The sequence below is a fragment of the Anaerococcus nagyae genome, assembly GCF_017874535.1.
GTDB classification, from domain to species: Bacteria; Bacillota; Clostridia; order Tissierellales; family Peptoniphilaceae; genus Anaerococcus; species Anaerococcus nagyae.
This window is the reverse complement of sequence record NZ_JAGGLS010000003.1, coordinates 1-115343: the sequence shown is the minus strand read 5'-3', so window position 1 is coordinate 115343 and position 115343 is coordinate 1. Positions and strand designations below refer to the sequence as shown.

Below are 115343 nucleotides of genomic sequence, written 5' to 3'. Positions count from 1 at the left end.
ATCATCAGAAAGAAAGATTCTTACAATTTGTCTAAAACAGATAAAATAGTTTTCTCAAGAATGATAGATGCATCCAATCTATATAATTTTAGTACAGGACGTAATTTATATGAGGATTTCACAAAAAAAATAAGACGCTATTAGTATTTCTAAGAGCGTCTTTCAAAGTTATCTAGATTCAAGAATATTTCTTCTATTTTTTTCTAGCTGTTGAGCTAATTGACTGAAGTTTTCTGAAGATGATGAGAATAGTTTATCAATATATTCATAAGATTGTTGTCTAATCTTATTTGCTTCAGTAGCAGCTTCTTGTAAAATTCTATCAGCTTCTGTGCGAGCTTGTAAAGTAATTTCATGTTCTGAAATCATCTTTTGATATTGAACCTTAGCTTGTTCTTTGAAGTTTTGAATTTCTTTTTCAGCTTGTGCCAACCTTTGATCAGCTTCTGAGTTAGCTTCACCAATAATTCTATCTTTTTCTTGGTAAGTCCATTCCGCTTGTTTTATTTCTTGTGGTAAAGAATCTTTCATTTCGTTAAGAATTTCATAAATTTCATCTGGATCTACCGATACCTTTCTAGAAAATGGAACAGCACTAGCCTCATCCATAACATCTTCCATCTCATTTATTAATTCTGTTATTGTACTTGCCATTTGATTTCCCCCTTAGTAGTTGTATTTCTCTTTAATTTTATTTTCTACATTTTTACTTACAAAAGGTGATATCTCACCTTTAAAACTTGCTACTTCTTTGACACCACTTGAGCTTATGAACGAATAATTAGAATTAGCTAATAAAAATATTGTTTCAAGACCTTCATATAGACAAGCATTTATTCTAGCTATATTTTTTTCATATTCATAATCAGCTATAAGTCTAAGTCCTCTTGCTATTACTTTGCAATCTTCTTCTTTTGCAAAATTTACCAAAAGACCATCAAATGATTTTATTGTTACATGGGTTAGCTTATTTTCCTTAATCTCAACTCTAAGCATTTCTTCTCTTTCCTTAAGAGAAAACAAAGATTTTTTATCTTCATTTATGAGAATTGCTACTATAACTTCATCATACATACTATCCAACCTTTGAATAATATCAAGATGACCATAAGTTAGTGGATCAAAACTTCCTGGATATATTACTTTCATTTTATATAAATCTTAATTATCTTCCTTCCATATGTTTTTTCTTTATATAGATAAAAATCATATTTTTCACTAAAATTTAATTCTCTATCTGATTCTGTTATTACTATACCTTCCTCATTTAACAATTCATAATCTAATATGAGTCTAAGACTATGGTCTATGAAATCTTTATCATAAGGAGGATCTAAAAATACATAGTCGAATTTTATATCTTTATCTCTATAAGTCTCTAATGCTAATTTATAATCAAGTTTGTTAAGTATGTAATTATCATCTTTAATTTTGGCAAGATTTGCCTTTAATACCCTAAAACTAGAATTATCTATTTCATTAAAGCATACAAGCTTTAAACCCCTAGATAAGAATTCTATACCAATTTGTCCACTGCCTGAAAAAAGATCTAAGGCAGTAGATTCTTTTTTTATTGGATATAGCATATCAAATATAGCTTCTTTTACTTTATTATCCGTAGGTCTAGTATTTTTATGTTTTGGGGCATCTAAATTAAAACCCTTATATTTTCCTGCAACAACTCTCATTAGTTTAATATTATCCTTCTATCATATGTGAAAAATTTTTCTATATAAGAGAAATTAACTCCCTTATAATCATTATCCTTAAGAAATTGAAAAATTTCAAAACTTTTTTCTATCTCTTCACTTGTCATTGACATATATTCTACTTGGTCTAAATTTTTACCATGTTGGATTGATGATAAAATCTTACCACCACCTCTAAGCTCAAAATCTTTTTTTGCTATCTCAAATCCATTGTCATTATTAACTAAAATATTAAGCTTAGCATCTTCTTTTATATTTTGGGCCACTAAATAGCAATAAGATTCGTAAGGTCCACGTCCTACTCTGCCTCTTAGCTGATGGAGAGATGATAAGCCAAAGTTATTTGCATTATATATAACCATGGTATTTGCATTAGCTACATCAATACCTACTTCAATAACAGTTGTTGAAATAAGTATGTCTACTCTTCCAGCACTAAAGTCCTTTAATGTTTTTTCTTTATCTGTAGCTTTCAAATTGCCGTGAAGTCTTTTTATATTTTTGTTTTTAAAACGTGTTTTATAACGTTTGTATAATTTTTCTACACTATTATCATCATCTGCATCTATATTATTAGAAACTATATATACTTGTCTACCACTGTCTAAATTAAAAGATATCTCATTAAATAATATTTCTTCTCTATTTTTAGCAATAACTTTTGTTACAATAGGTTTTCTACCCCTTGGTAGCTCATTTATTATAGATAAATCTAGTATTTGAGCAAGCCTTAGAGAAATAGTTCTTGGAATTGGAGTAGCAGTCATTGTTAGATAATTCACTGACTCCGCTTTAGCACCTAATGCCTGCCTTTGTCCGACTCCAAATCTGTGCTGCTCATCATTAACTACAAATCTCAAATCTTTAAAACTTACATCATCTTGAATAAGAGCGTGAGTGCCTATTACTATATCAATATCTCCCCTTGCTATACTCTTTTTAAGATCAGCTTTATCTTTAACTGACCCAGTAAGAAGAGCTGCTTTCAATCCAAATGACTCTATAAAAGCTAAATTTTTCTCAAATTGTTGATTTGCCAAAACTTCGGTAGGAACCATCATTGCTGATTGGTAATCATTTAGACCAAATATTATCATAACAATTAAAGCTATTATCGTTTTCCCTGAACCTACATCTCCTATCAAGAGTCTATTCATGATTATTTCATCTGAAGCATCTTTTAGTATTTCATTTAAGGAAATAAACTGAGATCTTGTAAGTGTAAAGTCTAGCTTTTCTAGGATATTATCTAAATTGTAGTTTAATCTTAGTTCTTGTCTTCTTTGAAGTTTTTTATCTATAAAGTCAATATAAATTAATTCCCTTACAAAATCATTTATTTTAAGTTCTGATTTAGCCTTTATAAGGCTTTTTCTATCCTTTGGAAAATGAACTTCTTTTAAATTATCATACTTACTAGATTGAGAGAACTTCTCTAGCAATTCTTTGTCAAATATTTCTTCTTTGCTATCATAATTCTCTAAAGCTTTTTCTATAAAATCAGATATTTGTTTTTGATTTATACCAGATGTTAGGGAATATATTGCAATTATGTTTCCTATTATACTTTCATCTTTTTTACAAAAAATAGGATTAACCGCTTCATATACTTCCTTATTTTTATTAATCTTTGTATAGAATTTATAGGTATTTGACATAGACAGCTTTTGATGTGAAAATCTATCATTAAACCATAAAATTTTTATCTTTTGATTTGAGTCTTTTTCAAAAGCATAAAGATAAGTTATTATGCCATTTTTCGTTTGAACTTGATAAGACTTGCTGACTATTTCCCATTCAAAATAGTATTTAATATCAGGATTAGCTTTGCTAACTATCATCCTATGAGTTCTATCTTCAAAACTTGTTGGATAATAATTGTATAAGTCACTTACAGTATAAATACCTAGCTTATTAAGTAATTCTTCTTTTTTAGGTCCTATTCCCTTTAAGTCTATTAGTTTCATTATTCCAATGTGATTGTGTAATAATAAACTGGTTGACCACCATAAACTAGGTCAACATCAATATCCTTATGTCTTTTACTAAGCTTTTTAACTACATCTTTAGCTTCCTTTTTATCTACTTCTTGTCCGTAGTAAACAGTGACTAAAGAAATAGCTCTATCTTCTTCTAAAGCTCTATCAACAATTTTTAAAACCGAATTTTCAATTTTGCTTTCAGATGCAATTATATTACCATCCAAAATACTAAGGTAGTCATCTTTTTTGATTTCTACACCTCCAACAGATGTATCTCTAATAGAAGTAGAAATCTCTCCAACATGGATATCCTCTATAGCTTCCTTCATGGATTCTGTATTTTCTTCAAGACTACTTTCATAATCAAATTCTAACATAGCAGCAAAAGTTTCTGGTATAGATCTTGTTTCAATAACTACTGCATTTTTATCTGTTAGTTCTGTTGCTTGCTTAGCACTCATGATTATATTTTTATTGTTAGGGAATATTATTATATTTTCAGCATTAACTTTTTCTAAAGAATTATAAATATCCTCAGTTGATGGATTCATTGTTTGACCACCTGAAATAATCTGATCGATATTCATACTTTTAAGTATTGCATCATATCCGTCGCCTCTGCTAACAGCTATAAATCCATACCTTTTAGCTTCTTGTTTTTTCTTTGCTTTTATAGAACTAAGGTCAGGTTTTAGATTTGTAAGCTCAGCATGAAGGATTACTCCATATTCTGTAAGCATTTGTATTAATCCGCTAATATTATCTGTTTTAAGTTTTGCCCTTAAAACTTCATCTTCAAATGACTCTTCAATATCATCAGCTATTGTATCAAGTGATTTTTTTACAGTTTTATAAGATTCATCAGTTGTAGCCAACTCAAAACTAAATTCATAAGCAAGATCTTTTTTATCTTCTTTAGTGGCTGGTATAATTTCTCCTAGCTTGATATCACTATTTAAGGCAGAAAAAGCACCTCTTAACAAGACTATTAATCCTTGTCCACCTGAATCTACTACACCCGCCTCTTTTAATACTGGCAATTGATTTGGTGTATTATCAAGAGCTTTTTGACCTGCACTAATAATTTCATATAAATATTGATCAAGTTCAATATCATTTTTGTATATTTCATTAGCTTTATCAGTCATTTTTTGACTAACTGTAAGTATAGTTCCTTCAGTAGGCTTCATAACAGCCTTATACGCAGTTTTATTAGCTATATTAAATATTTCAGGAATATCCGATAAATCTATAATACTTTTACCTTTAATAGCCTTTGATAAACCTCTTACTAATTGAGAAAGAATAACTCCTGAGTTACCGCGAGCGCCCATCAAAGTTCCTTGCGATAGAGCTTTTGCAATTTCATCAGCACTTGTACCATTTAACTGATTTACCTTATCAACACCTGATTTCATTGTCATGGTCATATTTGTGCCTGTATCGCCATCAGGAACTGGAAATACATTCAGTTCATTTACCATTTCTTTATTTTCATTTAACAATTCATAAGCTCCATGAATCATCTGTTGAAGCTTATTTGCATCGATTTGTCTCATAAACACCTACTTATTAATTCCTTGCACTAAAATATTCACATCTGATACCCTAACATATAAAGACTTCTCTAACTTATATTTCACATTGTCTATAATATTTTGGGCAACCACTGCTATTCTTACCCCATAAAGAATAAAAATAGAAATATTTATACTTAAAGTTCCATCATCATTTCTAATTATTTCTACACCCTTAGACATATTATCCAGTCTTAAGAGTTCATATATATCATCTTTTGTAGAACGAGATGCAAGGCCAACTACACCGTATGATTCCATAACAGTAGCTGCAACTATATTTGCAATCACTGAATCATCGATTGTGACTTTGCCATAATGGTTTACATATTTAATAGCCATATTTCCTCCCTATAGTAAAACTATATACTTTTATTAGTTTATTATACCATAAAGACTTTACTTTAGTCATAATAAATCTGGACATAAAAAAATCGCCAAAATCAATTGGCGATTTTTATTAAATATTCTTATTTTCCAGCAAGTCTCTTATATGTGTTATATCTCTCATTAGCAGCTTTTTCTGCCTCAGCATATAATTCATCTGCTGTTTCTGGGAATGATCTCTTAAGTGAAGAGTATCTTACCTCACCTTGTAAGAATTCTTGGAATGATTCTGTTGGTTCTTTGGAATCTAATTGGAATGGATTTTTGCCCTCGTCAGCAAGTCTTGGGTCAAATCTCCATAAGTGCCAGTAACCAGCTTCAACAGCTTGTTTTTCTCTAAATTGAGATTTACCCATACCAACTCTGATACCGTGGTTAATACATGGTGCGTATGCGATTATTAGAGATGGTCCATCATAGCTTTCAGCTTCTTTGATAGCTTTTAATGTTTGGTTTTGGTTAGCACCCATAGCAACTTGTGCTACATAGATATATCCATAAGATGTCATCATTAAACCAAGATCTTTTTTACGTACTTTCTTACCAGATGCAGCAAATTGTGCTACTGCTGATAATGGAGTAGATTTAGAACTTTGTCCACCTGTATTTGAATATACTTCTGTATCGAATACTAAGATATTGATGTTTTCACCACTTGCTAATACATGATCTACACCACCAAATCCGATATCATAGCTCCATCCGTCACCACCGAAGATCCACATAGATTTTTTGATCATGTAATCTTTAAGTGTAAGAATTTTCTTAACTAAATCAGAAGCTTCTTCATTATCAACTTTTTCATCTTGAAGATTTAAGATCTTAGCTGTAGCTTCTTTAGAAGCATTAACATCTTCTTTTCCTTCAATCCACATCTTGAATGCTTCATTATATGGAGATTCAATGTTAAGTTCTAAGAATTTGTTCATATAGTTTTCAAGTAGGTATTTATTTGATTCTGCTGCAAGTTTCATACCGTATCCGTATTCAGCTGCATCTTCAAATAATGAGTTGCCCCAAGCTGGACCCTTACCTGATTGAAGGTTCTTTGTATATGACATAGCTGGTGCACTTGCTCCCCAAATTGATGAACAACCTGTAGCATTTGCAATATACATTCTGTCACCGAATAATTGAGTTACTAATTTAGCATATGGTGTTTCACCACATCCTGCACAAGCACCTGAGAATTGAAGTAATGGTTGTTTGAATTGGCTTCCTTTAAGGTTTTTATCATCCATTACATCTTCTTTGTATCCAACTTCTTCATGAGCATATGCCCAATTTTCTTTTTGTTCTTCAACTTGATCTTCAAAAGGTTTCATGATAAGAGCTTTATTTGGAGCTGGACAGATGTCAGCACAGTTTCCACAACCAGTACAGTCTAATGGAGAAACTTGAATTCTAAATTCATATTCATCCATACCCTTGCCGATAGCTTTTTTAGTATTGAAGTTTTCTGGAGCGTTAGCTTTTTCGTCTTCAGTTACTAAGAATGGTCTAATTACAGCGTGTGGACAAACAAATGAACATTGGTTACATTGGATGCAGTTATCCATTTGCCATTCTGGTACATTAAGAGCTATACCACGTTTTTCATATTCTGTTGTACCTGATGGGAATTCACCATTTTCAAGATCAAGATCTGTGAAAGCTGATACTGGAATATCATCTTCTTTTTGTTCTATCATTGGTCTTAAAATATTTTTAACAAATTCAGAAACTTCTCCGTTTTCTTCTTTTGCTTCGTCTTGCGCATTAGCCCATTCAGCAGGTATTTCTATTTTCTTAGCTGCAGTAAGTCCTGCATCTACAGCTGAATAATTCATGTTTACAATGTCATCACCTTTGTGACCATATGATTTAACGATAGAGTCTTTTAAGTATCCTACTGCATCATCAATTGGAAGTACTTGTGAAAGGTTGAAGAAAGCTGCTTGCATAATCATGTTTGTTCTTGAACCAAGTCCTAAATCTTGAGCAATATGTGATGCGTCAATAATGTAGAAATTGATATCATGTTCAGCCATATATCTTTTCATATTAGCTGGAATGTGTTGGTCTAATTCGTCTTCACTCCATACGCAGTTAAGTAAGAATGTACCACCATCTTTAAGTCCTGCTAATAAGTCATATTGATTAACGTATGCTTGTTTAGAACATGACATAAAATCAGCTTCATCTAGTAAGTATGTTGATCTGATTGGATCTTTACCAAATCTTAAGTGAGATACTGTTAAACCACCTGATTTTTTAGAGTCATAATCAAAGTATCCTTGAGCATACATGTCTGTATTATCACCAATGATTTTGATAGCTTGTTTATTAGCACCAACAGTACCGTCAGATCCGAATCCCCAGAACTTACATCTTGTTGTTCCTTCTTGACGTACTTTGAAATCATCTCTTTCTAAAGATGTATTGGTAACATCATCGTTAATAGCAAGTGTGAATCCTTCTTTAGTATCAGCTTTTGCTAAATTATCAAATACTGCTTTAACGTCAGCTGGAATTGTGTCCTTACCAGCAAGTCCGTAAACACCACTAAAGATTTCTGGAGCATTTTCTTGTCCGTAGAATGCTGATTTAACGTCTAAGTGTAGAGGTTGTCCTTCAGCACCTTTTTCTTTTGTTCTATCAAGAACAGCTATTTTCTTAACTGATTGAGGAATAGCTTTTAATAAATGTTCAGTTGAGAATGGTCTATATAAGTGAACTTCTACTAAACCTACTTTTTGTCCTTCTTCTAATAAAACATCAATTGTTTCACGAGCTGCTTGGCAGAATGAACCCATAGCTACTATGATATTTTCTGCATCATCAGCACCGTAGTAGTTGAATAATTCATAATTTGTACCAATTAAATCATTGATTTGGTGCATATAATCTTCAACTATACCAATCATATCTGTATAAGCTGGGTTAGAAGCAACATATCTTTGGAAATAAGTATTCTTTTCTGCTGTACCCATGTGTTTTGGTCTTTCTGGATTTAATGAATTATTTTTGAATTCATCAACAGCATCATAGTCTACTAAATCTTTAAGTGTGTCATAATCCCAAACTTCGATTTTTTGAATTTCGTGACTTGTTCTAAACCCATCGAAGAAGTTAATGAATGGAAGACGTCCCTTTATAGCTGCTAAGTGAGCTACTGGAGATAAGTCCATTACTTCTTGAACAGAGTTTGAGCAAAGCATAGCACAACCTGTTTGTCTAGCTGCCATAACGTCTGAGTGGTCGCCATAGATAGAAAGTGATTGAGTAGCTACAGTTCTTGCTGCAACATGGAATACACCTGGTAATCTTTCACCAGCGACTTTATACATATTAGGTATCATTAATAATAATCCTTGGCTGGCTGTATATGTAGTAGTAAGTGCTCCTGCTGCAAGTGAACCGTGAACAGCTGCTGCTGCACCTGCTTCAGATTGTAGCTCTTTTACCATTACTTCTCTATCAAAAACATTTTTACGTCCATTTGATGACCAAACATCAACAGACTCTGGCATTGGTGAAGATGGTGTGATTGGGTAAATAGTTGCAACATCAGTAAATGCATATGATACGTGAGCTGCAGCTGTATTACCGTCCATAGTCTTCATTGCTCTAGTAATTGTCATTTAGACCTCCTAAAATAATTATAAGTAATTATCGTTAACACTAATTTAAGTATAATGAAGATTTATAAGAAAGTCAAGGGTAGTTGTTAAAATATATATTATTTCTTAAAAAAGAGAAATTTTTATAAAAGTAACGATTGTTAAGTTACAAATAAAAAAACAATGACCTATTCGAAGTCATCGCTTTTCTCTACTAATTCTTTGTGAAATATATTATTTGTCATAGCACGAGCCGCATTATAGCCGAAGTTTTTCTCTCTTTGATTCATAGCTGCAACTTCGACAATCATAGCTAAATTTCTTCCAGCCCTTACAGGCACTACTATGTGTGGAACTTTTACATCTAATAATTCTATATAATGATCATCAAGTCCTAATCTATCGTACTCAAAGTCTGATTTCCATTGTTCTAGCTCTATTACAAGTTCAATTTGACTAGTATGTTTTACAGAACCTGTCCCATATAATCTTCTAACATTTACTATACCTAAACCTCTTATTTCCATATAGTGTCTGATATTATCTGGCGCTGTACCCATTAGTTTATTATCCATAGCCATAATGTCTACCATGTCATCAGCTACTAGTCTATGTCCTCTATTTACAAGATCTAATGCTGTTTCACTTTTACCAACTGATGATTTCCCCATAATGAGAACACCTATACCAAAAACTTCAAGAAGCTCTCCGTGAACATTGCTTCTTGGGGCCAATTGATATTCAAGTTCATAAGATATACCAGATATAAGTTTAGTAGTTTTTTCTGGTGATCTTAGAAGAGTCTTATCATAATAATCTGCTAGGTCTAAAATATCTTGATTTAATTCTGCATTATAAGAGAATATAACGGCTGGGATATTATAAGATAATATCCCTCTAAATCTCTCATATTGAAGCTTACTATCAAGTCCTGTTAGATAAGTATATTCTACAGATCCAATAATTTGTAATCTTAAATACGGAAAATCTTCTAGGTAGCCAGCCAATTGCAGACCAGGTCTATTTACATCAGCACTGGATAAGGTAATGTCATAATAATTGCTGGATTGATGGACAATTTCAAGACCTAAATTTTCTACTACTGTGTGTAACTTGATCTCTTTGTTGGTTTCGCCTCTTAAAACCTCTTTTTGAATAACATCACTCTTTACTTCGCTTTCTGTAACGCCATCATCCATTATTTCCTGATTTTTATTTTTATCGTCCATAAATTCTCCTTATCCTTTTAGTCTAAAATATTTATATATTTCTAAGGCTTGTGATTTTCCGACTAGGGGAACTTCCATTAGCTCTTCTACACTAGCTTTCTTAATATTTGTAATAGTTTTAAAATGCTTATAAAGATTTATTCTAGTTTTTTCTCCAACACCTTTTATATTATCAAGCTCTGATTTTTGCATTGTCTTCTGCATTAATTTTCTATGATAATTTATGGCGAATCTATGGGCTTCTTCTTGAATTTCATAGATCAACTTATAAACCGGATCGCGCCTATTTATAGGTATTTCACAACCTTGATAAATTATTGCACGGGTAGTATGCTTATCGTCTTTAACAAGACCTGCTATTTCAATATTTAAATTAAACTCTTTTAATATTTCTTTTGCTGAAGATACTTGTCCCTTGCCACCATCCATAAGGATAAGATCTGGAAGTTTACCAAAGCCTGTAAGGATATTTCCTGCTTCTTTTTCCTTAAGGCCATTTTTTAATCTACGAGTTAATACTTCTTTTAGAGATCCGTAATCATTTGGTCCTTCTATAGTTTTTATCTTAAACTTCCTATATTCTTTTGGATTTGGATGTCCATCTTCAAATACTACCATAGAGCCTACTGACTGAACTCCAGATGTATTAGATATATCATAAGCTTCTATCCTATTTATCTTAGATATATTTAAAATCTCTTTTAATTGATTTATACCAGCAGACTTTTTTCGATTCTTCTTTTCTATGCGTTTTTCATATTTTATTCGCATATCATTGGCATTAGTTAAAGCCATATTTACTAAATCTTTCTTTCGACCAAGTTTTGGCTGATGAATAGTAACCTTAGTACCTCGTTTTTGATTTAAAAACTCATTTATGGTTCCTATATCTTCTGGCATAGTTTCTAGTAGTACTTCTTTTGGAACATACATTATATCAAGATAAAACTGTTTAATAAAAGAGCCTATTATATCCTTATCAGTTTCTACAAAATCATTTTTGATAATAAAATGTTGGCGATCTACAATTTTTCCTTCTCTCATGAAAAATACTTGCATGACTATGACGCTAGTGCCTTTGCTCATAGCTATGATATCCATATCATCACCGCCGGTTTCTGTAACTTTTTGACGTTCAGAAATAGTGGATAGTGCTCTATAATAGTCTCTATATTTAGAGGCCATCTCAAAATTAAGCTCACTACTTGCTTGATTCATCTTATCTAGCACCCAGTCTGGAATCTTATCTGACTTATTTTCTAAAAATAATTTAACATCCTCTATATTCTCCATATATCTTTGCTCATCTTCTTTTTTAATACATGGTGCATTACATTTTTTTATGAAATAATTTAAGCAAGGTCTATCTAGGGTTGCTCCCTTATCAAAGTCTAGATTGCAAGTTCTAAACTGATAGTATAAGTGAAACAAATCTATAGAATCGTTTACTGCATAGGCATCTGGATAAGGTCCAAAATAAAGGGCCTTATCATTATAAACTTGTCTTACCTTTAATATTCTTGGATATTTTTCATTAGTTATTTTTATATAAGGATATTGCTTATCATCTCTAAGTACGATATTGTATTTAGGCCTATTTTTCTTAATAAGATTAGATTCTAGAACTAAAGCCTCGACTTCATTTTCTACTATTATATATTCAAAATGATCAATATGGGAAACCATGGCAAGAACCTTGGCTCCCTTGTTTTTGTTATTATCAAAATACTGGCGAACTCTTTTTTTTAGATTAATAGCCTTTCCTACATATATAATCTCATCGCTAGCATTTCTCATTATATAAACGCCAGGTAAATCTGGTAGTTCTTTTAGTTTGTCCTTTACTTCTTGAGTGGTCAAATTTCTTTACAACTCTCTTTCAAATATTCTAAATCTGAGCCTTCTAAGTGTGGTGCTAAAAGTTGTTCACATTTAGCATTGTAATCATTTATCCAGTCTATTTCTTCCAAAGTTAATATTTCTGTTTTTATTGGTCTAGTATCTATTGGAACATATGTTAAGTTCTCAAACTCTAAAAACTTGCCAAATTCGTTATCAAAAGCATGACGAACAAGAGTTTCACTTTCTATTCTTATACCATGACTACCTGCTATATAAAGTCCAGGCTCATTAGATGTCATCATCCCCTCTATAAATTCAACATCACTTGTAGCTGAAATTCTTTGTGGTCCTTCATGAACTGTTAGTAAATAGCCTACGCCATGACCTGTACCATGAAAGAAATCCTTGCCCGCTTTCCATAATGGGTATTTAGCAATTGCATCTAATCTTTGGCCCGTAGTTTTATTTTTAAACTTAGCTAAAAATAAGGAGATATGAGATTTTAAAACTAAAGTATAGTCAGTTTTTTCATCTTCAGTAAGTCTGCCTAAAGCAAGAGTACGAGTGATATCTGTAGTGCCTTCTTTATAATGTGCTCCTGAATCAATTAAGATAAGCCCTTCATTTTCAATTGTTTTTGAGCCTACATTAGATGGTGCATAGTGAACAATTGCCGCATTGTCCTTATAACCTATGATTGATTCAAAGGATTCTTCTACAAAGCTTTTGTTCTCTGCTCTAAGCTCATGAAGTTTTTTGCTAGCTACATACTCATTCAAGGTTCCTGTAGTAGATCCTATTTCTAACCAGTTAAAGAATTTTACTAGGCTAACGCCATCTATAATATAAGCTTTCTTAGTATTTTCTATTTCTTTATCATTTTTGACAGCTTTCATATTTGTTGTGATATTTCTATCTGTAGAAATTTTTACATTTGCATTTATAGAATCATAAATTGCTACATTTGTTCTTTCTGGATCTAAGAATATCCTATTTTTGCCAGGTATATCTTTTAATAATGTAAAGATATATTCATATGAATGTACTTTTATATTATTTTCTGATAAATAATCTTTCACTTCTCCATCTAGTTTTGCTTGATCAATACATAAATGAGCTTGATCATGAGAAATTAGCATATAAGATAACACTACTGGATTGTAGTCGATATCATTCGCTCTTATATTAAGAGTCCAACAAATATCTTCAACTGCACCTATAAAATAATAATCATAAGCATTTTTTGCCATTTCCTCGCGTATGCGACTAAGTTTAGAAGATGTAGATTCACCTGCATATTCTTCACCTAAAATCCAAACTTTATCATCTCTTAAGGATGGTCTATCAGTCCATAAAGTTGAAATATAGTCAACATCTGAAACAAGAGTTCTAGATCCCATAGACTCACTTAAACTTTTATACTCTTTTACTGAAAATAAATTGCCATTAAATGCAATTTTGCCAAATTCACTAACACTTTGATCTAGATATTCTTCTATGGTAGGATAGTCATCCTCACCCATTTTCATAAGTTCAAATTCCGAATGAGCTAATTCTTTTTCAGCTTGTAAGAAATATCTAGAATCCGTCCAAAGTTTAGCTTCATTCATAGTAATTACAGCAGTACCAGCAGAACCAGTAAATCCAGAAATAAATTCTCTTTCTTTGTAATGATCTGCCAAATATTCTGATTGATGTGGATCTGATGTTGGTATTATGTAGGCATCAATTTTTCTATCCGCCATTAAATTTCTTAAATCTTCAAGTCTTTGATTAATATTCATTTAAACTCCTTAAGTCTATATAACTATAAAAAGCGCTGAGGAAAATCTCCTTAATTCCTAGATTTTACAACAGCTCATTTACTTATTTACTATAACTATACCTATTTATAAAGTATTTTTGTAGCGTATCTAATGATTGATTTTTACTTCAAATCAATTATAATTAATACAGTTATGTAAAATTTTTAAAGGGGTGAGTATTTAGATGAAACTTGGAATAGTAGGTTTGCCAAACGTTGGTAAATCAACATTATTTAATGCAATAACAAAAGCTGGTGCACTTATTGCCAATTATCCATTTGCGACAATCGATCCAAATGTCGGCCTTGTAAATGTCCCAGATGAACGACTAAACGTATTGGCGAAAATGAGTGAATCAAAAAAAATAGTTCCAGCTGTAATTGAATTTTATGATATAGCTGGTCTTGTAAGGGGGGCTTCAAAGGGTGAAGGACTAGGCAATCAATTCTTATCAAATATTAGAGAAACAGATGCTATAGTAGAAGTTTTAAGATGTTTTGATGATCCTAATGTTACCCATGTCGATGGATCAGTCGATCCAATTCGTGATATTGAGACCATCAACCTTGAGCTTATATTTGCAGATCTTGAAATGATTGATAAGGTCTTAGAAAAACGAAGAAAAGTTGCTCGTAATGACAAGGATGTAGCCAAAGAAGTTGCAGTTTTAGATAAAGTCAAAACAGTACTTGAAGAAGGAAAATCTGCTAGAATCCTAAAATTAAATGACGAAGAGAAAAAACTCCTACGTTCTTATCAACTACTTTCAACAAAACCAATAATTTATGTATGCAATGTAAATGAGGAAGATGCCGCTAATAATGGTGAAACTAACCAATACGTTAAGACTGTTCGAGACTTTGCAGCTAGTGAAAATGCAGAAGTATCAATAGTATCTGCAAAAATTGAACAAGAAATCTCAGAACTTGAATCAAATGAAGAAAAGAAAGATTTTTTAGAGATGTTAGGTCTTGATGAATCTGGCACCGACAAAGTAATAAAAGATTCCTATAAAACGCTAAATCTAATTTCTTTTTTAACTACAGGAGAAATGGAAACCCGTGCTTGGACAATCACAGATGGCACTAGAGCCGTAGATGCAGCAGGTAAAATTCACACTGATATATCTCGTGGTTTTATAAAAGCTGAAATCGTATCGTATGAAGACCTCGTAGAATCTGGATCTATAAATGGTGCGCGCGAAAAAGGACTCCTTCGTATGGAAGGTAAAGACTATATCATGAAAGATGGCGATGTAGTTAATTTTAGATTTAATGTATAAGGGTATATAATGAAAAAGCAAGGAAGACTAATAGTCCATACAGGCTCCATGTTTTCAGGCAAAACAACATCTCTATGGCGCGAGCTATATAGGATGAAGATTGCAAATTATAAGATTGCTGCCTTTAAACCAGCAGTTGATAATAGAGATGATGAGAAAAAAATAGTATCGCACGATAATCTAGAATTGGATGCTATAAAAGTTGCTGATTTAAATGAGGTACGAGACTATGCTAATAAAAATGAATTAGATGCTATTGGAATAGATGAACTCCAATTTTTCCCAAATGATCCAACAGAAGTAATAGATATATTTAATGAACTTATGAAAAGTAATATAACAATTGTAGTATCAGGCCTTGATATGGATTATAAAACCAGACCATTTGAAATAATAAAGGAGATAATGCCTATAGCAGATGAACTTATAAAGCACCATGCAATTTGTGCAAATTGCGGTGAGGACGCTTGGGCTTCATATAGGAAGTCTACAGATGAATCTAGAATCCAAATAGGTTCTAAAGATAAGTACGAACCTTTATGTAGACAATGCTATAATCAAAAAATGAGCGAAAGAGAAAAAACCAAAAATCAAATTTCACTAGAGGGCTTAGATAACTAGTCCTCTATATTTTAAAAAGTAAAATAAATAAGGATGATAAAATGAAAGTTGCTTTAGTTTACGCAGAATACCAAAATATGACAGAAGAAATAAGTAAAGTAAACCCAAGTGCAGATATTACCATGAAAAATATGTTAATGTCAATAACAGAAGCCTTAGAATCCAATAATCACGAAGTTTTCCCAATAGCTGCCAATATAGATATGATGAGAAATATTATGGAGATTGAAGATTTGGATGTGATTTTCATTCATTACGATCCTCTAGAAAATCTTAAGCTTCAAGGAAACGTTTTTGCTTCCATAGAATTGCTTGGCATACCTTTTGTAGGAAGTGGGATGCTTGCCCAAGCCATTTCCTTATCAAAGAAAACTTCAAGTATGATCTTACAATCTCAAGGACTTCCAGTTGTAAAATCACAAGCTTTGTATACCAGAAATGAAGAAATAAATAAAGAACTTTTGAAATCTTTCCCACTTTTTGTAAAACCAGAAGCAGAAGCAGTTTCTGTAGGGATCAATAGAGATTCTTATGTTGAGGATGAAAAATCTTTAAAAAATACTTTAAACAGGATATTCGATGAAGTAAACCCTCCAATAATAGTTGAAGAATTCCTACCTGGTAGGGAGTTTACTGTAGGTATCTTAGATAATATGGGGGATATAAGAGCCTTAGAAATCACTGAAATGACTTTTAAAGAAGAAAACAAAGCAAACTTTAGGACTAAAGATGCAGTTAAAAATAAGTGGACCATAAGAACTACTCCAGCAAATATTGATAAAAATTTAGAAAAAGAAATAAAAGACCTTGCTATAAAATCATTCAACGCTCTAAATTGTGAAACATATGCTAGGGTAGATATAAGGCTTAATAAAGAAGGTCATCCTTACATAATGGAAGTAAACACTATGCCAGGACTTTCTAAAGGCTTATCACCTTATGTTCTTGAAGCAGAAGCATCAGGAATGAGCTATGATAAATTAATGGACATTTTAGTAAAATCTACCTATGATAAGGGTGTAGCTATGAAAAAACTTGGAAGAGGTAAATTCTAATTATTAAATTAAAAAAGATCTTAAGAAATAAATAAACTGACCAAGTAAGTTAATACTAAGATTAACTTCTAAAAATCAGTCCTTAACTTCTTAGGATCTTTTTAAATACTAATCAACTTTATATTTTCGTCTATAAATTCTTTATCAAAAATATTATTATAGGTGTCAAAGTAATCATTTATACCTGCATCTTTAGTAGTAGACATTAGCTCCATTTCGATACCAAAGTAGTCTACTTTATCTTCCAAAACTTTAAAACCATTTCTAATATAAAAAGCTTTTCTTCTATTTCTTAAATGATAATCATCAGAATCTTTTAGATCTGTACTTTCTATTTCTATCATCAAGTCCTTATAAGTATTTTTTAATAAGCTCAATGACTTGCTACCTAATCCTTTAGATCTTAAGTCAGGTTCTATAGCAAAATAGGATAAAAGATGGACATTATCACTAAAATAAATCACAGCAAAGCCAATATCTCTATTATCATCGCTTATATTAACTATATCTATTAATCCATCTTCTTTTAAGCTATATAAATCAGCTAGATCTATTCTCTCATCTTCTGGGAAAGATTTTATATAAAGAGTTTCGAAATATTGTTTTCCCGAAGCCTTACTGATATCTAATAAATCCAAAATATCTCCTAATTAGAATTTATAATTTTCTATGAACTCTATATCATCTTCAGTTAATGCATATTTACTTTGATCTGTTATAATCTCTGGCCCATCTTCATGAATTATAAGTTGATGTTCAAATTGTGCACAAGTTGATCCATCCTGAGTGCGAGCTACCCAACCATTGTCATCGAGTTTCATTGGCCACTTACCGCTTGCAATCATTGGCTCAATTGTAAATACCATTCCTGCTTGTATACGTTGTCCGTGATTAGCTTTTCCATAATGAGGCACCTGTGGATCCTCATGCATTTCTTTACCTATACCATGACCTATAAAATCACGAATAACAGAAAAGTTATTTTCCACTTCTGCATACTCTTGGATAGCATGACCTATATCACCAATTCTATTGCCTGGCACTGCTTGATCAATTGATTTATTTAATGATTCTAAAGTAACATCCATAAGTTTTTGATCGCGATCTGATAATTCTCCTATGGCATATGACCAACAAGAATCAGCAAGTCCCCCATTGTATTCAATAACATTATCAATCGATACAAGATCACCTTCTTTTAGGACATAGTCTCCTGGAAAACCATGGCAAATCTCATCATTAACTGATATACAAAGTGTATAAGGAAATCCTCCATAGCCTAACTGTGCTGGGATAGCCCCTTTATGATCAACTATAAATCTATTAGCAAAATCATCTAATTGCTTGGTAGTTATTCCAGCTCTTATTACTTTTTTAATAGCTAAATGAGTTTGACATAGTATTTCAGCTGCCTGTCTCATCTTTTCAAAATCTTTTTCTGTATATAATCTTATCATTGTAACCTCTCAACTAAAAAAGGCGCATAAGCGCCTATGTTTACATCTTTGTCATACCGATATATGTGTATTTATCTGAACCAATCTTTGGTTCAACTTCAAATCCTAATGGCATTGCATAAGCCTTGCTTAATTCATCTATATAATACATCATTATACCTGCATCTATTAAATTTACATCTCCCTTATAGTCCTCTATATAAAGAGATAATTCATCATCTACTATTAGAAATCTCCAAGGTTGAGCATTATTAGCTGATGGAGCAAATTTTGCATAATTGAATATTTCGTTTAATCCTCTTTGTTCAAGGTCTTCATCAGTAGCTGGTGTATCAAAATCGCCTAAAAATACTAAATCTTCTGTAGCACCTCTATCGATGTAGGAATGTTCACGTCTTTCATCATCTAAAGGATATCCAACTGCTAGAAGTATATTTATATCACCTTCTGAATAGTTAAAGGCATTTTGTTTTACAACTTCATCAACTTCACTTACTGTTATCCAGCAAGTACCAAGACCTAGTTTATGAAGTTTTGTGATAATTTCTTCTACTCCATAAGCACCTTTTACGATTGTAGTAGGATCGTTATTACGAGCATCAAGCGCTATATAAGCTGGAGCCTTGATCATTACACCTCTATAACCTGCAACTCCATTTAGAGCCTTATATACTGATTCTCCATCTGTATTTAGTAGAAATGCTAGATTTTCCCTACCTAATTTTTCTGCTTCATCATTTACAATTTCATAAACTTTTTTAGCAATATCTTCATCTAATTTTTCGTCTTTATAGTCTCTAGTAGAAGTTCTAAACTTCAATAGGTTTTTTGTATCCATTGTTACCCCCGTATATGTATTCTATAAACATCATACCATATTTTTATAAATTTTTGTATGGTATGATAATTATATGAAACTAACAGAAAAACAATTCCAAGCAGCAAATCACATAAATGGACCGTGTCTAGTACTAGCCGTACCTGGAGCTGGTAAAACAACAATGCTTTTGAAAAGAATTAATATACTAGAAAAATATATAGATCCATCTCATATTCTTTCTCTAACATTTTCTAAAACTCAGGCTAATGATATGAAAATAAGATACAATGGTCTTAAGACAAACTTTATGACTATCCATGCCTTTTGCTATCTTATAATAAGAAACTATTATAAAAAGAAAAATCGCAGAATAAAAATACTAGAAAGTGATGATCTATACAATAAATATAACTTAATAAAACAAATTTATTTAGACATAAACGGTAAAGTTATATCTTCTGAAGATCTTGATGACTTCTTTAGTTATGTTGGCTATATGAAAAATTCTATGGATGATATTTCATACCTTAAAAACTCTCAAATAAAAAATATAGAAAAAGTTTATATAGCATATGAGAAATTTAAAAAAGAAAATTTCTATATAGATTTTGATGATATGCAAGTTATCGCCCTAAAACTCCTAAATGAAGATAATCGTTTATTAAGATCTGTTAAAAGCAAGTATAAATATATTCAACTTGATGAAGGACAGGATACTTCTCTTATACAATTTAAAATTCTAGAAAAAATAGTTTATCCGGAAAATAACCTTATGGTAGTAGCAGATGATGATCAATCTATTTATTCCTTTAGAGCAGCAAATCCAGATTACTTGCTAAATTTCAAAAAAATATATCCTGATTCTAAAATACTTACTATGGATGAAAATCATAGATCCCAAGCAAATATAGTAATTGGATCAAAAAATTTCATTAAGCAAAATCAAAATAGATTTAAAAAAGACCTATATACCAACCATCCAGCTACTACACCCATTAGACTTGCTAGATTAAAAAATAGCAAAGATGCTTATAAGTATATAATTAGTCATTTAGACTCAAATAAAAAAACAGCTATTTTGTATAGAAATAATATTTCTTCATTAAATATGGTAAGCTTTTTATTGAAAGATAACCGAGATTTTTCTATAAACAATGGATCCTATGATTTTTTTGATTCGAAAATCCTAAAAGATATTATCAATATAATTAGTTTTAGTGAAGATTTTGATGATGTAGAATTATTTTCTAATATTTACTATATGATTAAAACGTACCTAAACCGAGAGGATATAGAAAAACTTAATCAAAAGCCAATTAACTACGATATATTTGACTATCTACATGAGATTGTCGATGATGAAAAGTCTTATAATCTAATGAGAAAAGAAAAAGAATTTAAATACTTAAGAAAGCTAAGTTTGGATAAAAAAATAGCCTATATTTACTCAAATATGGGTTATAGAGATTATATAAAAGTTTTTTCTAATAAATACTATGAAGTAATTATAAATAAAGCCTTGTATGTAGAAAGTCTTATAAACTTTACTAAAGGTTTAAAAGATCTTGATCAATTTTATGAAAAAAAGTTAATATTCGAAAAGATTCTAAATAAAAGAAATGATTCTAATCTTATATTATCAACTATCCACAAATCAAAAGGCTTAGAATATGATGATGTATTTGTAATAGATTTAATAGAGAATGAATTTCCTATGCTCCTAGATATGAATGATAATTATATGAGAATAGAAGAAGAAAGACGAATGTTTTATGTTGCTATGACTAGAGCTCGTTCTAATCTTTATCTTTTGAGTCTAAAAAATAGAAATGGGATGAAAGTAAAAGCTTCCATTTTTTATGAAGATATTAAAAATCAATAATTTGGGTATATATAATTTAGATAAGATGATGAAACATAAAGGAGATTACAATGAAAAAAATTGCAATTTTAGTTGAAAATAATTTTGAAGAATCAGAATTAATCTATCCTTATCATAGATTTAGAGAAGATTATGAAGTAACACTATTAGGTAGTGAAGCTGATACAGAATATACAGGAAAAGCTGGTGGTTGGACTATAAAATCTGACAAAGCTTCTAGTGAAGTTAGTGCATCCGATTTTGATGCAGTATATATACCAGGTGGGTATTCTCCAGATGCGATGAGACAAAATAAAGATACAGTTAAATTTGTAAAAGAAATGCACGAAGCAGACAAAATAGTAGCAGCTGTATGCCATGGTCCATGGGTATTAGCAGAAGCTGGCATACTTGATGGAGTAAAAGCAACATCAGTCTCAACAATTTCTACAGATATTAAAAATGCAGGTGCAAACTGGGTAGACGAAGAATGTGTAGTTGATAATAATATCATAACTGCAAGAACACCAGTGGATCTACCTGTTCATGTTACAACAGTAGTTAAAGAACTTGGTAAGTAATACAAATAATTATGGTGCTGCTGTAAATTAATAGATATCCATCGTTCCATCATTGGGTGTCCTATTAGAAAGTTTGATATTTAGCCCGCTGACTCATAGAGTCCAAACTTTTGATAGGATGTTCCTATTATTTTGGAACGATTTATTTGTCTCTAAAACTCCCTATTTTTTTCTTTATAATGTTTTTTTATATCATCTTATAAAATTATGAGATACGAACTCCCAACTTTAGCTATATTTTTGTAAATTGATTATATAAATAATAATATAAATGTTATAATAAAGTTATGAAAAGAAATTATAATTTAGACAAGTTCCGTGGATTTACAATTATTTCCATGGTTTTATTTCACTTAATGTATAATATAAATTTTTACTGGAAAATTTCTTGGTATGATGGAACACTTTTTAATAAAATATGGCAGCTATCTATAGCCTGCTCATTTTTTATCATATCAGGAATTACCTCTAATTTTTTAAGCTCAGAAAAAAATATAAATAGGGGATTAATTACATCTTTGATTGGATTTGCTATAAGTCTTACTACCTATTTTTTTGCTCCCGAGCAAATGATTGTTTGGGGAGTACTCAATGGACTTGGCGCATCAATGCTTATAACAGGGATTTTGCAAAAGCATCTTGATTTTGATTTTAAATACTTCTTTATATTTTTAGTGATCTTTATATTTACTTATAATATACCAGAAAGAAGTTTATATACTTATAACTTTTTTAAAAATCTCTATGATAGTAATTTAGCCATACTTGGTTTCCCTGGAAGTAATTTTGCCTCAAGTGATTATTTCCCTATGATTCCTTGGATATTTATATATTTATCAGGTTTTTCTTTAGGGAAGTTTTTAATTTCAAATAACTTTTATTATAAATACGGTAAAGATAATTGGCTGGCAAAAATTGGCAGACATGCTATGATCATATACTTAACACACCAAGTTGTTCTCTACCCTATTGTTACTTTAGTATATAAGCTCACTATATAAATTTAGATACTATAAAAAAGCCGGGTATGTAAAATGACCCAGCTTTTATTTGATGCTTATTGTGTATTCTTCTGCTATAATAGGATTAATGTTTAATATTTCCTTTATAGCTTTATCTGTTTGTTGACTAGCTTGTTTTAGCAATCCCTTTTTTACAGCTTCTTTTTCTACCTTTGCTTCCTCTTCTTTTCTAAAGTTGGTATAATCTTCAAGTTCCATAGGATTAAATACCGAGTTTTTTTCATCAAATATCATTATAGAATCTTCATCTATATCATGACTTAAAATCTTAGCATCTGGTAGCTTAATGGTAATAATCTTATTATTCTCATCTACACTTGCATTCGCTTGATCAAGATCTACCCCTGCATTTATATCACCTTCATAGGTATATAAGAAACTTTTAGTTGTAAATGGAAGTTTGATTCCTTGAAATTGTTGACTACTTTCAAATGAAGCTACATTTTTATAATGGTATTTTAAAGTTGTAAGTTCTTTTACTTCTTTTAGGGAAGATTCTACGATATCCGATGTGATCTCGTCATTTTCTTCCACTGCAAACTTATCTTTTATTAAAAATCCAAAAATACCAGCTATAGCAGTTACTATAAGGGCTGCTATAAGTCCCTGAAGAAAACCATTCTTTCTTTTAGTCATATTAATTCCTTTATTTATGTTTTGATAATATTATACAGTAAATATAAATAAATTAAAGTCCATGTTAAATAAAATTAAGTTTCTTTACTTATAACTTTTCTTTAATACAGATAAATTAAACTAGTATATATAATAAATTTATCTAGAAATGATTTATCTAAACTTAGCTTTTGCATAATAAATAGGCTTATTTCTATCTCTCCATTTTTTCTCATATTCGGTTACTATCGATTCTTCTTCTAAAAGATCATAATTCTTGTACAAAATTTCCATGCCAAAATCTTCATAGTATTTTAAAGAATCATCAAAAAATCCTCTATCATCTGTTTTTTGCTCAACTATTCCTCCATCTTTCATAATAATCTTATATCTTTCTAAAAATCTAGGATGGCTCAAACGTCTTTTGTGGTGTTTTGTCTTTGGCCAAGGAGTTGAAAAATTTATGTAAATATGATCTATCTCATTTTCTCCAAAAGTTTCTGTTAATTCCTCTCCATAATCTACTAAACCTATTACATTCTCTAACTTTTCTTCTTCAATTTTTCTACTAGCTATAACAAAAGCATTAGTATTCATTTCAAGTGCTATGAAGTTAATTCCTGGATTTCTCTTTGCCATCTCCACTATGAAATCACCCTTTCCTGCACCTATTTCTAAGTGGATTGGATTTTCATTATTAAATACTTCACACCACTTATCTTTCATATCCCTAGGATAGAAAAATATTTTATCATTCCCTTTCATTTCTGGAATAGCATTTGGTTTAAATCTTAATCTCATAATTCTCCTTACAAAAAACTGGCAATTATTAATTGCCAGACGTATAGCTTACTTTACTTTTCTTATTGTTTTTATCAATTATATATCCAATTACAAAACCAATCAATGCTAACAAGATCCAACCAAATCCCAAATCAAATCCTGGTAAAAATCTCTTAGGCAAGGCTAAAGTTTTGCTAACTAATAAGCTATCGGCTAAACCATAAGGTAAATTTGATAAAAGATCAAAAAATGCAGCTATTATTGTAAATATAAGGGTCCATTTGTATATATTATGGTTTTTACCTATCTTTAATGAAAATAGAGATAGTATTATAAGAACTATACAAATAGGATATAAGAACATTAATACTGGAACCGATAATGATATTATCGTATTAAGTCCTAGATTTGCTATCAAAAATGAAACTATAGCAAAAATCACACAGTATTTCTCATAGGAAATATCAAATTTTAAAAGCTGGTTAAACATTTCTGAACAGGCAGATATTAGACCAATAGCTGTTTTAAGACAGGCTATAAATACTATTAAACTAAACAAAATGTGGCCATATTTACCTAAATAATGATTACTAATAGCGGCTAAAACCAAGGCTCCATTTTCTTTGATATCCATAATAGATGTTGATGCCGAGCCCATTATAGCAAGAGATGAATAAACAAGACTCATAGCAATTAGACAGATAAGACCTGCTTTTAACGTTTCATTAGCAATATATTTAGGCTCCTTTACACCAAGTTCTTTTATAGCTGCTATTATTATTATAGCAAAAGCAAGAGATGCGGGAGCATCAAGGGTATTATATCCATCTATAATTCCTATAGTAAATGGACTTTGTTGATACTTTTCTATTGGCGGTATTGATTTTGTTGGACCCATTGGATTTACTATAGACATTATAAGTAATATAGCTAATAAAATCAAAAAAATTGGTGTCATATACTTACCGATTGTATTTATAAGATTTCCTTTTTTTAAGGAAAAATACAAGGCTAAGCTAAAAAATACTACAGAAAACACTAAGAGCATAGCTTTATCGCTTACATTTGTAAGACCTTTGAGTCCAATTTCATATGACACAGTAGCAGTACGAGGAATTGCAAAGCCAGGGCCTATTGTTATATATAATAATACAGTTAAAAAATACGCAAATTTTTTGCTAGCGGGCCTTGCAAGTTCAAATAATGATTCGCTATCACTCATTGCAGCTGCGGTAACACCAATAATAGGTAAACCAACACCTGATATTAAAAAGCCTACAATCACAGGATTTAGATTATATCCAGATTGTTGACCCAATTCTAGAGGAAATATTAAATTTCCAGCCCCAAAAAATAATCCGAATAATAATGATCCCACTAATAAAACTTCTCTAAAGTTTAACTTCTTTTTCATAAATTCTCCTTTAATATTTGAATAATTATATCAAAAAAAGAAAAAAAACACAAAAAGAAGACATAGGCCTTCTCAAAATTCTTCATATATTTTCTCTTCGATTAGTTTAGCTATCTTTGTGAAACCCTCAAGCTCTATATCAGTAAATCTATTTTTTATAGGAGAATCTAAATCTAGGACTCCATAAACTTTCTCTTCATTGAAAAGTGGAAGTACAAGCTCACTTTCTGATTGACTATCACAAGCTATATGATCAGTAAACTCATGGACATCATCAACCTTTATAGTTTTCTTATTACAAAATGCTTTTGCACAAACTCCTTTATCTAAGCTAAGTCTTGTGCAAGCAGGGAGTCCTTGAAAAGGCCCTAAGATAAGCTCATCTTCTTTATAAAAATAAAATCCAGCCCAGTTTAGATCTCTTATGGAACCCATAATAAAAGCTGATATATTACTCATCAAAGCTAATTTATCACTCTCATCATCTAATTGTATTTTTATAAAATTTATTAACTCATCCATACGTTTTCTATCATCTAAATTTACTAAGCCTTTTAACTCAAAAGTCATCAGTTCTCCTTGTTGTTTTTACCTAATTTATCTATTATTTCCTTATTTTCTATAATAGTATCTCTAATAATCCCATCTAAGAAATTATTTAAGGCATTTTGCCCATATGAATCTACTAAATAAGTCTTTAAATCATGAATCAGCTCAAATCTATTTATCCCATTAGGATTTTCTATAACTTTTACATCAGTTATAACTTCTGGCTTATTTTGACTATCCTCTGTAGGAGCAAGCTTGGTATTTACTATTTCAAACTCTGCTCTCTTATATCTTACCTTCACAGGACTGCCTTCTTGATTTAGTATTATTTTTAAATTATCATTTATCTTTAGTTCCCTATCATCTGGATAAGTATCTATTAGACCTCTTATCTTTTCGTAAGTTTTTTCATTATAAAAGAACGAATTAAGTGCATCTTTATCCTTTTTAATAAGTCCCTTTAGTTCATTTGTAGATTTTTCTAAATCTTTTATATTTTCTGATACTATTTCATCTCGCGTTTTTTCTTTATTAGTAAATGGATGACTTATTACAAAATGATAAGCAATAACTAATATTATTAGATATATTATATAACGCGTTATGTTAAATTTATATCTTTTTTTCATAAACTTTCTATATATTTCTTTACATCTGGTCCTACAAAAATTTCTCCCTCATCAGTGAAGAGTATTGGCCTTTTTACAAGCATCCCATCAGTTGATAAAAGATCATAAGCCTCATCTAAACTCATATCATTTACCTTATCTTTTAAATTATTTTCTCTATAAATCTTACCAGAAGTATTAAAGAACCTTTTTATTGGTAATCCTGTTTTTTCATGCCAAGATTTAAGTTCACTTGATTTTGGATTATCTTCTTTTATATCACGATAATCATAAGAAATACCTTTTTCTTCTAACATTTTCTCTACGCCCTTACAGGTAGTACATTTTTTATAACAAATTAATTTCATATTATCCTCCTCATTTTTTTAATTAATAAAGCGGGTATTAGATGTCTACCCACTTTTATCTTCTATAATTCATCTAAATTATCATGATATGAAGGATGTAGGTATTGACCACGACCCTTAGTCTTCTTTCCATAACTAATAGCATTTGTCGGACAAGCATGCAAGCACCTTAGACAAAGTAAACATGATTCTTTTACCCAAGTAGGTCTATCCATAGTTATCTTAATTGTATCTACTGGACAATCTCTAGCACAGATTCCACAAGATATACATGCATTGCTTACCTTAAATTTATCAGTTAATCTAAACTTCCCATAGGCTGATTGAACTGCACTAGCAATGGCTTTTGGTAATTTTGATTCAACAAAATCACCTATAGCTCCACTATCAAGCTTTTGCTTTATATTTAATATTTCTCTATCGGCTTGTTTATTAATTCGGTTTATCTTTTCTTTGTCATTTACGTCTGTTAAAAGAAGAAATGCATCTGGCATTTTTATTGAAAAGCTTGCTTCTAGCTCCATTCCCTTTTTTATAAATATATCCCTTAGCTCTTTGCTACTAAAACCTGTAGAGCCACCACAAGTTCCTATGTAAAATGTATAAGGATGACTAGTATAGTTTATAATTAAATTTTCCAAAAAAACTTTTAAATTTTCTGGAAGTCCTCCTGCATAAGTTGGAGCTAATATTCCAAGCCTATCATTTTTTCCTAAATTAATTTCTTTTATCTTATCTGCATTATCTATTGCAATTATTTCTTCATCTTTATAGGCAATTTCTTCTACTAAATGCTTAGTATTGCCTGTTGCTGAAAAATATATTAGCATATTAAATCCTTTCTATGTAATAATCAGTTATTTCTATTGGATATTTTATCTCTATTCGATTAACTAACTTTTCAAGAATAGTTTTAGCTTTATCATTATCATTTGATATGGTTACAAATCCTAAATGGGCAAAATTTCTCATATCATTATCTGTAAGCCCTGCAGACGATATCTTAAGAGAATTTCTAGCATAATCTATGATTGATCTGATAACTTCCCTCTTATCTTTGAGGCTAAAACTACAATCAATTTTAAATTTTATATCTAATAAATATATATACATCAAATATCCTAACTATGTAATTCATCTTTTTTTAAAGCTGTAATAAAAAATAACGCCATATTGCTTATATTGATAATAAATTTAAATATTTCATCAAGCTCTAATAAATACGACTAGTAATTATTATAATTAATAATCAAAAATTTGCCAATATAAATATTAGAAAATTATTTAAAAGAATTTTTATATTATTTTTTTATTTAAATATTTTAAATAAAAATAAAGTAAGCCCTAAGGACTTACATAATAATTATATATAGTATTTAACTAAGAAAATGATACTATTTTGATATATTACTTAATAATATCTGTGCTACTTTTCTAGCTGATTGAGGGTTTTGACCAGTAATTAATCTACCATCTTTTATTACATATTCTGTAAAAGGCAAATATTGATTAAAACTTGCTCCTCTTCTACGAGCTTCATTTTCAGTTAAAAATGGAAGCTTATTAAACTTTCCTCCTAATATTTCTTCAGCATTAGTAAAACCTGTGACATTTTTGTCTTTAATAAAATATCCACCTTTCATATCTAATAGATTTAGTATCCCTGCTAGTCCATGGCAAACTGTAGCTATGTAGCCTCCATGATTATAAATATATGAGGCTAGGACTTGTACATTATAATCATGAGGATAATCCCAAAGTACACCATGTCCGCCAGCATAATAAATGGCTATATATTCACTGGGGTTTATTTGATCTGGTCTTAGAGAATTTGTTAAAGCACGATTTTTAAAATCAAAACTTTCCATAATCTCTATATCACGTTTTTTCACATATTTCTTTTCTAGGCTTCGCGGATCTAATGGAACTTTTCCTCCTTTGGAGCTTACATAATCAATCTCATATCTAAAATTTACTTCGTCTATAAATTCGGTAGCTTCACTCAGCCACAAACCTGTTTTTTCAAAACCATTTTCATATCTGGATCTATTTGTAAGAACCATTAAAATTTTATTTTTCATAATATTCCTCTATAATTATAATAACCATTTTATTGACTTTTATAACCTATAAAAGTATTTTTAAACATTTAATTACTCGAAAAAAAGAGGACCATAAGGTCCTCAATCATCTAAAATACTTGTATAATAGAAGGATATTATAGAAGAAATTATTCGTTAATTTCTATTGTTTCGTTTTCTTCTGGAGCTTCTGGAATTTCTTCTGTATTTTTAGTTTCTTCTTCTGTTGCTTCAGAAGTTTCCTCTGCTTCTTCTTCAGATTCTTCAGGAGTTTTTTCTGCTTCTCCTGTTTCTTCTGGCTCTTCCACATCAGTAGTATCTAAATTTTCAAGATCAACAAGATCAGAATCCTCTTCCTTTGTTACATCTTTATCGTTGAATTCTGGATCTATAGTTTCTTCTTCAGTAGGATTTTCTACTTTACCAATTGTAAAGTTATCTAAGAAATTTTGTAGTTTAGCTTGTGCAGCAGTGATTTCTCCAACGGTAACTCTAGCTTGGTTTTTAGTATGAACTGCTTCTTTGATAGCTTTATTTAATTCAGCTTTTTGATCTTCTGTAAGATCTTTATTTCTTCTAAGTTTTCTAGCTTCTTCTATTAAATTAGCAAGAGGCTTTTTAACATATATTGTAGCAACGTCTTGCGCAGTAATATCTGCTGATTCTTTTGCAGTTTCTATAGCTTTTTGTAATTTCTCGCTAGCTTTTTCTATTTTTTCATTACTTGCATATGGATCAACCATAACTAATGCTGCTTTTGTTATTTCAACTCCTATATCAACATGAGCTTTCTTAGTTTTATTTTGAATATCTTTAATTGAAAATCTGATTGCTTCAATTGTATCAGAAGCTAGTTCTACTCTTGGGCCTGCTTTTGAAGGATCAAGATTTTTAAGAGTTCCGATAATTTTATCTAAAGCTTTAAGGTAACCACCTTTACCTGGAACAGGTAAATTATTTACAATTTTCTTTAATGATTCAGCTCTATCTATAACATCTTTGATTTTTTCTGGATTTATTGCACTTGGATCAATTTGTGTTACAGCATAATTAGATGTTGCTACATCTTCTGCACTAGCTGATGCTACTGCTGGAGCTAGAGAAGATAATACAAATGATGCTGATAGTGTTAGTCCTAATAATTTTGTTTTTGTGTTTTTCATAATATTTCCCCCTTGTGTTTATGTTATATGTCCTTGTCGATTATTATGATAACACATACTGAAAATATTAAAATACACATTTTTGTGGTTACTTATTAAATATAATATATTGAATTTTAAAATTAAAATACTTCTCATATTTTATAACTATTGTATGCATCTATAAAATCCTTGAAAGCTAGTATTTATAGCAAATATATATGAGTAAAATTTATAATTAAAATTTTATTTTAAAAAATATAAAACAAAATCTATATAATTCTAGAGATAAGAACAATAATTAGAAATGTAGATTTTAATAATGCTATGAGAAAACTATAGTTATGAGATCAATATAGGTGAAATAAATTAAAAAGAAATTATGTATTTTAGATGTTAATTGACAAGTTTATAAAATAAGCTATCTTACTATAATTCCATACCTTACATAAAAAAAGGTGCTGGTGCAGAATGAATAAATCGTCCCAATATAATTAGAAGAACATCTATGGAAATTTTACCTCCATGAGCTTGCAGGCTATGTAAAAAATTTCTTAAGAGAAACTTCTGATGGTGGGACGATAATTATTCACAGTTTTGCAACAGCCCCTTTTATTATTTTTTATTTTCTTTATATGAATGTAAATGATATTCTTTTTCTCTGTGCCATACAGGATCTTCTATTCCTTCATCAAGTTGTCTCTTATAGTCATTAAGTACCATTCTAACATCCTTAAATAATAGGAATAAGGAAATTACGTTGATAATTACAACTATACCAACAAATACATCTATGAATCCCCATACAAGTTCTAGATCCATTTGTGTAGCTACAATAAACATGATAAATGCAATAATCCTATAAATCCAAAGTGGGACTTTATATTTTTCCTTAAAGATAAGAATTATATTACTTTCACCATAGAATAAATCAGCTATAAGAGTTGTAAAACCAAACATTAGCATAGCAAAAAATACTAACCATCTACCAGGTATTCCCATTATAGTTTGGAAAGCATCTTGAACTAAAACAATTCCATCACCATTAGCTGGATCGCCAACAACTCCTGTCAAAAGTAGGGAAAAAGCTGACAATGAACAAATAATAATTGTTGTTACAAAGGTACCAAACATACCTAAAAATCCTTGTTCAGCAGGATGTTTAACATCAGCAGCTGCATGCATGATACCAGCTATACCATTCCCAGCATCATTTGAAAATAATCCACGAGCAACACCATGTCTAAAGGCATCCATAACTGTATGGCCTATAATACCACCAACGGCTGCTTGAGCAGTAAAAGCACTTTTAAATATAAGGCCAATAACCGCTGGAAACTTTGTTATATTTGTTATAACTATTATCAAAACTACAAGTACATAAGCGCCAGCCATTACTGGAACTACTCTTGAAGAGAAGTTTGTAAGTCTTTTAACACCACCAATAGTAATGATTGCAGCAGCTATAGCCACAACTATACCAGGCCAAATTGGATTGGCATCTACAACTCCTGTAAACGCTTGACTGATAGAGTTAGATTGCATAAAGGCTATACATAAGCCTACACCTATTATGTAGAAGAATGCTGTTATTACGGCAAAAACTCTTGAATGAAGACCATTTTGTACGTAATAAGCAGGACCTCCTCTGTATGTACCATCATCTAATTTCACTCTATATAATTGTCCTAAAACAGTTTCAGCAAATGTGATGATCATCCCCAAAAGAGCTGTAATCCACATCCAAAAAATAGCACCAGGTCCACCATAAGCTATAGCTGAGGCTACCCCTACTAAAGAACCTGTACCAACCTGTCCACCAACTGCAGTTGCAAGTGCTGCAAAACCACTGACACCTTCAGAACTTTTTAAGTTTTTTCTTAAAACTTTCTTAATTTGTCCAGAATATTTAAATTGTGGAAATCCAAGTCTTAATGAATAGTACAGTCCTACCGCAAGTAAAACGTAGCCAATGACATGGGACCACAAAAAATCTGCTGCATTAAGCAAATATTGCATATAATTCCTCCTAACTTAATCTTATATGAAATACTTACCTATTATATAAAATTTTTTTAATTATTGCAAGTAATAAAAAAGATTGTGCTAATATATTGCAAAGATTTACAAATATATAACAATTGTTATAAGGGTAATAAATTATATAGTATATATTTTGTTATTATCTGCTGGCTTATTTTTAACTTTTATTTAATAACAATGATAATAAGAAAGATTTATAATTTGCCCATTTCAACCAAATCTAGTTAGCGCAGAAACCACACGAGATCTCTGCGTTCATTCGCTTACGCTCATACTAAAACTCGTTTGCAAAGCAAACTTTTCCGTGCTCTCGCACTAATTTTAGGGATGAATGTAGTAAATCAAGCTACATTCATCTAGTCGAGATGGAAAATCCTAACTCATTTCGACCGAATGCAGTGAGCGCAAAGCCACACTAGATCTCTCCATGCGCTCATTTCATTCGCTTAGTCGAGATGGTGAACCATAACCCATTTAGACTGGAGCGCAACGTAGTGTAGCGGAATGGAGAAGTCCCAAGAGATCTCTCAGTGCGCTTATTTCATTCGCACTAGTTTTAGAGATGAATGTAGCAAATCAAGCTACATTCATCTAGTCGATATGGGAAAGCATAACTCATTTCGACCGAACGTAGTGAATGGAGAAATCTCATGGGCTGTAGCTTAATTAGTCTAAATCTTCACCATTGCTAGCTATAACTTTTTTGTACCAATCAAATGATTTTTTCTTGTATCTCTTTAGTGTTCCGTTGCCATAATCATCACGATCTACATAAATAAAGCCATAACGTTTACTCATCTCACCAGTTCCTGCTGATACTAAGTCTATTGGTCCCCATGTTGTGTAGCCAAGTAAATCTACACCATCTAATTCAACAGTATCTTTCATATTTTTGATATGATCTCTTAGATAGTCAATTCTATAATCATCTTGTACATATCCATTTTCATCTAGAGTATCCTTAGCTCCTAGTCCATTTTCTACTACAAATAATGGTTTTTGGTATCTATCCCAGATTTCATTTATAGTTGTCCTAAATCCCAGCGGGTCTATTTGCCAACCCCATTCAGTCTTATCTAAATATGGATTATCTACAGATTTTACAAGATTTGCTTCATCAAAATCACTAGCATCATCAGATATCGTCCTAGTTGTATAATAAGAGAAAGAAATAAAATCTACCGTATTATTTTTTAATATCTCAGCATCTTCCTCTTTCATCTCTGGCATTATACCTTCTCTCTTATATTCATTTAACTTATATGATGGATAATATCCTCTTGATTGAACATCTACAAAGAAATAATTATCTCTATTTGCCTTTTGAGCTGCAAATACATCTTCTGGCTTACATGTTGCTGGGTAGTATGTCCCTGCAGCAAGCATGCATCCGATTTTTGCATCTGGATCTATTTCATGAGCGACCTTTGTAGCATAAGCACTAGCAAGAAGCTCGTGATGGATAGCTTGTGCACGAACTTTATCTACATTTTCGCCATCTTCAAAATATAAGCCAGCTCCCATAAATGATGCAGCCAGTATAATATTTATTTCATTAAATGTTAAATAATATTTAACTTTTCCTTTAAATCTAGTGAATATTGCTGTGACAAGATTTTTATAAAAATCTACAATCTTCCTACTTCTCCATCCACCATATTCGTGAACTAAGTGCATTGGGAAGTCAAAGTGAGTTATAGTTATAAGTGGTTCAATATTATGCTTATGACACTCATCTATTAAGTCCTCATAAAACTGTAACCCAGCTTCATTTGGTTCACTTTCATCTCCTTTTGGGAAAATCCTAGTCCAAGCTATAGAAAATCTATAAACTTTAAATCCCATTTCTGCAAAAAGAGCTATATCTTCCTTATATCTGTGATACATATCTATAGAATTTTTAGCAGGATAAAAATGTTCTTTATCAAAGTCAAACATCTTTTTTTGACCTGTAATTATAGCTTGCCTATCGTCACCAACAGGACAAAGATCTACATTAGCAAGCCCTCTACCATCTTCATCAAAAGCACCTTCACATTGGTTAGCAGCAGTAGCGCCTCCCCATAAAAAATCTTTTCTAAAAGCCATATTTTCTCCTTTCAATCCAAAGTTAACATTTTTAGATAAAAAGACTACTATATAGTAGTCTTTATTCTTATATAGCTGAGACTTTTTGTTCTTCTGCCTCTGCTTGTTTTTTTGTAACTCTTTCACTTATTCTTATAAATGGTATATAAAGTAATACTCCAATAACTATTATGATTACTTGAACTATGACAGCTTTAAAGTCTCCTCCAGTTGCTAGAAAACTATTTAATAATGGTGGTGTAGTCCATGGAACTAAGACCGAACATTTATTTATAAATCCTAAAGTTGTAGCAAAATATGCAATTATAATGCCTATTGTTGGTGTTAATACAAACGGAATTATCATTGGTAAATTAAATACTATTGGAAAGCCAAATATTACAGGCTCATTTATATTAAATATACTTGGAGCTACTGCCAATTTTCCTAATTCCATATATTGCTCGTTATGTCTATATACTAAAAATAACGCTATTAACAAACAAATTGTAGAACCGGATCCACCTATTAAGCCAAAAGTTGGTACAAATGATAAGTTTATAATGTGAGGAATTTCTTGACCTGCAGCAGCTGCAGCCATGTTCTCATTCATATTTACCAAAAGCAAAGGTTCTAAAATTGTTCCATATATAACTGTTTGATGTATACCAAATGTAAATAATAGGTTACCTAAACTATATAGTATAACTGTTCCTAATAAAGATGTATTTATCTTCCTAAGTGGCTCTTGAATAGACGTAGTTATTAAAGTTATTAAGTCAGTAGCAAATAATGTATTTAATAAAAAAGATACTATAGAAAAAATAACTATTGTTAGCATAACAGGAATCATATTATTAAATGTCTCGTTAACTTGAGGCGGTACATCTCCACCAATTCTAACTTTTAGCTTCTCAACACTAGAAAGCTTTAAGTAAAGTTCAGTTGATAATAGCCCTATGATTATCCCTGCAAACATTGATGTAGTTCCTAAGTTTCCATATGATAAGTAACCAGCTGCTTGAAACTCATTTCCCTCTATTCCTTGTACATTTAATGTTTGTGGCATCATAACTATGAGCGCAGCTATAGCAACCATTACACAGGTAAATGGACTCTTATATCCTTTATTTCTAGACAAAGTATAGCCAATTAGTCCACACAAAATTAAACCTGACACATTTAATGTTGCATTTGCTATTGATATTGCCCAATAAGAAGCTGTCTCCTGAGCAGTCTCACTTAAAATCCTAGGGAAAATCACTGAGTTTATTAATACAGCTAAACCTGCCAATATAAATAATGGCATCATTATAGCAAAGGCATCTCTTAAAGATCTTAGATGAATTTGTGCCCCAAACTTCATTGCTGCTTCAGTAAATTTATCTTGAAAGCTTCTTTCATCAGTTTCAGTCATATCAAATCTCCTCTAATAAATTTTGCTTAAATACTGTTTTAAAAAAATCAAAACTCTTTTTCTTTATTCTTCTTAAGTCTTTTAGATCATGATTGTCTCTGTTTACATAAACAGCTCCATATCTTTTATTCATATCTCCAGATGAAGAAAGTATATCTATTAGTCCCCATCCTAGATATCCTATACAATCTACACCATCTCTCATGGCCTCTTTCATTTGCTTTATATGTCTATCATGGTAGTCAATTCTTTGATCATCTTCTATAAACTCATCTTCAGATAATTCTTCTCTAAGACCTATACCATTTTCTATTATAAAGACAGGAACATTCCCATCTGCAAATATATTTTCCATAGAAATTCTAAGTCCAACTGGATCAATTTCCCAATTCCACTCACTTCTATCAAGGTACACATTATCAATAATTTGATTCAGTTTTAGCGTATTAAACTCTTCTCCATTCGCTTTTACTGTTTGAGATTGATAATAACTAAATGACATAAAATCGCTATATAACTTATCAAATTCTTCCAAGTCTTCTTTATTAATGTCTATATTAATTCTATTTTTATCCAAGTAATTTAAAAAGAATCTAGGATAGCTTCGACCACTAAATACATCTAGGTAAAGCTTATTTAAAAATCTATCATATTGATCAGCCAATAATACATCATCTGGATTTGATGAAGCAGGGTAATACGGAGAGTAAGCTAACATGCCACCTATTTGTAAATCCTCATAGTTATCATGTATATAATTTGCAATTTTTGCGTGAGCTAAGAGTGTATAGTGCTGTATATTATAAATATTTTCTAAGTTATGTTCTTTTTTACTTCCCCCTATCATAAAACCCATATCCATAGGGTAAAGATTATGCTCATTAAAAGTAATCCAATATTTAACCTTTTCATGAAATCTATCTACTATCAATTTACCATATTTCACAAACTCTTTTGTTACTTGTCTACTTGAAAATCCATCATACTTTTTATATAAAGCAAGCGGCATATCAAAATGGTATAAACAAATCATTGGTTCTATATCATATTTTATTAAAGTATCTATAAGATTTTCATAAAATTTCAAACCTTCTTCGTTTACTTTTCCTTCTCCTTCAGGAAATATTCGAGACCGAGATATTTGAAATCTGTAACAATTCATGCCCATCTCTGACATTAGATTTATATCTTCTTCATATCTGTGATATTCGTCTATAGCAACTTTCCAGTCACTCTTATCTGCATTAGCTTCTCTTATATCGTAAACAGATGGACCTTTTCCACCTTCTTTGTAGGCTCCTTCTGTCTGCATTGATGATGTGGAGTTACCCCATAAAAATTTATTCATATCTTAGCTCCTAAGCTAATTGTTCAAGAATTATAGCTGCCATTTTTGAAACACCAGAAGAAGTAGGTGAATAAGCATCAAAAGGTAATTGGGCAATTTTTTTATTATTTTCTTGGGCTTTTTGACTATATTCATTAAATAACATTCTTACTTGTGGACTTACGAGAATCATATCGTATTCAGGATCTTCAAAAATATCATTTGCATTTGCAGTTGTAGAAGCCTCTACATGTATATCACGACCTTCTTTTGATAAATATTCGCTGGCTTTTTTTGCCATAATAGAACTACTCATACCTGCATTACATAAAATCATTACTTTTTTCATATTATTTCTCCTCCAATTTTTCTAATTTCTTATATACATTCATAAATCTTTTTGCATTATCCATAGCCATTGTTGCCATTGTTAAGTGATCTTGTGAGTGAACTAATATTATATTAACTTCACTACTTTCTCCATTAGCTTCTGCTGTTAACAAATCTGTTTGTATCTTGTGACATTGTAAAAATTCTTGATTTGCTTTATCTAAAAGTTCGTTAGCTTTATCAAATTTACAATTTTCTATTGCATCCATTGCTTCACTTGAAAGCGATCTGGATTCTCCCGCGTGGACAATTATTTTAAAAGCAGTTTCGTAAATCTGTTCATTATCCATTCTTATTTATTCCCTCCTAAAAAAACATTCATAAATTCAACTTTATCTTTACTATTGCAAGCTTTTTCTATCAAAATATCATCATTTAAAAATTCAGATAACTTTTCATAGTAAAAGCTCATATCTCCTATTTCTTTTCCAACAAAAAGTGAATATATTAACTTCACATCATCGTCATTCCACTTGACACTTTTTTGGGGGATTAAGATTATAGAAAAACTTTCTGTATCAACCTGTTTTAAAATATGTGGGACTGCTACATTTTTATAGGATGTAAAAGCCATTTTTTCACGTTTTTTATATTGTTTTTTTATATTTTCTTTACTTATGTCAAGGTCTTTACTTGCAAGTTCTGATAGTATATCTAAGGCGTGGTCCATATCATTTACCTCTACATCTTTTATGAATATGGAATTTTTAAATATTTTGTTGATTTCATCCATAGCATCTACATTTATGATGTCATCTATATTATCGAAATCTTTTTGTTTAAAAATTATATCTACATACACTATAGGAGTTTTAGTATTACTCTTTATATCTACTGAAGAAACTATAAAATCAAATTTATCTAGGTTATATAGGTCGATATTACTTAAATCTGTAAGTGTTAATGTATTGATCTCTTCTTTATATTTTTTTTCTATTTGTGCTTTCATCATCTGAGCTGATGAATTTCCTGAACCACAAACTACTAAAATATCCCTTTTTTGCTTATAATTGTTATCCATAGCACTAGCGATATGAAGTGCTAGATAACCAACCTCATCATCACTTAGTCTTGTGTGATATCTAATATTTATAGGACTTGCTGCAATTGTTGCAAGCATAAAAGCAACCTGATTGTCTTTGATATCCTTAAGTATAGGATTTTTCATAGTTAATCCATACCTTATACGTTCTATAAGTGGACCCAAATGCAGAGAAAGCGCAAAGAATAAATCTATATTTGATCTAAAGTCATATTTAGTAACTTTATATATCTCATCTATCATAATCTGAGCTAATTCAGATATTTCTGGCGAAACTTTTTCAAAGTTTGTCACTGAGTTCTTTGTTATCAAGTGCATAGTTAGATAAAGAATCTCGTCTTGCGGAAATTCTATATCAAGCTTTTCATTAAGCTCTGATACTACTAAATTCGCTATGTTAAATTCTTCATAAGTTACAACTCTTTGAGATAAATCATCAGTAAGTTCTATATACTGACCTTCCCTTATTCTAAGTATTGATATATAAATATGGACTACTAGATTTTTAAAGTTTGCATATGTTATATAAAATGATTCAGGAAATTTTATGTCATCTATAATTTCTTGTATTCTTATAAATAATTCTTTTTCCTCATCATTTCTAAAAATTTCTGGATCTTCTCCAATTTCATTTCTAATTGCAAGCCTTATATCTTTTTCATCTCCAGCTACTTTCATTCCATAATAAGGTTTACTAATCAATCTTATATTGTAAACTTCAAGAAGCTCTCTAACCTTTTTGATATCCTTGTTTATTTGAGAAAGTGATACATAAAACATATCAGCAATTTCTTGTTGCTTAATATAAGAGTTGGAAAATAATAGTAACTTCAAAATACTTTCAATCCTCAAATCCTTATTTGCATTTTCTTGGTGGAAATATGCGTACTTAAACCATTGATTTCTTAAAAAATCTTTGAACATATTCTCATCTAGTATAAGAAACTGATATCCTTTTCCAGACTCAGATTTTATTATCGCCCCCTTATCTTTGATGTAAGAGTTTAAAATATTTATTTCCTTTTGAACAGTTTTAGAACTGAGTTCTAGAGCTTTGCCTATCTCTTCAGAACTATGAAGTTCGTAGTCTGAAGTTAAATAATCAAAAATCTCTTTTGTTCTAGTTTCAATCATATCATCACCCTTTAGTAATATTATATATAACCTGATTTAAAGCTCCACACAAACATTTTCCTTAAACTTTTGTAAATTGTTGTGAGAAGTTTATTGTAATCATCCAGCTATAATTGGAACTTCAAATTTTAACTATGAACTTATACTTATATAAACTATATTATAATAGAATGAATATCCTGATAACTATTTTATTAATCATAATTTATTGGTTGAAATAAAAAATCTGAGATTAGACTGTTGACAAAATATAAACTTAACTATTTAGACCGAATGTAGTTAGCAGAGAAGTCCAAAGAGATCTCTCCATGCATTCGCTTACGCTCATTTAGTCGAGATGGAAATCATAGCACATTTCGACCGAAGCGGAACGAAGTGCAGCAAAATGGATAAGTCTTATGGGATCTCTTCATGCATTCGTTTCACGTATTTAGTCGAGATGGTAAATCATAACCCATTTCGACCGAACGCAGTGAGCGGAGAAATCTCCTGAGATCTCTCCATACCTTCGCTTACACCTATTTAGTCGAGATTGGATGTAGTGTAATTTTAATTTTAATATATAAGTGGTTTTATTTCTTTTTCCATCCAATTTGAGTCTTTAAAAACTGATCTTCCTACTCCAACTAAATCACATACATTGCGATTTAAAATGTCTTCTACGTCATTACCAGCCTTAACTCCACCTGTTAATATAACTGGAACTTCTACTGCATCATAGATAGGTTTGGATAAAAAGTCAAAGAATCCTGCAGATTTATCGTCAATAAGAAACATACACATTCCTCCAGAAATATCTAATACATCTACTCCGGCTTTTTCAAATGCCTTAGCTGCATAAACTGAGTCTTCTTGTGATAATCCGCCGTCCATATTATCGCCTGCACCTAATCTTAAAAATATTGGATAATCCTCGCCAACTTTTTGTTTAATTTTTTTTATTATTTCTAGATGAATTCTAATTCTTCCCTCAACATCTCCACCATATTCGTCAGCTCTCTTATTAGTAAGTGGTGATAAGAATTGATTTAGTAGATATCCATGAGCAGAGTGGATCTCAACTCCAACAAAGCCAGCTTCTTTTGCACGATAAGCTGCATTTACAAATTTATCTTCTATTTCTTTTATTTCTTCAATGCTAAGCTCTCTTGCTAATGCAGCATTTTCTTTAGATGGATTTTTTACTCTAGATGGAGCAACTGGACCTTGCCCTATGACATCTTCATTTGTAGAGCTACCTGCATGAGAAATTTGTACTATTGCATGTGTTCCATTGTTTTGAATAATTTCTGCAAGTTTTTTTAGACCATCAATACAATAATCATCTGCTATTGATACTTGATTATGACTTGCTTTGCCAATAGGATCAACAAAGTTATGTTCTACTATAACTGTGGAAAAGAGCTTATTACTAGTTTTTTCTTGATAATAATCAAGTAGGTCATCAGAAACATGACCCATGTCATCAGCTTTTGAGGTTGCCATAGGCGGCATAATAATTCTATTTTTAAAACTTATATTTTTAGTTTTTATTTCTTCAGATAATTTCATCTATACCTCTATTTTCATTTTCTATATCAATATTGGTTTAGTAAATTGCTATTTAATTTCTTATAATATGAGTATACCAAAGTGATATTGTTTAATAAATCCCTATAAAATAACCCCTAAAGAAGTATCTCCACTCACTTTTGTTCGGTTGAATTGCTTGGATAAAAATTAATATTTTCGTTGACTATTATCCATTTTAAAAGTTATATTATAATATATGATAAATATAAAAAAGCAAACTCTGTTAATCTTGAGTTTGCTCTTTAAATATTGTTGAATTTTCTAGATAGTCGTTGGGATATTTTTCTAATAAGTCTTTTAAGTAGTTTAAAGGAACACTTTTATCTAGCTTAGCATCTTATACTGGTCTAATATTCCTAAAAACTCTTTTCTTTCTTCTTTACTAGCCATTTATTTTTTTCAATATTTCTGGAACTTGATCTAAAGTATGAATGGTGTAGTCTAGTTTTACGTCTAGGTGATTTTTCTTTGCGTGTGGATTGTACCAAATATTTTTTATGCCAGCATTATTAGCTCCACGCATATCTGATGTTAGAGAATCTCCTATTAGTATATATTCATCTCTTTTACTTGATCCTATATATTCAAATACTAGATCAAAAAATTCTTTATATGGTTTATCATAGCCTAAATTTTCAGATATGAAGACTTTCTTAAATATCTTATCTAATCCAGAATTAACTACCTTAGCATCTTGGGCAATCTTTGATCCATTGGTTACTGCATATTGGTCATAATCTTTATTTAGATATCCTACAGTATCCCAAGCTTTGTCATTAAAGAATATTTGTCTACCTACTTCTTGTTGAAAGTATAGATTAAAGTCATCTATCATTTGATCATCATAGTTGATATTGTAGAAATCGAAAAACTCCCTAAATCTATCTCCTAGTATTTGCTTGCGAGTCATCTCTCCTCGCTCTAATCTCTTCCAATATTTATCATTAATTACTTTATAAGCTGCTAGTGCATTATCATCTTTTATATCTAAATTAAATTTAGAAAATCCATTAGTCATAGCGGCTTTTTCTGCTAAGTCAAAGCTTAGTAATGTATTATCTATATCCCATAATATATATTTAATCATTATAAATTACTTTTACCTATTATCTCCTTAAGAAGTCTCGTTGACTCATCCATTCTCTCTTTTTCTGTATCAGTTAATGGAACTTCTATAACCCATTTAGCTCCATCTTTTCCTATAACTGTAGGAACACCAACATATAAATCCTTGACTCCATATTCACCATATAGATATGAAGATGTTGAATACACGGAGTTTTCATCATTTATAATAGCTTTTACTAGCCTTGTTATAGCCATACCTATACCATAAAATGTTGCTCCCTTCTTCTCGATTATTTCATAAGCAGCATTTTTGGATTTTTCAAAGGTATCTAGTAGTGCCATCTCATCTATCTCACTTTGACTTTTTACCCATTCATAGATTGGAAGTCCACCTATATTTGTATGAGACCACACTGGGAATTCAGTATCTCCGTGTTCTCCAAGTATAAAGGCATCTACACTCCTTGGATCTATGCCTATTAATCCTGCAATTTCCTTTTTAAATCTTGAGGAATCTAAGGTAGTACCAGTTCCTATAATTTTACTAGCTGGAAATCCTGAATATTTCCATGTTGCATAGCTAAGAACATCTACAGGATTGGTCGCAACTACAAATATGCCATCAAAACCACTTGCTACTACATTTTTTATCATACCTTTGAAAATAGCTAAATTTTTTTCTACAAGATCCAATCTAGTCTCTCCAGCTTTTTGAGCAAGTCCTGCCGTAATTACAACTACTTCTGCATCTTTGCAGTCACTGTAGCTTGCCTTGTATATATATTTAGGCGAAGTAAAACTTATAGCATCTGATAGATCCATAACTTCTCCTTCGACCTTTTTTTCGTTTATATCAATGATGCCTAGCTCACGTCCTACGCCCAAGATTGTTGAAGCATAAGCAAATGATGAACCTACTGCACCATCACCTATTAAAATAATTTTACTATCTTTCATAATAACTCCTTATAGTTAAATTAACTTACAAGTATATTATACTGAATTACTATGAATTAGTAAGTATTATCTTAAATTAAAATGATATTTTAAATATAAGTGCTAGTAGAGTTAGAAGTATAGATATAGGCACATATACATATTTCCCAAGTCTATACCATCTTTCTTTATATTTATGTTTACTATTAAGATTGATCTCTTTTAATAGTAGGTCTTTTTTAAGTACATAAAACCAAGTTATAGCACCAATAGATGCGCCTATTGGAATGATATATATGGAAATTATATCCATGTAAGGTCCAAACTTATCAATTGTTTCTAAATTAATACCTAGCAAAAACACTGCTAATCCTAGTACTATAAATACTGCCTTTCTAGATAAATGTCTGTATCTATTTGTGATTGATTCTGCCATAACCTCTAGCATATTTTGTAGAGAGGATATACCTGCGAATACTACCGCTAGATATAATAGTATGGCAAAAATTCTACCAAATTTTATGTTATTTAAAATAGTAGGGAGGGTTACAAATAGTAATGATGGTCCACCTACTTCTTTCATAGCAAAAACACTTACGGCTGGAATTATAACAAATGATGATATCAAGCCAGCTAATGTATCAAAAATACCTGTTTGTATAGATGAGCTAACTATATCCTCATCTTTGCTAATATATGAACCAACTACTATCATGCCTGATCCTGTAATAGATAGGGAAAAGAATGCTTGTCCCATAGAGTCCAATATAGTCTTCATATTTAGAGTCTTTGGGTCGTATAGAAACATATTCTTGTAACCTTCTATAGAATTAGGCAATGAGCCTACCTTAATAGCTAGTATTAAAAATAAGACAAAAAAAGTAGGCATCATTATTTTATTAGTCTTCTCAATTGATGATGCTCCTCCAAAACATGTTAGTATAGTAATTATAATTATAATAGCATGATAAGGTATGACTGAGTGAGGAACACTTGCAAAACTATCAAACCAAGCTTGTGATTGTTGGGTAAATATTTCTCCTGTAAGTGAATCTATAAAACCCTTTAGTACATAAGCAACAATTACTGAATAGCCAATAGCTATTAGAAATGTACCCATCAAGGGAATAAAACCTACAACTCTTCCTATCTTGGTATTTTGATTACGGGTCTTATATGAATATTCATAAGCCCCCAATGTACCAGTTTTGGCAAGTCTTCCTATAGCAAATTCGGAAGATAAGCCAACTACAGAAAAAATTACTGAAAATAATATGTAAAATATTAAAAAAACTAGACCACCTGATTGAAATTTATAAGGAAAACCCCATATATTTGCCATTCCCACTGCAGAACCTACTGCAGAAAGAATAAGTCCTAGTTTAGATGAAAATTCTTTGTTCATAATTTACTCCTTTAAAGTGACATTGATTAACAAAAGAATTATATCATATTTTCCTTATTTTCCCAAAATTTCATATGTTTTATAAAGGATCTATTTCATGACAATATATCATTAATTATTCTCTTTAGATCAACTATATTTTTTTCTTCAAACCAAGGATTTTTCTTAAGCCAACCTATAGTTAGAGGACTTGGGTGGACTATTGGAAAATATTTTGGCAAATATTCTTTATAATTTTTGACAGTTTCTGTAAGATTTTTCTTAAAATCTTTGCCTAAATAATATTTTTGAGCATAGGCACCAATTAATATAGTTAGTTCGATTTCAGGCATTGTTTTTAATATTTTTTCGTGATAATCATCCGCAATAAATTTTCTTGGAGCCTTATCTCCTTGCTTTGCCTTTCCAGGATAATATAAATCCATTGGAACTATGGCTATTTTTTTGGAATAAAATGTATTTTTATCAACACCCATCCATTTTCTTAACTTTTCTCCAGATTTATCATTAAATGGTATACCTGTTTCTTCTACTATTCTACCTGGTGCTTGACCAATGAGGAGTATTCTTGCTTTAGGATCCGCCTGCAAAATCGGATCAATTCCCCTATCTGTATATGATTTATTTCTAGGATCATTTTTCATTTGTTCTATAACTTCATTTAAATCCATTCTTACTCCTTTTTTATGATAAAATTATAATTAGATAAATTTAATAAAGAGGCTATCGCAATAGCCCCTCATACAATTATTTATTATATTTTTTTTTGATTTCTTTGATATAAGTATCATCGCTAAAGTAATCTATGCCCATGACTTTCTTAACTTCCTCTATCTTTGCTCTGCCAACTTTTCTTGCTTCTTGTGTTCCTTTTTCTAATATTTCTAAAACCTGGTCTAAGTTTTGTTCATAGTAAGCTCTTTTTTCTCTAATAGGCGCAAGCTCTTCTTCTAAAACTTTGATTAGGAATTTCTTGCATTTAACATCTCCTAGGCCACCTTTTTGGTAATGCACCTTAAGTTCATTAAGATTTTTATATTCTGGTAAGTATTTTTCAAAGTGACTTTCATTTGAAAATACATCTAAATAAGTAAATACTATATTTCCTTCTACCTTGCCAGGATCATCTATGTTTATATGATCTGGATCTGTATACATAGACATTACTTTTTTCTTTACAGTAGCCTTATCATCTGCGAGATAGATAGCATTACCTAAAGACTTGCTCATCTTAGCTGCCCCATCTATACCAGGCATTCTACGTGCTTGCTTATTTTCCGGGAGTATTGCATGAGGCTCTGTGAAAATCTCTCCATAGATATTATTAAATGATCTTGCAAGCTCTCGAGTCTGCTCTAACATTGGTTCTTGGTCTACACCAACCGGAATAATATTTGCATCAAATAGTAATATATCAGCTGCTTGGCTTACGGGATAGATCAAAAATCCTGCTGGAAGACTTGTTTCAAAGTTGCGTAGTTTAATCTCAGACTTTACTGTTGGATTTCGTTCCAGTCTAGAAAGTGTAACTAGATTTAAAAAGTAAAATGTAAGCTCTGTAAGTTCTTCTACTTGTGATTGAACAAATATATTTACCTTTTCTGGATCTATTCCACAGCTTAGATAATCTAGTGCTACTTCAATAAGATTTTCTCTAATTTTTGCTGGATTATCAAAATTATCTGTAAGTGCTTGGCTATCAGCAATCATGACATACATCTTTTCATAATCACTTTCATTTTGCATCTTTACTCTATTTTTTAAACTTCCAACATAATGACCTAGATGAAGTCTACCTGTTGGTCTATCACCAGTTAATATGATTTTTTTATCTTCCACAATATACTCCTATAAAAAATGAGGGAATATTATTTCCCTCTAATTATCTTTATTACTTTCTGCCAGGTAAGCATCAATAAATCCTTGGATATCGCCATCCATTACTGCTTCCACATTACCTATTTCATAGTTTGTTCTATGATCTTTTACTAGGGTATAAGGTTGGAAAACATAGGATCTAATTTGGCTTCCCCAAGCAATTTGACTATACTTACCTTGGATATCCTCGATTTTTTCTCTCTGCTCTTCTTCTTTGATTTGGATAAGCTTTGATAAAAGTAATTTCATAGCATTATCTTTATTTTGCATCTGGCTACGTTCTGCTTGAGAACTTGCTACTACTCCTGTTGGGATATGGGTAATTCTTACCGCAGAATCAGTCTTATTTACGTGCTGACCCCCTGCTCCACTTGCTCTATAAGTATCTATTCTTAGGTCTGATGGATCTATTTCTACCTCAGTATCATCTGGAAGTTCTGGGAATATATCAATAGATACAAATGATGTATGCCTACGTGCTCCACTATCAAATGGTGATATACGAACAAGCCTATGGACTCCTTTTTCTCCTTTAAGATAGCCATAAGCATAAGCTCCACTTACCTTAAGAGTAGCAGATTTGATACCACCTGCTTCTTCATTATTGATATCAGTGACTTCATATTTGAATCCATTATGTTCAAAATATCTAGTATACATACGTAAGAGCATATCAGCCCAATCAGTTGCTTCTAAGCCACCAGCTCCTGCATTTATTGACATATAGGCATTATTTTTATCATATTCTCCATCAAGTTGGGTTCTAAGTTTCATTGATGAAACGTCTTTTGTAAGTTTTTCTAAATCTTTTTCAACTTGATTTAAGATATCTATTTCTGGGTTCTCACTCATTTCAACTAAATCAATCATGTCAGTGTTATCAGATAAGCTATCCATAATATCATTATATTTACCTAACTCATCTTTTTTGTTTGATAAATCTGCCATAATTTTTTGAGCTTTTTCACTATCATTCCAAAAGTCAGGAGCAAAGGTACTCTTTTCAAGTTCCTTTACTTCTTCTTCTAAGCTAGTTGGGTCAAAGAGAGTCTCCGACTAGTTTCATAGTGTCGGTTAATTCTTCAATTTTTTCTCTTAATTGATAAATTTCTGCCATATTATTTCTTTACATTACTTTTCTTTGCTTCACGTTCTAATCTTCTACGTTCAGCACGATTTAAGCCTTCTGTTTGATTATCTTCACTTGCATTTAGTGTATCTACTGCATCCGTGCCATCATCAGATGGTTGTGATTCATTTTGTGGGAATAGCACTTGCTTTCTTTGAATATTTTGTCTGATTTCTACATTCATCATGTATCTAACAGTCTCTTCTTGGATAGCTTTTGTCATTTCCTCATACATGTCGAATCCTTGATTTGTATAAGCACGAACTGGATCCTCATTACCCATTGCACGAACACCAATTTCTTTTCTCATTTGATCCATTGCATCTATATGATCCATCCATTTTTGATCTATTACTCGAAGCATGATTACTCTTTCTACTTCTCTCATGTTTTCTGGACCAAATTGGGCTTGCTTATCCTCATATTTTGCAAGTGTAGCTTCTGTTATATAGTCAATTAAATCTTGTTGACTATAATCATTTATATTTTCAAAGTGAAGTTGAGTTACAGGTATACCTAAACTATTTAAATGGTTAAGTAGAGCTACCATTTCCCAATTTTCTGGTTTTACTTGTGGATTAGTAAATGAATATACAGAATCTTCTATAACTTCTTTGATCATACCAATAATTGTTTCTTTCATGTCATGACCATATAAAACATCTTGTCTTTCATTATAGATAATTGTTCTTTGCTTATTCATAACATCATCGTATTGAAGGACTCTCTTACGAGTCGCAAAGTTGTTTGCTTCTACTCTTGTTTGAGCCTTTTCTACTGACCTACTTACCATCTTAGATACTATAGGTTCGTCTTCATCAAAGTTTGCATTTGCTATGAATTTTGCTACTTGTTCTCCACCATTAAGTCTTATAAGGTCATCTTCAAGAGATATAAAGAATCTTGAGTGTCCTGGATCTCCTTGACGACCTGAACGACCTCTTAACTGGTTATCTATACGACGTGACTCGTGACGTTCAGAACCTATTATATATAGGCCACCTGCTTCTTTAACTTTTTCTGCTTCTTCTTTTACACCTGGTCTAATGAGATCTTTATAGTGTCTAAATTTCTTACGAGCTTCTAAGATTTCTTCGTTATCTGTTTCAGCATATGAATCTACTTCTTCAAGCAACTCATCACTCATGCCTTCTCTTTTTAGTCTTTGCTTGGCCATATCATCAACATTACCACCAAGCATAATGTCAGTACCACGACCTGCCATGTTTGTAGCTATTGTAACAGCTCCTAAGCGACCTGCTTCGGCAACTATAGCAGCTTCTCTTTCGTGATTTTTGGCATTTAGGACTGTATGCTTGATACCTGCTTTTTTAAGAGCTTGTGATAATCTTTCACTGGCTTCGATAGAAATTGTACCTATTAGTATTGGTTGTCCTGTTGGATGTATCCTATTAATTTCATCAATTATAGCATGGTATTTACCATTTTCATTGATATATACATAGTCAACATCATCTACCCTTTGTATAGGTTTATTTGTGGGTATTTCTACAACATCTAAGTTATAAATTTCATCGAACTCTTCTTCTTCTGTTTTTGCAGTACCAGTCATGCCTGATAACTTGTCATACATTCTAAAATAATTTTGGAAAGTAATTGTAGCAAGTGTTTTACTTTCTGCCTTAACTTCTACACCTTCTTTAGCTTCTATAGCTTGGTGAAGACCATCAGAAAAACGACGACCTTGCATTATACGACCTGTAAACTCATCTACAATTTCTACCTCGCCATTATTTACTACATAATCAATATCCTTATGCATAGTTGTGTTTGCTTTAAGAGCATTGTTTATATAGTGAGATAATTCTAGGTTAGCTGAATCTGATAAGTTCTCTATATCAAAGAATTTTTCTGCTTTTGCTGTTCCTTTCTCTGTAAGATTAGATGTTTTTCTTTTTTGGTCTACAAGAAAATCTACATCTTCTACCTTAAACTCTCTATCAAAAGGATCAATTTCTGCATCTTCGTTTGGATCTAGAATTCTACCTTCTAGAGTTTGGATAAATTCATTTGCTTGACTATAGGTATCAGTAGACTCATCGCCTTGACCTGAAATTATAAGTGGTGTACGAGCTTCATCTATAAGAATTGAGTCAACCTCATCAACTATGGAATAGTTTAATCCACGTTGTACCATATCATCCTTATAGATAACCATGTTATCTCTTAAGTAGTCAAAACCAAATTGATTATTAGTACCATAGGTAATATCAGCAGCATAGTTCTCTTTTCTTTCACTATTTGTAAGTCCATAAACTATACATCCAACTTTCATACCGAGGAATGTGAAAATCTTACCCATCCACTCTTGGTCACGCTTAGCTAGATAGTCATTTACTGTAACTATGTGAACTCCCTTACCAGTAAGAGCATTCAAATAAGCAGGGCAGGTTTCAACAAGTGTCTTACCTTCACCAGTTCTCATTTCTGCTATCTGACCATTATGTAGAACAATACCCCCAAGTAATTGAACTGGATAATGTTTCATTCCTAAAACTCTATCACTAGCTTCACGAACAGTCGCAAAAGCTTCAGGAAGTAAGTCGTCTAAACTTTCACCTTGATCTAACCTTTGTCTAAATTCATTAGTTTTATCTTGTAATTCACTATCACTTAGTTGCTGCATTGACTCATCAAGAGCTAGGATTTTATCAACTATTTTCTGATTGTTGTCTATTTCCTTTTCACTAAATGATTTAAATAATTTAAATCTTGCCAAATTATTCACCTTCCAATTCTCTTAATTATTCGATAATCTTTTGATAATTAAGTTTTACCACTATTATATTAAAGTATATTAACTTTTTTGTAAACAATAAAATGAGTGGCCTTTGTTTTAATTCGAAATTTAATTTACTTAACATATAAAAAACGCAGAAGACTTAGTCACTTAAGACTCTGCGTTTCACTTAAGTATGTTTATAACTTTCTTTAGATAATAGTACCTTTATAAAGATAAATTTTCAAACAAAAAGAGCCTAAGCAAGTTAAACTTATTATATTAATATAATAAGTTTAACTTCCACTAGACTCTTATATATTATCTAGATGGAATTATTAATCCATAGTCTCCCTTACGTCTCTTATAAACAACCCTTACACCCATATCTTCTTGGTCATAGTATACGAAAAAATCATGGCCTAAAAGCTCCATCTGCATAACCGCTTCTTCTGTACTCATAGGTTTTAGAGAGATCTCCTTAGTCCTAGCTATATTTATATCAGAATCATATGAGTCATCTATGCCATATTCATTATCAAATGATTCATTAAAGTTTTCAAATTTTATAGAATCTTGATTTCTATCTTTTATAAGTCTTGTCTTATGCTTTCTGATTTGTCTTACTAAAGCATCTATAGTTCTATCAATGGCATTTGGATAAGACTCATCACTAGCCTCTGCCCTAAGTATAGGTCCTTTGTTTAAAAACATTGTAGCTTCAACTTGATAGTCATTGCCCTCTTTAGAAAATAGAAGATTTACTTCTTGTTCACCTGAAAAGTATTTATCTAATCTGTCATACTTTCTCTCTGCTTCGTACTTAATATCATCAGTAATATTAATATTTTTACCTCTAAGATTAATCTTCATAAAATCATCTCCTCTTTTCTTTTTATATAGATACCCTAAACCGTAATTATGCAAACGTATGCAATTTAAAATATTTATAAAATAATGTATAATTAGATTAATAATTGGAGGAAACTATGAGCAAAACAAAGATTAAAGATATTTTAGCCTATGACTTTTTATCAGAACTTCATATTTCTGATGATGGAAATAAGCTAGCCTATAAAAAAACTAACGCTAATTATGATAATAATAAATACGAATCTGACCTTTGGATTTATGACACTAATGATAATAAAAATTATCCTGTGACCAACCAAAAGAATGCCTCTATTTTTACTTTTAATAAAGATTCTAATTTTATATATAAAGTAAAATCAGAGGAAGATAAAGACATTTTTAACATAATTGATGGTCCTGGCGTAGGAAAAAAAGCCTTTGAAATCAAAAAAGATGTTTCTTCTATAAAATGGCTTAAAAAAGATTTATTCCTAGTAAGAGCAAGCGAAAAAAAATCTAAAGAAGAAAAAGACAAAGAAAAAGAAAATAAATATTTTGAGGAATTAACTAGCCTACCATTTTGGAACAACGGCAGTAGTTATGTAAAAGATCATAAGGGTGCTTATTATTTATATAATAATGCTAAGAATGAACTTAAAAAAATTACAAATTTTGATCTATATAATGATATATATAGCATTGATTTAAATAAAGATAATAGCAAAGCTATTTATATAAGAACTAGGTATGATAAAAATAAAGTAATGGAACTTTATGAAGACCTAATACTTTTAGATATCAAAACAGGTAAAGAAAAAATCATAATAGAAAATAGTTTCTCTTACTTTACTGCAAATTTCATAGAAAATAAGATTATCTTCGTAGCTACGGATATGAAAAAAGGTGGAGTCAATGAAGATTCTTTTATATATGTATGCGATTATGATGGTAACTACGAAAAGATAACTGATAAAAATTTTGATATGGCCTTTGGCAACAGCCTAGGAACTGATGTACGATTTGGTGGTAGCAATACTTTTACTGTAGAAAATAATAGATTATATTTTGTAGTGACAGAAAAAGAAACTACTAAGCTTTATTCTATTGACATCAATGGTAATCTTAAAAAAGAAATCAATGCAGAAGTTGAAGATTTTGCCATCAAAAATAATGAACTTTACTATCTAAGCATGGAAAAAGATACTTTAAGTCAATTAAAGAAAAAAGATTCAGATGAAATTCTTCTAGAAAATAAAATCGAAACTAAACTAGGCAAAATAGAAACTTTTGAATTTGAATCCAATGGTGATAATTTAATTGGATTTGTACTTTTACCTACTAACTTTGATAAGAGCAAAAAATATCCTACCATTCTAAGCGTACATGGTGGACCAAAGACTGAATTTAGTCATATTTTCCACCACGAACATCAAGTCCTTGCCAATGATGGATATATAGTTATCTATACCAATCCTCATGGATCAAGTGGTAATGGAGTTAAGTTCTCTGATATAAGAGGAAGATACGGAGAGGTAGACTATAATGATCTTATGAAATTTGTAGATATTGCTATAGAAAAATATCCACAAATAGATAATAAGAACCTAGGAGTCTACGGAGGCTCTTATGGTGGATTTATGACTAACTGGATTATAGGACATACTGATAGATTTAAGGCTGCCTGTTCCCAAAGATCCATATCAAATTGGACAAGTTTTTATGGAGTAAGTGATATCGGGTATTATTTTGGATCAGATCAAACAAATGCCAATCCGTGGGATTCTTTAGAAAAAATGTGGGATCAGTCTCCTATAAAATATGCTGATAAGGCTAAAACACCAACCCTATTTATTCATTCAGATGAAGACTATCGCTGTCCACTTGAACAAGGCTTGCAAATGTATAATAAGCTAAAGCTAAATGGAGTTGATACAAAAATGTACGTATTTCACGGCGAAAACCACGAACTATCTAGATCTGGTAAGCCACACGCTAGAATAAAAAGACTAAAAGAAATTAAAAAATGGTTTGATGGATATTTAAAATAATGAAAATTGAAACAAAAGTAAAATTTAAAAAGACTGCCAGTAATATGGTCTATAGATTTAAAAATCATGAAATTACTAATAATTCTGCAGCCTTGTCTTTCTACTTTTTACAAGCATCCATTCCTTTATTGATGGTGCTTGTAACAGTAGGTTCTAAGGTTTTAGAAAATAATGTAAATGCTATTTACTCCTTGATAGACTTTTTACCATCCTCGTCTCAAGATATGGTAAAGTGGGTTATAGACACTATGTTTGTTAATACAAGCTCTGCATCAATAACAGTAATAACTGTTTTATTTGCTTTATGGTCAGCTACTAAAGGTATAAATAATCTTATGACATCCATAAATAAAGCTTATGGTTTACAAGATGAAACTAAATATGTAAAACAAAGACTTTTATCAATACTCTATACATTAATTTTTGTAGCATTTATAGTATTTATTCTTGTATCTCAAATTTATGGACCAAGTATCTTAACCTTTATAAATGATAAAGTACTAACACGACTTTCTGATAGAGCCTTTGGTGGAATTTTTGATAAAATTCTAAAAACTCTAAAGTCACCTTTATTTAGACTAACAGTAATCCTAGTACCTATACTAATAATGTCTTTAGTTTTTGGAATTTTTTATAAATTTGCACCAAATAATAAGGAAGATAGAATCCCCTTCAAAGAAGCTGTTTATGGCGGTATATTTGCAACAGTTACTATTTATATAGCTACATTTATATACTCATTTTTCTTAAATAACTTCTCTAAACAATCAGTAGTATATGGAGCTTTAGCTGGTATACTTGCCTTATTTATCTGGCTTAATTTAGTTTCAACTATACTTATCTTAGGAGCTGAGCTAATTGATGCTGTTAGAAAAAACTATGAAATAGATTCACAAGAAGAAATTATAGAATTTGAAAAATCTAATAAGTCGTTTAAAGAAACAGTTGAAAGTACAATAGGAGGTCAGGAAATGAAAAAATCAATTGATAGTCCAAAAAGAAATAAAAAGTCATTTAGAAAAGAATTTAGAAATAAAAGATACCATATGGATCCTAATAAGAAAAATATGGCAGACTATTCAATATTTACTAAATTTTTAAACTCATATCTATTTAAAAAAGCTGATTCTATATTTATCTATGTTTCAGTTGCAGATGAGGTAGATACCCTAGAAATAATAAAAAAATCGCTAGAACTAGGTAAAAAGGTCTATGTGCCTTATATAACTAATAGAGAAAATTTTGAAATGAGACCGGTTAGAATTTATAACATAGATAATTTAGAGCTTGGAGAATATAACATACCAACATCTTATAGTATGGAATTTGAAGACAATCCAGATATTTCAATCATACCAGGACTAGGTTTTGACAAAAATAAAAACCGTATAGGTTATGGCGGAGGTTATTACGATAGATTTTTAAATAAATCAAAGACAACTTCCATAGGTCTCTTTCAAAGCAACTATCAAGTAGAACAAATTCCAGTTGATGAATACGACCATAAATTAGATTATATTATTACAGAAAAAGAAATATTCTAGCTTAAAGACCTTATGGCCTCTTTAATTAAGGAGTTTTATGAAAAAAAAGATATTAATATTACTATTAGCTATTTTAAGCTTAAGTGCTTGTAAAAACGAAAATATTCCACAAAATAAGGATTATAAATATATTTTTAATAATATTGTCACTGATAAATCTAAAGATGATATTAAAAATATAATGGAAAGTAGTGGTATTAGCCAAAAAAACATAGATAGATTTTTCAATCAAGTTGATTTCTTTAATGCAAATGTAGATAATAGCTTATTAATAGAAAAAGACTACAAAAAAGCAAATAAAATACCAGACTATGATGTATATACCATGCAAGATGAACTATTTAAAAAATATCCAGAATTTGCAGGAATAAATTGTAGGATAACTACTTTTGGTTTAGTATCAGATAAAATAAATATAAAACACATAGAAAATCCAAGCTTATCTGCTGTAGAAATCGATAATTCAACTTTTAGCAATCCACCTGTCTCAACTTTAGAAAAAAACGAAATTGATAAATTTAATAAATTTTACTCAGCTATAAAGACTAAAAATACAGGAGATCCAAACGTCCATCTAGAAAAAATTAAAAGCTTTTGGAATAAAAACGGAATTACTTTTTCTAATAACAATAAGTATTCAGTAATTTCGGTTTATATCTTTTCAGAACTAGATGAAAATGATAACGAATTATTTGTAGGCCACACTGGAATATTATTTCCTCTAGAAGATAGCAGAATAATGTTAGTAGAAAAATTAGCATTTACATCTCCCTACCAAGCAATAATATTCAAAGATAGGAAAGACCTATATGATTATCTAATGAAACTATACGACTTCTCTAGTGAAAGTTATCCTGCCAAACCATTAATATTTGAAAATAATGATTTGCTAAAGCACTAAAAAGGGACTGTTGCATACGCTGACCCATCAAGTCAAACTTAAACAGATTTTAAGGGTCAGCTCATCAGCACAGTCCTTTTTTTATATTTCTTTAATAGCAAAAGTTTCTTTACTTAATTTATTTAAGTACTTATTTATTTTTATCTTCCTTCTTAAGTTCCAATCTTTTTCATAAACTAAAGGATTAGCTGAATTATTTTTTCTATTATTTTTTTCAAATTCGTCTCTTAAACCATCTTCTAAATTATCTATTGTCTGAGCTAGGTCAAGGTTATAGTATCTAAAGGATTTATCTCCTATGATCTCCTCTTCTCTTCCAAAAATCTTATCTTCTATAGCAAGCTTACTTGTATTTACACCATTAAGTGTTGCAAAATAGTGGCTTCTACCTTGGCGTAGGTTAATCTCAAATGAATAAAACTTACCTGTTCTAATATCCTTTTTAAAGTCAATGTTAAAAAGTCCATAAACACCTAAAGTCTTCACTATATCCCTAGCGTAATCAAATAAGATCTTTTCATCTGAATCTACTTTGGCTACAAAGTTACCAATCCATTCCACTCTCTTATCTAGCAAGATATTTTTTGACATAGCCATAGAAATTGTATTCTCTGATCTATACCCTTCTATAGTATATTCACTGCCATCTCCACCAACTACAAACTCTTGAACTAAGATATTGTAATCATAACCCGCATTAAAAATTCTTTCTAGAATTTTAATAGTTTCATCTATAGATTTTGAGTGGTAGCCTTTTTGCTGACCTTCAAAATCAAGAGATTTATAAAATACATCATTATCTGGCTTTATAAAAACTTCGTTAGGGTAAGATAAGTCCTTATAATTTTCTTTACTAGCTATAAATGTCTTAGGAGCAAGACCTAATTCTTTAATTTTTTTATAAAAGTCATTTTTAGTAGAAAGATCTTTTATGACTTCAATTGACGCGTAAGGCATGATAGGATTAAAATCTAATTTATCAATATTTTTTAAAGCATAAGTTCTCATAACATCATCTGGGGCAAATATTATAAAGTTCTTATATGTATCTTTATTTTCCTCATAAATTCTATCTAATACTTCTTTAAATACTTCTGAATCTTTTGAAAAGTTTTCTTTTTTATAAATATTAATAATTTGTGAATCTATACAAGGTAGTAAAATCATTGATGTTGCAACTACTGGTTTTATTTCATAAGCTTCATAGATTTCTCTTGCTATAGAATATGTATTTAGGTCTGAACCTAAAACTATTGGTAAAAATTCTTCCATTTTTCTCTCCATTTATCTTCTTTTAACTCATAGAGTAATATACTATAAAAGCGTATAATGTAAAAAGCTAAATAAAACCAAGGAGGGATATATGAATAGATTAGGTGTTTTAGGTGGTATGGGCCCATTATGTACTGCAAGTTTTTACAATAAGCTCGTAAAATATACTAAGGCCGATAAAGACCAGGACCATATCCCAACTGTTATTTTATCAGATACACTTATGCCCGATAGAACAGAGGCTATCTTAAACGGAACTTATGAACCATTACTATTAAAAAAGGCAAAGGAAGATATCAAGGCTTTTGAAAATTTAGATGTAACAAATATAGCTATTCCTTGTAATACTATGCACTATTATATAGATAAACTAGATAGTTATACAAACATAAATATAATTAATATGGTATATGAAACTGTCAAATATTGTAATGATCATGGTTATAAAAATATTGCAATTCTGGGAACTTTTGCTACTATGGATTATGGTATATATGATAAGTATGCAGATGAATTTGGAATAAATATTTATAAGCTAAATGATAAGCAAAAAAATCTTTCAATGAAGACTATTTATGATATAAAAGAAACGAACAATACCTCTGCTCCCCAATTTTTAAAACTAGTTGAATCGTTGAAAAATGAAAGTGTAGATAGTGTAATTCTAGCTTGTACTGAACTTTCAATAATTGATGACATAATGAACTACAATTATGTAATTGATGCTATGGACATCTTAGCAATAGAATCAATAAAAAAAATGGGTTTTAATGTTAAAAATAGGATCTAAAAAATAGAATAACATTTTATATCTATATTGAAAGCATATAATTTCTTTATAAAAAATTAATAAGTATTTTGCTATAATTATATGTTACAGAGGTAAAAGTATGAGAAAAAAAAGAAAAGTAAAAAAAGAATATTATACACTAAATATTTTAAGAGCTGTAGCATTTCTTGGAGTAAGCTTATTTCATAGATACGCCCACTTTGTACCAGGTGGATATTTAGCTGTTATAATATTTTTAACCCTATCTGGATTTCTTACTATGAGATCTAGTGAAAATAAAAAAGAAGTTTCATTAAAATCTATTATAAGAAAATTCATTTCTATAATGTCTCCAGTTTATTTTATCATGGCTATAGCCATGGTTATTTCAATTTTCTTTGCAAGGGATATATTTGATGATAGTATAAAATCGGTAATACCAGTCGCCTTAAATTTTGAAAATATAAGAAGAATACTTGTGGGTGATGATTATTTTAACCAATTAGGTAATTTTAATATTTTCCTTCATATGTGGTATGTATCTATCTACATGCAATTTATAGCAATATTCACTCTAATAGATAGATTGATAACTAGAAATAATAGAAATAAAACTAGATTAATTCTTTATTCTATTACAACTATTATAAGTTTTAGCTTATTGATCTATTTTGCAAAAAGCCCAAAAAATATAACAAGAATTTACTATGGAATAGATACTAGAATATCAGCATTTTCTTTAGGTATAATTTTATTTTTACTTGGAAGCTATCTTAAAGATAAAATAAATCTTGATAGAAATACTCATAAAATAATTAATATGGGCTTGGGAGTGCTTACCATATTGCCTTTCTTTTTTATAGATGGTAGCAAGATATCTTCATATAAAGTATTTTTTATTGCTTACACTATACTAGTAGGATTATTGATTTTAAGCTTATATAATTACGAAGATATGTACCTTAAGGATATCAAAAGCCACAATATTCCTACGGATATACTACTTTATATAGGTGATAGAAGCTATTTCCTATATATATGGCAATATATAGTTCAGATATTTTTTGTATACTTTATAGTTGGAAAAATCAATAGCTTTGTTTCCTTTTTATTAGAAATTATAGTTTTAGTAATGTTATCTGAACTAACTTATAAGATATTCAAAAGAAAAAGTAAACAAGTAAATTTTCTAATAATATCTGCTGGTTTACTTATAGTACTATCTATTGTTTCTCTATTTATAGGAAATAAAAAAGATAAGGAAATAAAGGAACTTAAAAAAGAGATCGAAAGTAACCAAAGTGAAATAGAAAAAAGAAATAAAGCTAGTATAAACAATAAAAAATCATCTACAAAAACAAGCTCAGAGCAAAAAAACAAAACAAATAGAAAATCTAGAAAAAAGTATCCAAGTGTAAAAACTATAGATCCAAACTTTAAAGCTAAGGACTATGACAATTTCGATTTTACAGATAAGGAAAAGGAATATTTGGCTGATTTGCATGTTACAGCTATAGGCGATTCTGTTATAATAAATGCTGATTCATATATCAGAAAATACATTCCAAACTTTTATCTAGATGGTAAGGTTGGACGTGACATGGTGGATGGTCCAGCTGTTTTATCCAGCGTAAAACAAAATGTTGGACTTGGAGATATAGTTATTGTATCTTTAGGATCTAATGGATCTGCTAATGAAAAAGATCTTAAGCAAATAATGGAAATATCTGATGGGCGCGATGTATACTTTGTAAATACCTCACATACTCAATCATATATGGACTATGTAAATAAGTGTTTAAAAGAATTTACAGATAAAACTCCTAAAGCCCATCTAGTAGACTGGAGAGAATTTGTAAAAGATAGACCAGACCTCCTAGCCCCAGATAGAACACATCCTAATGTAGAAGGCTCTGATTACTTTGGGAAGCTTATTATGAGAAAGATTTTGAATGTTAATAAGGTTAGAGCATAAAAAATGGTGATGTTGCAGAATAGGCAATTCTATTCTGCAACATCACTTTTTTCTTGAATATTCATATTAAGCTAATCAAATAGCTTGTATCTAAAGATGGATTTTTATCTTATATCCACATTTCCCTTAAAAATAGGTTCAATTAATAAAGCTAGTTATTTGGATATTTTTTAAGTAGCTTTGTATTTTATGATTTCTAAATATTCAATTCTCAAATCATATTTATAAGACTTAACTTAACATCATCGTAAACGTATATTTCAGTGTTAAAATTCATTTTAAATTGAATTGCACATCAACTAATGTAAAATTAGTTAGTGATGATGCATTGTTTTAACATTGATCATAAATGCATACTATTAGAAAAAGACGAGGGTTTTTAGATTCCTCGTCTTTTTTTATGCTAGAACTTATACAACAGCTCAACAAGTCAAACTTTTTGAGATCACCTTAGGATTATCCTTAACTTAGGGGATTAAGTGTTATAATCTTGATATTCATTTAAATATATATTATTTATTATCTTTAAATTGAAATCTTTCTCTGTTAAATTCTACTTCATTATTATATATCTCGTTGTATTTATCGTATCTATTTGAGTTTGATGATCTTGTAGTGATTTGATCAAATAAATTTGAAGAATTTGGACCTGATACTAGCAAACTTCCATCTGGTTGAGCAGATGCAGTCATAACATACGCTTTACCAACATCAAGCAAGCTGTCATTTTCATATAATACTAAATCTCCTGTTTTAGATAATCCTCCTGCCTTTGTAATTGTTATATTCTTATTCATCGGAAGATTTCCTTTTATATTTTTTATTATTTTTATTTCATAATTAGTATATGGAGATGTAACCTCTTTAGTACCATTTTCAGTTTCCACATTAATAGGATGTCTATATTCTGTATTTTTCTGACTTATAACTTCGCCAATGAAATAATAATCAGAAAATCCTACCAACTCATATGGGTTCTCTACATCTACAGCAAAATCACCTCTCATATATTCTACTTTAGATTCCTTATTTATATTTTCTTTACTGCATGAAACAGTAGCTAAAACGATAAATAAACTAAATATTATTGAAATTATTTTTTTCATATTAAACTGTTTGTTCATATATATCTTCTTTTCATATCAATATGTTCTGTAAGCTTCATCATAGGATTTTTTGTTTGTAGATGATAAGCTTGCAATACTCAACTGACCTTGTTGAATAACATCATACTTTCCATAGGTATGATCCAAACCAAGTGCATGTCCAAATTTATGTGTGACAGTTTTAGTTCGTTGATCTTTTGACATATTTTTAAAGTTATAATCATTTAACTTCATTGTTCCCCTGGAACTTGTTACTCCTAATGTATTGCTTACTTCATTATAATCGCTTGTAAAAACATCTTGCCATTTATTCCACGAATCTCTTCTAAACTACTCCTTGGCGATATCCTTACCAGATTCCAACACTTCTATTTATTATAGAAATATATTTGGAATTGCTATCCCAATCAAGATGATTTCCACTATCAACTAAATCCCAACCTAAGAGAGCAGCTTCTGCCTTTTCTTTTATAAGAAGTATCCTTTATTATCTAGAATGCTAACTTGTCTATATATAGACATACATTTATGTCTTTTTTTATTCTGATAAATCTATCCATCAATTATAATTTTTACAAGACTTAACTTAACATCATCTTTTATATATATTTCAGTGTTAAAAAACATTATATCAGAAAAAGACGAGAATTTTTAGTTTCCTCGTCTTTTTTCTATTTTGGGACTTTTGCAACAGCCCCATCTTTTATTTATTCTTAGGTTCTAATTTTTCCTTACCACCCATATACATTCTTAGTGGTTCTGGTATTCTTACTGTACCATCTTCTTGTAATAGATTTTCTAAAAATGCTATTAGCATTCTTGGTGGTGCTACTACTGTATTGTTTAGTGTATGAGCAAAGTATGTTCCGTTTTCTCCCCTTAATCTAATTCCAAGACGTCTAGCTTGTGCATCTCCTAGATTTGAACAAGATCCTACCTCAAAATATTTTTGTTGGCGTGGGCTCCATGCCTCTACATCGCAAGATTTTACTTTAAGGTCAGCTAGGTCTCCAGAACAGCATTCTAGTGTTCTTACTGGAATTTCTAGGCTTCTAAAGAAATCTACTGTATTATTCCATAATTCATCATAGAATTTCATAGAATCTTCTGGCTTACAGATTATAACCATTTCTTGTTTTTCGAATTGATGGATACGATATACTCCACGTTCTTCTATACCATGTGCTCCTACTTCTTTTCTAAAGCATGGAGAATAGCTTGTCATCTTAAGTGGCATATCGTCTTCTTCGTTAATTGTATTGATGAATTTACCAATCATTGAGTGTTCAGATGTTCCGATTAGATATAGATCTTCACCCTCAATTTTGTACATCATATTTTCCATTTCCTCAAAGCTCATTACACCTGTAACTACTTCAGATCTTATCATAAAAGGTGGGATGTAATAAGTATATCCTCTATCAATCATAAAGTCTCTTGCATAAGAAAGAATAGCTGATTGAAGTCTTGCTATATCCCCTTTTAGATAATAGAAACCAGATCCTGAAGTTTCTCTTGCTGCATCTAGCTCAATACCATCAAAGCTTTCCATAATATCAACATGATATGGCACTTCATAATCTGGCACTATTGGTTCTCCATATTTATCATTCTCCACATTTTCACTATCATCTTTTCCTAGCGGAACTGTTTGATCTATAATTTGTGGGATTTTTTGCATGCGAGATTTTACTTCTTCACCTAATTGTCTAGTTTCTTCTTCAATGTGTGTTAGACGATCATTAATTTCATTTACATGAGCTTTAGCTTCTTCTGCAAGGTCTTTTTTACCTTGTCCCATCAAGGCACCTATTTCTTTTGATACTTTATTACGCTCAGCCCTTAAGTTATCTCCTTCAGTTTTTACAGCACGAACTTTCTCATCTAATTCTACTACTTCATCTACCAAATGTAATTTTTCCTCTTGGTATTTCTTTCTCATATTTTCTTTAACAAGTTCAGGGTTCTCTCTTAATAATTTAATATCTATCATTTTTTTCTCCTTTTTAGCATAGAAAAAGACCTTCATCCTACATGGGACGAAGGTCTCGTGGTGCCACCCAATTTTTATGTAATCACATACTCAATTTATACAAGCTAAAGGTAGATTCACTAGGCTCTATCAAAGATTTTCACCAACCATCTTCTCTCTAAAGATTTACTCCTAGTTACTATGTCTTATCATTGCTTTATTCAATTAATAATAGTATACATTCAAATCTTAATTAATTCAATAGCTTTTTAATTTACTTATTATATTAGCTAAGATAAAGCTTATTATGAATATAAATACAAAAGCAAAACCATAGCTTGCTAGAGGAAGTTTACCTACCATGTTAGTATAGAAGTTATCTATATGTAAAACTTTAAGACTATCAGCCATACTAACCAAAGCAACTGCACAAATTACAATTTTATAGATTAAAGGATCCATATTCTCCTTATCGATAAGATTTAGTAAATATAAACTTATAACTATAGGGTATATAAATAAAAGAATTGGAATAGATATTTCCATAATCTTTTCTACTCCTAATATAGAAAGGACAAATCCTATAGTTACGCCTAATCTCACATAAAATTCATAGGTAAATTTATACCCTAGATTTTTTGAAAAGCTAGAAGCAAATGCTGATAATAAGCCAACTGCAGTTGTTATACAAGCAAAACCAACTACTAAACTTAAAGCTATTTGTCCCATTTTCCCAAGATAATTTTTAGTAAGAGATAGCAAAAGACTTGTTCTTGATATAGAAGGATCAACAAATGATGATGACTTTGCACCCAAATAACTAAGTCCTGTGTAAACAATAGCAAGACCTAATACAGCAATAATTCCAGCATAAATACTAGCTTTCTTTAGCTCATCATCGCTTCTAAAACCCTTATTTCTAAAATCTTCTAGGATAACTACTGTAAGAAATACAGGTCCTAAGGAATCCATAGTTTGATAGCCCTCAATAAATCCATCTGAAAGTCTATTGTTTTGGCTTGTTGCTAAGTTTACGCTTGGAGCACTTATACCTGCTATTATTAAAACAACTAGTATTATAAGTAAGATTGGTGTTAGGTACTTTCCCACCCTGTCTATAACCTTAGATCCATTGATAGTAATTATGTAAACCAATATAAAAAATATTAGTGAAAATAATACATTATTAAAATCTGGTATAAATGGCACTATTGCAACTTCAAAGGTGGTTGCTCCTGTCCTAGGAATTGATAATAGCGGGCCTACAAGAGTAATACAAATTAAATTTAGAATAATACCAAAGTTAGTACCTATCTTCTCCCCAAATTTCCTTGGGTCTGCTCCTCTTTTGCTCATAGCAAGTATACCTAAAAGGATCAAAAAGCTATCAGATAGATTAAATCCTAATGAAGCTAAAAACCATCCTTGACCAGAATTAAGACCTAGATAAGGGGGAATTATTAAATTCCCTGCTCCAAAAAATATTGCAAAAAGTGCAAATCCAGATATTATTACTTGTTTTATATCTAATTTATGTTTTTTCATTATATAACCTCTTTATATGTTAAGATTATACATTAAAATCTATAAAAATAAAATTTATAGAAAAAAGGAAGATTACTCTTCCCCATTTGAAAGTTTTTTCTCTTTACTTTTCTTTATGATATAAATTATAATTATAGCTACTAATATTAATGGCCAAATAGAAACAATAGCTACAAGTAAGTCTTGCCAAAATTTAGAAAATATATGAATAGAATCTTTAAAAGCTTCCTTTATACGGCTAGAAAAATCAGGATTGTTATTAGCATAGTTATTATAATCATATACTTCATTTATATTTATATCAAAAGTATCATAAGTAACTTTACTATCTACATCTTTTATCATTGATTTTATCTGATCAATCTCCTCCTCGACTTCTAATATACGAGCTTGTATAGCCATTGTTTCATCAATATTTTTTGCATTTTTCATAAGATCATTGAGTTTATCAAGCTCTTTTTGTTTTGAACTAAGTCTAATATTTATATCTTTATAAGATGAAGTTAGATCATTTGTATATGAACTTTGATATATAATTTTTCCTATCTTAACTATTTCATTCTTAAACTTATTACTTTCTTCTTGTGGTATTTTTATACTTGCACCAAAGTTTCTTATATTTTCATCACCATTTCTACCAGTATCTATATTAAGATTTGATGATTCTATATAGCCTTTATGATCATCAACGAGCTTGGTTAGTTTATCATAATCTTGATCATAATTTATACTTTCAAATGTATAATCAAAAATATTTTCTATCTTTCTATCACTACTAATATCACTATAGTCTATATCCTTAGATATTTGTTTATCTTCTACTTCATCTGTTGAAGAATCTAGGCTTTCATTAACAGGCGCGCTTTCATCATTTGTTTCATAGGTCTTGTTATTAGTTGTATCATATTGATGAATATTCTCATTATTCATTGTGTTAAAATTAGATGAACAAGATGATAAAGTAAATATAAGTAATAGATTAAATAAATGATTTTTATTTATCTTCATAAACTTTATCACTTCCATTTTCTTCTAGTAGTTGATCTAGCTTTTTGTGAATATCTCTAATAATTATTTCTGTTTTAAGATTAACTATATAATCATCTTCTGCCCTTTGTCTATCCTTTTCTTCTTGTCTATTTTGACTCATCATAATTAGTGGAGCCTGTATAGCAGCTACACAAGATAAAACAAGATTTAAAAGTATAAATGGATATGGATCAAAGGCTTTATCATCCATTTTATTATTAATTATCATCCAACTAATTAAAACAATAATAAATATAATTATAAAAGTCCACGAGCCAGCAAACTTTGCTATTTTATCTGCTGCCCTATCACCAAACGAATATTCGTTTTTTTGCTTATTTCTAGGATTACTATTTATTTTTTCTTTGATCAAAGTAATTGCTTCTTCATCATCCAAATCTAAATCATTATTTAATATATAATCCAATAATTCCTTTTCTTTTTTATCTAAATCGTCCATAAAACCTCTTTCTTTAATCATACTATTATTTATATTAAGTTAATATAAAGTTATCCATAGAAAAAGTCTTAAACAAAAAAGATGGCTATTTACCATCTTGATTTAATACGTGGTTTATTGCCTTTTCTGGTATACCTATATCTTCTACTACACATCTACTTTTATAGGCCGATCTATCAAATACTCCTTTTTTCATAAGTTGCATAGAAACTATTAGATCACAATCAACAATTTCACCCCAGGAATCTCCAGTACTAGAGTCTAAGCCACTTGGTAGATCTATTGAGATTATATATTTCATACTCCTATTTATTATAGATATCACGTAAGCATAAGTTCCTGATATAGTCCTATCAAGTCCAGTCCCAAAAATACCTTCTATAATAGTAGAAATTTTAGATATATTATTTTCCATATTCTCTAAATCTTCTATAGTGTCTACTAGATAAATATTTTCTGTCAAAGTTTTGACTGCCTTATGATTTAGCTTAAACTCAACACTTGCCTTAGTAATATCTCCTATTATGTAAATATCAACATAAAAATCTCGGGCTAATAGATTTCTTGCTACAGCCAGAGCATCTGCACCATTATTTCCAGTACCAGCTACTATAGCAAAACTCTTTCTTATTTCAAGATTAATATTTTTTATAATAGCTAGACTTGCCCTCTCTACTAAACATAAAGCTGGAATTTTCAGTTCATCTATAGCATATCTATCTATTGCTATCATTTGATCTTTATCAACAACAAGCATATTCACCTCAAAAGTTTCTATTTTTAAGTCTTAAATCTTCTCCAAAAATTTCATATACTTTGCTATTTCCTACAATTCTAGAAAATATCCTAGGACCATACATATCTTCTAACATGGATTCATCATAATTTGTAGAAAATATTATTGGTTTTTCTGCTATCATTCTAGAATTCACTACTTCAAATAAGTTTGAAGCGTCATTCTTAGTAGAAGCTTCACTACCTAGGTCATCTATAATAAGTAAATCACAATTTAAAATAAAGTCAAATTGATCTTGATGTTTTGCTCTAGCTTCCTCAAAAGCCCAATTATAATCATTTAGAAATTTAAAGATACTTGAGGATGTCATATAAAGGACTGAGTAATTTCTGTCTAATATTTCCTTTGCTATAGAATTAAGTAGATAAGTCTTGCCACGACCCACGTCACCAAAAATATAAATATTTTGATTTTGATTTTCAAAATTTTCTATATATTTTTTTAATTGACGTTTGATAAATTTTATATTTTCATAAGGACTTATAGGATACCCTTCAAAATTATTATCTGAGAATAAGCTATCATCAAAGTTATCAAAGTTTTCTTTACTAAGCAATGATCTGATATTTGACTGACTATAGTTTTCATCAATTATAATCTGTTTTCGACAAGAGCACATTTTAGTTCCAACAAAACCTGTATCTTTACAAATTTCATGAAAATATCTTATTTCCATGTAATCATTATCAAATCCATTTTCTATGAGTAAGCTTTTTTTGTACTCTCTAAGTTTTTTTAGCTCATCTTCCAAATTTCTACTATCTTTACCTTTAAGGTTTTCTTTTATAATAGTGTATCCTAATTCCTTAATATTCTTATCAAGAGATTCCATAGTAGGAATTTTTTGATAAACTTCCTTTATTCTATCTTCTTGATCAATTTTATCTTTTTCTCGACGACGTGCCAAGATTTGGCTAGCTTTTTTATTAGGATTCACTATTATCCTCCGCTTCTAGCATTCTTCTAAAGCGTTCTTCTCTAGCTTTTTGAGCATAATTTTTGCTATTAGATGTTTGATTTGTGCTTGATGATTTCCTATATTGACGTGGGGAATTTTGTCTTTTTAGTTTTTGTCTTTGTTCATGAATTTTTAAATCATTAAGAGTAAAAGTACCTTGATCTCTCCATGATTTTAAATATCCCATTACATATTTAACATCCATATTTCCACCTTCTTTAGCTTGTCTAAAAGCTTCTGTTACCAATTCTGGGTCTTGATTATATTCAGATAGTGTTTCTTGTATACGGGTTATATCTGCTGGAGTTAAGCTTCTATCTATAATTCTTTCGACATTATCAAACATAATAGCTTTACGACTTGCCTTATCAAAACTCATTTCATTAGATGATTTTGTATTATCTCCAAAATATGATTGGCGTAAGGATACTATTTCTATATATTTTTTCCCAGATTTATCTATTTTTTGACGAAACATTCCCATATTGATCCAAAACTCTATACACTCATTAAATTTTTCATCTGTAAAAGATAGTTGTTTTTTTATCTTACCTATATCGACTTTCCCCTCATTGTATAAGTCTTTATAAACTAAAAGATATACTTTAAGCGCATCGCCATCAGCCATTTGTACATAGGTATTTAAAAACATATTTTCAAATGCTGTAGTTCCTAAATCTAATTTTACATCTTGCATCTTAAAGTTCATAATAATCATCCTTTGTTAAAGTCATCTTTAGTATTTTTGAATAAATCAGGCCGTGATCCATTTCAAAAAATCTATCGTCGTAGTCTATATCTTGGTTTTCGAAAACTTCTTCTGTATATCCATCTTCCTTAAAGCCCAATTTTTCATATAATTTAATTGCTCTACTATTAAAAAGATTAACTTCTAATATCAACTCTTTAAAATTTATCTCATTAAAATAATAATCTAAAAGTTCTCTCATTGCATCGTAACCATATCCATCTGAGACATAATTAGGATCAAATACTATACCAAGTTTCGCTCTTTTTGTTATAGGATTATAGTTTTTAAGCCCTAAAAATCCTATAAATCTATCGTCATCTACCTTTTTTACAGCAAAATACTTTTTTCTTGGTGTAGTTACAGTACTAAACCAAAAGTTGATCTCAAAATCTGTTAAGTTTCCATAGTTATAGCCAGAAAGTCTTGGATCATCAAAATCCCCCCAGTTTTTAAATTCCATTGCTGTTTGACGAGTGATTTTTTCGATATATACTCTTCTTGTTTGTCTAGACATTTTCTTCCCTAAAGCTTAGATCTCTAAATGTTGTACATGGTTTATTAAAAAATAAATCTAGAGTACCAGTAGCTCCATTTCTATGTTTAGCTACTATTAGCTTGGCAATGTTTGGATTATCTTCTTCATCATAATAATCCTCCCTATATAATAGCATAACTACATCGGCATCTTGTTCTATAGCACCTGATTCCCTAAGATCTGAAAGGATTGGCTTATGATCTGCCCTTTTATCAGCCTCACGGGAAAGTTGAGCAAGCGATAATATTGGGCAATTAAGCTCTTTTGATAGGCTCTTTAAACCACGAGATATTGATGCGATTTCGTTTTGTCTATTTTCTTGACGACTATCTGCTTGCATTAATTGTAGATAATCTATAACTACAAGATCTAGGCCTTTTTCAGCTTTTAGTCTCTTAAGCTTTGATCTCATTTCTGATAAAGTAATTCCCGGTGTTTCATCAACATATAAATCTTTGCTTGCTATCTCACGTGTAGAATGAAATAATAGTTCCCACTCATCATCCTTGATTCTACCATTCATAACTTGCTCCAGATCAATCATGCTAACCATAGATATTAGTCTATAGCTTAATTGTAGGGTACTCATCTCAAGTGAAAAAAAAGCAACCGATTTATCTTCTTTTGCAGCATTCCAAGCCATAGTAAGACCAAGTGCAGTTTTACCCATAGCAGGGCGTGCAGCAAGTAATATTAATTGCGCTGGTTGTAGACCAGATAGCTTATTATCTATAGTATCAAGTCCTGTAGTAACTCCTGTAATGTTACCATCATTCATTGATAATTCGTTGATAACTTGAATAGTTTCTTCTAGAGTATCTCCTACTTTTATAAGACCTTCGTTTAGTTTATCTTGAGATATATCAAATATTTTACTTTCAGCCATGGATAAAATGGAGCTAACATCTTCACTTTGCCTGTAGCTTACATCCATAATATCTTCACTTGCCCCTATTAGACTTCTAAGCAATGATTTTTCTTTTACAGTTTTTGCATATGTATCGATATTTGGAGTATAAAATGAGGAGAGGGTAATCTCAGTGATAAACTCCTCCCCTCCAACTTCTTGTAATATGTTTTCGTTTCTAAGCTGGGATATCAAGCTCACCTCATCTACCTTGATGTCTTTATCAATCATGGTAATGATAGATTTATATATCCTCTGTGTCCTAGAATCATAAAAGTCTACAGGTTTTATTATTTGATTTGCTCTATCGAAAGTTTCGTTTTTCTTTAGAATACTTCCGATAATGGCTTTTTCTGCTAAGAAGTCATATGGTAGAGGCCTACTAGCCTCTGTCACTATTCTACCTCAGCTACAACTTCTACTTTAAGATCTGCATTAACTTCTGGATAAAGTCTAACGTTTAGGTTAAATTCACCAGTTCCTTCGATGGTTTCAACACCTTCGATTCTTTTTCTATCTATTTCGATTCCTTGTTCGGCTAAAGCTTCAGCAAGGTCTTTATTTGTTACAGATCCAAATAGCTTTCCATCTTCTCCAACATTTACTTTTTGAGTAATTGTAAGTGCTTCGATTTTTTCTTTTAATTCTTCAGCTTCTTTTCTATTTTGTGCTTCTTCTTCTTTTAACTTAGCTTGCATTTCTTCTAGTTCAGCCATATTTTTTTTATTAGCTTCTACAGCTAATCCTTGTGGATTTAGGTAGTTTCTGTAATATCCTGGTTTTACATCAACTAAATCTCCTTTTACACCTACTCTTACAATATTATCTGTTAGTATTACTTTCATCTTCTTCTTCCTCTCTTAAATATTCAATTATTGCTTTTTTAAGCATATTTTCGGCATTTTCCATGCTCATATCTAATTGGGTAGCGGCAGCTGTTAAATGGCCTCCACCTCCGATACGCTCTAGGATTAATTGTACCGACAAATCGCCTAAGCTTCTACCTGAAATGTGGATTTTATTATTAGCTTTTGTGAGTACAAATGAAGCCTTAACTCCCTTTATATTGAGCAAATCATCAGCAGCCTGACTTGCAATTAGGGTTGATCCATCAATATCTCTGTTAAAGTGCGCTATGGCAATCATATCATTTACTATACTCGAATCTGCTATAACTTCCGACTTATATTTTATTATTTCAAAGTCATCTTTAAACATTCTTTTTATATATACTGTATCAGCACCCCAGCGCTTTAAAATACTAGCTGCTTCAAAGGTTCTAACACCTGTTTGATATACAAAGTTTTTAGTATCAACAGTAATTCCTGCAAGCAATGATTCTGCTATAGATGTCCTTGCCTTAAAGTCCTCATCTAAATAATTTAATATTTCTGTAACAAGCTCAGATGCACTTGAGGCGTAAGGCTCTATATAAGAAATAGTTGCTTTTTTAATATAATCATTACCACGCCTATGATGATCTATAATAAATATCTGATCTGTCTTTTCTATAAGACTTGGAGCTTCAGTAGAATGTTTTCTATGATTATCACATACTACAACTAATGATGAAGGTTTAATTCGTGCCAATGCTTGATCTTCTGTCAATATATGTTCTGATAATTCTTCTAAAGAACTTGTAGCACTAGAATACATATTTTCTATCTGACGAGGAACCTCATTTAACACAATGTAGGCATCTTTTCCTAAAAAATTCACACCTTCATAAACTCCAAGTGATGATCCAAAAGAATCCATATCTGGATTATTGTGACCCATAATATATACATCACTAGATGAATTTATCATTCTCTTAAGAGCACCAGAAATCACCCTAGATTTTACCTTGCTAGTTTTCTCTGTAGCTTTTGATTTACCACCAAAATATTCGTAGTTATCCTCAAGCTTTACTACTGCTTGATCTCCACCACGTGATAAAGCTATATCTATTGCAACCCTAGAATCATCGTATATTTCGTTAGGATTAGCACCAGAAATTCCAACACCTATAGATAAAGTAGGATTTATTGTATTACCAAAATCTATATCACGAACATCATCTAGTATAGAAAACTTATTATCGTGGATTTTCTTGTATTGTTGATATTCCATGACAACCATAAATCTATCATTTTCGTATTTTCTAACTACACCATTGTATCTTTTGAAATACTCTGTAATAGTTCTATCAATAGATCCTAAAACTTGTGGTCTATTTAATGAATCTGTTGAGTTTCTCAAATCTTCGTAATTATCTAAAAATACCGTAAAAAATACTAATCTTTTATCCTTAAATAACTGCTTAATAGACTCATCATAAGTGTTATCCAAACCATATAAAAAGGTTTCAGTTGTTTTTAATCCTTCATTAAATACACTTGTAAAATAAAACTGCATGATTTTTCCATCTATAGGGATGTTTATTGGCTGAACAACTTGCTTGTCAGTAAAATCAATATCCTTAAAATCAGCAGCAAGGTTTCTAATATCTACTCCAACTAAATCTTCTTGGGGGAATAGATTTCTAAAATAACCATTGTGCCATTTAATATCTCTTCCATTATTTAATACAGCAATTGGAAATGGCATTTCAAATACCAAATTTTTGGTTATACTATCAAAACTTAAATCAACCTCATCCACATATCTTTGTATAGCCTTCTCGTTATAGTCAAGTTGCTTTTGTAAGTAAAAATAAAGTAAACCACACGAAAGTATGGCTATAGCACCAAGCATTTGGTTATAATAAAATAATAGTATTGATGTAAGAACTGGTAATATCATTACATATACTATATACTCATATCTTGATTTTTTATTATCTTTCATACTTCTTCCTTTCTTGCTCTAAAATCTACAAATATATCAGCTAATCCAAATACAATAAACATTATTGCAAAAAAATAAAAAAATATTATAACAAAAAACCATTGCATACCACGAGATAAACTAGATCTACGTCTTCTCATTATGTAATCATATACTAGCATACCATTTAGAAGCAATATACTTGCAATAATCCATATAACATTTGCTATAACAAAATCTTTCTTAATAGCAAAAATAGTTGGTAATAGTAGCTCCATCAAAGCTGCAAATCCTATGATTATAAGAGCATCTTTTTTACTAAGCCTTAGATTATTTAATGCTAACATATCCTTACCCTTATTCCTATGGGCCATAAAATTTCTAACAAGCTTTAGTGAAATTACAGCATAAATTAAAGATAAGCTAGATAATACAGCTGGATACATTGCGAGAGATAATTCATAAGTCTCATCTGCAATAGCATAATCTGCATTTTGTTCAAAAATCTCTTTTAAGTCTTCTGCCATAGACTTTAAGTCAAGACCTTGATTTACCATCTGGTACCTATAGATACCTATAAAAATAAGGCTAGCTATCAAGAAATTGATTGCAATCTGCCCCTTATCACTAATACTTATTTTGCTTAATATGATTAGAGTAAGAGTCAACAAAATAATCGGAACAAATTCCAAAGCTAGATTTTTAGTATCTATAAATAAATAGCTAATTAAAGCTACAGCTATTATAATGGATAAAAATTCAATCCTTTCGTAGTCTATATTTACTGCAGTAAGCATTATAGGTATACTTAAAAGCAATATCAAACTATCGGATGAAACGATTACCAATACACTTATTAAGCAAACAGCAAATAATATGTTGATAATCTTATTAATATTCTTAGTAATATTCATAAAAATCCTTTCACTTAATTTTAGCATAAAGCTTTCATTTGGACAATGTAAGAATAGTTAACTTCTATATCTTACTCTATACTAAATAACTATCAATTTATAATTTATTTGTAAATGCAAATTATAAAATACTTAGATTTTTGTACCACTTATTGAATATACTTATAATAAATTAAAATCAGACAAAAAAATGCACTAAGTAATGAAGTTTTAATTTCATCCTTAGTACAATTTAAATTTATATATCCAATATATTTAATAGTTCATTTCTATAATCTGTAAACTCCTTGCTAGTTCTATTTCTAGGAAAATCTAGATTAATAGGCACTATTTTTTTTACCCTTCCTGGCCTTGGCTCCATAACTATTACCTTCGTTGACATATAAACAGCTTCATCAACATCATGGGTGACCATAATTCCCATATTTTTTTCTTCATTCCACAAGTTTAAGATTTCATCTTGCATATTCATTCTTGTAAAGGCATCTAATGCCCCTAAAGGTTCATCTAGAAGTAAAACTTCTGGTTTATTTACAAGTGTCCTAATAAGTGAAACTCTTTGTGCCATACCTCCTGATAGATTTGATGGGTAGGAATCTTTAAAATCATAAAGTCCTATTTTCTTAAGCATCATATCTATAGTTTCATCTGGTATATTATCTTCATTTTTTAAACTTCCAGAAAATCCAACATTTTGCCCAACTGTAAGCCAAGGAAATAGTGTTGATTTTTGAAATACCATACCTCTTACACTAGATGGGCCTGTTATCTCTTTATTATCAAGTTTAATCTGTCCTGTTGTCGGGAATATAAGTCCTGCTATAAGTCTTAGTATTGTAGACTTACCACAACCAGAAGGACCAACTATACTTACAAATTCACCATCATGGATTTCAAAATTAATATCTGAAAGAGCATCAGTAATTGTGTCGCTATCACTTCTAATAAATGATTTTGATACATTATTAAATTCTAATTTACTCATCTAACAGCTCCTCCACTTCTCCATTTTAGTGCATTTTTACTTATTTTCTTTATTATTATATTTACCAATATGAATGTTATAGCTAGTAATATTATTGCTCCATACATTGCAGAATAATCTGCCCACGAGCTCTTCCAAGTTATATACCATCCAAGTCCGCTTTCTACACCAAGCATTTCAGCAACTATCAAAGCATTACAAGCAGCTGACATACCTGCAATAAGACCTTGGAAGATATTTGGTGTTGCTGATTTGATAGCAATTTTTCTTACAAGCTCAGAATTTGTAGCACCTAAAGTTTGAGCTGCTTCATAATATGAAGGATCTACGTTATGAATACCTGTAATTGTTGCAAGTGTTGTTGAAAACCATACTCCAAGCTGAATAATAAATACTGCACCTTGGAATAAGTTAATAGCAATTACCATTACTACTGGTAGCCATGTAGTTGTAGGTATTGGTCCTAAAAGTTTTAAGAATGGATCTACCCAGTAATTAACCTTATCAAAATATCCTGCAAGTATACCTGTTATGATACCTAAAATTGCACCAATAAAGTATCCAGTAAATAATAATTTAAGTGAACTTAAAACTGAATCTGTCAAAAAGCTTGCATCTTCTTTCATAGAATTAAATATCATATCCATCCATGGGAAATATGGCAAGTCAAGCTTAGCAGTCTTTAAGGTAAGCACATCGTAAATTAAAAGCAAGATAAAAACAAAGGTATAGAAAGGTGACTTATAAATAAGCCTATCTCTTAAATTTTCATTCTTAAAAGAAATGAGTAAAACTATACCATAAATAGCAAGAAGTATCCACAAAAATCCATTATATAAATTGGTCTTTACAGCACTTGAATTATGATCTGGTAAATATACATATTCAAATATAGCTATTAACCCCGCTATAATAGGAAGAATTAATTTTAAAATATCATGAGTCTTATTTCTCGGTTTAGACTCAAGCTTTATTAACTCTTCTTTAGTCAAATTATTTGTAGATTTGCTCTTTTTAAAGCTTCTAGATTTTTTAGAGCTTTTATTTTCTTCCATCTACTTCTCCTTATTTATTCTTAACTACTTCAACTTCTCCATTTCCTAATGGTCTCCAAAGTTCTTCGACTAATTGATCTGTAGATTTTGAAGGATCGATTAAATCAAGTTCTTTGTAATCGTCAAAGTAGCTTCTAATTGTTGTTTCTCCATCATCATTTGTTAGAGTATAATCATATGCTTTTAGTAAATCTGTAGCAACTTCTGGGTCTCCCTCAGCTAAGTTTTTCTCTTGAAGTACTTTTACAGCATCTTCTGGATTAGAAGCTGCATATTGATTACCTTCTTCTATAGCTTCTGCTACAAGTTCAGCAAGCATTGGATTATTATCTACAAAATCTTTGTTAAAAGCTGTTACACAGCAAACTTCTTTACCAAAATCTTCATCTGTTGTAAGAGATCTAATAGGCCTAATAGTTCCATCTTTGAGGAATTCTTGTGCAAATTGATCATCTAAAATTGCACCTTCTATCTCCCCACTTTTTAAGGATTGTATAACTGCTGCTGCATCAACTGGTTTTATATTTACATCATCTGGACTCATATTATCATGTATTAAGAATCTTAAAAGTGTATTGTGTCCGCTATTTCCTATGCCGTTAGTTACTGCAACTGATTTTCCTTTTAGATCAGCTGTTTTTTGTAAATCTTTATTCTTATCAAGTACATAAAGTGATTTGCATCCTGAGTGAGATGCTGTTGAGAATACATAGTTAAGTCCTTTAGTTGCGGGAACTATTAATGATCCAAACTCACCTGTCATAGCATCTAATTGTCCACTTGATAGAGCGTCTTTACCAGTTTTTGTATTAACGAATTCTACTTCTACACCTTTTTCTTTAAAATATCCATTAATCTCTGCAAGATTTTGACCTGCTATACATAAGTCTCCGTCAAATCCAATTTTTACAGGTGTACCATATCTTGGTTCTTCTTCAAGGCTTGCTACCTTTGATTCTTTGTTATCCTTTTTATTTGTATCAGTAGTATTTTCATTTGTCTTACTTGTATCTGTTTGTTCAGTTTTATTTGATTTATCATCAGCATTTTCATTTGTCTTTACACAGCCTGTAAGAGCTATGCCACCTACTAGTAATAAAGCTATAAGTTTGTTATTTTTCATTAATCTCTCCTAAATGTATTATTCATCACAGCAACTGTGTTGTTCTATCTTACTCATATCAAAGTTCTCATCCATAAAGTTTACTTTTTGCAAATCATCTACTGAATTTTCTTCATTATTATGATGTTTTTCATGCATTTGATGATGGCTGGTACTTTGTTTAATAGATGTATTATTAGTATCTGCACTTGAATTGCTACAGGCAGATAAACTTATCCCAGTAATTAGGGCTAAAGAAAGCACTTTTACATTTTTCATGCTTTTACTTATTCCTTTCTATATATTCATGAATATATAAAAAACCTCGTCCTTAAAAAGGACGAGGTTATCGTGGTTCCACCTTAATTTATTTTAAGAATATCTTAAAACCTTAATGTACTTAACGGGTACAAGCGTTATAGCCTACTTATTTTCGGTATAAAACTCAAAGATGCACTTCCACAGATCTTTCAATGATTATTCTCAGCATACTAACCTCTCTGTATAAGAAAATATCTGTGTACTCTTCTTATCACTGTTATTCATGTAAGATAAGTATACCACAGGAGAATTTACTGTCAAGAATTATTTTTATAATATTTTGCAACAAAAATAACTCTATAAAATCATGTATAAATAATACAACTATTTAACTAAACTTAAATGCAGGTATACTAGTTGTAGGTAAAAATATATAGAGGTAAAGATGAATTTACAAAGTATAGATAAATTTGATATATCAATCATTAGCGATCCTCACGTGCTAAGCTATGATTTGATAGCTGATACAGAAGATTTTAAAAAAGAAATAAAAATAGACAGGAAACTTCTAGTTGAAAGTGAGGCACTCTTAAAAGAAGCTATATCCATGGTAGAAAATGTAGAAAGTAAGTTTATATTTTTACCAGGTGATTTAGTAAAAGATGGTGAATATAAATCTCATGAAATTGTAAAAAAATATTTACTCGAGTGGAAAAATAAAAAAAATGATCGTGAAATATTTATGATCCCTGGAAATCATGACATTAACAACCATAAGTCCTATGATTTTAAAAAAGATAATAAAACAAAGAATATAAGTCCAAAAGAATTTTATGAACTATATTCATTTGTTTATGAAAATCCTTATGTATTAGAAATGTATAAGGATTCAGATATTTTTAAAGATTACTTATACAGAAGCAATATAAAATATGAAAGAGAAAAAAAGTATAGCTACTATGCTCATGGGTATTTCTCATATGTTTCAAGGATACCAAGCGAGGAAAATACTAGCGGTCTTACAATAATATCCCTAGATACATCAATCTATTCAGCTGATACAGAGCAAAACAATAGAGATGGTAGAGAAAACATACCAGGGTCTGTCACATTAGAACAAATGCGATGGACTGTAGAAAAAATAGAAGAAGCCAAATCTCGCAAGGATTTAATATTTATAATGGCCCACCATGCCTTAGTTCCTAATTTTAGAAATCAAGAGTTAGTTTTTTCTCCATTTATAATTAAAGAATGGCGAACAAAGTTTATTGATGCCGATCCGAGGATAAATAATAAGACACCCATAGAAGTTTTAGCAGATAATGGAGTTAAGTTTGTATTTACAGGTCATCTACACGAAAATGGTACTGCAAAGTACACTTCTGAAATGGGCAATGTTATATATGATGTTCAAACAGGATCAACTGTAACTTACCCCCTACCTATAAGACATATTAAGCTAATTAATATGGTGGAGGAAAACAATGCTTATGAAGTATATATAAAAACTGAGTTAATTAAAAAGTTTACCTACAAAAATTTAGCAAATGAAATAGAAGTTGTAGATGATGCTATTAATTACACTATCAATAGGCAATTATCATTAATGGACGTCCTCCATAATTACATCAGAATACAAGCAAATAATCCAAAATTTACTCACTTTGATATCCAAAGTGAAGCGAATAAATATGCAAGTGCTTATTTAGAAAAAGATATCCCAAGCCATGGATATATGAATCAAATAGTCTTTCCTCTAATAGAGGATAAGTTTCCAGTGTTAAAAAGATATATAGGAAAGATAGATGTAATAAAACTCAATGGTGAATATGAGTTTAAAATTAGAGCTATAAAAAATACCCTACACATAAAAGCAAGCAATATTGAAGAAGCTATTGATATAATCCTAGATCAAATTGAAGATAAAATACTTATTCCTTATAATATCATCAAATATTGGGATAAAATAATAAATAAGGCTTGGCAAATGCCCATAGATGAAAACGGTAATAATTTTTATGACTTTGCAAATTATATTTATCAATATAAGCCATTAGGAGAAGAAGAAAGACCAAAATATGTTTCTAAAATGATTGATAACCTAAATAATCCAGATTATGATATTATAGATATCGTGCTAAATTATGTGGCTGATGAAGTTAATGAGGCCTTTGATAAATTTACTAGTTCTATAAAACTTGAAAAAGATGGAAGCAAGGATAAATTTTTTGATGATCTTATACAAACAAAAGGACTGACTTCAAATTTAACTTATAAATATATGAAATATAAGGTCAATAACTTGAGAGATTTGCTTGATTTCTTTTCAAGATATCTTACAAAGAAAAAAGACTTAAGTGGGGTTGATTTAGCTAAGAGAATAGTTAAGTCTAGCTCAGTTAGAAAGGCTAAAGCAAATTTCTCAGATAAGATGTTTGGACAAACAAGCCTTAGAAAATTTGTTATAGATATGGTAAACTCCATGAGCGAAGAAATGGTTGAGATTTATCAAAATGAAGATTTAAACGAACTTGAGAAATACTTTAATTATATTGAATACGATGATACTAATAAGTGAGAGACTAGAGTTAACTTTACTCTAGTCTCTTTTAATTTAATTTTTAATAGCCACTATCATCAGTAAAAACTGGATCTTGAGTAAAATTCAAGCCTAGTTTTCTTAGTTCACTTTTTTCACTATCATTTAATATGACTGTGCTATGAGCGTCTAGGTTTTTAAGATTTTTAATCTCTTCTATAGCCATATGAGTAAGTGGATTTGTTGTTGCTGATATAGCAAGGGCTATTAACATTTCATTTATTGAAAGGGAGGGTTCGTTTTCTCCTAATGCTTTTGTTTTAAGATTTGAAACTGGTTCTATTATATGAGGGCTTAGTAGTAAGATATCATCATCAATTTTCCCAAGTTTTTTAAGGGCATTTAAAATACAAGCGGCTGGTGCTGAGAATAATTCGGATTTTTTTCCTCTCATTATTCTGCCATCTTCTAATTCAATTGCAAAAGATTCTCTGCCTGTTAATTTTTCTTTTTCACGAGCCTTTACTGCAACTTTTCTATCTTCTGCTTTTAGGTCAAGATTACTCATAAGAGTCTGAATTTTTTCTACACTTGTATGAGACTCTTTGGCAAATCTATAATCAACTAAAGAATTATAGTATCTTCTTATAATTTCTTCTTTACTAGCTTCTATTGCAACATCTTCATCAACTATGCAAAAACCAGCCATATTAACACCCATATCAGTTGGTGATGAATAAGGTGCTTCTCCCATAATTTTTTCTAACATTCTTTTTAATACAGGAAATGCTTCTACATCTCTATTATAATTTACTGCAAGCTTTCCATAAGCTTCTAAGTGATATGGATCTATCATATTCACATCATTTAAGTTTGCAGTAGCAGCTTCATAAGCTATATTTACTGGATGCATAAGCCCTAGATTCCATATAGGAAAAGTTTCAAACTTTGCATAAGAGGATCTCTTACCATTTTCGTTGTCTAGATACATTTGGGAAAGACAAGTAGCCATTTTACCAGAACCAGGACCTGGACCTGTTACTACTACCAATTCTCTTTGTGTCTTTACATAGTCATTCTTTCCAAAACCTTCATCTGATAATATGTGACTTATATCATTTGGATATCCTTTAATATCATAAGTTCTATAATGATTAATTGATAGATTATCAAGATACTTTTCAAACCTCATAGCCTTTTCTTGGTAATTAAACTGAGTTATTATAATAGAACTTACAAAAAATCCTTTTTGTTCAAATGATTGTTTAAGTCTTATACTCTCGGTTTCATAAGAGATGCCACTGTCTCCTCTAATTTTGTTAGATTCTATATCATTAGCATTTATAGTGATTAGAATTTCTGTTCTATCTTTTATATTATCAAGCATTTCTAGTTTACTATCTGGCTTAAAACCAGGTAGAACTCTTGCGGCGTGTTCATCATCAAAAAGTTTGCCACCAAATTCTAGATAGAGTTTATCAAAATGGCTAATTCTTTCAAGGATCTTTTCTGATTGTAATTTTATATATTTATCATTATCAAAAGCTAAATTTTTCATTTCCCCTCCATTACCTTTATTATTATATCAAATTATAAGCATAAATAAAAAATCGGGAACCCTCCCGATTAATCTTCTATATTTTTGTATCCATCTGTACGATATTCATTAAAATCATTATCAATCCAGAACACTTCTGCTCCATATTTTTCCGCTATCTTTTTACCTGTTTGTACATCAACAATAAATAAATAGGTACTAAGTGCGTCAGCTAGAGCTATATCATCGTGAATAACTGATACTGATTTAAAATATTGTGACGGATAAAGAGTATCTGGATCTATGATATGATGATATACTTTTCCATCAACCTTAAAAAATCTTTGGTAATCCCCACTCGTTACTACTGTCGTATCTTTTAGGTTAATTATACTTGAATACGGATCTTCTGCGGAAAGATCTGGATTCTGAATGGCTATTTTAAACTCTCCATTTTCCTTAGTAGGATTATCTCCAATTAGAACATCATCTCCACCTATAGAAAGTATAGCATGATTTAAACCTTCTTTTCTAAGATTTTCTTCTATTTTCTTTAATCCATATCCTTTACCTATTGCACCAACATCTATTTGTATATCTGGATCCTCTATAAATACTGTGCTATTTTCCTTATCTATAATAATCTTATCTATATCATTATGACTAGCAGCTTCTTCCAACAACTCCTTTTTAGGTAATTCTGCCTTTTTAGGATTTGCTATAGCTAATTCTCTTTCATTATGCCATACTTTTATAAGGCTACCAAGAGCTATATTAATTTTCCCGTCTGATTTGTCATAAAAATCTTTACAAAATTCCAATAGCTCAATAATATCTTTATCAACTTTAACCGGCTTTTTGCCTGCATTTTTGTTAATAGTACTAATATTATTTACTCCATCAAAACTATCATAGGTATTGTAAAGTTCATTATATTTCTTAAGGTTTTTTTCTAAAACTTCCTTATACTTTTCAAATTCTTTTTCATCTTTAGTGTATGCAGCAAATGTAGTAACAGTATCAAAATAATCATAATAAACAGTATCATACTTTATTAATTCATCAGAAGTTCCATCAGATTTATCTTCACTTTTTAATACTTTCTTACTAGTTTTATTTTCACTAATAGATACTTTATTATTTTCATCTACTTTTGAACTATCATTTGTTTGACACGCAGCTAGACTTAGCATTAGTGCTAAGCAAGTAATAATCTTTTTAAAATTCATATTTTATTTATATTTATGGTTTCCATATCCTTTTTAATTTGTATGCCCTCATCATCTGCCCAGTAAAGGAGTATATTAGCAACGACTTTATTTCTAAAGTCATTATATTTTTCTTCTAAGCCTAAAGAATACACTGCATCCTTAAACTCCTCATGGGGAGAATATCCTTCTATATCGTCTATAAATTGATCTTTTTCATATCTATCTAAGGTTTCTATGAATGCTTCACGTAATTTTGATTGATCTAAAGATTTTCTATCAGGCATAAGCACATAATGTTCTATATCATTATCTATATCTATATAATTTTCCATTATATCTTCTTCAGTTTGACCTTGATTAATTCTTATAAAATCTAAACTTTCTGTGTTAATCCATATAGACTTTAAATATGAATCCTCATCTAGAAGGGTCCATTTTTCAACTAACCAAGATAAATTAATTGGTTTTTTCATTTTTTTCTTTTATCTCAAAAATGCAAGCTTCATATTCCCAAAGCTCCAGTTTAAGAACTTCTCCTTTCTCAATTTCTATTTGCCTATAATCTACCTTATCTCCACCATATTTTGGCGCAAAGCTATTTATTTTTTCAATAAATTCTAAATCTTCATCAAAAGGGAATTCATACGCACCATGATACATATTTGCCATATTTAGTACTACTAAAAATCTAGAATTTTCTGCATATCTTTCATAGGCAAAAACAGAAGTATTAGCATCATCTACTACAGTCCATTTGAAACCATCCTCTTTATAATCATTAGCATAAAAAGCTTTATTTTCTTTATAAAGATAATTCAAGTCTTTTAGATACCTATTAAAGTCATCATGAGTTGGATAATTAAGTATGTTCCAATTAATACTCTCATTCTCATTCCATTCATCAAATGTAGCTATTTCGTTTCCCATAAAGTTTAATTTTTTACCAGGATGAGTCATTTGATAAGTATTTAAAACTTTAAGCTCCTTAAATCTATCTTCATAAGATCCAAACATTTTATTTATCATAGGCTTTTTAAGATGCACTACTTCATCATGACTCAGTGGTAGTAAGAATTTCTCATTATAAAAATAGAACATAGAAAAAGTCACCTTACTATGATACATTGAGCGATTATAAGAATCAACTTCAAAGTATTTTATTGTATCATTCATCCAGCCTAAATCCCACTTATAATCAAATCCTAATCCGCCATCTTCTACAGGATGGGTCACTCCTGGATAAGCTGATGAATCTTCTGCTATACGCATAACACTTGGATATGCAATTTCTAGCGTTTTATTTAAATCACTTATAAAATTTATATTATCATCATGGATACCACGATTTTCGTTACCATTATAATAAATCATATAACTTACAGCATCTACTCTAATTCCATCTAAGTGAAAGTTATCAATCCAATAAGCAAATGAAGATTTCATAAAGCTTTTTACATGACCTTTGGAATAATCAAAATTAATTGACCCCCATTCTGAGTATGTTAAATCTTCATATGAAGACTCATACATATGAGTTCCGTCAAACATCTTTAGCCCATAATAGTCATTCGCAAAATGAACAGCTACTACATCAAGAATAACTCCTATACCATTTTGATGCATAAGGTCTACAAATTTTTTTAAATCCTCTGGTTTACCATATCTGGAGGAAGTTGCAAAAAATCCTGTTGATTGATAACCCCAAGACGGATAAAATGGATACTCTGTAACTGGCATTATTTCTACATGAGTATAGTTCATTTTTTTTATATGATCTATAAGCTTATCTACTATATCTAAAAAATTGACCCTATCAGACAATCTCAACCAACTTCCCATATGAATCTCATAAATATTCATAGGCTTATCAAAATTCTTGTTTCTATTTTTTATAAAGTCTGAGTCTGAAAATTCATATGATTCATCTACAATTAGTGAAGCAAAGTCTCCCTCTAAGTCCATAGCTCTTGCAAAAGGATCAGTGTGTTCAACCCACTGATTATCTTTTACTACTACTAATTTATAGTAATCTCCAACTTTAGCATTTTCAAATATATAAAAATATCCGTACTCTGGGTTTTTAATCATTTCATGGATATCCCATCCTGTAAAATCGCCCTTAATATACATTCTATCTGCATTAGGAGCATACACTCTAAATATATAACCATCTTTATAAGCAATAGGACCAAAAAGTTCATGACCATTACTAGAAAAACCCGCTATATAGTTTTCTATAGCCTCATGGTCTGTTTCAAAAATATTTATTTCCATTATTAATCCTCTATCATATCAGTAATATGCCTTGTAAGTATTTCTATACCCTTAGTATTTTTTGCTCCACGCGGTATTATAATATCGGCATATTTTTTAGTAGGCTCTACATATTTTTCATGCATAGGCTTAACTTGCTTTATAAATTGTTCAAGGACAGATTCTAAAGATCTATCACGTTCTTTAGTATCTCTTAGGATTCGTCTTTGAAGCCTTACATCACTATCTGCATCTATAAACACTTTGGTATCAGTTATATTTCTAATTCTTTTATCTTCTAGAACTAAAATACCTTCTATTAAAATAATTTTAGTAGGATTAATAGTTACTGTTTCGCTACTTCTAGTATGAATTCTATAATCATAAGTAGGCATTTTTATAGATTTACCAGCTTGTAATTTCACTAAATCCTTATAAAATAGATCATTATCGAAGGCTCCAGGATAGTCATAATTAAGCTTTGATCTTTGTTCAAAATTAATATCATCATGAGCCTTATAATAGTTATCATGACCTATAACTGTCAAGTCGTCTTTGAAATAATCATCTATATATTTTACAATAGATGATTTTCCAGAAGCAGACCCACCTGCTATAGCAATAATCTTTACCTCATTCATAGTTTGATCTCATTGATGACATTGCCATCAAGATATTTATATATATTATCAAAAACTATTTTAGCTCTATTTTCCATAGCTTCTTTTGTATAAAAAGCAACATGATTTGTTAATATTACATTCTTAGCATTTCTTAATGAATAGTCTTTTGGAAGAGGTGGTTCCATATCGAATACATCAATACCAGCACGTAGCTTATCTTCATTTAATAGCTTTGCAAGATAATCATTATCCACAACTGGTCCTCTTGCACAATTTATAAGAATAGCATTATCTTTCATCTTATCAAGCTCATCTTTTCCTAAAAATCCCTTAGTTTCATTATTATTTGGTATGTGTAAAGAAACAACATCTGATTCTTTAAGTAAAGTATCTAAGTCTACGTAGCTTACGCCCATAGCTTTTACATCTTCTTTTTCCGTTCTAGAATATGCTAAAATATCACAACCAAATACTTTTAGTAATTCTATAAGCTTGATACCTATATTACCTGTACCAATTATTCCAATTTTTTTGCCTTTTAATGTTTCTCCCATTAATGAATTATTTGTATCTTCAAAAATATTTTCTTTATTTTCATTAAACTTTCTCATAACTGCTATAATTAAGCCAATTACAAGTTCTGCTACAGAATCATCAGAATAACCACTTGCATTTAATAAAGTTATGCCATTCTTCTTTACTGCATCCAAATCCACGTGATCTACTCCAGTAAAGGCAACATCAATCATTTCTAGATTCTGACAATTATCTATTACATTTGCACTTAATGGCTTATTTGTAATTATAGCTATATCACTATCTTTTAATCTTTCAATTATTTCATCATCATCTTTTGCTAAAGAATCATAATAATCAAATTCATGACCCATTTCTTCTAATTTATTTTTATTATCTAATATTATCTCTTCTTTTACTTCTAAAGGATTTAATAAAGTTATTTTCATGCTAAACTCCTAACTATTTTGTTACTTATATAAAATTATTATACTATAATCTACATAAATTTAGAGATTGTAGCAAACAAAATTATATACTTTTAAATGATAACGTTTTAACATATTGAATTAGATATCTATAAATGATATTCTTATGTATGAAAAGAAAAAGGAGTAGGAATGGCAGTTGGAATTACTTTTAAAAATGGTGAATGTTTGGATGCAGTAGATTACTATTGTGAAGTATTTGATTTAGAAAAACCTAAAACAATTTTTAAATATAGTGACTTCAAGGAATTTAAACATCCGGAAAAAATAAAAAATAGAATTTATCTTACTTATTTAGAAATATACGGCAACAAAATTTACATGCAGGATACAACTATAGATGAAAACCTAAGCAATGGAAATAATGTAAAGATAGTAATAGAAACAAGTGCAGATGATTTATATAAGTCCTATATGAATTTTAGAAAAGATTCCCGTGTAATAATGGAACCGCAAAAGGTAAATAGTAAATTACTTACTACCTTCTTGGTAGATAAGTATGATATAGGATGGCAATTTATAGCAGACTTACCAAAATAAAAAGAAGTTTAAATCTTAGATTTAAGCTTCTTTTTTTCTTTGCTTCTTTTTCTAAGCATTTTAAAAAATGTTTGAAGCTCATACTTTGCTTCTTCTTTCATTAAGCCAAATTCTGCATCAATATAATGAAGTTGACCCCTATCACCTGTAACATTTGTATAAGATCCACAAGCTCCTCTCTTATAATCAGAAAGACCAATAACAAGCCTATCTATTCTAGAATTAATAATAGCCCCTGCACACATAGAACATGGTTCCATAGTGATATACATAGTACATTCTTCTAGCCTAAAATCATCCATAAACTTACTAGCTTGATCTATAGTAATTATTTCTGCATGCTTTAGGGCAGACTTGCCTTTATAAGTAAAATTATGGCCACGTCCAATAATTTTCCCTTTATAAACAATAACGCATCCCACTGGCACCTCTTCAATAAATCTAGCAAGACGAGCTTCATATAAAGCTTCATTCATAAAAAAATAATCATCTTCAGTAAAATTATTAATAATATCAGTCATAAATATCCTTTTTTATTGCAATAAAAAGAGGTAATATGCAAGAATCACCCACATATTACCCATAAACAAATTACAAACCATTGAAATCTAAGCATTCAATCAGTTTTACTGGTGTTCCAGAGAGGATTCGAACCTCCGACACCCGCCTTAGGAGGGCGGTGCTCTATCCAGCTGAGCTACTGAAACCTATAAAGCCTAATCCGATTTACTAGCGAACCTCTGTACTATAAGTAAGGAATACCACAAAAAATGAAGAACTAATTAGAAATCCGTAGACACAATTTTTAGCTGTGAACTTAAAAATCACACTCAGAACACAGCCCCAAATTTTACCTCTTCCAGCGTACTTAAAGAAGCTGAAAGAATTTATGCAGTCTTAATACTACAATATTGACCTACAATCCTTACCTTGCAATAACGAGTTTGAGTAAAAAGTTTGCTGCATCTTGACCTGTTCTTATAATTCTTGAAAATAAAGAAGCCTCTTTTAAATCTGTATTTGAAACTAGGGCAACCTTATATTCATCATCTCCATAAGTAACGATAGCTTGTCCTAATTCTTGACCTTTATTTATTGGCGCTTTGATGTCATCTTTTATATTATACTTTATTGATGGATTTTGACCATCTTTTAAAATAATATTTACGTCTTCAGCTGGATATATATCTATGTACCCCTGACTTGCTGTATTTATCTTTATAGAATCAACAGCTACATTTTTATCAAGAACACTTTTTGAATCATAATACCTACTGACATAATATATTAGATCACTCATAACACTATTTCTAGTATCCTTTTGATCAGCACCCATTATGACCCCTATAGTTCTAAAATCATCTTTACTGTCAATTTCTTTCATATTCACTGTAGATATCAAACAAGCTCCTGCATCATCCGTAGTTCCTGTTTTAAGGCCATCTACACCTGGAATCTCCCCTACAAGAGGAATTGTACTTGCTACTTTTATATCATGCTTAGGATCAACAATCTCACGCACTTTTGCATATTCTAATATTTCTGGATATTTTTTTATAATATATTGACTTAGCTTAAATAAATCTTTTGCAGAAGAAGAATTCTCTTGGCCTTCTTCCGTCTGTACTCCGCTAGCGTTATAGTAAACTTGACTATCTAATCCAAGCTTTGATGCTTTCATATTCATGCTTCTGGCAAATTCTGCTTCAGAGTCATCCACAGTCACCGCAAGTTGATAAGCACAATCATTGCCACTTACGACCATTAGCCCTTGTAGTAATTCTTCCACAGTAAAAACTTGCCCTTCTTTAAGGCCTAATGCTGAGTACTCCCAACTATTAAATTCGGCAGCCTCTTTACTAACTGTAACCTTATCATCTAGGCTAATTTTTCCTTCATCTATAGCCTCTTTAGTAAGTAAATATGTCATTAGCTTACTTAAAGATGCCATAGGATGAGGTTTATCAACATTTTTTTCATAGTAAATATCGCCTGTTTTTTCATCCCCTATTAGATAACTTTCTACATTATCGTCTAGTCCTACTATTTTATTTTGATTAGCTGCAAAAGAAGTACTTGAAAAAATAACCAATATCGTAAAAATAACAAAAGATAATAATTTATTCTGTTTCATTTTAGCCCCTAACTTAAGAAAGATTCGAGCTTTTTATAATTGCTCCTTAGAAGCTTCATAGCTTCTACATCAATTTGTCTAGGATATGCAAATCCATTAGTATCGCACAATCCCATTGCAAGATTTCTAAATAATACACAAGATCTAAATAAAGAATTATATATATCCATAAAATCTTCATGATGGTAACTTAATAAGTAATCTTCCTTAACATCTAATTCTAAAGTACTCTTTAAATTTTGACCATCATAACCCATATCTTTAGTGTAAGAGTATTTTTCTCTTATATAAAAATTAATCACACTTACAAGATATGACCTTAACTCTTCCATCTTTAAAGAAGCTGCTATCTCATCTTTTTCGTTGACATACATAGAAACTTCTATTGCACTAGCAAAAAAATTTCTAATGGTAGATATTAATTCATATTCCTTTGGTCTATCATATTTGAAATTTTTATTTACCTCTAGTCTTTCAAAGCCAGGTTTATTGTAAATAAATTCTATATTATTTGGTAAGGTTTTTATAAATCCATCTGCATACTCACTTGAAATAATACTTTCACTTATCTTTGAATTATCTTTTTTATAAATATTAATATTTGTATATGGTATCTTTGCCTTTTCGAAATTAAACTCATCTTTAGTCCTATTAACAAGAATAACATCATCGAATAGCCCTACAAATTCATCTTCAAGTTTACCTATAATAATATCGTTTACTACAGAATAAACCTTATAAAATGAATTATAGTTTTCATTTTTTATATAAAACATGGATTCAATAGTATTATTTTTTTGCGCATAATCTATGAGTTTATTACTTATATCATTTCTCATCTTAATCTAAGCTTCCTATATAATTTTTAAGTAATTTTGCTGTAAGTCCCCAAATAACTGGATTTGTATCGTAAAAATACATATCATGAAATCCTGTTACAAATTCATAATCTTTACCATTAGGAATTTTATCAAAAGGAAAATCCTCAGGAAAGACCATCTCATAAGGGGCTCTATACATTATTGGTTCATTTTTCTTGAAATAATCAACATCTACTGCAAATATTGATGCTACTTCTTCATTATACTTTATTTCTTCTATATTTTTATTAATCCTTCCATAAAATGCTTTAATATGACTATAGGTAGAACTTAATATCATAGAAGAATAACCTTGATATTCAATATCTTTACGATCTAAAAGAAGCTCTTCCATAGTTTCTCTTATAGCAGCATCTTTAAACTCTTCTCCTGGCTCAACTCTGCCTCCTGGAAAGCTTACCTCTCCAGGTTGAGCAATATGTTGACTTCTAACCTCAAGTAAAATATGATCTTTACCATCAACTTCAATCGTTGGTATAAATACAGCGTAATTTTTTATTTTTGCATAAAATTCATCATCAACAAGTAAATTTTTCATAAATACCTCTATTAATTTATAATAGTAAAATAATCTACACAAGTCAACTTTGTTATTATAGTATTTATCTTAACATATTATTAATATCAATAAATTCATAAATTTATTTGGCTAAAATTTAGATATTTTCAATTTCCTATGATAAAATTTGTCAAACTCTTTATGTGAGAGTAATATAATTATGAATTATATTTTCTATAATTCCAATTACAATAGAAAGGAAAAATTATGATAAAAGAATTTAAGGAATTTATTGCCAAAGGAAATGTTCTAGATATGGCAGTAGGTATTATTATGGGTACTGCTTTTACAGCTATAGTTAATTCAGTTGTAGAAGACTTATTAATGCCAATCATTACAGGTCTTACAGCAGGAGTAGATTTTTCAGACCTCTATGTAACAATTGGTGGAGCAAAACTAATGTTTGGTAATCTAATTAATGCTATTATCACATTCTTAATCATATCCTTAGTAATGTTCTCAATCGTTAAAGCATTTAATAGACACAATAATGATGCTAGTGAAGATGATACAAGTAAAGAATGCCCATACTGTAAATCAGAAATTCCAGTAGAAGCAACAAGATGTCCTCACTGTACAAGTGAACTTGATGGATATCATAATGAAAATGCACACTCTAACGATGATAGAGTAACAATCATAGAATAATACATTTCTTAGAACCACACTATGTGGTTCTTTTTTTTTTTGCAAAATTTTCTTGACATTATAAATTTACCTGCTATAATTAAATTAAGATAGTTAGTTACTTGAGTAACTAACTAATAAGGAGGCTATATGAATGGATTCCAATAAACTTATTTTTGAGCAAGTAGCAGAAATGGTAGAAAACCAAATCCTAGATGGTTTACTTCTAGCAGGAGATCAGTCCCCTTCTACTACCGAGTTTGCAAATGTATATAGTATAAACCCAGCTACAGCTAGGAAGGGATTAAATATATTGGTAGATGAAGGAATACTTTATAAAAAAAGAGGTATGGGCATGTTTGTTACTGATAAAGCAATAGATATTATTAAAGAAAAAAGAAGGCAAGAGTATCTAGATAATATACTTCCAGATCTAATTAAAAATATTAAGTTACTTGGAATAAGTAAAGATGATTTGATAAATGAAATCGAAGATATTTATAGAAAGGAAGATATAAATGATTGAGGTAAAAAATTTAAATAAATCCTTTGATAAGAAAATTGTATTTCAAAATGCAAATCTAAAGATAGAAGAAAACAGAATCTATGGATTATTTGCTAGAAATGGAGTTGGTAAGACTACTCTTCTTAAGATTTTAGCTGACCAGTTAGTAAATTATCAAGGCCAAATAAGCTATAATCATAAATCTATCAGAGAAAATAAGGATTATAAGAAAAGAGTTCTGCTAGTGGGAGAAGATTTTATCTCAGAAGCTTTAAAAGCCCAACACCTTAACAAAATTATGGATTTAATCTATATCCTTTTAGAAAATTTCAATAAAAAAAGGTTTGAGGAGCTAATAAATATATTTGATATTGACATGAAAACTAGGTACAGAAAACTTTCTTTTGGTAAGCAAAGTCTTTTTAGAAATGCTATTGGTCTTGCCAGTGGTGCAGATTTTCTTTTCTTTGATGAGCCAACTACTGGTCTAGATGAGATAAATAAAGATATTTTCTATAAAAAGCTTATGGAGTACCAAGAGAAAGACCAGTCAACAGTAATCATATCCTCTCACAATGTAGCTGATATAGAAAAAATGATTACTGATGTCATAATCTTAAAAGACAAAGATGTTATAGTAAATGAACCTATCTATGATATAGAAGAAAAATCATATTCTATAACCCTTAACCCAAAAAATCTAGATATGCTAGCTAATAAAAATGTTGTAAGTAAAAATATTTTTGCAAACCAAGTTATTGTAAGTGTATATGATAAATTTAGCGAAGAGGAAATAAACAAGCTTAAAGAAAAAGCTAGAGTTAATAGACTAGATTTAAGAGACTTATTTATAGCAATAAATAATAAGGAGGTTTGATATGAATAGCATAAAAAAATTGCTGAAAGTAGAAATAAAAAACTATTCTCACTATTTTTTAATATTTGTTGGAATCTCGATTGTTGTAGGTACTATTTTGGGCCTACTAGCTAATGGTTCAAATACTTCCTTAGAAAATATTAGAGCTTCTATAGGAGGATTATTATTTATTAGCTGCTTATCTTTCCTACTGACATCAGCAACTGAATCACTTATAAAAACAAATAAATTAGGTCTACAATTTGTAAACACCAGAAATGATATAATCATTGCCATACTTTTAAAGGATATAATAGGGATTATAATTTTTGGAGTTGTTTCCTATTTAATCTTATATCACTTAATGCCAAGACCTATAGATCAAAGTGGAGTATTTTTCGTAACTCGAGTAATATATGAAAAATTTAGATTTACTAGCCTAGGTGAATTGCTCTTATATTTTACATTGATACTATCACTGATAAATATTATCCCAATGATATTTTATGTATTAAAATTTAAAGATAAGCTAATCTATGGTCTGCAGGGAGCAGCAGGATACTTGGTTGTATCCTCAGGTAATTTTATTCAAAATATACCTAACTACCCTATCATAACTCTCATTATATTTGTCTTAGTGCAAATTATTAGAGCAATTATAATAAAAAAAGTTGATAGGTATTAAGATTTTAATTTAATTGGTGGTTTGTAAATTGAGTAATAATATAGGAGATATTATGAATCAAATAGGAAAATTTTTAAAAATTAATAGTAAAAATGATATAAAATCTTATTTAACAGCTATTTTAATAGCATTATTAGGTGGAGTTGTACTAGCCTTTGCTAAAAGAAAAGATTTGGGCAGTTTTGAATCAGGTTATTTATTTTCTGCAGTAATCTTAATAATACTAGTAACAGCCATATTTGCATTTGTATCGGTGCTTGCATCACTAGATAAGACCTACCCTCTAGCTAATAAACTAGGTTTTACCAGAGAAGAAATATCCTATAGCTTAGTAACAAAGGATGTTATTTTTTTAGTAGTTACTAGTCTTATAATATATGGTTTATCCCATGTATTTGCAGGGCAAGCAGATTCCATGCCAAATTATGGTAGCCATATATTAGATTTTTTTGTAAATGGTAGGCCAAGCTTTACTGCTATATTTACAGAAGTCCTTATGGGTATCAATTTTGCTATAATTGCTTCTACCCTGTCCTTTATAATTGGATTTCCTCCAGGTCCTGCTGGAATTATACTTTATGTAATATTCTCATCTCTTATGAGAAACCACATTTCTAGCAGCAATCCCATACACTTGCTTATAGGCTTTATAGTTTTTATCCTAACAATAGTATTTAGACATATAGTAGTAGTTAAATTTGATCCAAAAAAATAGGAGATGAGCAAAAACTCATCTCTTTTTCTCTTTTATATATCCACAGTTAGCACACCTAATCTCATCGACTTTTCTATTCTTCTTATGGACTAGAAGGTCACCACATTCTGGACATTTTTCTCCTGTTGGTGGGTCCCATACTGCGTAGTCACAATCCGGATAATTATTACAAGCATAGAATCTCTTACCTTTTTTGCTTACTTTCTCTATTATTTCCCCATCCTTACACTTTGGACAATCAACTCCTGTTGTTTTCACTATAGATTTAGTAAAGTCACAATCTGGAAAATTAGTGCAACCTATAAATTTACCATTTCTTCCATGTTTGATAGCTAAGGCATGCCCACATTTTGGGCACTTCTCATCTAGCACTTTATCTTTTACCTTATAGTCTGTATTATCTTTTTTAACACTAGTCATGTCTTTCTCAAAGCCTTTATAAAAGCTTGATAATACATCTTTCCAATAAACCTTATGCTCCGCTATTTTATCTAATTGATCTTCCATTTCTGCTGTAAATTCAACATTTATTATATCATCAAAGTTTTCTTGCAAAAAGTTATTTACAGTAATACCAAGTTCTGTTGGGTATATTGACCTACCTTCAAACTCTATATAATTTCTATTTACTATTTGATTTATTGTTGCAGAATATGTTGATGGACGTCCTATACCAAATTCTTCCAAGACTTTTACTAGACTTGCTTCTGTGTACCTTGCTGGAGGATTAGTAAAATGTTGAGCTTTCTTAATTTCACTAGCTGATATTACATCTCCATCTTTAAGTTCTGGGAGGATGTTTTCATTCTCTAGTCCTCCACTTATCTTATTAAAACCTTCAAAGGTTGTTATCTTACCATTGGACCTAAAGATTAAACCATTGTTATCAAAATTGATTGTGGTTGATAGGTACTCGTAGTTTGTCATTTGAGATTGAACAACCCTTGTCCATATTAGCTTATAAAGCTTATATTGTTGATCTGTTAAGTATTGCTTAACTGATATAGGATCTCTATATATGGATGTTGGTCTGATTGCTTCGTGGGCATCTTGACTTCCCTTCTTCTTTGCCCCATGAGTATTACCCTTAGATGCATATTCTTTGCCATATTTTTCATTTATATATGATAAGGACTCTTTTACTATCTCTTGGCTGATTCTAGTAGCATCAGTTCTCATGTAGGAAATAAGGCCTACAGACCCATCATAGCCAAGTTCTATACCTTCAAATAATTGTTGAGCAAGCTGCATAGTAAATTTTGTTGAATACCCTAATTTATTGGATGCATCTTGTTGAAGTGTTGAAGTAGTATAAGGTTTTGGTGGCTTACGGGATTTTTTGCTCTTTTTAATTTCAACTACCTTAAAGTTATTTTTATCAACTTTGTCTAAGACCTTTTTAGCACCAGCTTCATTGGATATTTTCATTTTCTTACTAGTACTTCCATAAAATTCTGACACAAATTTAAGCTTATCTATCTCATGGTCAGCTGTAATAGTCCAATATTCTTCTGGAACAAATGCATCTATTTCCTTTTGTTTATCCACTATAAGCATAAGTGCAACTGATTGGACACGACCTGCTGATAGACCAGATTTTACTCTTTTCCATAATATAGGACTTATCTCATAACCTACTATCCTATCCATAACACGTCTTGCTTGTTGGGCGTCAACGAGATTTTGATCAATTGTCCTAGGATTCTTGATAGCATTTTTTACATTATCCTTAGTAATTTCGTGAAATTCAACACGATTCTTTTCATTTGGATCTAGACCCAGTAGGTATTCTAAATGCCAGCTGATGGCCTCTCCTTCCCTATCAGGGTCAGTTGCAAGATATACCTTGTCAGCCTTTTCTGCTTCTTTTTTAAGTTCATTTATAGTTTTGGCCTTTCCCCTTACTTTTATATACTCAGGTTCAAAATTATTTTTAATATCTACACCAAATTTTGACTTTGGTAAATCTCTTAAATGTCCTACAGTAGCTCTTACTTTATAATTGCTACCTAACATCTTTCCTATTGACTTTGCTTTAGTTGGAGACTCTACTATTACTAAATTTTTAGCCAACTAATCACCTCTTTACTGTAAATTCATTATTTCCAATATTTTCTATAAAATCTCTTAACTCAAGTGATGTTAAGAGATAGTTAATTTCGTCTATATTTATATTCAAATTAGCTGATAAAATATCCGCTGTGGAATTTGGGTTTTCCTCGATATACTTTACTATATTTAGCTCATCTTTTTCAAGGCTAGAATAATCTATTTCATTTTTTATTTCACTAAACTCTAAAAGGTAATCTAATTCTTCTAAAATATCATCAGCACAAGTTATAAGCTTACTGCCTTCTTGAATAAGTTTATTAGTACCCTTAGAATAAATAGAATTGATATTACCAGGAATTGCAAAAACTTCCTTACCTTGATCTAAAGCACATCTAGTAGTTATCATAGTACCTGATTTTTCCTTGGCTTCTATAACCACTGTAGCAAGTGAGATACCTGATATTATCCTATTACGTCTAGGAAAGTTAAAACTCCTAGGATCAGTTCCTAAAGGAAATTCTGATAAAATTAGACCTCTTTCTTCAAGTTGTTCATATAAATTTCTATTTTGTTTAGGATAAATCTTATCTATACCACATCCTATTACTCCAACAGTCCTTCCCGAAACTTCTAGAGTCGACTTGTGACACATAGCATCTATCCCATAAGCAAGGCCTGACACCGTAGTTATCCCGCTATTAGCTATACCTTCAGTTAAATTCTTGCAAGCCCACTTACCATAATCAGTACACTTTCTAGCTCCTACAAAGGCTATAGAATTTCTATCTTTTTCATAATCTAGATTTCCTTTATAAAATAATAAGGCTGGTCTATCTTCTATGTACCTTAGATTATGTGGATAGTACTCATCAAGCATTGTCACATAATCATAGCCAAATTTATTTACTTTTTCATTATAATGTTTAAAGCCTTCTAGATTTTCATCATTAAATATTTTCCTATAAATCTTATCATCTAAAAAGTCTAATTGATCTCTAGATTTTTCAAAAAATCCATCAAAACCTATTGTCTCCCATATCAATAGGATAATTCTATTATCTAAATATATATAGTTTAAGTATAAAATAGTTTCTCTTGGACTTAATTTAAAATGCATTTTCAATATAATTTATCTTTCTACTTTCAGTAAAAACTTCTGCCACATCAAATCTTATTATACAATCAGCAAGCCTATTCTCTATTAAATATGTTTGGCTTGCTTTTATTATTCTCTGTTGCTTATAGTAATTAACAGCTTCTCTTGGATACCCATACTTAACAGACTTACGAGTCTTAACTTCTACAAAACATACTACACCATCTTTTAGGGCGATTATATCTATCTCTCCATAAGGCTTAGAATAATTGCGCCCTAGAATTTGATAATTTCTTTCTAAAAGGTAATTATAAATTATCTCCTCCCCTGTATCTCCAATTCTTCTTTTTTCCGTCATAGAAAACTTTCCTGCCTTGCATAGTATTTTTTAAGAAAAGTTTTTCTATGGATAGAAGTAATGCCATAGTTATCAATTCCATCATAATGCTTTTTTGTACCATAGCCCATATTTGTATCAAAAGAATAGTGAGGATATATTTTCGCAAAGTTAATCATAATATCATCTCTTCTAACCTTAGCAAGTATAGATGCACATGAGATCGCATATTCATTAAGATCTCCTTTTACAATATTTAACTGTGGAATATTAGAATCTATCCTTTCGGCATCAATCAATAAAATATCTGGTATTATAGATAGGCTATCCACAGCATTTTTCATAGCTTTTAAGGTTGCTTGTCTGATATTAATCTCATCAATTACCCTATTATTAGCATAACCATATGAAATATCAAGAGCATCTTCTAGTATCTGCTCTTTTAGTTTAAGCATCTTAGGACGGGTAAGTTTTTTTGAATCGGTAATTCCATCTATGTTAGAATCCTTTTTCATGATAACTGCACAAGTTACAACAGGTCCAGCCAAAGGCCCTCTTCCTACTTCATCAATACCTGATATATGCTCGTAATTTTCGTATATTTCTTTTCTTATTTCATCATTGTATAAAGAATATTTCATGGTCGCTCTAAACTAATTCTTCCTAGTTTACCAGATCTAAAATCTGTCAAAATTATATTTGCTGTTCTTGTATAGTCAAAGTCTCCACCCTTAGTCACAGCTCCGCGCTTTCTAGCTATATCCTCATAGATTTCTAAGGCTGGATTTGCTGGATCTACGCCATATCTTTCGGTCAAACTTTCAGGATAAGTTTTTTGAAGATCTTCCAAAAATTTCAATGTCAAATCTTCTACATTTAAAATTTCATCTTTTATAGCATGAGTATAGGATAGGTTTAGGCCTGTCTTTTCATCAAATTTTGGCCACAAAACTCCTGGAGTATCTAAGAGCTCTATATTAGCTCCAGTTTTTATCCATTGTTTAGTCTTTGTAACTCCAGGCCTGTTTCCTACATTTGCAGACTTTCTTTTTGCTACATTGTTTATAAAGGTTGACTTACCAGCATTAGGTACTCCTACAATCATCATACGGATGACAGAGTTTTCTATATTTTTTGACTCATTTCTCGCAAACTTATCAGCTAGCTCTGTCTTAGCTAGATCATAAATTCTAGAAACATTAATCTTTTCCTTAGAATTCATAGTAGTAGCTGGGATGCCTTCTTCTTTAAATTTTTTTATCCATTTTCTATTTATATCTTTGTCAGCCAAATCTGACTTATTCATTATAATCATACGTGGCTTATTGCCTATAATTTCATCTATCATTGGATTTCTGCTAGATTCTGGTATTCTAGCATCTATAATCTCTAAAACTATATCCACTAGCTTAAGATTATTTGCGATTTCTTCCTTGGTCTTTTTCATATGACCAGGATACCAATTTATATTCATTGCCATAACTATCTCCTTATTTTCTAGATATATTATACATAATATGTTGTTTTTTATCTAGAAAGAGCTAGTTTGTATATTTAATATAAGAATTTGAATAAAGTTGAATAATCATTATACTGATTATATATTATTGTTATGTAATTACCTACTAAAAGTTAAAATAGGAGACAGAAATGACAAAAACATACGCTAAATTTTTATTAATAATTTTTGTACTAATATTAATTGGATCTATATATACTTATGATAAAAACGCCATCTTATGGAGCAGCCTGACTATAATGTTTTTAATATCAAATTACTTTTTAGATATTAAAAATAATTCTTTAAAAAAATATGAATTGTTATTATTTTTAATTAGCACTATAATATTATTTTTAAATACCTTTACAGATATAATTAAGGATATACCACTACTAGCTATAATAGTCATCGATATTTTATATATTATAATGATATTTCGGAAAATTAGATTTATGAAAAGTAATGAATAAATTTAAAGTAGTTAAGATAAGGAGTAGATAAAAACTATAATATAAACGGTTTAAAATACTAATATGATAAATTTTTATTTAAATAGCATTTTATTATCCTTGTTTTTAACCAAGTTTTGATATACAATTAATAAAAATTATCAATAAAATTAGAAAAGAAGAAAGAATGGAGAACAAAATGAGTAAAGAATTTTCAATTACAGGAAATAAAGCTATCTTAAATTTATCAGAACAATTTTTTAATGATGTCAATGAGCTTTTAAATAGCGATTCTTTCCTTGAATTAACAAAATCATTTATAAATTATCATAAAAAAGAATCATCAAGAGTATACACATATATAGAACAATTTTTTATTAATTCCTCTGTAGACTCTCTTTCAAAAGAATTAGTTGATATTTTCAAGCTACTTACCGTCATGAATATTGACGAAGTTTCATCGAAAATAAACAAATATCACAATCTAAATAAGGAAAAAGACGGACTATTAAAGATAGTTGAGGAATTCTATAATTATTGGAGAAATCTTGAAAGATATTCAATAATAGAACAAAAAAAAGATTCTCGTGGAGTTGGAGTTGTAAATTTTGTTGAAATTAATGAAAATTTAAAGAATATGATCCTTCAAGCCTACAGAAGAGTTGAAATGTCTATAATAGGAGAATGGCCAAAAGTTTATAGACAAGTTCCTGCTGCAGCTGATGCTTCTATTATGATAAGATATTTTGATAAAGACTTTCCAAAAATTTATGGAGATTTAAATAAAATTCCTTTTATAACTAAAGTTATGATTGAAACTCCATATATCACTTATACTAAATCAAATAAAAGAGATGGAATATTTGAAGAAGTTTATGAAAATCCAATTTTTGATACAGATATAAATTACAAACACTTCTTCTGCTATCCAGCAAAAGTGGGAGATAATTTAATATATATTTTCTTTCATAGAGATCTTCTCACTCATGGAGTCTCAGCATCAAACCTATTTGAACTCGCAGATGTTAAAGAAATAGAGGAAAGAACTCCTGATGCCATTTATATTTATGGACCAAAAGATAAAGGTGATAGGAAAAATTCTTTCTATTATGATAAAGAAAATAAATTATATGTTGGATATATTGCCTATAGCGATAAAATTGACTATTTTGGTTATTTGAAAAAAATGGTTTTAACCTTAAACAATGTAATAAATATAAAAAAGGGATATTTACCAATACATGGGGCTGGTCTTTCAATAGTTTTACAAAACAATAAAACAGTAAATATAGTAATTCTTGGTGATAGCGGAGCTGGAAAGAGCGAATCAATAGAAGCCTTTAGATCTCTTGCCAAAGACTATATAAAAGAGATGACCATAGTCTTTGATGATATGGGATCATTTAGAATAAAGAATGAAAAAGTTTATGCTTATGGTACAGAAATAGGTGCTTTTGTAAGACTTGACGATCTCGATGCTGGCTATGCCTTTAAGCAAATTGACAGATCAATTTTTATGAATCCTGACAAAGTAAATTCAAGACTTATAATGCCTGTGGCAAGTTTTGAAGAAATAAATAAGGGATATGAGGTTGACTTTTTCCTATACGCTGATAACTACTCAGCGGTTTTAGACAATGAATCTTCAATAGAAATATTTGATGAGAAAAAAGAAGCTCTAAGAATCTTTAAAAGAGGAGCAAGGCTTGCCAAGGGAACTACAACAGAAACTGGTCTTGTTCAAACTTATTTTGCAAATCCATTTGGACCTGTTCAAAAAATGAAAGAATGTGACAAATTATTAGACCAATACTTTGAAACTTTATTTGAAAATAATGTAAAGGTAGGAACAATAAGGACTCAATTAGGACTTGAAAATATGCAATTTGAAGGCCCAAAAGCTGCTGCCATTGAATTATTTGAACTAATTAAAAATATGTAAAAATTATAAAAACTCAAGCAAATATAAAATATCTTGCTTGAGTTTTTATTTTTATCTATTTACTTCATCAATAGCTTCTTTTATAAGTTTTGGTGAAATCTCACATTTTTCTTCACTTACTGCACAAACAGCAAATCTTAGTCCATTTTTATTTGCAACTATATACATATTTTTCTCTTTTAATTTTTTGGAAACCTCTTTTGGATTATCACATGGTATTGATATGAAAAATCCTCCAAAATATGGAAGATGGATAAGATCTATTTCCTTTGCCTTTTTTACAAAAACTTTAGCTCTTTTTTCAAGCAATAGCCTATTTAATTCAAGCTCATTTTCATAGGACTTCTTCATTTCTTCATCATTTTCTATATCAACTAAAATATTCATACCAGCATGGGTTATATTTGACAAGTTTGCTCTATTTGAATGTTTCATTGAATCAAAGGCCCTATTTGCCATATCTTCATTTGATGAAATTATTATACAAGCACCAGCCCTTAAACCGTAAGCTGTGTAAGATTTACTCATAGAATAGGCAACTGTTGTTATAATATTTTCTGGTAAGGAAGAAAATTTTTGGAAAAATTTCTTTTGAGATCCATCACCTGCAAATTCTATATAGGCAACATCAAGAAGAATATTGATGTATTTCCCATCAACTGCCCTATTCTTTATTACATCAAGTATCTTATCCCACATAGAATCTTCTATGCTAAAACCTGTAGGATTATTGGCAGGAGAATTAAATATACAAACCACTCTATCACGTTTCTCTAAAGCGAAGTCTAAACTTTTGGTAAATTCTTCTAGATTGAAATTAAAGTTCTCATCTAAAAATTCATAAGTTTTAAATTCCCTGTCAAATTCTTCACACATTGTAAGATAAGCTGGCCAATACCAATTCGGACAAATTGCATAATCACCCTGATTTAAGAATGTCCACAAACTGTGCCTTACAGCTCCAGTTCCTCCAGCAGTTGCAACAGCTTTTATATAAGCTTTTGGTTTATAAGGGCCAAAACACTTATCAACTAATAAGTCAAGATAAGCTTCATCACCTTCAATTGCCCCATAGCTTGCTATTGATTTTTTATCCATGTTTTTTAATGTATCATATACACTATTAAAAGCAATTAGATTTCCATCATCATCTACCAAAGTTCCAAGAGTTGAATTTATAATCTTATCCCTTCCCTTTTCTTTTATTGCTCTTTTACATTCTTCACTTACTTTGAAAATTTCATCTTCAAGTCTTGGCCATCTTGCATGATCTGCTATAATATCTTTTCCCATAATATCTCCCCTTTTTCATTATTTAAAATATTGTATCATTTATTAATATTTTTTTAAAGAAAAGAAAATTGTTGTCTACTTAGTAGTATTTAGTTAGCAAAATATTTGTGAGGAGAACATTATGAATAAAAAATAAAAAGAAGGAATATTTAAAAAGCTATCTAAGCTTTATTTCAAATTCACCAAAAATTCTTAAGCGAAAAAACCTTTCCTCTAGTATGGAGGATAATTTTTATAAAGAGAGAATATATATTCAATGGAGATGTTTTATTTCCATCTTTAGACAAAGTTTGATTCAGGTTATAGCTAGTTTTTATTTCTAGACTCCTACCTAGAAGATAATATTAAAAATGAAATTTCTAGATTAAATATGTTGTAACCCAAACTACTATCTTAGCTGATAGTTTGCACATCGCCTATAAGATACAAATATAAATGTCTCTATTATGTATGGATTCCAAGTATTTGGCAATACGTAACTCTGTTCCAACTACTGATTAAGCAGTTTTTTTATTTATTTTAATTCTAACTTGTTCATAAGTGGATCTTCGTATTTTTTATACTTATTTAATCAGTGTATTAAATTTCTTTTAATTGATTTTGTATATACTATTTTATTTCTTGCCTTCTAAATTTTGCTGCAAGTATTATGCGATATTTATATCTTCATTTTGTATGCGATAAATTACGTTATCCAATTTATTATCCTTATTTAATTATGCCTGTAGTTATCATAATTATATTACAAGTGAGAATTTTTTGGCTTTAAACTAAATCTAAATTGTTCCACATGCATAGCACATGATCTTTGTTTTATCCGCATTCGTTCTTTCAACTAATTTAAATTATCAAATAAAAAAGGACTATTGCATCATGAATAAATAGTCCCAAAATCATTAGAAGAACCTCTACGAAAATTTTACCTCCATAAGTCGGCAGGCTATATAAAAAATTTCCTAAAAGAATCTTTTAATGATAGGACGATAATTATTCATAGTTCTGCAACAGCCCATTTATATTAATAATTTGTTTTTTCTTTTACTTTTGTAGCCTTACCTTGACGATCTCTTAGGTAGTTAAGTTTTGCACGACGTACTTTACCGTGTCTTGTTACTACAAGTTTTTCAATTCTTGGTGAATTATAAAGGAATGTTCTTTCAACACCTACACCGTAAGAAATTCTTCTAAGTGTAAATGATTTGTTGATTCCACCTTCTTTAATTTTGATAACTGTTCCTTCAAAGTCTTGAAGTCTAGTTTTGTCACCTTCTTTGATTCTATAAGATATTCTAACTGTATCCCCTACGTTAAAATCGAATTGATCTTCACGTGAATTTTCTTGATCTATTTTTTTAATTAAGTCCATTTTCATTCTCCTCTCTTAGGAATTTTTCATATAAATCTGGTCTGACTTTTTTTGTTTTTTCTATTGCTGACTTTTTATTCCAAGCTGCAATTTTCTTATGATCTCCGCTTACCAACTCATGTGGCACGAAGTAGCCGTTAAAATTTCTTGGCTTGGTATATTCATCTTGCTGCAATAATGTATTGTAATGGGAATCTGTTTTTAGGGATTCTTCCTTACCTACTACTCCATCTATAAATCTTGACATGGAGTCTATTAGTACCATAGCAGGAATTTCTCCTCCTGTTAGCACATAATCTCCTATAGATATTTCATAGTCTACATAGTGGTTTATTATTCTTGCATCTATGCCTTCATAGTGACCACATATTAATATTAGATGCTCTATATCTGCTAAGTTGATTGCTAATTTCTGATCTAATACTCTACCAGTAGCTGACATATAAGCTACTTTAGAGTTCGTTTTTTTTACAGACATTAAGGCATCGTAGAGAGGCTTTGGCTTCATAAGCATGCCTGCTGCTCCCCCATAAACTGTATCATCTACATGATTGTGCTTATCATTTGAAAAATCTCTAATATTTACAAATTCTAATTCTAGTAATCCTTTTGATATAGCCTTACCTATGACTCCATAAGTTTTAAGAAACTCAAAACTTTCTGGAAATAGGGTAAGAATGGTTATTTTATTCATAGTCACTAAAGTTTTCTATTTCTATAAATCCATTTTCTAAATCAACTTTTTTTACAGTAGCATTTAAAGCTGGAAAGTAAACTTCATCTTTATCTGTTTTTATAACATAAACATCATTTGGATATACACCTGTTATTACCTCCTTGATTGTACCGACTTTTTGCCCATTATCGTATACATCAAGTCCTTCTAATTGAAAAACATAATACTCATCTTCGTGAAGTTTTCCTAAATCTTTATCTTCAATAGTTATATCTTTGCCTATAAATTTTAGAACGTCATTTATATTATTATATTCTTCAAATTTAATAACTTTTAGACCCTTTTGGTCAAATGAGGACTCTACTGTAAGTTCTTCATTGTCTATGAGTAGCTTTTCCCCATTTTCAAATCTTTTTTCATTATCACTTAAGTTTTTCACTTTAAGATTGCCATTGATGCCATGTGTAGTTACTATCTCTGCTACTGTTATTCTCATATTTTTATATTAACCTTGCAATCTTCCTTTATAGCAGCTGCTCTTGCTATGGAACGGATGGAATTTATTATATTGCCCCTTACTCCTATTACACGTCCTTTGTCAGCTTCTGCTACATGGATAATTATATTTACTTCGCCATCATTGCGAGTTTCTTCAATCTCAACGGATTTTTTATCTTCTACAAGTTCTTTTACTATTACTTCTACTAATTCTTTCATGATATTAAGCTAAGACATCATTATCATTGAAAAGTTTTTCAACGATTGATGTTGGTTTTGCACCTGTACCAACCCAGTATTTGGCTCTTTCATTGTCTATTTTGAACTCTTTTGGCTCGCTTACTGGATTATAGTAACCAATTTCTTCAATGAATTTACCATCTCTTGGGCTTCTTGAATCTGCTACAACAACTCTATAGAATGGTCTTTTCTTTTGTCCCATTCTTTTTAATCTAATTTTTACTGCCATTTCTTCTTCCTTTCATTCGTTTCTTTTGATGAATTGCTAAATATTATATATGATTAAAATGGTAATTTAGGCATCCTAAATCCTCTACCTTTTTTACCCTTTGGATTCATATTAGATACTTGTTTCATCATTTTTTTAAGTTCTTTAAATTGCTTTAAGAGCTTATTTAATTCTCTTACATCTACTCCAGATCCCTTAGAAATTCTTTCTTTCCTCTTCTTACCTATGATCTCTGGTTTCTCACGCTCTTGTTTAGTCATTGAATTGATAAGAGCTTCTATTTTTTGAAATCCTAAATCATCTACATTGATTTGTTTAAGCATTTTGTTATTTACTCCAGGAATCATTGCTAGTAAGTCTTCTAACGGCCCCATATTTTGGATTTGTTTTATCTGATCCATAAAATCATCTAGGGTATAAGTTTGATTTCTCATTTTTTCTTCTAGCTCTTTAGCATTTTGCATGTCTATTTGAGCTTCGGCTTTTTCGATTAGAGAAAGTACATCACCCATACCTAGGATCCTATTTGCCATCCTGTCTGGATAAAATGGTTCTAGATCTTCTAATTTTTCACCTACACCGACAAATTTGATAGGCTTGCCTACTACTTGCCTAATTGATAGTGCTGCTCCACCTCTTGCATCACCGTCAAGCTTTGTGAGTATTACACCCGTGATGTCAAGATATTCATCGAAAGTCTTAGCAACGTTAACTGCCTCTTGACCTGTCATAGCATCTACTACAAGTAGGATTTCATCAGGCTTAGTAGCTTCTTTTATACTTCGAAGTTCTTCCATCAAATCTTCATCAATTTGTAAACGTCCTGCTGTATCGAGGATTACTGTGTCATAATTATTTGCTCTTGCATAATTTTTAGCATTTTGAGCTGTGACTACTGGATCCTGTTTACCCTCTTCAAAAACAAATGTGTCCGCTCTTTTTCCAACAACTTTTAGTTGTTCGATAGCTGCTGGTCTATAGATATCTAGGGCAGCGAGCATTGGATTTCTGTTTTCTTTTTTTAACATATGGACAAGTTTACCAGAGTGGGTAGTTTTACCTGAGCCTTGGAGACCAACCATCATAACCATATGAGGTGTGCTACCCTTTAGGTCTAATCTGGAATTCTCTTTTCCCATCAAATTGGTTAGCTCTTCATTTACTATCTTAACTACCATTTGACCTGGAGATAGAGATTGCATTACATCTGCGCCTAGCGATCTCTCTTTAACTGTTTTTACAAATTCTTTTACAACTTTGTAATTAACATCAGCTTCAAGAAGTGAAAGTCTTATCTCTCGCATTGCAGCATCGATGTCTTTTTCTGTTAATTTTCCTTTTCCTGTTAGTTTTCCAAGTGTTTCTTGGAGTCTATCAGATAGGCCTTCAAACACCATATCATCACTCCCTAAATCTTTTCTATTTCTTGTGTTATTCTTTCAATTGCTTGTTCATAATTTGAACTTTCCATCAGCTCTCTTATACTCATAAGAGCATCTTTGAGCTCCTCTTGTTTCTTTAGTAAAGAAAGCTCATCTTCAAACTCAAATAATTTATCAACTGAACGAGTCATCATATCTGAAATAGCTTGTTTTGACTTATCATTATTATCAGCTATCTCTTGCAAGGATAAATCTTCATTGTAATAGCAATTTATAACATCACGTTGTTTTTCATTTAGAAGCGGTCCATATATGTCGAATAATTCGGCCACTTTAACAATTTTTTCCATATTATCACCAATTGGGATCACTTTTTTTCTGGATTGATTTAATTGTCCCTTAAATATATTTTCATAAGGGTTACTTACCTGCCCGATTTTATAGTAATGTTTCTTACAAAAGTTCCATTAATAGACAGGTCTATCGTCAAGAAAATTACTTGACCGATACATTATACAATGGTTTTATAATCATGTCAAGATTTTTCCTTGACATTTATTTTCCCTTATTTATCAATCATTAGAATTATTTAATAACACTTTTTCACATAAAAAGAGCCTACAATTTTGTAAGCTCTAGTTTATATTATGGTAGGTTAAAGAATGGACTTAACTTACCTTTATCACTATCCTTATTATTCTCAACTTTATTATCAGGACTTGCCTTTTTATATTCATCTACATTAGATGAATCTATTTTAAATTCAAAGTCAATATTCTTTTCTTTTCCATCTCTTATTATGGTTATTTGGGCAGTTTCCCCAACTTGGTATCCTAATAACATTTTTCTAAGACTAGCCATATCCGTTACCTTATTTCCATCAACAGCTGTTATTATATCTCCTTGTTTAAATACTCCATTATTATCAAAATCAGAGAATACATAAACACCTTCTTTATCAGCTAAATTACCTAGTTTAGCTTGAGGAAATTGAGCTAAATAACTTACCGATTGGCCATTAATTCCTAAGTACACTGACTTATACTCACCAGTTTTTTTAATTTGTTCAATTACCGGCTTTACAATATTTATAGGAATTGCAAATCCTATACCATCACTATTACCAGCCTTAGCAGAGTTAATACCTATTTGCTCTCCTAGTGTATTTAGTAATGCTCCACCAGAGTTACCAGAGTTAATTGCAGCATCAGTTTGCATTAACCCATCCATTTGTGCTCCTGTTTGAAAACTTACAGTTCTATTAAGACCTGAGATAATACCACTTGTTACAGTAGATTGAAGCTCAAATCCTAGAGGGTTACCTATAGCTACCACCCTATCTCCAACTCCAACCTCATCACTATCAGCAAGTTCCATTACAGGAAGATTATCTTTTTCTACCTTTATAATAGCAAGATCTAAAGTTGAGTCATTCCATACAAGCTTTGCAGGAGTAGTAGTTCCATCGTTAAATAAAACACTTATTTCACTAGCATCTCCATCACTTACAACGTGAGAATTAGTTAAAATATAACCATCACTACTTACAATAGAACCAGAACCTATACCTTCAACATAGCCAGATTGTGGACCCCATATAGTTTGTTGAACAACCTCAGACATTGTAGTAACTCCTACTACACTATCAATTGATTTTTTTACAACCAAAGATTCCATAGAAGTATCATTATCATTAGAATTTAATTTACCCAAACTCTTATCCACTTCTTCTTTTTTCTTTTTTTCTCTAGCTTTATCTTCATTCTGAGTTTGTGGACTAGGGCTTACAGCTTCATTTTTATCGTTATTCTTAGCAGAAAATCCGCCAGCCAAAAAGTAAACCAGTAAACCACCAACTATCGCTCCAATCAAAGCAGATAAGAAAGAAGGCATACCATTATTTTTCTTAACTTTATTATCAGACATATCAATTCCTTTCCATCAATATAAATTAATATTTATTTATAAATATATGATACTCTTATTTGGATTAATTTAGTATAAAGTTTCAGAATGAACAATCAATTGTTTTAAAAATAAGTTTATTATTAAACTTATAAATCATAACTTAATTAGGTGATGCTATTTTTAATACATCTGATCTCAATTTACACCTCCGTATAGGAGGTAACCTGATAAAGTGTTTTAGGATTAATTCCAATGTTTTTAATTTCAATCCACACCTCCGTATAGGAGGTGACCGCATTTTTTAGGGATTTTTAATTATTATTTTAGTAAAAAAAAATGCGGAAATTACTAAATATTGTTAATATTATACTCATATACAGCGCGAGTCTACTAGTATTTTATGGGTAATTACGATTGTCTATACTAATAATAAATCTTTATCTGGATCATAGCTATTATCTTTTCCAATAGTTTCTACCCTATTTTGCCAGTTTTTTCCTAAATTATAAAATCTAATACTATCATTTTCTTCATCTATTATATCTAATAGTTTCTTTTTTAAATTAATTAATTAATTGAGCAGGTGTAAGTGAACATTCAAATACAGAATTTTGAACTCTTTGGCCATAATTGACGCACTGTTTTGCTATTTTCCTTAGTCTTTTAGTACCTGATTCTGACTTTGTATTTACATCATAAGTGATCAATACCATCATAATAATTAGCCTTTCATCAGAAATGGTGGATATGCTTCTAAATCTCCTCGGATGTACCTATTTAGAAGCATAGCTTGCACATGTGGTAATAGTCCTATCTTTATCTTTTCATTAATAAATGGATGCATTATCTCATCTTGTTTTCTTTTTTGCCAATTTTCTAGCACCTTTGCCCTGCCCTTATCATTTAATAATACTGCTCCTGTTTCCTTTTTTTCAAAATCTTTGGAATTATATATACTTATAGTGTATGGTTGGAGTTTGTTTAATAAGATTTTGATTTCATTAATTTTTTCTTTGTTACCATCATAACCTCTAAATTCTTCTATTGCTGCTAACAGTTCTTCTATCAAAGCGTAACTTTCATCATAGTAAACAATTACAGAATCACTATTATCCTCTATAAGGCTAAACTTATCAGAGGCTTCTTTTAAAGCTTGGGCATTTATTCCTTCAATATCCCCACTTTGTCTAATTTCTTTATTTAAAGAAAGTAAATCCAGTAGTGTTTTATTATCTACCACCTTTTTATCTAGGTCATCTAGGTTAGAAAATAGCTTAGCATAATATTTTTTATTTAAATCTTCTATATCAAAGTTTCCATCATAGTTGTATAAAACTTTTTTTGTTATATTCTTTTTATTTTCAATAGATTTTAGATTACCTAACTTTTCATCATCCTTATCTAGATTTACTAAGTAGGCCTCGCACTTATCATATTTTCCTTCTCTATTACACCTGCCCATGGCCTGGATAATAGAGTCAAAGCCTGCATATGACCTATATAATCTTCTAAAATCTAAATTCACCCCTGCTTCTATTAAGGAAGTGCTAATAACTACAACATCTATGTCATTATCTAACTTATCTTTTATCTCATTTATGATATCAAGCCTATGTTTTGGGCACATATTGGTAGTTAAATAATATAATTTGCTTTTATCATCCATAGCTTCTTCAAACATTTCATACAAGTTCATTACAGATTTTTTAGTATTTAAAATTATAAGGGTTGATTTTTGGTTATCATTTAATACAGAGTTATATATGTCAGCTAGCTTGGATTCTTTGCCATCATTTAATAAACTTACCTCTACTCGGTCAAAGATTTGTTTTTGCCTATCATCTAGTTGTACCAGGTTATAATCTTCGTTATTAGAGCCACCATATATAATCTTATGGCTAATGGAATCATGGTCTAAGCTAGGTTGGGTAGCTGAACATAGGATAATTACAGACTTCATCACCTTACTTATAAAATTGATCATTAGGTTAAAGATATGGGTCATCTCATCTGGTAAGGATTGGACTTCATCTAAGATGATCACACTATTACTTAAATTATAAAATCTTCTAAGATTTGATGATCTTGATTTAAATAAGGTATTGGAGAATTGTACCATAGTAGATAGGATTACTATTTGATCCCAGGATTCTTTTATATACTCTTTCATAGCAGCTTTATTATCATCATCATTATCTTCATTATCAAAAGGAGTATTATCACCTACATTTGAGTGATGCTCTAATATATACTTATCATTTGCTAAAGTTTTTCTATATTCAGACGCATTTTGTTCAAGAATTGATAAGAAGGGAGCTATATAAATCATCTTATTTTTATGATTGTTTTTCATTTGATGGAGTGAGTATAGCAATGATATTTTGGTTTTGCCCGCCCCTGTAGGTAAATCTAGTTTATAAATTCCATTACTATCTGTATCACATCTGGTGCGAATATCATCTACTATGCTTGCCCTTACCTTATTAATATCGTTAGTTGGTGGAGGGTAAGATCCATACTCAGCTTCTATTTGATGGTAAAAATATTCTATAATTTCTTGACTTTCATCATTAGTTTTTTTATCTATAATTTTTTCATAAGAATTTATAGTATCATAGATATCTTCATTTTTTAGTATAGATAGGATAAGTCTAATTATACAGTGGTTATAATAATTAAAGTCTATATCTGGATTATCTGATTTTTCTAATTCTAGCTTTTCTATAATATTCTTATATTCTTCAAATCCTTTTGTAAAGGTTTCCTCAATAGAAAGCTTATACTTTTTATTACAATATTCGTCTATAATACTATTTGCATAATTCCTTACTAAGTTATAACTATATTTTCTATTTAGAGTATAATTTTCAATTCTTTGGTATATACTATTGATAACTTGTTTATTATAAGTACCAATATCAAAAACTCCATGGTGGGCCTCTATAGCATACATTAGAATTTCTGCATAAGACTGACATATAGGGCTTTTAAAGTCCTCATTTTTCTCGCCTACTTTACAATAAATTTGATATAAATATTTTGCACCAGCTGAAGAGTGGTTTACACTGATATTTTTATTATTCATTATTTTATCTTGAAACAAGGGGTCTGCCTTACCAAGATCATGTAAAAGACCAACTAACAAGGATATATACTCAATATCTAGTTGCTTACCTAAATTAAAACTTCCATTACCTACATTTATTAAATGATTAAATAGTGATTGTTCTCTACCGTTTTCATCTTTGTGAGCTATAATCATAAATCCTCCTAGTAATATAAAAGATATTTAATTATTACTTTAATATATTTTTAAATATAAGTACATTAGCATTTTTTTAAAAATCAATAAAAAAGTAGGCATGCTAACTCAAGCATTACCTACTTATATATATCCATTATTATAACTATATTTATTATCATAACGCATATTCTAGTATATTTGAATTACTAGAATATTGGATGTAGTTAAAAATCACACTCCTCTTTTATCCGGATCCCAAATATATTTATGAATCTGAAGCTGTAATTTTACATTATCGTAACCCTTTATTTTCATAAACTCTACAATATCAGCTGTATCAATTGAATTATAGACTGGTGATAAGAATATTTGACTCTTTGGTTTATATTTATCAATAATTTTATAAGTAAATTCTAAATCTTCGATACTTCCAACAACAAATTTACATACATCATTACCTCTTAGATAATTTAAATTTTCATATAAATTTTCTTGGTCCATATTTGAATAGGGTGTTTTAATATCTAAGGTTATAATTGTTTTATCAATATTAATAAGCTCTTTTACACTTATACTACCATTAGTTTCTATATTAACCCTATAACCTCTTTTAGATAATTGCTCAATAAAATCAATAATTCCTTGTTGATATAAGGGTTCTCCACCAGTTATTGTTATATGTTTAGATGGATATTGATTTATAATACCAAATATATGATCAAAATCCATATAATTATTTTTAACTTCCAGGGCATAAGAAGTATCACAGTAACTACATCTTAGATTACAAGCATTTAATCTAATAAATATAGCAAGCTGACCAGCAGTAATGCCTTCACCATCTATACTATAAAAAATTTCATTTATATCTAGTTTTTTATCTTTCATAAATTGCCAAATTACCTTTTGACTCAGCTACTTTAACTTTGTAGCATTTAGGACCAAGCTGTTCACAAATCCAACGAGCAATATTTTCGGCAGTTGTAGCTACATCTAATACTTCATTGAGGTTTTTATGATCTAGTTTATCCATTACCTTTTTCTTAATATGAGTAAAATCTAAGACCATTCCATTTTCATCAAGTTCTTTACTTTTACAATAAATGTTTATATCATAATTATGACCATGAAGTCCATTACACTTGCTTTCATAAGGCAAATGTAACTGATGGCTTGCACTAATTTCTATATTCTTTTTTATATAATACATATTACACTCCTAAAATAAAATATTAATAGTAAAAAAGAGTACTTTAAAAGTACTCTAATTTGGCGCGTCATTGAGGATTCGAACCCCAGGCCTTCTGGTCCGTAGCCAGACGCTCTATCCAGCTGAGCTAATGACGCAAATATACAAATATATAATTTTTATATTATAAAAGATTTAACAATAATATAATTCACAAAAAATACTAAAGCCTATATTTCTTTAGCTAGTTCTTCGAAAATCTCTTAGTTCTTCTTAAAGATTTCAAATGTATAATATTTGAAACACTATAAGTAACTTGGAGCGGGTGAAGGGAATCGAACCCTCGCAACCAGCTTGGAAGGCTGGGGCTCTACCACTGAGCTACACCCGCATATAAAAAAACACCATGACCAAACATCTATTGTTCGGGACATCTGGTGAATTTGTGGAGCGGATGACGAGATTCGAACTCGCGACCCTCGCCTTGGCAAGGCGATGCTCTACCACTGAGCCACATCCGCATAAATAAGAGTTATTCGATTTGGAGCTGATGATAGGACTTGAACCTACAACCTATTGATTACAAATCAATTGCTCTGCCAATTGAGCTACATCAGCGCATTGGATCACTGTTGCAATCCAAATGGCGACCTGGATGGGATTCGAACCCACGACCTCCGCCGTGACAGGGCGGCATTCTAACCAGCTGAACTACCAGGCCATAAATTATCAGTTTTTATTCTAATACTTATGTCTTACTACATTACTCTAAATGATATCTCTAGAGCTAAGTAGATCATAGTTTTGGTGGAAGTAACAGGGCTCGAACCTGTGACCTCCTGCTTGTAAGGCAGATGCTCTCCCAACTGAGCTATACTTCCGTAATTAAAATTCAGCACTTAGTATACATTTTAATCAGCTAGTCGGCTTGCTGACAAAGTTGACAAGCAACTTTGAAACGCTGCGACATCTGACCTTCAATCCATTTGCTTTTGCAATGGCGATAGGTCATTATGGTGACCCTACCGAGATTCGAACTCGGGATACCACCGTGAAAGGGTGGTGTCTTAACCGCTTGACCATAGGGCCTTATTAAATAATGTATCATATACTTATTATCCTTAAAGATTTGCTTTAAGATGTCTTAGTCGACTTCGTTAGCCAAATCAGTCCTAAATGTAGTGGATAGCTTATGCTTGAGCTTTGCGATATTCTTCGACCTATCTTCAATCCAACTTACTTGTGTTTAGTTAGGATCAAAAAAACTCTTTACGCACTAATTAGTGAACTATATGGTGACCCCATCGGGATTCGAACCCGAGAACCCGCCGTGAGAGGGCGATGTCTTAACCGCTTGACCATGGGGCCAAAGATCAATAAGGATCACTCCGTTGATAATCTCAACGAAGCAAAAGATATTAAAAAATGGTAGCGAAGAACGGACTTGAACCGTTGACACTCCGGGTATGAACCGAATGCTCTAGCCAGCTGAGCTACTTCGCCATATAAAATAAAAATTATTATTGATTTTTTCAAAATTACGAATACTTCATAAACAATATAAGTTGAAATTTATTAATATTTGGTTGCGGGAGCTGGATTTGAACCAACGACCTCCGGGTTATGAGCCCGACGAGCTACCAAACTGCTCTATCCCGCGACACTTGGCGCTCAGGGTGGGACTCGAACCCACAACCTACCGGTTAACAGCCGGGTGCTCCACCATTGAGCTACCTAAGCATATCATACTTAATTAAATCTATACTATATTTTCCATTTTATATCTCACTAGCCAAAATGGCTAGCTGATATTAAATGTTCAGCAGCTTCCTACTCTACCGGGAGGTCACCCTCCGAGTACCATCGGCGTTAGTAAGCTTAACTTCTGTGTTCGGTATGGGAACAGGTGTATCCTTACTGCCATCGCCACTGTATTTCTTGACCTAACCTGAAAACTTGTTTTCGTTGGTAGGTCAAATGTCGCGAAATAGAAAACATGATGTCCGCACGCTATAGGACTGATTTCGTTCTGAAGCCGACCTGCCAATTTTAAAGTTTAGGTTGGTATTTATGAACCATTGAATAGCAAACCATATTTCCAGTCAAGATTTAAAGTTTAGTATCCATTAGCTTAATACATTACTGCACTTACACCTTGGACCTATCAAACGTATTTTCTTTACGTAC

108 protein-coding genes, 12 tRNA genes, 2 rRNA genes, 1 pseudogene and 2 other annotated features (1 of these 125 running past the window's edge) are annotated in these 115343 nt (G+C 30.5%); of the genes and pseudogenes, 21 read left to right on the top strand and 102 right to left on the bottom strand.

Going from position 1 to position 115343, the window contains the following annotated elements:
• On the top strand, positions 1-144 hold the final stretch of the coding sequence (locus tag J2Z39_RS03690) for a tRNA(Met) cytidine acetate ligase (protein ID WP_209813842.1). 1014 nt of this gene lie to the left of the window's left edge; 144 of the gene's 1158 nt are visible here — the last part of the coding sequence; the start codon falls outside the window, past its left edge; its stop codon occupies positions 142-144.
• 24 nt (positions 145-168) lie between these two features.
• Here J2Z39_RS03690 and J2Z39_RS03685 read toward each other — a convergent pair whose 3' ends face one another.
• The 10 genes from J2Z39_RS03685 to J2Z39_RS03640 all read right to left on the bottom strand — a co-directional run bounded on the left by J2Z39_RS03685 (position 169) and on the right by J2Z39_RS03640 (position 14112).
• Positions 169-654, bottom strand: coding sequence for an ATPase (locus J2Z39_RS03685; RefSeq protein WP_117521369.1), 486 nt, complete (start codon positions 652-654; stop codon positions 169-171).
• A 12-nt stretch (positions 655-666) separates the two neighbouring features.
• Complete coding sequence (coaD, locus tag J2Z39_RS03680) at positions 667-1149, bottom strand: pantetheine-phosphate adenylyltransferase (RefSeq protein ID WP_117521366.1); 483 nt, start codon at positions 1147-1149, stop codon at positions 667-669.
• The gene (gene rsmD, locus J2Z39_RS03675; protein ID WP_117521364.1) at positions 1146-1688 is read right to left on the bottom strand and encodes a 16S rRNA (guanine(966)-N(2))-methyltransferase RsmD; all 543 of its coding nucleotides are present in this window, start codon (positions 1686-1688) and stop codon (positions 1146-1148) included. Before rsmD ends, coaD begins: the two co-directional genes overlap by 4 nt.
• Entirely contained in the window at positions 1688-3676 is a 1989-nt protein-coding gene (locus J2Z39_RS03670; protein ID WP_209813841.1) for an ATP-dependent DNA helicase RecG, read from the bottom strand. Before J2Z39_RS03670 ends, rsmD begins: the two co-directional genes overlap by 1 nt.
• Positions 3676-5250, bottom strand: a complete 1575-nt coding sequence (locus tag J2Z39_RS03665; RefSeq protein WP_117521360.1) for a DAK2 domain-containing protein — start codon at positions 5248-5250, stop codon at positions 3676-3678. The genes J2Z39_RS03670 and J2Z39_RS03665 overlap by 1 nt, the downstream gene beginning before the upstream one ends.
• 6 nt (positions 5251-5256) lie before the next feature.
• Complete coding sequence (locus J2Z39_RS03660) at positions 5257-5610, bottom strand: Asp23/Gls24 family envelope stress response protein (protein ID WP_117521358.1); 354 nt, start codon at positions 5608-5610, stop codon at positions 5257-5259.
• Between the two features lie 128 nt (positions 5611-5738).
• Positions 5739-9278, bottom strand: a complete 3540-nt coding sequence (nifJ, locus tag J2Z39_RS03655) for a pyruvate:ferredoxin (flavodoxin) oxidoreductase (protein ID WP_209813839.1) — start codon at positions 9276-9278, stop codon at positions 5739-5741.
• 167 nt (positions 9279-9445) lie between these two features.
• The gene (gene hprK, locus J2Z39_RS03650; protein ID WP_394268547.1) at positions 9446-10486 is read right to left on the bottom strand and encodes an HPr(Ser) kinase/phosphatase; all 1041 of its coding nucleotides are present in this window, start codon (positions 10484-10486) and stop codon (positions 9446-9448) included.
• A 9-nt stretch (positions 10487-10495) separates the two neighbouring features.
• Entirely contained in the window at positions 10496-12346 is a 1851-nt protein-coding gene (uvrC, locus tag J2Z39_RS03645) for an excinuclease ABC subunit UvrC (protein WP_209813837.1), read from the bottom strand.
• Positions 12343-14112, bottom strand: a complete 1770-nt coding sequence (locus J2Z39_RS03640) for an aminopeptidase P family protein (protein WP_209813836.1) — start codon at positions 14110-14112, stop codon at positions 12343-12345. Before J2Z39_RS03640 ends, uvrC begins: the two co-directional genes overlap by 4 nt.
• A 205-nt stretch (positions 14113-14317) precedes the next feature.
• Between J2Z39_RS03640 and ychF the strand changes: the two genes are divergently transcribed.
• Genes ychF through J2Z39_RS03625 form a run of 3 tightly spaced genes read left to right on the top strand, consistent with a single transcriptional unit; the run spans position 14318 to position 17091 of the window.
• Entirely contained in the window at positions 14318-15415 is a 1098-nt protein-coding gene (ychF, locus tag J2Z39_RS03635; protein ID WP_117521350.1) for a redox-regulated ATPase YchF, read from the top strand.
• A gap of 9 nt (positions 15416-15424) precedes the next feature.
• A complete protein-coding gene (locus J2Z39_RS03630; RefSeq protein ID WP_117521348.1) occupies positions 15425-16036 on the top strand; it encodes a thymidine kinase in 612 nt (203 codons plus the stop codon).
• A 41-nt stretch (positions 16037-16077) separates the two neighbouring features.
• Positions 16078-17091, top strand: a complete 1014-nt coding sequence (locus J2Z39_RS03625) for a D-alanine--D-alanine ligase family protein (RefSeq protein ID WP_117521346.1) — start codon at positions 16078-16080, stop codon at positions 17089-17091.
• Between the two features lie 101 nt (positions 17092-17192).
• Here J2Z39_RS03625 and J2Z39_RS03620 read toward each other — a convergent pair whose 3' ends face one another.
• Genes J2Z39_RS03620 through J2Z39_RS03610 form a run of 3 tightly spaced genes read right to left on the bottom strand, consistent with a single transcriptional unit; the run spans position 17193 to position 19386 of the window.
• The gene (locus J2Z39_RS03620; protein ID WP_181965119.1) at positions 17193-17729 is read right to left on the bottom strand and encodes a GNAT family N-acetyltransferase; all 537 of its coding nucleotides are present in this window, start codon (positions 17727-17729) and stop codon (positions 17193-17195) included.
• Positions 17730-17741: 12 nt separating this feature from the next.
• Complete coding sequence (gene map / locus J2Z39_RS03615) at positions 17742-18548, bottom strand: type I methionyl aminopeptidase (protein WP_117521342.1); 807 nt, start codon at positions 18546-18548, stop codon at positions 17742-17744.
• A 40-nt stretch (positions 18549-18588) separates the two neighbouring features.
• Positions 18589-19386 carry a nitroreductase family protein gene (locus tag J2Z39_RS03610; RefSeq protein ID WP_209813834.1) on the bottom strand — a complete coding sequence of 266 codons (798 nt, stop codon included), beginning with the start codon at positions 19384-19386 and terminating at the stop codon, positions 18589-18591.
• Positions 19387-19459: 73 nt separating this feature from the next.
• Between J2Z39_RS03610 and J2Z39_RS03605 the strand changes: the two genes are divergently transcribed.
• From J2Z39_RS03605 to J2Z39_RS03595, 3 genes are all read left to right on the top strand, one after another.
• A complete protein-coding gene (locus tag J2Z39_RS03605) occupies positions 19460-21250 on the top strand; it encodes an ATP-dependent helicase (protein WP_209813832.1) in 1791 nt (596 codons plus the stop codon).
• Positions 21251-21300: 50 nt separating this feature from the next.
• Positions 21301-21810 carry a type 1 glutamine amidotransferase domain-containing protein gene (locus J2Z39_RS03600; protein ID WP_117521336.1) on the top strand — a complete coding sequence of 170 codons (510 nt, stop codon included), beginning with the start codon at positions 21301-21303 and terminating at the stop codon, positions 21808-21810.
• Positions 21811-22097: 287 nt separating this feature from the next.
• A complete protein-coding gene (locus J2Z39_RS03595; RefSeq protein WP_117521334.1) occupies positions 22098-22811 on the top strand; it encodes a heparan-alpha-glucosaminide N-acetyltransferase domain-containing protein in 714 nt (237 codons plus the stop codon).
• Positions 22812-22856: 45 nt separating this feature from the next.
• Here J2Z39_RS03595 and J2Z39_RS03590 read toward each other — a convergent pair whose 3' ends face one another.
• The 27 genes and pseudogenes from J2Z39_RS03590 to hpf all read right to left on the bottom strand — a co-directional run bounded on the left by J2Z39_RS03590 (position 22857) and on the right by hpf (position 51413).
• Positions 22857-23468 (bottom strand): DUF4230 domain-containing protein, encoded by a 612-nt coding sequence (locus tag J2Z39_RS03590; protein WP_117521332.1) that lies wholly within the window; start codon positions 23466-23468, stop codon positions 22857-22859.
• A gap of 153 nt (positions 23469-23621) precedes the next feature.
• Positions 23622-24248 (bottom strand): tRNA (guanosine(46)-N7)-methyltransferase TrmB, encoded by a 627-nt coding sequence (trmB, locus tag J2Z39_RS03585; RefSeq protein WP_117521330.1) that lies wholly within the window; start codon positions 24246-24248, stop codon positions 23622-23624.
• Positions 24249-24276: 28 nt separating this feature from the next.
• Entirely contained in the window at positions 24277-25644 is a 1368-nt protein-coding gene (gene brnQ / locus J2Z39_RS03580) for a branched-chain amino acid transport system II carrier protein (protein WP_117521328.1), read from the bottom strand.
• Positions 25645-25716: 72 nt separating this feature from the next.
• Positions 25717-26214, bottom strand: coding sequence for a GAF domain-containing protein (locus tag J2Z39_RS03575; protein ID WP_117521326.1), 498 nt, complete (start codon positions 26212-26214; stop codon positions 25717-25719).
• Complete coding sequence (locus J2Z39_RS03570; protein WP_117521324.1) at positions 26214-26822, bottom strand: hypothetical protein; 609 nt, start codon at positions 26820-26822, stop codon at positions 26214-26216. The genes J2Z39_RS03575 and J2Z39_RS03570 overlap by 1 nt, the downstream gene beginning before the upstream one ends.
• Positions 26819-27169 (bottom strand): Spx/MgsR family RNA polymerase-binding regulatory protein, encoded by a 351-nt coding sequence (locus J2Z39_RS03565; protein WP_209813831.1) that lies wholly within the window; start codon positions 27167-27169, stop codon positions 26819-26821. Before J2Z39_RS03565 ends, J2Z39_RS03570 begins: the two co-directional genes overlap by 4 nt.
• Positions 27170-27231: 62 nt before the next feature.
• A complete protein-coding gene (locus J2Z39_RS03560; RefSeq protein WP_209813829.1) occupies positions 27232-27999 on the bottom strand; it encodes an EFR1 family ferrodoxin in 768 nt (255 codons plus the stop codon).
• A 1-nt stretch (position 28000) separates the two neighbouring features.
• Positions 28001-28282, bottom strand: a complete 282-nt coding sequence (locus tag J2Z39_RS03555; RefSeq protein ID WP_209813827.1) for a DUF503 domain-containing protein — start codon at positions 28280-28282, stop codon at positions 28001-28003.
• 281 nt (positions 28283-28563) lie between these two features.
• Positions 28564-29250: a type 1 glutamine amidotransferase domain-containing protein gene (locus J2Z39_RS03550; protein WP_209813825.1), complete on the bottom strand. Its 687-nt coding sequence runs from the start codon at positions 29248-29250 to the stop codon at positions 28564-28566.
• A 149-nt stretch (positions 29251-29399) separates the two neighbouring features.
• Positions 29400-30413, bottom strand: coding sequence for a CAMP factor family pore-forming toxin (locus J2Z39_RS03545; RefSeq protein WP_209813824.1), 1014 nt, complete (start codon positions 30411-30413; stop codon positions 29400-29402).
• A gap of 594 nt (positions 30414-31007) precedes the next feature.
• A complete protein-coding gene (locus J2Z39_RS03540) occupies positions 31008-32411 on the bottom strand; it encodes an alanine/glycine:cation symporter family protein (RefSeq protein WP_209813822.1) in 1404 nt (467 codons plus the stop codon).
• A 690-nt stretch (positions 32412-33101) separates the two neighbouring features.
• Positions 33102-34523: a 6-phospho-beta-glucosidase gene (locus J2Z39_RS03535; RefSeq protein ID WP_209813820.1), complete on the bottom strand. Its 1422-nt coding sequence runs from the start codon at positions 34521-34523 to the stop codon at positions 33102-33104.
• 67 nt (positions 34524-34590) lie between these two features.
• Positions 34591-35919 (bottom strand): PTS sugar transporter subunit IIC, encoded by a 1329-nt coding sequence (locus J2Z39_RS03530; protein ID WP_117521308.1) that lies wholly within the window; start codon positions 35917-35919, stop codon positions 34591-34593.
• A 1-nt stretch (position 35920) separates the two neighbouring features.
• A complete protein-coding gene (locus J2Z39_RS03525; RefSeq protein WP_209813819.1) occupies positions 35921-37267 on the bottom strand; it encodes a glycoside hydrolase family 1 protein in 1347 nt (448 codons plus the stop codon).
• A 10-nt stretch (positions 37268-37277) separates the two neighbouring features.
• The gene (locus tag J2Z39_RS03520) at positions 37278-37595 is read right to left on the bottom strand and encodes a PTS cellobiose transporter subunit IIB (RefSeq protein ID WP_117521304.1); all 318 of its coding nucleotides are present in this window, start codon (positions 37593-37595) and stop codon (positions 37278-37280) included.
• Between the two features lies 1 nt (position 37596).
• Positions 37597-37926, bottom strand: coding sequence for a PTS lactose/cellobiose transporter subunit IIA (locus tag J2Z39_RS03515; protein WP_209813817.1), 330 nt, complete (start codon positions 37924-37926; stop codon positions 37597-37599).
• A 2-nt stretch (positions 37927-37928) separates the two neighbouring features.
• The gene (locus tag J2Z39_RS03510; RefSeq protein ID WP_209813816.1) at positions 37929-39812 is read right to left on the bottom strand and encodes a BglG family transcription antiterminator; all 1884 of its coding nucleotides are present in this window, start codon (positions 39810-39812) and stop codon (positions 37929-37931) included.
• Between the two features lie 555 nt (positions 39813-40367).
• Positions 40368-41363 (bottom strand): NADH:flavin oxidoreductase, encoded by a 996-nt coding sequence (locus tag J2Z39_RS03505; RefSeq protein WP_209813814.1) that lies wholly within the window; start codon positions 41361-41363, stop codon positions 40368-40370.
• A gap of 244 nt (positions 41364-41607) precedes the next feature.
• Positions 41608-41703, bottom strand: a pseudogene (locus J2Z39_RS08700) (hypothetical protein); the annotation flags it as partial.
• Positions 41704-41766: 63 nt separating this feature from the next.
• Positions 41767-42471: a YjjG family noncanonical pyrimidine nucleotidase gene (locus J2Z39_RS03500; RefSeq protein ID WP_117521296.1), complete on the bottom strand. Its 705-nt coding sequence runs from the start codon at positions 42469-42471 to the stop codon at positions 41767-41769.
• Positions 42471-43409 (bottom strand): L-lactate dehydrogenase, encoded by a 939-nt coding sequence (locus J2Z39_RS03495; protein WP_209813813.1) that lies wholly within the window; start codon positions 43407-43409, stop codon positions 42471-42473. Before J2Z39_RS03495 ends, J2Z39_RS03500 begins: the two co-directional genes overlap by 1 nt.
• Positions 43410-43485: 76 nt before the next feature.
• Entirely contained in the window at positions 43486-44793 is a 1308-nt protein-coding gene (locus tag J2Z39_RS03490) for a sodium-dependent transporter (RefSeq protein ID WP_209813811.1), read from the bottom strand.
• Between the two features lie 95 nt (positions 44794-44888).
• Positions 44889-45464, bottom strand: coding sequence for a uracil-DNA glycosylase family protein (locus tag J2Z39_RS03485; RefSeq protein WP_209813810.1), 576 nt, complete (start codon positions 45462-45464; stop codon positions 44889-44891).
• Between the two features lie 76 nt (positions 45465-45540).
• Positions 45541-46632 carry a tryptophan--tRNA ligase gene (trpS, locus tag J2Z39_RS03480; RefSeq protein WP_288222833.1) on the bottom strand — a complete coding sequence of 364 codons (1092 nt, stop codon included), beginning with the start codon at positions 46630-46632 and terminating at the stop codon, positions 45541-45543.
• Positions 46633-46671: 39 nt separating this feature from the next.
• A protein-coding gene (prfB, locus tag J2Z39_RS03475; protein WP_209813808.1) for a peptide chain release factor 2 occupies positions 46672-47788 on the bottom strand; the annotation gives its coding sequence in 2 pieces (ribosomal slippage) (positions 46672-47712 and positions 47714-47788; 1116 coding nt in all).
• Position 47789: 1 nt separating this feature from the next.
• Complete coding sequence (gene secA / locus J2Z39_RS03470; protein WP_209813807.1) at positions 47790-50540, bottom strand: preprotein translocase subunit SecA; 2751 nt, start codon at positions 50538-50540, stop codon at positions 47790-47792.
• Positions 50541-50861: 321 nt separating this feature from the next.
• Entirely contained in the window at positions 50862-51413 is a 552-nt protein-coding gene (gene hpf / locus J2Z39_RS03465; protein ID WP_117521284.1) for a ribosome hibernation-promoting factor, HPF/YfiA family, read from the bottom strand.
• Between the two features lie 116 nt (positions 51414-51529).
• On the opposite strand from hpf, the gene J2Z39_RS03460 reads away from it, so the two are divergent.
• From J2Z39_RS03460 to J2Z39_RS03450, 3 genes are read left to right on the top strand one after another with little or no spacing between them, the layout of a single operon-like run.
• Complete coding sequence (locus J2Z39_RS03460; protein ID WP_117521282.1) at positions 51530-53440, top strand: alpha/beta hydrolase family protein; 1911 nt, start codon at positions 51530-51532, stop codon at positions 53438-53440.
• Positions 53440-54984: a 5-formyltetrahydrofolate cyclo-ligase gene (locus J2Z39_RS03455; RefSeq protein ID WP_209813805.1), complete on the top strand. Its 1545-nt coding sequence runs from the start codon at positions 53440-53442 to the stop codon at positions 54982-54984. The genes J2Z39_RS03460 and J2Z39_RS03455 overlap by 1 nt, the downstream gene beginning before the upstream one ends.
• 37 nt (positions 54985-55021) lie before the next feature.
• Entirely contained in the window at positions 55022-55885 is an 864-nt protein-coding gene (locus J2Z39_RS03450; protein WP_209813803.1) for a DUF4300 family protein, read from the top strand.
• Between the two features lie 81 nt (positions 55886-55966).
• On the opposite strand, the gene J2Z39_RS03445 is transcribed toward J2Z39_RS03450, so the two are convergent.
• Positions 55967-57157: a carboxylate--amine ligase gene (locus tag J2Z39_RS03445; RefSeq protein WP_209813802.1), complete on the bottom strand. Its 1191-nt coding sequence runs from the start codon at positions 57155-57157 to the stop codon at positions 55967-55969.
• A gap of 91 nt (positions 57158-57248) precedes the next feature.
• Here J2Z39_RS03445 and J2Z39_RS03440 point away from each other — a divergent pair, with 91 nt between their 5' ends.
• Both J2Z39_RS03440 and J2Z39_RS03435 read left to right on the top strand, forming a co-directional pair.
• Positions 57249-57947 carry an aspartate/glutamate racemase family protein gene (locus tag J2Z39_RS03440; protein ID WP_209813800.1) on the top strand — a complete coding sequence of 233 codons (699 nt, stop codon included), beginning with the start codon at positions 57249-57251 and terminating at the stop codon, positions 57945-57947.
• A 100-nt stretch (positions 57948-58047) separates the two neighbouring features.
• A complete protein-coding gene (locus J2Z39_RS03435; RefSeq protein ID WP_209813798.1) occupies positions 58048-59901 on the top strand; it encodes an acyltransferase family protein in 1854 nt (617 codons plus the stop codon).
• Between the two features lie 512 nt (positions 59902-60413).
• Here J2Z39_RS03435 and J2Z39_RS03430 read toward each other — a convergent pair.
• The 18 genes from J2Z39_RS03430 to J2Z39_RS03345 form a co-directional block, all read right to left on the bottom strand.
• Positions 60414-61025 (bottom strand): hypothetical protein, encoded by a 612-nt coding sequence (locus J2Z39_RS03430; protein WP_209813797.1) that lies wholly within the window; start codon positions 61023-61025, stop codon positions 60414-60416.
• A gap of 18 nt (positions 61026-61043) precedes the next feature.
• Complete coding sequence (locus J2Z39_RS03425) at positions 61044-61241, bottom strand: hypothetical protein (protein WP_209813796.1); 198 nt, start codon at positions 61239-61241, stop codon at positions 61044-61046.
• Positions 61242-61710: 469 nt separating this feature from the next.
• A complete protein-coding gene (serS, locus tag J2Z39_RS03420) occupies positions 61711-63000 on the bottom strand; it encodes a serine--tRNA ligase (protein ID WP_117521265.1) in 1290 nt (429 codons plus the stop codon).
• A gap of 39 nt (positions 63001-63039) precedes the next feature.
• Positions 63040-63201: a binding site (T-box leader), on the bottom strand.
• Between the two features lie 36 nt (positions 63202-63237).
• Positions 63238-64524, bottom strand: coding sequence for a branched-chain amino acid transport system II carrier protein (brnQ, locus tag J2Z39_RS03415; RefSeq protein ID WP_117521263.1), 1287 nt, complete (start codon positions 64522-64524; stop codon positions 63238-63240).
• A 72-nt stretch (positions 64525-64596) separates the two neighbouring features.
• Positions 64597-65532, bottom strand: coding sequence for a DUF4349 domain-containing protein (locus J2Z39_RS03410; protein WP_209813795.1), 936 nt, complete (start codon positions 65530-65532; stop codon positions 64597-64599).
• Positions 65519-66013, bottom strand: coding sequence for a DUF1003 domain-containing protein (locus tag J2Z39_RS03405; protein ID WP_117521259.1), 495 nt, complete (start codon positions 66011-66013; stop codon positions 65519-65521). The genes J2Z39_RS03410 and J2Z39_RS03405 overlap by 14 nt, the downstream gene beginning before the upstream one ends.
• Positions 66014-66098: 85 nt before the next feature.
• Positions 66099-66770: an NAD(P)H-hydrate epimerase gene (locus J2Z39_RS03400; RefSeq protein WP_209813794.1), complete on the bottom strand. Its 672-nt coding sequence runs from the start codon at positions 66768-66770 to the stop codon at positions 66099-66101.
• A 7-nt stretch (positions 66771-66777) separates the two neighbouring features.
• Positions 66778-67746 carry an ATP-binding protein gene (locus J2Z39_RS03395; protein ID WP_209813793.1) on the bottom strand — a complete coding sequence of 323 codons (969 nt, stop codon included), beginning with the start codon at positions 67744-67746 and terminating at the stop codon, positions 66778-66780.
• On the bottom strand, positions 67736-68476 hold the full coding sequence (locus J2Z39_RS03390) for a DnaD domain-containing protein (protein WP_209813792.1): 741 nt from the start codon (positions 68474-68476) through the stop codon (positions 67736-67738). The genes J2Z39_RS03395 and J2Z39_RS03390 overlap by 11 nt, the downstream gene beginning before the upstream one ends.
• Positions 68466-69032, bottom strand: coding sequence for a GNAT family N-acetyltransferase (locus J2Z39_RS03385; RefSeq protein ID WP_209813791.1), 567 nt, complete (start codon positions 69030-69032; stop codon positions 68466-68468). Before J2Z39_RS03385 ends, J2Z39_RS03390 begins: the two co-directional genes overlap by 11 nt.
• On the bottom strand, positions 69025-70356 hold the full coding sequence (gene dnaB / locus J2Z39_RS03380; protein ID WP_209813790.1) for a replicative DNA helicase: 1332 nt from the start codon (positions 70354-70356) through the stop codon (positions 69025-69027). Before dnaB ends, J2Z39_RS03385 begins: the two co-directional genes overlap by 8 nt.
• Positions 70356-70805 (bottom strand): 50S ribosomal protein L9, encoded by a 450-nt coding sequence (rplI, locus tag J2Z39_RS03375; protein WP_117521248.1) that lies wholly within the window; start codon positions 70803-70805, stop codon positions 70356-70358. Before rplI ends, dnaB begins: the two co-directional genes overlap by 1 nt.
• Entirely contained in the window at positions 70783-72789 is a 2007-nt protein-coding gene (locus J2Z39_RS03370; protein ID WP_117521246.1) for a DHH family phosphoesterase, read from the bottom strand. The genes rplI and J2Z39_RS03370 overlap by 23 nt, the downstream gene beginning before the upstream one ends.
• Positions 72786-73682, bottom strand: coding sequence for a DUF2232 domain-containing protein (locus J2Z39_RS03365; protein ID WP_209813789.1), 897 nt, complete (start codon positions 73680-73682; stop codon positions 72786-72788). The genes J2Z39_RS03370 and J2Z39_RS03365 overlap by 4 nt, the downstream gene beginning before the upstream one ends.
• Positions 73683-73920: 238 nt before the next feature.
• Complete coding sequence (locus J2Z39_RS03360; RefSeq protein WP_117521242.1) at positions 73921-74667, bottom strand: ABC transporter ATP-binding protein; 747 nt, start codon at positions 74665-74667, stop codon at positions 73921-73923.
• Positions 74664-75722: an ABC transporter permease gene (locus tag J2Z39_RS03355; RefSeq protein ID WP_209813787.1), complete on the bottom strand. Its 1059-nt coding sequence runs from the start codon at positions 75720-75722 to the stop codon at positions 74664-74666. The genes J2Z39_RS03360 and J2Z39_RS03355 overlap by 4 nt, the downstream gene beginning before the upstream one ends.
• A gap of 10 nt (positions 75723-75732) precedes the next feature.
• Entirely contained in the window at positions 75733-76845 is a 1113-nt protein-coding gene (locus J2Z39_RS03350; protein ID WP_209813786.1) for an ABC transporter substrate-binding protein, read from the bottom strand.
• 18 nt (positions 76846-76863) lie between these two features.
• Positions 76864-77103 (bottom strand): hypothetical protein, encoded by a 240-nt coding sequence (locus tag J2Z39_RS03345; protein WP_209813784.1) that lies wholly within the window; start codon positions 77101-77103, stop codon positions 76864-76866.
• A gap of 54 nt (positions 77104-77157) precedes the next feature.
• Positions 77158-77369 (bottom strand) — a binding site (T-box leader).
• Positions 77370-77530: 161 nt separating this feature from the next.
• On the opposite strand from J2Z39_RS03345, the gene J2Z39_RS03340 reads away from it, so the two are divergent.
• Entirely contained in the window at positions 77531-79663 is a 2133-nt protein-coding gene (locus J2Z39_RS03340) for a metallophosphoesterase family protein (RefSeq protein WP_209813783.1), read from the top strand.
• Positions 79664-79706: 43 nt separating this feature from the next.
• On the opposite strand, the gene J2Z39_RS03335 is transcribed toward J2Z39_RS03340, so the two are convergent.
• The 6 genes from J2Z39_RS03335 to J2Z39_RS03310 all read right to left on the bottom strand — a co-directional run bounded on the left by J2Z39_RS03335 (position 79707) and on the right by J2Z39_RS03310 (position 86213).
• Positions 79707-81182: a DUF1846 domain-containing protein gene (locus J2Z39_RS03335; RefSeq protein WP_209813781.1), complete on the bottom strand. Its 1476-nt coding sequence runs from the start codon at positions 81180-81182 to the stop codon at positions 79707-79709.
• Positions 81183-81250: 68 nt separating this feature from the next.
• The gene (locus J2Z39_RS03330; RefSeq protein ID WP_209813779.1) at positions 81251-82390 is read right to left on the bottom strand and encodes an FAD:protein FMN transferase; all 1140 of its coding nucleotides are present in this window, start codon (positions 82388-82390) and stop codon (positions 81251-81253) included.
• Positions 82387-82845 (bottom strand): UPF0158 family protein, encoded by a 459-nt coding sequence (locus J2Z39_RS03325; RefSeq protein ID WP_117521231.1) that lies wholly within the window; start codon positions 82843-82845, stop codon positions 82387-82389. The genes J2Z39_RS03330 and J2Z39_RS03325 overlap by 4 nt, the downstream gene beginning before the upstream one ends.
• Complete coding sequence (glgB, locus tag J2Z39_RS03320; RefSeq protein ID WP_117521229.1) at positions 82829-84646, bottom strand: 1,4-alpha-glucan branching protein GlgB; 1818 nt, start codon at positions 84644-84646, stop codon at positions 82829-82831. Before glgB ends, J2Z39_RS03325 begins: the two co-directional genes overlap by 17 nt.
• Before the next feature lie 2 nt (positions 84647-84648).
• Complete coding sequence (gene udk / locus J2Z39_RS03315; protein ID WP_117521227.1) at positions 84649-85266, bottom strand: uridine kinase; 618 nt, start codon at positions 85264-85266, stop codon at positions 84649-84651.
• Positions 85263-86213, bottom strand: a complete 951-nt coding sequence (locus J2Z39_RS03310; protein ID WP_209813776.1) for an NAD(P)-dependent oxidoreductase — start codon at positions 86211-86213, stop codon at positions 85263-85265. The genes udk and J2Z39_RS03310 overlap by 4 nt, the downstream gene beginning before the upstream one ends.
• 171 nt (positions 86214-86384) lie before the next feature.
• Between J2Z39_RS03310 and J2Z39_RS03305 the strand changes: the two genes are divergently transcribed.
• A complete protein-coding gene (locus J2Z39_RS03305) occupies positions 86385-86792 on the top strand; it encodes a VOC family protein (RefSeq protein WP_209813774.1) in 408 nt (135 codons plus the stop codon).
• A gap of 8 nt (positions 86793-86800) precedes the next feature.
• Here the strand turns inward: J2Z39_RS03305 and J2Z39_RS03300 are convergent, their stop codons facing one another.
• From J2Z39_RS03300 to J2Z39_RS03280, 5 genes are all read right to left on the bottom strand, one after another.
• Entirely contained in the window at positions 86801-87313 is a 513-nt protein-coding gene (locus J2Z39_RS03300; RefSeq protein WP_117521220.1) for a nucleoside deaminase, read from the bottom strand.
• Positions 87314-87422: 109 nt separating this feature from the next.
• Positions 87423-87499 (bottom strand) — tRNA-Arg (locus J2Z39_RS03295).
• A gap of 218 nt (positions 87500-87717) precedes the next feature.
• Positions 87718-88926 carry a D-alanyl-D-alanine carboxypeptidase family protein gene (locus tag J2Z39_RS03290; RefSeq protein WP_209813772.1) on the bottom strand — a complete coding sequence of 403 codons (1209 nt, stop codon included), beginning with the start codon at positions 88924-88926 and terminating at the stop codon, positions 87718-87720.
• An 8-nt stretch (positions 88927-88934) separates the two neighbouring features.
• Positions 88935-89765, bottom strand: coding sequence for an aminoglycoside 6-adenylyltransferase (locus J2Z39_RS03285; protein WP_209813770.1), 831 nt, complete (start codon positions 89763-89765; stop codon positions 88935-88937).
• A 1-nt stretch (position 89766) separates the two neighbouring features.
• Positions 89767-90345, bottom strand: a complete 579-nt coding sequence (locus tag J2Z39_RS03280; RefSeq protein WP_117521214.1) for an NUDIX hydrolase — start codon at positions 90343-90345, stop codon at positions 89767-89769.
• Between the two features lie 228 nt (positions 90346-90573).
• Between J2Z39_RS03280 and mscL the strand changes: the two genes are divergently transcribed.
• From mscL to J2Z39_RS03255, 5 genes are all read left to right on the top strand, one after another.
• A complete protein-coding gene (gene mscL, locus J2Z39_RS03275; protein WP_209813767.1) occupies positions 90574-91014 on the top strand; it encodes a large conductance mechanosensitive channel protein MscL in 441 nt (146 codons plus the stop codon).
• Positions 91015-91147: 133 nt separating this feature from the next.
• A complete protein-coding gene (locus J2Z39_RS03270) occupies positions 91148-91519 on the top strand; it encodes a GntR family transcriptional regulator (RefSeq protein WP_117521210.1) in 372 nt (123 codons plus the stop codon).
• Positions 91512-92375 (top strand): ATP-binding cassette domain-containing protein, encoded by an 864-nt coding sequence (locus J2Z39_RS03265; RefSeq protein WP_209813765.1) that lies wholly within the window; start codon positions 91512-91514, stop codon positions 92373-92375. Before J2Z39_RS03270 ends, J2Z39_RS03265 begins: the two co-directional genes overlap by 8 nt.
• Before the next feature lies 1 nt (position 92376).
• On the top strand, positions 92377-93039 hold the full coding sequence (locus J2Z39_RS03260; protein WP_117521206.1) for a hypothetical protein: 663 nt from the start codon (positions 92377-92379) through the stop codon (positions 93037-93039).
• Between the two features lie 52 nt (positions 93040-93091).
• On the top strand, positions 93092-93754 hold the full coding sequence (locus J2Z39_RS03255; protein ID WP_209813764.1) for a hypothetical protein: 663 nt from the start codon (positions 93092-93094) through the stop codon (positions 93752-93754).
• Positions 93755-93769: 15 nt separating this feature from the next.
• On the opposite strand, the gene topA is transcribed toward J2Z39_RS03255, so the two are convergent.
• From topA to ylqF, 5 genes are read right to left on the bottom strand one after another with little or no spacing between them, the layout of a single operon-like run.
• On the bottom strand, positions 93770-95827 hold the full coding sequence (gene topA, locus J2Z39_RS03250) for a type I DNA topoisomerase (protein WP_117521202.1): 2058 nt from the start codon (positions 95825-95827) through the stop codon (positions 93770-93772).
• Positions 95828-95831: 4 nt separating this feature from the next.
• Entirely contained in the window at positions 95832-96923 is a 1092-nt protein-coding gene (gene dprA / locus J2Z39_RS03245) for a DNA-processing protein DprA (RefSeq protein WP_209813892.1), read from the bottom strand.
• Complete coding sequence (locus J2Z39_RS03240; RefSeq protein WP_209813762.1) at positions 96913-97260, bottom strand: YraN family protein; 348 nt, start codon at positions 97258-97260, stop codon at positions 96913-96915. Before J2Z39_RS03240 ends, dprA begins: the two co-directional genes overlap by 11 nt.
• Positions 97257-97880, bottom strand: a complete 624-nt coding sequence (locus tag J2Z39_RS03235) for a ribonuclease HII (protein ID WP_117521198.1) — start codon at positions 97878-97880, stop codon at positions 97257-97259. The genes J2Z39_RS03240 and J2Z39_RS03235 overlap by 4 nt, the downstream gene beginning before the upstream one ends.
• Complete coding sequence (gene ylqF / locus J2Z39_RS03230; RefSeq protein ID WP_117521703.1) at positions 97877-98713, bottom strand: ribosome biogenesis GTPase YlqF; 837 nt, start codon at positions 98711-98713, stop codon at positions 97877-97879. The genes J2Z39_RS03235 and ylqF overlap by 4 nt, the downstream gene beginning before the upstream one ends.
• A gap of 176 nt (positions 98714-98889) precedes the next feature.
• Here ylqF and J2Z39_RS03225 point away from each other — a divergent pair, with 176 nt between their 5' ends.
• Together J2Z39_RS03225 and J2Z39_RS03220 are read left to right on the top strand one after the other, a co-directional pair.
• Positions 98890-99210, top strand: coding sequence for a hypothetical protein (locus J2Z39_RS03225; protein WP_209813760.1), 321 nt, complete (start codon positions 98890-98892; stop codon positions 99208-99210).
• A gap of 178 nt (positions 99211-99388) precedes the next feature.
• A complete protein-coding gene (locus tag J2Z39_RS03220) occupies positions 99389-101131 on the top strand; it encodes a phosphoenolpyruvate carboxykinase (protein WP_209813758.1) in 1743 nt (580 codons plus the stop codon).
• Positions 101132-101182: 51 nt separating this feature from the next.
• Here the strand turns inward: J2Z39_RS03220 and J2Z39_RS03215 are convergent, their stop codons facing one another.
• The 27 genes from J2Z39_RS03215 to J2Z39_RS03090 all read right to left on the bottom strand — a co-directional run.
• Positions 101183-102424: an aminotransferase class I/II-fold pyridoxal phosphate-dependent enzyme gene (locus J2Z39_RS03215; protein ID WP_209813756.1), complete on the bottom strand. Its 1242-nt coding sequence runs from the start codon at positions 102422-102424 to the stop codon at positions 101183-101185.
• A gap of 1018 nt (positions 102425-103442) precedes the next feature.
• Positions 103443-103790, bottom strand: coding sequence for a 50S ribosomal protein L19 (gene rplS, locus J2Z39_RS03210; protein ID WP_117521189.1), 348 nt, complete (start codon positions 103788-103790; stop codon positions 103443-103445).
• Entirely contained in the window at positions 103777-104484 is a 708-nt protein-coding gene (gene trmD, locus J2Z39_RS03205; protein WP_117521187.1) for a tRNA (guanosine(37)-N1)-methyltransferase TrmD, read from the bottom strand. Before trmD ends, rplS begins: the two co-directional genes overlap by 14 nt.
• A complete protein-coding gene (gene rimM, locus J2Z39_RS03200; RefSeq protein WP_117521185.1) occupies positions 104477-104962 on the bottom strand; it encodes a ribosome maturation factor RimM in 486 nt (161 codons plus the stop codon). The genes trmD and rimM overlap by 8 nt, the downstream gene beginning before the upstream one ends.
• Positions 104959-105183 (bottom strand): KH domain-containing protein, encoded by a 225-nt coding sequence (locus J2Z39_RS03195; RefSeq protein ID WP_209813755.1) that lies wholly within the window; start codon positions 105181-105183, stop codon positions 104959-104961. The genes rimM and J2Z39_RS03195 overlap by 4 nt, the downstream gene beginning before the upstream one ends.
• A 4-nt stretch (positions 105184-105187) precedes the next feature.
• On the bottom strand, positions 105188-105433 hold the full coding sequence (rpsP, locus tag J2Z39_RS03190; RefSeq protein ID WP_101540903.1) for a 30S ribosomal protein S16: 246 nt from the start codon (positions 105431-105433) through the stop codon (positions 105188-105190).
• 53 nt (positions 105434-105486) lie between these two features.
• Positions 105487-106830, bottom strand: coding sequence for a signal recognition particle protein (ffh, locus tag J2Z39_RS03185; RefSeq protein WP_117521181.1), 1344 nt, complete (start codon positions 106828-106830; stop codon positions 105487-105489).
• Positions 106831-106841: 11 nt separating this feature from the next.
• Complete coding sequence (gene ylxM / locus J2Z39_RS03180) at positions 106842-107165, bottom strand: YlxM family DNA-binding protein (protein ID WP_117521179.1); 324 nt, start codon at positions 107163-107165, stop codon at positions 106842-106844.
• A gap of 295 nt (positions 107166-107460) precedes the next feature.
• The gene (locus J2Z39_RS03175; RefSeq protein WP_209813753.1) at positions 107461-108741 is read right to left on the bottom strand and encodes a S1C family serine protease; all 1281 of its coding nucleotides are present in this window, start codon (positions 108739-108741) and stop codon (positions 107461-107463) included.
• A 400-nt stretch (positions 108742-109141) separates the two neighbouring features.
• The gene (locus J2Z39_RS08675) at positions 109142-109261 is read right to left on the bottom strand and encodes a CRISPR-associated endonuclease Cas2 (RefSeq protein ID WP_316115974.1); all 120 of its coding nucleotides are present in this window, start codon (positions 109259-109261) and stop codon (positions 109142-109144) included.
• A gap of 25 nt (positions 109262-109286) precedes the next feature.
• Positions 109287-109436 carry a CRISPR-associated endonuclease Cas2 gene (cas2, locus tag J2Z39_RS08670; RefSeq protein WP_316235867.1) on the bottom strand — a complete coding sequence of 50 codons (150 nt, stop codon included), beginning with the start codon at positions 109434-109436 and terminating at the stop codon, positions 109287-109289.
• 8 nt (positions 109437-109444) lie between these two features.
• On the bottom strand, positions 109445-111985 hold the full coding sequence (cas3, locus tag J2Z39_RS03165) for a CRISPR-associated helicase Cas3' (protein WP_209813751.1): 2541 nt from the start codon (positions 111983-111985) through the stop codon (positions 109445-109447).
• Between the two features lie 213 nt (positions 111986-112198).
• Positions 112199-112855 (bottom strand): radical SAM protein, encoded by a 657-nt coding sequence (locus tag J2Z39_RS03160; RefSeq protein ID WP_209813749.1) that lies wholly within the window; start codon positions 112853-112855, stop codon positions 112199-112201.
• Positions 112845-113177, bottom strand: coding sequence for a 6-pyruvoyl trahydropterin synthase family protein (locus tag J2Z39_RS03155; RefSeq protein WP_209813748.1), 333 nt, complete (start codon positions 113175-113177; stop codon positions 112845-112847). The genes J2Z39_RS03160 and J2Z39_RS03155 overlap by 11 nt, the downstream gene beginning before the upstream one ends.
• A gap of 60 nt (positions 113178-113237) precedes the next feature.
• Positions 113238-113314: transfer RNA gene (locus J2Z39_RS03150), tRNA-Arg, on the bottom strand.
• 159 nt (positions 113315-113473) lie between these two features.
• A tRNA-Gly gene (locus tag J2Z39_RS03145) sits at positions 113474-113547 on the bottom strand.
• Between the two features lie 55 nt (positions 113548-113602).
• Positions 113603-113677: transfer RNA gene (locus J2Z39_RS03140), tRNA-Gly, on the bottom strand.
• A 21-nt stretch (positions 113678-113698) separates the two neighbouring features.
• Positions 113699-113774: transfer RNA gene (locus tag J2Z39_RS03135), tRNA-Thr, on the bottom strand.
• A 26-nt stretch (positions 113775-113800) separates the two neighbouring features.
• Positions 113801-113877 (bottom strand) — tRNA-Asp (locus tag J2Z39_RS03130).
• 84 nt (positions 113878-113961) lie between these two features.
• A tRNA-Val gene (locus J2Z39_RS03125) sits at positions 113962-114037 on the bottom strand.
• A 133-nt stretch (positions 114038-114170) separates the two neighbouring features.
• A tRNA-Glu gene (locus J2Z39_RS03120) sits at positions 114171-114245 on the bottom strand.
• 204 nt (positions 114246-114449) lie between these two features.
• Positions 114450-114524: transfer RNA gene (locus tag J2Z39_RS03115), tRNA-Glu, on the bottom strand.
• 58 nt (positions 114525-114582) lie between these two features.
• Positions 114583-114659: transfer RNA gene (locus tag J2Z39_RS03110), tRNA-Met, on the bottom strand.
• Positions 114660-114739: 80 nt separating this feature from the next.
• A tRNA-Met gene (locus J2Z39_RS03105) sits at positions 114740-114816 on the bottom strand.
• Positions 114817-114821: 5 nt separating this feature from the next.
• Positions 114822-114896: transfer RNA gene (locus J2Z39_RS03100), tRNA-Asn, on the bottom strand.
• Between the two features lie 77 nt (positions 114897-114973).
• Positions 114974-115090 (bottom strand): 5S ribosomal RNA (gene rrf / locus J2Z39_RS03095).
• Between the two features lie 164 nt (positions 115091-115254).
• Positions 115255-115343, bottom strand: a 23S ribosomal RNA gene (locus tag J2Z39_RS03090); the annotation flags it as partial.

Excerpts from the sequence above, each read along its gene's own strand:
- J2Z39_RS03325 (WP_117521231.1), bottom strand. The coding sequence starts at position 82,845 with ATGAAAAAACCAATTAATTTATCTTGGTTAGTTGAAAAATGGACCCTT.
- J2Z39_RS03355 (WP_209813787.1), bottom strand. The coding sequence starts at position 75,722 with ATGGAAGAAAATAAAAGCTCTAAAAAATCTAGAAGCTTTAAAAAGAGC.
- J2Z39_RS03590 (WP_117521332.1), bottom strand. The coding sequence starts at position 23,468 with ATGACTAAAAGAAAGAATGGTTTTCTTCAGGGACTTATAGCAGCCCTT.
- J2Z39_RS03240 (WP_209813762.1), bottom strand. The coding sequence starts at position 97,260 with ATGACGGAAAAAAGAAGAATTGGAGATACAGGGGAGGAGATAATTTAT.
- cas3 (WP_209813751.1), bottom strand. The coding sequence starts at position 111,985 with ATGATTATAGCTCACAAAGATGAAAACGGTAGAGAACAATCACTATTT.
- J2Z39_RS03385 (WP_209813791.1), bottom strand. The coding sequence starts at position 69,032 with ATGTCTAGACAAACAAGAAGAGTATATATCGAAAAAATCACTCGTCAA.
- J2Z39_RS03335 (WP_209813781.1), bottom strand. The coding sequence starts at position 81,182 with ATGAAAAATTTAGCTTTTGATAATGATAAATATATAAAATTACAATCA.
- J2Z39_RS03235 (WP_117521198.1), bottom strand. The coding sequence starts at position 97,880 with ATGAAATATTCTTTATACAATGATGAAATAAGAAAAGAAATATACGAA.
- J2Z39_RS03610 (WP_209813834.1), bottom strand. The coding sequence starts at position 19,386 with ATGGATACAAAAAACCTATTGAAGTTTAGAACTTCTACTAGAGACTAT.
- udk (WP_117521227.1), bottom strand. The coding sequence starts at position 85,266 with ATGAATGAGGTAAAGATTATTGCTATAGCAGGTGGGTCTGCTTCTGGA.
- J2Z39_RS03560 (WP_209813829.1), bottom strand. The coding sequence starts at position 27,999 with ATGCTAATATATTTTTCAGCAACAGGCAATACTAAGCATTTAGTAGAA.
- J2Z39_RS03370 (WP_117521246.1), bottom strand. The coding sequence starts at position 72,789 with ATGAAAGATAATAAAAAATCAAGATATGAGTATATAGTATATGTAATG.
- J2Z39_RS03255 (WP_209813764.1), top strand. The coding sequence starts at position 93,092 with ATGAATCAAATAGGAAAATTTTTAAAAATTAATAGTAAAAATGATATA.
- J2Z39_RS03425 (WP_209813796.1), bottom strand. The coding sequence starts at position 61,241 with ATGAAGTTAAATGATTATAACTTTAAAAATATGTCAAAAGATCAACGA.
- J2Z39_RS03330 (WP_209813779.1), bottom strand. The coding sequence starts at position 82,390 with ATGAATTTTAAAAAGATTATTACTTGCTTAGCACTAATGCTAAGTCTA.
- J2Z39_RS03500 (WP_117521296.1), bottom strand. The coding sequence starts at position 42,471 with ATGATTAAATATATATTATGGGATATAGATAATACATTACTAAGCTTT.
- J2Z39_RS03390 (WP_209813792.1), bottom strand. The coding sequence starts at position 68,476 with ATGAACTTTAAGATGCAAGATGTAAAATTAGATTTAGGAACTACAGCA.
- trmB (WP_117521330.1), bottom strand. The coding sequence starts at position 24,248 with ATGAGATTAAGATTTAAACCAAATGCTATTCCAGAAATGAAAGGGAAT.
- J2Z39_RS03445 (WP_209813802.1), bottom strand. The coding sequence starts at position 57,157 with ATGGAAGAATTTTTACCAATAGTTTTAGGTTCAGACCTAAATACATAT.
- J2Z39_RS03660 (WP_117521358.1), bottom strand. The coding sequence starts at position 5,610 with ATGGCTATTAAATATGTAAACCATTATGGCAAAGTCACAATCGATGAT.
- J2Z39_RS03595 (WP_117521334.1), top strand. The coding sequence starts at position 22,098 with ATGAAAAGAAATTATAATTTAGACAAGTTCCGTGGATTTACAATTATT.
- nifJ (WP_209813839.1), bottom strand. The coding sequence starts at position 9,278 with ATGACAATTACTAGAGCAATGAAGACTATGGACGGTAATACAGCTGCA.
- J2Z39_RS03410 (WP_209813795.1), bottom strand. The coding sequence starts at position 65,532 with ATGAAGATAAATAAAAATCATTTATTTAATCTATTACTTATATTTACT.
- rpsP (WP_101540903.1), bottom strand. The coding sequence starts at position 105,433 with ATGGCAGTAAAAATTAGATTAAAAAGAATGGGACAAAAGAAAAGACCA.
- dprA (WP_209813892.1), bottom strand. The coding sequence starts at position 96,923 with ATGCATTTTAAATTAAGTCCAAGAGAAACTATTTTATACTTAAACTAT.
- J2Z39_RS03365 (WP_209813789.1), bottom strand. The coding sequence starts at position 73,682 with ATGAATATTACTAAGAATATTAATAAGATTATCAACATATTATTTGCT.
- J2Z39_RS03265 (WP_209813765.1), top strand. The coding sequence starts at position 91,512 with ATGATTGAGGTAAAAAATTTAAATAAATCCTTTGATAAGAAAATTGTA.
- J2Z39_RS03515 (WP_209813817.1), bottom strand. The coding sequence starts at position 37,926 with ATGGATAATGAACAGATTTACGAAACTGCTTTTAAAATAATTGTCCAC.
- mscL (WP_209813767.1), top strand. The coding sequence starts at position 90,574 with ATGATAAAAGAATTTAAGGAATTTATTGCCAAAGGAAATGTTCTAGAT.
- J2Z39_RS03530 (WP_117521308.1), bottom strand. The coding sequence starts at position 35,919 with ATGACTGAAACTGATGAAAGAAGCTTTCAAGATAAATTTACTGAAGCA.
- J2Z39_RS03510 (WP_209813816.1), bottom strand. The coding sequence starts at position 39,812 with ATGATTGAAACTAGAACAAAAGAGATTTTTGATTATTTAACTTCAGAC.
- J2Z39_RS03490 (WP_209813811.1), bottom strand. The coding sequence starts at position 44,793 with ATGAACAAAGAATTTTCATCTAAACTAGGACTTATTCTTTCTGCAGTA.
- J2Z39_RS03430 (WP_209813797.1), bottom strand. The coding sequence starts at position 61,025 with ATGAACAAACAGTTTAATATGAAAAAAATAATTTCAATAATATTTAGT.
- J2Z39_RS03575 (WP_117521326.1), bottom strand. The coding sequence starts at position 26,214 with ATGACTTTTGAGTTAAAAGGCTTAGTAAATTTAGATGATAGAAAACGT.
- J2Z39_RS03405 (WP_117521259.1), bottom strand. The coding sequence starts at position 66,013 with ATGGACGATTTAGATAAAAAAGAAAAGGAATTATTGGATTATATATTA.
- ylxM (WP_117521179.1), bottom strand. The coding sequence starts at position 107,165 with ATGGAAAAAATTGTTAAAGTGGCCGAATTATTCGACATATATGGACCG.
- J2Z39_RS03310 (WP_209813776.1), bottom strand. The coding sequence starts at position 86,213 with ATGAAAATAACTTTATTAAATCCTTTAGAAGTAAAAGAAGAGATAATA.
- J2Z39_RS03270 (WP_117521210.1), top strand. The coding sequence starts at position 91,148 with ATGGATTCCAATAAACTTATTTTTGAGCAAGTAGCAGAAATGGTAGAA.
- J2Z39_RS03605 (WP_209813832.1), top strand. The coding sequence starts at position 19,460 with ATGAAACTAACAGAAAAACAATTCCAAGCAGCAAATCACATAAATGGA.
- J2Z39_RS03640 (WP_209813836.1), bottom strand. The coding sequence starts at position 14,112 with ATGAATATTAATCAAAGACTTGAAGATTTAAGAAATTTAATGGCGGAT.
- J2Z39_RS03485 (WP_209813810.1), bottom strand. The coding sequence starts at position 45,464 with ATGGATTTAAATGAAGTTATAGAACAAATGAAAAATGATCCTAGAAAT.
- J2Z39_RS03220 (WP_209813758.1), top strand. The coding sequence starts at position 99,389 with ATGAGTAAAGAATTTTCAATTACAGGAAATAAAGCTATCTTAAATTTA.
- J2Z39_RS03225 (WP_209813760.1), top strand. The coding sequence starts at position 98,890 with ATGACAAAAACATACGCTAAATTTTTATTAATAATTTTTGTACTAATA.
- hprK (WP_394268547.1), bottom strand. The coding sequence starts at position 10,486 with ATGGACGATAAAAATAAAAATCAGGAAATAATGGATGATGGCGTTACA.
- J2Z39_RS03540 (WP_209813822.1), bottom strand. The coding sequence starts at position 32,411 with ATGCAATATTTGCTTAATGCAGCAGATTTTTTGTGGTCCCATGTCATT.
- ffh (WP_117521181.1), bottom strand. The coding sequence starts at position 106,830 with ATGGTGTTTGAAGGCCTATCTGATAGACTCCAAGAAACACTTGGAAAA.
- J2Z39_RS03340 (WP_209813783.1), top strand. The coding sequence starts at position 77,531 with ATGAATTTACAAAGTATAGATAAATTTGATATATCAATCATTAGCGAT.
- J2Z39_RS03155 (WP_209813748.1), bottom strand. The coding sequence starts at position 113,177 with ATGTATTATATAAAAAAGAATATAGAAATTAGTGCAAGCCATCAGTTA.
- rsmD (WP_117521364.1), bottom strand. The coding sequence starts at position 1,688 with ATGAGAGTTGTTGCAGGAAAATATAAGGGTTTTAATTTAGATGCCCCA.
- coaD (WP_117521366.1), bottom strand. The coding sequence starts at position 1,149 with ATGAAAGTAATATATCCAGGAAGTTTTGATCCACTAACTTATGGTCAT.
- J2Z39_RS03160 (WP_209813749.1), bottom strand. The coding sequence starts at position 112,855 with ATGAAAGATAAAAAACTAGATATAAATGAAATTTTTTATAGTATAGAT.
- rimM (WP_117521185.1), bottom strand. The coding sequence starts at position 104,962 with ATGAGAATAACAGTAGCAGAGATAGTAACTACACATGGCATCAATGGC.
- J2Z39_RS03450 (WP_209813803.1), top strand. The coding sequence starts at position 55,022 with ATGAAAAAAAAGATATTAATATTACTATTAGCTATTTTAAGCTTAAGT.
- brnQ (WP_117521263.1), bottom strand. The coding sequence starts at position 64,524 with ATGAAAAAACATAAATTAGATATAAAACAAGTAATAATATCTGGATTT.
- J2Z39_RS03215 (WP_209813756.1), bottom strand. The coding sequence starts at position 102,424 with ATGGGAAAAGATATTATAGCAGATCATGCAAGATGGCCAAGACTTGAA.
- J2Z39_RS03290 (WP_209813772.1), bottom strand. The coding sequence starts at position 88,926 with ATGAAACAGAATAAATTATTATCTTTTGTTATTTTTACGATATTGGTT.
- J2Z39_RS03555 (WP_209813827.1), bottom strand. The coding sequence starts at position 28,282 with ATGTATATATATTTATTAGATATAAAATTTAAAATTGATTGTAGTTTT.
- J2Z39_RS03400 (WP_209813794.1), bottom strand. The coding sequence starts at position 66,770 with ATGCTTGTTGTTGATAAAGATCAAATGATAGCAATAGATAGATATGCT.
- J2Z39_RS03535 (WP_209813820.1), bottom strand. The coding sequence starts at position 34,523 with ATGGCTTTTAGAAAAGATTTTTTATGGGGAGGCGCTACTGCTGCTAAC.
- J2Z39_RS03630 (WP_117521348.1), top strand. The coding sequence starts at position 15,425 with ATGAAAAAGCAAGGAAGACTAATAGTCCATACAGGCTCCATGTTTTCA.
- J2Z39_RS03550 (WP_209813825.1), bottom strand. The coding sequence starts at position 29,250 with ATGAAAAATAAAATTTTAATGGTTCTTACAAATAGATCCAGATATGAA.
- J2Z39_RS03600 (WP_117521336.1), top strand. The coding sequence starts at position 21,301 with ATGAAAAAAATTGCAATTTTAGTTGAAAATAATTTTGAAGAATCAGAA.
- trmD (WP_117521187.1), bottom strand. The coding sequence starts at position 104,484 with ATGAATAAAATAACCATTCTTACCCTATTTCCAGAAAGTTTTGAGTTT.
- J2Z39_RS03280 (WP_117521214.1), bottom strand. The coding sequence starts at position 90,345 with ATGAAAAATTTACTTGTTGATGATGAATTTTATGCAAAAATAAAAAAT.
- J2Z39_RS03685 (WP_117521369.1), bottom strand. The coding sequence starts at position 654 with ATGGCAAGTACAATAACAGAATTAATAAATGAGATGGAAGATGTTATG.
- J2Z39_RS03565 (WP_209813831.1), bottom strand. The coding sequence starts at position 27,169 with ATGAAATTAATTTGTTATAAAAAATGTACTACCTGTAAGGGCGTAGAG.
- J2Z39_RS03195 (WP_209813755.1), bottom strand. The coding sequence starts at position 105,183 with ATGAAAGAATTAGTAGAAGTAATAGTAAAAGAACTTGTAGAAGATAAA.
- J2Z39_RS03625 (WP_117521346.1), top strand. The coding sequence starts at position 16,078 with ATGAAAGTTGCTTTAGTTTACGCAGAATACCAAAATATGACAGAAGAA.
- rplS (WP_117521189.1), bottom strand. The coding sequence starts at position 103,790 with ATGGACTTAATTAAAAAAATAGATCAAGAAAATTCACGTGAAGATCAA.
- J2Z39_RS03495 (WP_209813813.1), bottom strand. The coding sequence starts at position 43,409 with ATGAAAGATAGTAAAATTATTTTAATAGGTGATGGTGCAGTAGGTTCA.
- hpf (WP_117521284.1), bottom strand. The coding sequence starts at position 51,413 with ATGAAGATTAATCTTAGAGGTAAAAATATTAATATTACTGATGATATT.
- J2Z39_RS03345 (WP_209813784.1), bottom strand. The coding sequence starts at position 77,103 with ATGAAAAATGTAAAAGTGCTTTCTTTAGCCCTAATTACTGGGATAAGT.
- glgB (WP_117521229.1), bottom strand. The coding sequence starts at position 84,646 with ATGGAAATAAATATTTTTGAAACAGACCATGAGGCTATAGAAAACTAT.
- J2Z39_RS03545 (WP_209813824.1), bottom strand. The coding sequence starts at position 30,413 with ATGAAAAACACAAAAACAAAATTATTAGGACTAACACTATCAGCATCA.
- ylqF (WP_117521703.1), bottom strand. The coding sequence starts at position 98,713 with ATGAATATAAATTGGTATCCTGGTCATATGAAAAAGACCAAGGAAGAA.
- J2Z39_RS03505 (WP_209813814.1), bottom strand. The coding sequence starts at position 41,363 with ATGAAATTATCTGAAGAAATAAAAACTAAAAATATAAGTTTTAAAAAT.
- cas2 (WP_316235867.1), bottom strand. The coding sequence starts at position 109,436 with ATGGTATTGATCACTTATGATGTAAATACAAAGTCAGAATCAGGTACT.
- brnQ (WP_117521328.1), bottom strand. The coding sequence starts at position 25,644 with ATGAAAAAGAAGTTAAACTTTAGAGAAGTTTTATTAGTGGGATCATTA.
- rplI (WP_117521248.1), bottom strand. The coding sequence starts at position 70,805 with ATGAAAGTAATACTAACAGATAATATTGTAAGAGTAGGTGTAAAAGGA.
- J2Z39_RS03440 (WP_209813800.1), top strand. The coding sequence starts at position 57,249 with ATGAATAGATTAGGTGTTTTAGGTGGTATGGGCCCATTATGTACTGCA.
- J2Z39_RS03300 (WP_117521220.1), bottom strand. The coding sequence starts at position 87,313 with ATGACTGATATTATTAATAATTTTACTGAAGATGATTATTTTTTTATG.
- ychF (WP_117521350.1), top strand. The coding sequence starts at position 14,318 with ATGAAACTTGGAATAGTAGGTTTGCCAAACGTTGGTAAATCAACATTA.
- J2Z39_RS03525 (WP_209813819.1), bottom strand. The coding sequence starts at position 37,267 with ATGAATAAATTTTTATGGGGTAACTCCACATCATCAATGCAGACAGAA.
- J2Z39_RS03570 (WP_117521324.1), bottom strand. The coding sequence starts at position 26,822 with ATGAAAAAAAGATATAAATTTAACATAACGCGTTATATAATATATCTA.
- J2Z39_RS03670 (WP_209813841.1), bottom strand. The coding sequence starts at position 3,676 with ATGAAACTAATAGACTTAAAGGGAATAGGACCTAAAAAAGAAGAATTA.
- J2Z39_RS03520 (WP_117521304.1), bottom strand. The coding sequence starts at position 37,595 with ATGAAAAAAGTAATGATTTTATGTAATGCAGGTATGAGTAGTTCTATT.
- J2Z39_RS03260 (WP_117521206.1), top strand. The coding sequence starts at position 92,377 with ATGAATAGCATAAAAAAATTGCTGAAAGTAGAAATAAAAAACTATTCT.
- J2Z39_RS03175 (WP_209813753.1), bottom strand. The coding sequence starts at position 108,741 with ATGTCTGATAATAAAGTTAAGAAAAATAATGGTATGCCTTCTTTCTTA.
- J2Z39_RS03460 (WP_117521282.1), top strand. The coding sequence starts at position 51,530 with ATGAGCAAAACAAAGATTAAAGATATTTTAGCCTATGACTTTTTATCA.
- J2Z39_RS03435 (WP_209813798.1), top strand. The coding sequence starts at position 58,048 with ATGAGAAAAAAAAGAAAAGTAAAAAAAGAATATTATACACTAAATATT.
- J2Z39_RS03455 (WP_209813805.1), top strand. The coding sequence starts at position 53,440 with ATGAAAATTGAAACAAAAGTAAAATTTAAAAAGACTGCCAGTAATATG.
- J2Z39_RS03285 (WP_209813770.1), bottom strand. The coding sequence starts at position 89,765 with ATGAGAAATGATATAAGTAATAAACTCATAGATTATGCGCAAAAAAAT.
- J2Z39_RS03360 (WP_117521242.1), bottom strand. The coding sequence starts at position 74,667 with ATGAGTAAATTAGAATTTAATAATGTATCAAAATCATTTATTAGAAGT.
- map (WP_117521342.1), bottom strand. The coding sequence starts at position 18,548 with ATGATAAGATTATATACAGAAAAAGATTTTGAAAAGATGAGACAGGCA.
- J2Z39_RS03305 (WP_209813774.1), top strand. The coding sequence starts at position 86,385 with ATGGCAGTTGGAATTACTTTTAAAAATGGTGAATGTTTGGATGCAGTA.
- serS (WP_117521265.1), bottom strand. The coding sequence starts at position 63,000 with ATGATAGATATTAAATTATTAAGAGAGAACCCTGAACTTGTTAAAGAA.
- J2Z39_RS03665 (WP_117521360.1), bottom strand. The coding sequence starts at position 5,250 with ATGAGACAAATCGATGCAAATAAGCTTCAACAGATGATTCATGGAGCT.
- J2Z39_RS03350 (WP_209813786.1), bottom strand. The coding sequence starts at position 76,845 with ATGAAAAATAACAAACTTATAGCTTTATTACTAGTAGGTGGCATAGCT.